The sequence below is a fragment of the Rhizobium sp. BK181 genome (assembly GCF_014193305.1).
Taxonomy (GTDB): domain Bacteria; phylum Pseudomonadota; class Alphaproteobacteria; order Rhizobiales; family Rhizobiaceae; genus Rhizobium.
On sequence record NZ_JACHZA010000003.1, the window covers coordinates 399,483 to 510,784 of the forward strand.

The 111,302-nt window shown below is 60.8% G+C and carries 115 protein-coding genes, 2 tRNA genes and 1 pseudogene; 57 read left to right on the forward strand and 61 right to left on the reverse strand.

The genetic code is table 11. The features are described from left to right. Positions 1 to 42 precede the first annotated feature (42 nt). From FHT77_RS11820 to hemA, 4 genes are all read left to right on the forward strand, one after another. A complete protein-coding gene (locus FHT77_RS11820) occupies positions 43 to 534 on the forward strand; it encodes a (2Fe-2S)-binding protein (protein ID WP_183755217.1) in 492 nt (163 codons plus the stop codon). 82 nt (positions 535 to 616) lie between these two features. Further along, on the forward strand, positions 617 to 2,962 hold the full coding sequence (locus FHT77_RS11825; RefSeq protein WP_183755218.1) for a xanthine dehydrogenase family protein molybdopterin-binding subunit: 2,346 nt from the start codon (positions 617 to 619) through the stop codon (positions 2,960 to 2,962). A 12-nt stretch (positions 2,963 to 2,974) separates the two neighbouring features. Then, positions 2,975 to 3,772: an FAD binding domain-containing protein gene (locus FHT77_RS11830; protein WP_183755219.1), complete on the forward strand. Its 798-nt coding sequence runs from the start codon at positions 2,975 to 2,977 to the stop codon at positions 3,770 to 3,772. Between the two features lie 194 nt (positions 3,773 to 3,966). Next, a complete protein-coding gene (hemA, locus tag FHT77_RS11835; RefSeq protein WP_183755220.1) occupies positions 3,967 to 5,181 on the forward strand; it encodes a 5-aminolevulinate synthase in 1,215 nt (404 codons plus the stop codon). Positions 5,182 to 5,213: 32 nt separating this feature from the next. Here hemA and dxr read toward each other — a convergent pair whose 3' ends face one another. Next, positions 5,214 to 6,407, reverse strand: coding sequence for a 1-deoxy-D-xylulose-5-phosphate reductoisomerase (dxr, locus tag FHT77_RS11840; protein ID WP_183755221.1), 1,194 nt, complete (start codon positions 6,405 to 6,407; stop codon positions 5,214 to 5,216). A gap of 191 nt (positions 6,408 to 6,598) precedes the next feature. Between dxr and FHT77_RS11845 the strand changes: the two genes are divergently transcribed. Beyond that, positions 6,599 to 6,865 (forward strand): BON domain-containing protein, encoded by a 267-nt coding sequence (locus FHT77_RS11845; protein ID WP_183755222.1) that lies wholly within the window; start codon positions 6,599 to 6,601, stop codon positions 6,863 to 6,865. 7 nt (positions 6,866 to 6,872) lie between these two features. Here FHT77_RS11845 and FHT77_RS11850 read toward each other — a convergent pair whose 3' ends face one another. Then, a complete protein-coding gene (locus FHT77_RS11850; protein ID WP_007789498.1) occupies positions 6,873 to 7,019 on the reverse strand; it encodes a hypothetical protein in 147 nt (48 codons plus the stop codon). Between the two features lie 188 nt (positions 7,020 to 7,207). On the opposite strand from FHT77_RS11850, the gene FHT77_RS11855 reads away from it, so the two are divergent. Then, on the forward strand, positions 7,208 to 7,852 hold the full coding sequence (locus FHT77_RS11855; RefSeq protein WP_183755223.1) for a ThuA domain-containing protein: 645 nt from the start codon (positions 7,208 to 7,210) through the stop codon (positions 7,850 to 7,852). Here FHT77_RS11855 and FHT77_RS11860 read toward each other — a convergent pair whose 3' ends face one another. Next, positions 7,853 to 9,481, reverse strand: coding sequence for a phosphoethanolamine transferase (locus tag FHT77_RS11860; RefSeq protein WP_183755224.1), 1,629 nt, complete (start codon positions 9,479 to 9,481; stop codon positions 7,853 to 7,855). It lies immediately after the preceding gene. Between the two features lie 133 nt (positions 9,482 to 9,614). Beyond that, positions 9,615 to 10,643: a LacI family DNA-binding transcriptional regulator gene (locus FHT77_RS11865; protein WP_183755225.1), complete on the reverse strand. Its 1,029-nt coding sequence runs from the start codon at positions 10,641 to 10,643 to the stop codon at positions 9,615 to 9,617. Between the two features lie 145 nt (positions 10,644 to 10,788). On the opposite strand from FHT77_RS11865, the gene FHT77_RS11870 reads away from it, so the two are divergent. Genes FHT77_RS11870 through FHT77_RS11885 form a run of 4 tightly spaced genes read left to right on the forward strand, consistent with a single transcriptional unit; the run spans position 10,789 to position 14,289 of the window. Further along, positions 10,789 to 11,877, forward strand: a complete 1,089-nt coding sequence (locus FHT77_RS11870; protein ID WP_183755226.1) for a fatty acid desaturase family protein — start codon at positions 10,789 to 10,791, stop codon at positions 11,875 to 11,877. Between the two features lie 33 nt (positions 11,878 to 11,910). Then, on the forward strand, positions 11,911 to 12,225 hold the full coding sequence (locus FHT77_RS11875; protein ID WP_016556536.1) for a MocE family 2Fe-2S type ferredoxin: 315 nt from the start codon (positions 11,911 to 11,913) through the stop codon (positions 12,223 to 12,225). Between the two features lie 10 nt (positions 12,226 to 12,235). Beyond that, entirely contained in the window at positions 12,236 to 13,462 is a 1,227-nt protein-coding gene (locus FHT77_RS11880; protein WP_183755227.1) for an NAD(P)/FAD-dependent oxidoreductase, read from the forward strand. A 29-nt stretch (positions 13,463 to 13,491) separates the two neighbouring features. Next, complete coding sequence (locus FHT77_RS11885; protein ID WP_183755228.1) at positions 13,492 to 14,289, forward strand: 3-methyl-2-oxobutanoate hydroxymethyltransferase; 798 nt, start codon at positions 13,492 to 13,494, stop codon at positions 14,287 to 14,289. A 29-nt stretch (positions 14,290 to 14,318) separates the two neighbouring features. Here FHT77_RS11885 and FHT77_RS11890 read toward each other — a convergent pair whose 3' ends face one another. The 4 genes from FHT77_RS11890 to FHT77_RS11905 form a co-directional block, all read right to left on the reverse strand. Continuing rightward, the gene (locus FHT77_RS11890; protein ID WP_183755229.1) at positions 14,319 to 14,741 is read right to left on the reverse strand and encodes a hypothetical protein; all 423 of its coding nucleotides are present in this window, start codon (positions 14,739 to 14,741) and stop codon (positions 14,319 to 14,321) included. Positions 14,742 to 14,757: 16 nt separating this feature from the next. Beyond that, the gene (locus tag FHT77_RS11895) at positions 14,758 to 15,072 is read right to left on the reverse strand and encodes a hypothetical protein (protein ID WP_183755230.1); all 315 of its coding nucleotides are present in this window, start codon (positions 15,070 to 15,072) and stop codon (positions 14,758 to 14,760) included. Positions 15,073 to 15,219: 147 nt separating this feature from the next. Continuing rightward, positions 15,220 to 15,296, reverse strand: a tRNA-Arg gene (locus FHT77_RS11900). Between the two features lie 72 nt (positions 15,297 to 15,368). Then, complete coding sequence (locus FHT77_RS11905; protein WP_183755231.1) at positions 15,369 to 16,532, reverse strand: M20 aminoacylase family protein; 1,164 nt, start codon at positions 16,530 to 16,532, stop codon at positions 15,369 to 15,371. Positions 16,533 to 16,689: 157 nt separating this feature from the next. Between FHT77_RS11905 and FHT77_RS11910 the strand changes: the two genes are divergently transcribed. Together FHT77_RS11910 and FHT77_RS11915 are read left to right on the forward strand one after the other, a co-directional pair. After that, positions 16,690 to 17,817: a D-alanyl-D-alanine carboxypeptidase family protein gene (locus FHT77_RS11910; protein WP_183755232.1), complete on the forward strand. Its 1,128-nt coding sequence runs from the start codon at positions 16,690 to 16,692 to the stop codon at positions 17,815 to 17,817. 12 nt (positions 17,818 to 17,829) lie between these two features. Beyond that, positions 17,830 to 18,981, forward strand: a complete 1,152-nt coding sequence (locus tag FHT77_RS11915) for a CobW family GTP-binding protein (protein WP_183755233.1) — start codon at positions 17,830 to 17,832, stop codon at positions 18,979 to 18,981. 1 nt (position 18,982) lies between these two features. Here the strand turns inward: FHT77_RS11915 and FHT77_RS11920 are convergent, their stop codons facing one another. The 5 genes from FHT77_RS11920 to FHT77_RS11940 all read right to left on the reverse strand — a co-directional run bounded on the left by FHT77_RS11920 (position 18,983) and on the right by FHT77_RS11940 (position 22,777). Then, the gene (locus FHT77_RS11920) at positions 18,983 to 19,207 is read right to left on the reverse strand and encodes a sulfurtransferase TusA family protein (protein ID WP_183755234.1); all 225 of its coding nucleotides are present in this window, start codon (positions 19,205 to 19,207) and stop codon (positions 18,983 to 18,985) included. Between the two features lie 4 nt (positions 19,208 to 19,211). After that, the gene (locus tag FHT77_RS11925; protein ID WP_183755235.1) at positions 19,212 to 20,435 is read right to left on the reverse strand and encodes a murein L,D-transpeptidase family protein; all 1,224 of its coding nucleotides are present in this window, start codon (positions 20,433 to 20,435) and stop codon (positions 19,212 to 19,214) included. A 190-nt stretch (positions 20,436 to 20,625) separates the two neighbouring features. Next, entirely contained in the window at positions 20,626 to 21,579 is a 954-nt protein-coding gene (locus tag FHT77_RS11930; protein ID WP_016556464.1) for an acetyl-CoA carboxylase carboxyltransferase subunit alpha, read from the reverse strand. A gap of 63 nt (positions 21,580 to 21,642) precedes the next feature. Next, positions 21,643 to 22,596, reverse strand: a complete 954-nt coding sequence (gene xerD, locus FHT77_RS11935; protein WP_183755236.1) for a site-specific tyrosine recombinase XerD — start codon at positions 22,594 to 22,596, stop codon at positions 21,643 to 21,645. Positions 22,597 to 22,600: 4 nt separating this feature from the next. Beyond that, a complete protein-coding gene (locus FHT77_RS11940) occupies positions 22,601 to 22,777 on the reverse strand; it encodes a hypothetical protein (protein WP_183755237.1) in 177 nt (58 codons plus the stop codon). A 146-nt stretch (positions 22,778 to 22,923) separates the two neighbouring features. Here FHT77_RS11940 and FHT77_RS11945 point away from each other — a divergent pair, with 146 nt between their 5' ends. The 4 genes from FHT77_RS11945 to FHT77_RS11960 all read left to right on the forward strand — a co-directional run bounded on the left by FHT77_RS11945 (position 22,924) and on the right by FHT77_RS11960 (position 26,495). Further along, positions 22,924 to 23,514 carry a shikimate kinase gene (locus tag FHT77_RS11945; RefSeq protein WP_183755238.1) on the forward strand — a complete coding sequence of 197 codons (591 nt, stop codon included), beginning with the start codon at positions 22,924 to 22,926 and terminating at the stop codon, positions 23,512 to 23,514. Continuing rightward, positions 23,511 to 24,641 carry a 3-dehydroquinate synthase gene (aroB, locus tag FHT77_RS11950; protein WP_183755239.1) on the forward strand — a complete coding sequence of 377 codons (1,131 nt, stop codon included), beginning with the start codon at positions 23,511 to 23,513 and terminating at the stop codon, positions 24,639 to 24,641. The genes FHT77_RS11945 and aroB overlap by 4 nt, the downstream gene beginning before the upstream one ends. Further along, positions 24,638 to 25,948, forward strand: a complete 1,311-nt coding sequence (locus FHT77_RS11955) for an HlyC/CorC family transporter (RefSeq protein WP_183755240.1) — start codon at positions 24,638 to 24,640, stop codon at positions 25,946 to 25,948. Before aroB ends, FHT77_RS11955 begins: the two co-directional genes overlap by 4 nt. A 67-nt stretch (positions 25,949 to 26,015) precedes the next feature. Then, positions 26,016 to 26,495 (forward strand): DUF2938 domain-containing protein, encoded by a 480-nt coding sequence (locus FHT77_RS11960; RefSeq protein WP_183755241.1) that lies wholly within the window; start codon positions 26,016 to 26,018, stop codon positions 26,493 to 26,495. 68 nt (positions 26,496 to 26,563) lie between these two features. On the opposite strand, the gene FHT77_RS11965 is transcribed toward FHT77_RS11960, so the two are convergent. Beyond that, positions 26,564 to 26,845: a BolA family transcriptional regulator gene (locus FHT77_RS11965; protein ID WP_183755242.1), complete on the reverse strand. Its 282-nt coding sequence runs from the start codon at positions 26,843 to 26,845 to the stop codon at positions 26,564 to 26,566. Between the two features lie 100 nt (positions 26,846 to 26,945). On the opposite strand from FHT77_RS11965, the gene FHT77_RS11970 reads away from it, so the two are divergent. From FHT77_RS11970 to FHT77_RS11985, 4 genes are all read left to right on the forward strand, one after another. Then, complete coding sequence (locus FHT77_RS11970) at positions 26,946 to 27,557, forward strand: J domain-containing protein (protein ID WP_016556456.1); 612 nt, start codon at positions 26,946 to 26,948, stop codon at positions 27,555 to 27,557. Positions 27,558 to 27,870: 313 nt separating this feature from the next. Beyond that, entirely contained in the window at positions 27,871 to 28,863 is a 993-nt protein-coding gene (cobS, locus tag FHT77_RS11975; RefSeq protein ID WP_114713962.1) for a cobaltochelatase subunit CobS, read from the forward strand. Between the two features lie 12 nt (positions 28,864 to 28,875). After that, entirely contained in the window at positions 28,876 to 30,777 is a 1,902-nt protein-coding gene (cobT, locus tag FHT77_RS11980; RefSeq protein ID WP_183755243.1) for a cobaltochelatase subunit CobT, read from the forward strand. A gap of 21 nt (positions 30,778 to 30,798) precedes the next feature. Further along, entirely contained in the window at positions 30,799 to 31,830 is a 1,032-nt protein-coding gene (locus FHT77_RS11985; protein ID WP_183755244.1) for an esterase-like activity of phytase family protein, read from the forward strand. Between the two features lie 246 nt (positions 31,831 to 32,076). Here the strand turns inward: FHT77_RS11985 and FHT77_RS11990 are convergent, their stop codons facing one another. Both FHT77_RS11990 and rpmB read right to left on the reverse strand, forming a co-directional pair. Next, on the reverse strand, positions 32,077 to 32,712 hold the full coding sequence (locus tag FHT77_RS11990; RefSeq protein ID WP_183755245.1) for a queuosine precursor transporter: 636 nt from the start codon (positions 32,710 to 32,712) through the stop codon (positions 32,077 to 32,079). A gap of 116 nt (positions 32,713 to 32,828) precedes the next feature. Further along, on the reverse strand, positions 32,829 to 33,125 hold the full coding sequence (gene rpmB, locus FHT77_RS11995; RefSeq protein ID WP_016556451.1) for a 50S ribosomal protein L28: 297 nt from the start codon (positions 33,123 to 33,125) through the stop codon (positions 32,829 to 32,831). Positions 33,126 to 33,363: 238 nt separating this feature from the next. On the opposite strand from rpmB, the gene FHT77_RS12000 reads away from it, so the two are divergent. Further along, entirely contained in the window at positions 33,364 to 34,140 is a 777-nt protein-coding gene (locus tag FHT77_RS12000) for a DUF3108 domain-containing protein (RefSeq protein ID WP_183755246.1), read from the forward strand. 30 nt (positions 34,141 to 34,170) lie between these two features. Beyond that, positions 34,171 to 35,067 carry a DMT family transporter gene (locus FHT77_RS12005; protein ID WP_183755247.1) on the forward strand — a complete coding sequence of 299 codons (897 nt, stop codon included), beginning with the start codon at positions 34,171 to 34,173 and terminating at the stop codon, positions 35,065 to 35,067. A gap of 2 nt (positions 35,068 to 35,069) precedes the next feature. Here the strand turns inward: FHT77_RS12005 and FHT77_RS12010 are convergent, their stop codons facing one another. Together FHT77_RS12010 and gloB are read right to left on the reverse strand one after the other, a co-directional pair. Continuing rightward, positions 35,070 to 35,492: a cupin domain-containing protein gene (locus FHT77_RS12010; RefSeq protein ID WP_183755248.1), complete on the reverse strand. Its 423-nt coding sequence runs from the start codon at positions 35,490 to 35,492 to the stop codon at positions 35,070 to 35,072. After that, entirely contained in the window at positions 35,492 to 36,262 is a 771-nt protein-coding gene (gloB, locus tag FHT77_RS12015; protein ID WP_183755249.1) for a hydroxyacylglutathione hydrolase, read from the reverse strand. The genes FHT77_RS12010 and gloB overlap by 1 nt, the downstream gene beginning before the upstream one ends. 54 nt (positions 36,263 to 36,316) lie before the next feature. On the opposite strand from gloB, the gene FHT77_RS12020 reads away from it, so the two are divergent. The 3 genes from FHT77_RS12020 to FHT77_RS12030 all read left to right on the forward strand — a co-directional run bounded on the left by FHT77_RS12020 (position 36,317) and on the right by FHT77_RS12030 (position 39,238). Beyond that, positions 36,317 to 37,093 (forward strand): class I SAM-dependent methyltransferase, encoded by a 777-nt coding sequence (locus FHT77_RS12020; RefSeq protein ID WP_016556446.1) that lies wholly within the window; start codon positions 36,317 to 36,319, stop codon positions 37,091 to 37,093. A gap of 109 nt (positions 37,094 to 37,202) precedes the next feature. Next, on the forward strand, positions 37,203 to 38,312 hold the full coding sequence (gene hisC, locus FHT77_RS12025; RefSeq protein WP_183755250.1) for a histidinol-phosphate transaminase: 1,110 nt from the start codon (positions 37,203 to 37,205) through the stop codon (positions 38,310 to 38,312). Beyond that, complete coding sequence (locus FHT77_RS12030) at positions 38,309 to 39,238, forward strand: prephenate/arogenate dehydrogenase family protein (RefSeq protein WP_016556444.1); 930 nt, start codon at positions 38,309 to 38,311, stop codon at positions 39,236 to 39,238. The genes hisC and FHT77_RS12030 overlap by 4 nt, the downstream gene beginning before the upstream one ends. Before the next feature lie 18 nt (positions 39,239 to 39,256). On the opposite strand, the gene FHT77_RS12035 is transcribed toward FHT77_RS12030, so the two are convergent. Next, positions 39,257 to 40,255 (reverse strand): DUF2125 domain-containing protein, encoded by a 999-nt coding sequence (locus tag FHT77_RS12035; RefSeq protein WP_183755251.1) that lies wholly within the window; start codon positions 40,253 to 40,255, stop codon positions 39,257 to 39,259. Between the two features lie 51 nt (positions 40,256 to 40,306). Here FHT77_RS12035 and FHT77_RS12040 point away from each other — a divergent pair, with 51 nt between their 5' ends. Continuing rightward, entirely contained in the window at positions 40,307 to 40,840 is a 534-nt protein-coding gene (locus FHT77_RS12040; protein WP_183755252.1) for a gamma-glutamylcyclotransferase, read from the forward strand. 2 nt (positions 40,841 to 40,842) lie between these two features. On the opposite strand, the gene FHT77_RS12045 is transcribed toward FHT77_RS12040, so the two are convergent. From FHT77_RS12045 to ftsE, 4 genes are all read right to left on the reverse strand, one after another. Further along, the gene (locus FHT77_RS12045) at positions 40,843 to 41,640 is read right to left on the reverse strand and encodes a 1-acyl-sn-glycerol-3-phosphate acyltransferase (RefSeq protein WP_183755253.1); all 798 of its coding nucleotides are present in this window, start codon (positions 41,638 to 41,640) and stop codon (positions 40,843 to 40,845) included. Positions 41,641 to 41,724: 84 nt separating this feature from the next. Further along, positions 41,725 to 42,432, reverse strand: coding sequence for a YdcF family protein (locus tag FHT77_RS12050; protein ID WP_409527445.1), 708 nt, complete (start codon positions 42,430 to 42,432; stop codon positions 41,725 to 41,727). A 68-nt stretch (positions 42,433 to 42,500) separates the two neighbouring features. Beyond that, complete coding sequence (locus FHT77_RS12055; RefSeq protein WP_409527450.1) at positions 42,501 to 43,448, reverse strand: cell division protein FtsX; 948 nt, start codon at positions 43,446 to 43,448, stop codon at positions 42,501 to 42,503. Between the two features lie 55 nt (positions 43,449 to 43,503). Then, entirely contained in the window at positions 43,504 to 44,163 is a 660-nt protein-coding gene (ftsE, locus tag FHT77_RS12060) for a cell division ATP-binding protein FtsE (RefSeq protein WP_007528031.1), read from the reverse strand. 179 nt (positions 44,164 to 44,342) lie between these two features. Here ftsE and FHT77_RS12065 point away from each other — a divergent pair, with 179 nt between their 5' ends. The 3 genes from FHT77_RS12065 (at position 44,343) to FHT77_RS12075 (ending at position 46,108) form a co-directional block, all read left to right on the forward strand. Continuing rightward, the gene (locus FHT77_RS12065) at positions 44,343 to 45,023 is read left to right on the forward strand and encodes a hypothetical protein (RefSeq protein WP_409527446.1); all 681 of its coding nucleotides are present in this window, start codon (positions 44,343 to 44,345) and stop codon (positions 45,021 to 45,023) included. 64 nt (positions 45,024 to 45,087) lie between these two features. After that, the gene (gene hpt, locus FHT77_RS12070; protein WP_016556437.1) at positions 45,088 to 45,630 is read left to right on the forward strand and encodes a hypoxanthine phosphoribosyltransferase; all 543 of its coding nucleotides are present in this window, start codon (positions 45,088 to 45,090) and stop codon (positions 45,628 to 45,630) included. A gap of 118 nt (positions 45,631 to 45,748) precedes the next feature. After that, on the forward strand, positions 45,749 to 46,108 hold the full coding sequence (locus tag FHT77_RS12075) for a response regulator (protein ID WP_016556436.1): 360 nt from the start codon (positions 45,749 to 45,751) through the stop codon (positions 46,106 to 46,108). A gap of 27 nt (positions 46,109 to 46,135) precedes the next feature. Here the strand turns inward: FHT77_RS12075 and FHT77_RS12080 are convergent, their stop codons facing one another. The 6 genes from FHT77_RS12080 to argH form a co-directional block, all read right to left on the reverse strand. Beyond that, positions 46,136 to 46,585, reverse strand: a complete 450-nt coding sequence (locus FHT77_RS12080; RefSeq protein ID WP_016556435.1) for a hypothetical protein — start codon at positions 46,583 to 46,585, stop codon at positions 46,136 to 46,138. 171 nt (positions 46,586 to 46,756) lie between these two features. Further along, positions 46,757 to 47,083 (reverse strand): hypothetical protein, encoded by a 327-nt coding sequence (locus FHT77_RS12085; protein WP_183755257.1) that lies wholly within the window; start codon positions 47,081 to 47,083, stop codon positions 46,757 to 46,759. A 119-nt stretch (positions 47,084 to 47,202) separates the two neighbouring features. Further along, positions 47,203 to 49,881: a TIGR02302 family protein gene (locus tag FHT77_RS12090; RefSeq protein WP_246719787.1), complete on the reverse strand. Its 2,679-nt coding sequence runs from the start codon at positions 49,879 to 49,881 to the stop codon at positions 47,203 to 47,205. 169 nt (positions 49,882 to 50,050) lie between these two features. After that, positions 50,051 to 51,319, reverse strand: coding sequence for a diaminopimelate decarboxylase (gene lysA, locus FHT77_RS12095; protein WP_183755258.1), 1,269 nt, complete (start codon positions 51,317 to 51,319; stop codon positions 50,051 to 50,053). A gap of 12 nt (positions 51,320 to 51,331) precedes the next feature. Beyond that, positions 51,332 to 51,526 (reverse strand): LPS translocon maturation chaperone LptM, encoded by a 195-nt coding sequence (lptM, locus tag FHT77_RS12100; RefSeq protein ID WP_016556431.1) that lies wholly within the window; start codon positions 51,524 to 51,526, stop codon positions 51,332 to 51,334. A 79-nt stretch (positions 51,527 to 51,605) separates the two neighbouring features. Beyond that, on the reverse strand, positions 51,606 to 53,006 hold the full coding sequence (argH, locus tag FHT77_RS12105) for an argininosuccinate lyase (protein WP_183755259.1): 1,401 nt from the start codon (positions 53,004 to 53,006) through the stop codon (positions 51,606 to 51,608). Positions 53,007 to 53,047: 41 nt separating this feature from the next. Between argH and tlpA the strand changes: the two genes are divergently transcribed. Further along, positions 53,048 to 53,710: a thiol:disulfide interchange protein TlpA gene (gene tlpA, locus FHT77_RS12110; RefSeq protein ID WP_183755260.1), complete on the forward strand. Its 663-nt coding sequence runs from the start codon at positions 53,048 to 53,050 to the stop codon at positions 53,708 to 53,710. A gap of 152 nt (positions 53,711 to 53,862) precedes the next feature. Next, entirely contained in the window at positions 53,863 to 54,336 is a 474-nt protein-coding gene (locus FHT77_RS12115) for a VOC family protein (protein WP_183755261.1), read from the forward strand. Between the two features lie 15 nt (positions 54,337 to 54,351). On the opposite strand, the gene FHT77_RS12120 is transcribed toward FHT77_RS12115, so the two are convergent. Beyond that, entirely contained in the window at positions 54,352 to 55,935 is a 1,584-nt protein-coding gene (locus tag FHT77_RS12120; protein ID WP_183755262.1) for a Na+/H+ antiporter, read from the reverse strand. Between the two features lie 353 nt (positions 55,936 to 56,288). On the opposite strand from FHT77_RS12120, the gene FHT77_RS12125 reads away from it, so the two are divergent. After that, positions 56,289 to 56,699: a GFA family protein gene (locus tag FHT77_RS12125; protein WP_183755263.1), complete on the forward strand. Its 411-nt coding sequence runs from the start codon at positions 56,289 to 56,291 to the stop codon at positions 56,697 to 56,699. Positions 56,700 to 56,948: 249 nt separating this feature from the next. Here the strand turns inward: FHT77_RS12125 and FHT77_RS12130 are convergent, their stop codons facing one another. The 3 genes and pseudogenes from FHT77_RS12130 to FHT77_RS12135 form a co-directional block, all read right to left on the reverse strand. Then, on the reverse strand, positions 56,949 to 57,689 hold the full coding sequence (locus FHT77_RS12130) for a carbonic anhydrase (protein WP_183755264.1): 741 nt from the start codon (positions 57,687 to 57,689) through the stop codon (positions 56,949 to 56,951). A gap of 240 nt (positions 57,690 to 57,929) precedes the next feature. After that, a pseudogene (locus tag FHT77_RS31235) lies at positions 57,930 to 58,448 on the reverse strand (glyoxalase); the annotation flags it as partial. 33 nt (positions 58,449 to 58,481) lie between these two features. Continuing rightward, the gene (locus tag FHT77_RS12135; RefSeq protein WP_183755265.1) at positions 58,482 to 59,114 is read right to left on the reverse strand and encodes an isochorismatase family cysteine hydrolase; all 633 of its coding nucleotides are present in this window, start codon (positions 59,112 to 59,114) and stop codon (positions 58,482 to 58,484) included. 394 nt (positions 59,115 to 59,508) lie between these two features. On the opposite strand from FHT77_RS12135, the gene FHT77_RS12140 reads away from it, so the two are divergent. Continuing rightward, positions 59,509 to 60,915, forward strand: coding sequence for an adenylate/guanylate cyclase domain-containing protein (locus tag FHT77_RS12140; RefSeq protein ID WP_183755266.1), 1,407 nt, complete (start codon positions 59,509 to 59,511; stop codon positions 60,913 to 60,915). A gap of 34 nt (positions 60,916 to 60,949) precedes the next feature. Here the strand turns inward: FHT77_RS12140 and FHT77_RS12145 are convergent, their stop codons facing one another. The 5 genes from FHT77_RS12145 to FHT77_RS12165 all read right to left on the reverse strand — a co-directional run bounded on the left by FHT77_RS12145 (position 60,950) and on the right by FHT77_RS12165 (position 67,573). Next, complete coding sequence (locus FHT77_RS12145) at positions 60,950 to 62,710, reverse strand: adenylate/guanylate cyclase domain-containing protein (protein WP_183755267.1); 1,761 nt, start codon at positions 62,708 to 62,710, stop codon at positions 60,950 to 60,952. Positions 62,711 to 63,032: 322 nt separating this feature from the next. Further along, the gene (locus FHT77_RS12150; protein WP_183755268.1) at positions 63,033 to 64,685 is read right to left on the reverse strand and encodes a Na/Pi cotransporter family protein; all 1,653 of its coding nucleotides are present in this window, start codon (positions 64,683 to 64,685) and stop codon (positions 63,033 to 63,035) included. Between the two features lie 136 nt (positions 64,686 to 64,821). Further along, on the reverse strand, positions 64,822 to 66,396 hold the full coding sequence (locus tag FHT77_RS12155) for a carboxylesterase family protein (RefSeq protein ID WP_312859741.1): 1,575 nt from the start codon (positions 66,394 to 66,396) through the stop codon (positions 64,822 to 64,824). Between the two features lie 168 nt (positions 66,397 to 66,564). Further along, positions 66,565 to 67,146, reverse strand: a complete 582-nt coding sequence (locus FHT77_RS12160) for an OmpA family protein (RefSeq protein ID WP_183755269.1) — start codon at positions 67,144 to 67,146, stop codon at positions 66,565 to 66,567. Positions 67,147 to 67,150: 4 nt separating this feature from the next. Then, on the reverse strand, positions 67,151 to 67,573 hold the full coding sequence (locus FHT77_RS12165) for a hypothetical protein (protein ID WP_183755270.1): 423 nt from the start codon (positions 67,571 to 67,573) through the stop codon (positions 67,151 to 67,153). A gap of 234 nt (positions 67,574 to 67,807) precedes the next feature. Between FHT77_RS12165 and FHT77_RS12170 the strand changes: the two genes are divergently transcribed. Continuing rightward, positions 67,808 to 68,251: an SRPBCC family protein gene (locus FHT77_RS12170; RefSeq protein WP_183755271.1), complete on the forward strand. Its 444-nt coding sequence runs from the start codon at positions 67,808 to 67,810 to the stop codon at positions 68,249 to 68,251. A gap of 197 nt (positions 68,252 to 68,448) precedes the next feature. Here the strand turns inward: FHT77_RS12170 and FHT77_RS12175 are convergent, their stop codons facing one another. The 7 genes from FHT77_RS12175 to FHT77_RS12205 form a co-directional block, all read right to left on the reverse strand. Further along, positions 68,449 to 69,330 (reverse strand): 3-hydroxybutyryl-CoA dehydrogenase, encoded by an 882-nt coding sequence (locus FHT77_RS12175; RefSeq protein ID WP_016556416.1) that lies wholly within the window; start codon positions 69,328 to 69,330, stop codon positions 68,449 to 68,451. Positions 69,331 to 69,478: 148 nt separating this feature from the next. Then, a complete protein-coding gene (locus FHT77_RS12180; protein WP_183755272.1) occupies positions 69,479 to 70,408 on the reverse strand; it encodes an electron transfer flavoprotein subunit alpha/FixB family protein in 930 nt (309 codons plus the stop codon). Positions 70,409 to 70,433: 25 nt separating this feature from the next. After that, positions 70,434 to 71,183, reverse strand: a complete 750-nt coding sequence (locus FHT77_RS12185) for an electron transfer flavoprotein subunit beta/FixA family protein (RefSeq protein WP_183755273.1) — start codon at positions 71,181 to 71,183, stop codon at positions 70,434 to 70,436. Positions 71,184 to 71,353: 170 nt separating this feature from the next. After that, a complete protein-coding gene (locus FHT77_RS12190; protein WP_183755274.1) occupies positions 71,354 to 72,142 on the reverse strand; it encodes a rhomboid family intramembrane serine protease in 789 nt (262 codons plus the stop codon). Positions 72,143 to 72,185: 43 nt separating this feature from the next. Beyond that, positions 72,186 to 72,764, reverse strand: coding sequence for a cob(I)yrinic acid a,c-diamide adenosyltransferase (locus tag FHT77_RS12195; RefSeq protein ID WP_183755275.1), 579 nt, complete (start codon positions 72,762 to 72,764; stop codon positions 72,186 to 72,188). A gap of 25 nt (positions 72,765 to 72,789) precedes the next feature. Continuing rightward, entirely contained in the window at positions 72,790 to 72,993 is a 204-nt protein-coding gene (locus FHT77_RS12200; RefSeq protein ID WP_007790735.1) for a twin transmembrane helix small protein, read from the reverse strand. Positions 72,994 to 73,013: 20 nt separating this feature from the next. Beyond that, a complete protein-coding gene (locus tag FHT77_RS12205) occupies positions 73,014 to 73,847 on the reverse strand; it encodes an SDR family oxidoreductase (RefSeq protein ID WP_183755276.1) in 834 nt (277 codons plus the stop codon). A gap of 77 nt (positions 73,848 to 73,924) precedes the next feature. Here FHT77_RS12205 and FHT77_RS12210 point away from each other — a divergent pair, with 77 nt between their 5' ends. Next, positions 73,925 to 74,839 (forward strand): YihY/virulence factor BrkB family protein, encoded by a 915-nt coding sequence (locus tag FHT77_RS12210; RefSeq protein ID WP_183755277.1) that lies wholly within the window; start codon positions 73,925 to 73,927, stop codon positions 74,837 to 74,839. Here the strand turns inward: FHT77_RS12210 and gluQRS are convergent. Further along, entirely contained in the window at positions 74,804 to 75,685 is an 882-nt protein-coding gene (gluQRS, locus tag FHT77_RS12215) for a tRNA glutamyl-Q(34) synthetase GluQRS (protein ID WP_183755278.1), read from the reverse strand. The genes FHT77_RS12210 and gluQRS overlap by 36 nt on opposite strands. Between gluQRS and FHT77_RS12220 the strand changes: the two genes are divergently transcribed. Continuing rightward, on the forward strand, positions 75,684 to 76,370 hold the full coding sequence (locus tag FHT77_RS12220; protein ID WP_183755279.1) for a DNA-3-methyladenine glycosylase family protein: 687 nt from the start codon (positions 75,684 to 75,686) through the stop codon (positions 76,368 to 76,370). The two genes, gluQRS and FHT77_RS12220, sit on opposite strands and share 2 nt — an antisense overlap. Positions 76,371 to 76,480: 110 nt before the next feature. Continuing rightward, entirely contained in the window at positions 76,481 to 77,038 is a 558-nt protein-coding gene (locus FHT77_RS12225; protein WP_007790722.1) for an HNH endonuclease, read from the forward strand. 21 nt (positions 77,039 to 77,059) lie between these two features. Here the strand turns inward: FHT77_RS12225 and FHT77_RS12230 are convergent, their stop codons facing one another. The 3 genes from FHT77_RS12230 to FHT77_RS12240 all read right to left on the reverse strand — a co-directional run bounded on the left by FHT77_RS12230 (position 77,060) and on the right by FHT77_RS12240 (position 80,057). Beyond that, a complete protein-coding gene (locus tag FHT77_RS12230; RefSeq protein WP_183755280.1) occupies positions 77,060 to 77,572 on the reverse strand; it encodes a disulfide bond formation protein B in 513 nt (170 codons plus the stop codon). 21 nt (positions 77,573 to 77,593) lie between these two features. Continuing rightward, positions 77,594 to 78,190 carry a YqaA family protein gene (locus FHT77_RS12235; protein WP_183755281.1) on the reverse strand — a complete coding sequence of 199 codons (597 nt, stop codon included), beginning with the start codon at positions 78,188 to 78,190 and terminating at the stop codon, positions 77,594 to 77,596. Positions 78,191 to 78,314: 124 nt separating this feature from the next. Further along, positions 78,315 to 80,057: a cation:proton antiporter gene (locus FHT77_RS12240; RefSeq protein WP_183755282.1), complete on the reverse strand. Its 1,743-nt coding sequence runs from the start codon at positions 80,055 to 80,057 to the stop codon at positions 78,315 to 78,317. 279 nt (positions 80,058 to 80,336) lie between these two features. Between FHT77_RS12240 and FHT77_RS12245 the strand changes: the two genes are divergently transcribed. Beyond that, positions 80,337 to 81,467 carry an ArnT family glycosyltransferase gene (locus FHT77_RS12245; RefSeq protein ID WP_183755283.1) on the forward strand — a complete coding sequence of 377 codons (1,131 nt, stop codon included), beginning with the start codon at positions 80,337 to 80,339 and terminating at the stop codon, positions 81,465 to 81,467. A 175-nt stretch (positions 81,468 to 81,642) separates the two neighbouring features. Here the strand turns inward: FHT77_RS12245 and FHT77_RS12250 are convergent. Further along, positions 81,643 to 81,727: transfer RNA gene (locus tag FHT77_RS12250), tRNA-Leu, on the reverse strand. Positions 81,728 to 81,847: 120 nt separating this feature from the next. Further along, positions 81,848 to 83,146 carry an MFS transporter gene (locus tag FHT77_RS12255; RefSeq protein ID WP_183755284.1) on the reverse strand — a complete coding sequence of 433 codons (1,299 nt, stop codon included), beginning with the start codon at positions 83,144 to 83,146 and terminating at the stop codon, positions 81,848 to 81,850. A gap of 120 nt (positions 83,147 to 83,266) precedes the next feature. Here FHT77_RS12255 and FHT77_RS12260 point away from each other — a divergent pair, with 120 nt between their 5' ends. Beyond that, positions 83,267 to 83,851 carry a TetR/AcrR family transcriptional regulator gene (locus FHT77_RS12260; RefSeq protein WP_183755285.1) on the forward strand — a complete coding sequence of 195 codons (585 nt, stop codon included), beginning with the start codon at positions 83,267 to 83,269 and terminating at the stop codon, positions 83,849 to 83,851. On the opposite strand, the gene FHT77_RS12265 is transcribed toward FHT77_RS12260, so the two are convergent. Continuing rightward, positions 83,848 to 84,642 carry a class I SAM-dependent methyltransferase gene (locus FHT77_RS12265; RefSeq protein ID WP_183755286.1) on the reverse strand — a complete coding sequence of 265 codons (795 nt, stop codon included), beginning with the start codon at positions 84,640 to 84,642 and terminating at the stop codon, positions 83,848 to 83,850. The two genes, FHT77_RS12260 and FHT77_RS12265, sit on opposite strands and share 4 nt — an antisense overlap. A gap of 83 nt (positions 84,643 to 84,725) precedes the next feature. Continuing rightward, entirely contained in the window at positions 84,726 to 85,706 is a 981-nt protein-coding gene (locus FHT77_RS12270; protein WP_183755287.1) for an aldo/keto reductase, read from the reverse strand. A gap of 183 nt (positions 85,707 to 85,889) precedes the next feature. Here FHT77_RS12270 and FHT77_RS12275 point away from each other — a divergent pair, with 183 nt between their 5' ends. Next, complete coding sequence (locus tag FHT77_RS12275; RefSeq protein ID WP_183755288.1) at positions 85,890 to 87,518, forward strand: AMP-binding protein; 1,629 nt, start codon at positions 85,890 to 85,892, stop codon at positions 87,516 to 87,518. Between the two features lie 20 nt (positions 87,519 to 87,538). Here FHT77_RS12275 and FHT77_RS12280 read toward each other — a convergent pair whose 3' ends face one another. From FHT77_RS12280 to secA, 3 genes are all read right to left on the reverse strand, one after another. Continuing rightward, a complete protein-coding gene (locus tag FHT77_RS12280; protein ID WP_183755289.1) occupies positions 87,539 to 88,828 on the reverse strand; it encodes a GNAT family N-acetyltransferase in 1,290 nt (429 codons plus the stop codon). Between the two features lie 3 nt (positions 88,829 to 88,831). Next, positions 88,832 to 90,241, reverse strand: coding sequence for a lipopolysaccharide biosynthesis protein (locus FHT77_RS12285; RefSeq protein ID WP_183755334.1), 1,410 nt, complete (start codon positions 90,239 to 90,241; stop codon positions 88,832 to 88,834). Positions 90,242 to 90,402: 161 nt separating this feature from the next. Beyond that, entirely contained in the window at positions 90,403 to 93,117 is a 2,715-nt protein-coding gene (gene secA / locus FHT77_RS12290; protein WP_183755290.1) for a preprotein translocase subunit SecA, read from the reverse strand. A 246-nt stretch (positions 93,118 to 93,363) separates the two neighbouring features. Here secA and FHT77_RS12295 point away from each other — a divergent pair, with 246 nt between their 5' ends. The 6 genes from FHT77_RS12295 to FHT77_RS12320 all read left to right on the forward strand — a co-directional run bounded on the left by FHT77_RS12295 (position 93,364) and on the right by FHT77_RS12320 (position 97,501). Next, positions 93,364 to 94,254, forward strand: a complete 891-nt coding sequence (locus FHT77_RS12295; RefSeq protein WP_183755291.1) for a peptidylprolyl isomerase — start codon at positions 93,364 to 93,366, stop codon at positions 94,252 to 94,254. Positions 94,255 to 94,374: 120 nt separating this feature from the next. Next, the gene (gene argJ, locus FHT77_RS12300; protein ID WP_183755292.1) at positions 94,375 to 95,616 is read left to right on the forward strand and encodes a bifunctional glutamate N-acetyltransferase/amino-acid acetyltransferase ArgJ; all 1,242 of its coding nucleotides are present in this window, start codon (positions 94,375 to 94,377) and stop codon (positions 95,614 to 95,616) included. After that, positions 95,585 to 96,406 carry a GNAT family N-acetyltransferase gene (locus FHT77_RS12305; protein WP_409527447.1) on the forward strand — a complete coding sequence of 274 codons (822 nt, stop codon included), beginning with the start codon at positions 95,585 to 95,587 and terminating at the stop codon, positions 96,404 to 96,406. The genes argJ and FHT77_RS12305 overlap by 32 nt, the downstream gene beginning before the upstream one ends. Further along, the gene (gene mutT / locus FHT77_RS12310; protein ID WP_183755294.1) at positions 96,403 to 96,822 is read left to right on the forward strand and encodes an 8-oxo-dGTP diphosphatase MutT; all 420 of its coding nucleotides are present in this window, start codon (positions 96,403 to 96,405) and stop codon (positions 96,820 to 96,822) included. Before FHT77_RS12305 ends, mutT begins: the two co-directional genes overlap by 4 nt. Positions 96,823 to 96,945: 123 nt before the next feature. Beyond that, entirely contained in the window at positions 96,946 to 97,263 is a 318-nt protein-coding gene (locus tag FHT77_RS12315) for a hypothetical protein (RefSeq protein WP_016556391.1), read from the forward strand. A gap of 67 nt (positions 97,264 to 97,330) precedes the next feature. Next, on the forward strand, positions 97,331 to 97,501 hold the full coding sequence (locus tag FHT77_RS12320) for a Flp family type IVb pilin (protein WP_183755295.1): 171 nt from the start codon (positions 97,331 to 97,333) through the stop codon (positions 97,499 to 97,501). A gap of 12 nt (positions 97,502 to 97,513) precedes the next feature. On the opposite strand, the gene FHT77_RS12325 is transcribed toward FHT77_RS12320, so the two are convergent. Next, positions 97,514 to 98,398: a methyltransferase domain-containing protein gene (locus FHT77_RS12325; protein WP_183755296.1), complete on the reverse strand. Its 885-nt coding sequence runs from the start codon at positions 98,396 to 98,398 to the stop codon at positions 97,514 to 97,516. Positions 98,399 to 98,489: 91 nt separating this feature from the next. Here FHT77_RS12325 and FHT77_RS12330 point away from each other — a divergent pair, with 91 nt between their 5' ends. From FHT77_RS12330 to FHT77_RS12345, 4 genes are read left to right on the forward strand one after another with little or no spacing between them, the layout of a single operon-like run. Further along, complete coding sequence (locus tag FHT77_RS12330) at positions 98,490 to 99,266, forward strand: ComF family protein (protein WP_183755297.1); 777 nt, start codon at positions 98,490 to 98,492, stop codon at positions 99,264 to 99,266. Positions 99,267 to 99,300: 34 nt separating this feature from the next. Next, entirely contained in the window at positions 99,301 to 99,558 is a 258-nt protein-coding gene (grxC, locus tag FHT77_RS12335) for a glutaredoxin 3 (RefSeq protein WP_016556387.1), read from the forward strand. A gap of 9 nt (positions 99,559 to 99,567) precedes the next feature. Further along, entirely contained in the window at positions 99,568 to 100,425 is an 858-nt protein-coding gene (locus FHT77_RS12340) for a carbon-nitrogen hydrolase family protein (protein WP_183755298.1), read from the forward strand. Continuing rightward, on the forward strand, positions 100,422 to 100,850 hold the full coding sequence (locus FHT77_RS12345; RefSeq protein ID WP_183755299.1) for a DUF1178 family protein: 429 nt from the start codon (positions 100,422 to 100,424) through the stop codon (positions 100,848 to 100,850). Before FHT77_RS12340 ends, FHT77_RS12345 begins: the two co-directional genes overlap by 4 nt. A gap of 31 nt (positions 100,851 to 100,881) precedes the next feature. Here the strand turns inward: FHT77_RS12345 and FHT77_RS12350 are convergent, their stop codons facing one another. Then, positions 100,882 to 101,637 carry an SDR family NAD(P)-dependent oxidoreductase gene (locus FHT77_RS12350; protein WP_183755300.1) on the reverse strand — a complete coding sequence of 252 codons (756 nt, stop codon included), beginning with the start codon at positions 101,635 to 101,637 and terminating at the stop codon, positions 100,882 to 100,884. A gap of 331 nt (positions 101,638 to 101,968) precedes the next feature. On the opposite strand from FHT77_RS12350, the gene FHT77_RS12355 reads away from it, so the two are divergent. The 6 genes from FHT77_RS12355 to FHT77_RS12375 all read left to right on the forward strand — a co-directional run bounded on the left by FHT77_RS12355 (position 101,969) and on the right by FHT77_RS12375 (position 105,897). Then, positions 101,969 to 102,544 carry a L,D-transpeptidase gene (locus FHT77_RS12355; protein WP_183755301.1) on the forward strand — a complete coding sequence of 192 codons (576 nt, stop codon included), beginning with the start codon at positions 101,969 to 101,971 and terminating at the stop codon, positions 102,542 to 102,544. Between the two features lie 170 nt (positions 102,545 to 102,714). Beyond that, positions 102,715 to 102,846 (forward strand): ABC transporter, encoded by a 132-nt coding sequence (locus tag FHT77_RS31240; protein ID WP_088693697.1) that lies wholly within the window; start codon positions 102,715 to 102,717, stop codon positions 102,844 to 102,846. Between the two features lie 152 nt (positions 102,847 to 102,998). Then, positions 102,999 to 103,577, forward strand: a complete 579-nt coding sequence (locus tag FHT77_RS12360; protein ID WP_183755302.1) for a hypothetical protein — start codon at positions 102,999 to 103,001, stop codon at positions 103,575 to 103,577. Positions 103,578 to 103,641: 64 nt separating this feature from the next. After that, the gene (locus FHT77_RS12365; protein WP_183755303.1) at positions 103,642 to 104,229 is read left to right on the forward strand and encodes a protein-S-isoprenylcysteine O-methyltransferase; all 588 of its coding nucleotides are present in this window, start codon (positions 103,642 to 103,644) and stop codon (positions 104,227 to 104,229) included. 10 nt (positions 104,230 to 104,239) lie between these two features. Further along, a complete protein-coding gene (locus FHT77_RS12370) occupies positions 104,240 to 105,025 on the forward strand; it encodes a hypothetical protein (protein ID WP_183755335.1) in 786 nt (261 codons plus the stop codon). Next, the gene (locus tag FHT77_RS12375; RefSeq protein ID WP_183755304.1) at positions 105,022 to 105,897 is read left to right on the forward strand and encodes an SDR family NAD(P)-dependent oxidoreductase; all 876 of its coding nucleotides are present in this window, start codon (positions 105,022 to 105,024) and stop codon (positions 105,895 to 105,897) included. Before FHT77_RS12370 ends, FHT77_RS12375 begins: the two co-directional genes overlap by 4 nt. 9 nt (positions 105,898 to 105,906) lie before the next feature. Here FHT77_RS12375 and ubiG read toward each other — a convergent pair whose 3' ends face one another. Next, complete coding sequence (gene ubiG, locus FHT77_RS12380) at positions 105,907 to 106,656, reverse strand: bifunctional 2-polyprenyl-6-hydroxyphenol methylase/3-demethylubiquinol 3-O-methyltransferase UbiG (RefSeq protein WP_183755305.1); 750 nt, start codon at positions 106,654 to 106,656, stop codon at positions 105,907 to 105,909. Between the two features lie 190 nt (positions 106,657 to 106,846). Between ubiG and FHT77_RS12385 the strand changes: the two genes are divergently transcribed. Beyond that, positions 106,847 to 107,848: a FecR domain-containing protein gene (locus FHT77_RS12385; RefSeq protein ID WP_183755306.1), complete on the forward strand. Its 1,002-nt coding sequence runs from the start codon at positions 106,847 to 106,849 to the stop codon at positions 107,846 to 107,848. Here FHT77_RS12385 and FHT77_RS12390 read toward each other — a convergent pair. Both FHT77_RS12390 and FHT77_RS12395 read right to left on the reverse strand, forming a co-directional pair. Next, a complete protein-coding gene (locus FHT77_RS12390) occupies positions 107,845 to 110,052 on the reverse strand; it encodes a CHASE2 domain-containing protein (protein ID WP_183755307.1) in 2,208 nt (735 codons plus the stop codon). The genes FHT77_RS12385 and FHT77_RS12390 overlap by 4 nt on opposite strands. Positions 110,053 to 110,219: 167 nt before the next feature. Next, a complete protein-coding gene (locus tag FHT77_RS12395; RefSeq protein WP_310503128.1) occupies positions 110,220 to 111,272 on the reverse strand; it encodes a diguanylate cyclase domain-containing protein in 1,053 nt (350 codons plus the stop codon). Positions 111,273 to 111,302: the final 30 nt, after the last annotated feature.

Sequence of the window (111,302 nt, forward strand, 5' to 3'; positions counted from 1 at the left end):
AATGATACCGTCCGTGCCTGGAGGAGGCGCGAGGAGGAAATCATGGCGAAAGTGAAACTGACGGTGAACGGCCGGGCAGTCAGCGGTGACTGTGAAGAGCGTACGCTTCTTGTCCATTTTATTCGCGAAAAACTCGGCCTGACGGGAACCCACGTCGGCTGTGATACAAACCAATGCGGTGCCTGTGTCGTTCACATGGATGGCAAGTCGGTGAAGAGCTGTTCGATCCTTGCTGTCCAAGCGTCGGGTTCCACGGTCACCACTATCGAGGGGCTCGCCAGCAACGGTGAATTGCATCCTGTCCAGGCCGCCTTCAAGGAGCATCACGGTCTGCAATGCGGCTTCTGCACGCCCGGTATGGTGATGACGGCCGTCGACATGATTTCGCGCCACGGCGGCCAGCTGGACGAACAGACGGTCCGCCATGAGCTCGACGGCAACATCTGTCGGTGCACCGGCTATCACAACATCGTCAAAGCCGTCCTTTCTGCCAACGAACAGATGCACGGCACCGCCAAGCAGGCGGCCGAATAGCTCTCAGGAATTGTCTGGCTGACTGCCGAATACGATTCGCTTTGGCGGAATGCCAGGCCCGAAACCCCATTGGGAGGACATCATGGGTGTTGAAGGAATTGGTGCACGCGTCGCACGCAAGGAAGATAAACGGTTCTTGACCGGCAAGGGTCGCTACACGGACGACATGGTCGTGCCGGGCATGAAATTCGCCTATTTCATCCGCAGTCCACATGCACACGCCAAGATCACGGGAATCGATGCGGCTTCGGCCAAGGCCATGCCGGGTGTCATCGACGTGCTTGACGGCAAGCAGCTGCTTGCCGACGGTATTGGCAACCTCATCTGCGGCTGGATGATCCATTCGAAGGATGGTTCGCCAATGAAGATGGGGGCTTGGCGTCCGCTGGCAGTCGAGACTGTCCGCTACGTTGGCGATGCTGTTGCCATCGTGGTTGCCGACTCGCTCGCGGAGGCCAGGGACGCCGCAGAGGCCGTCGTAATCGACTATGACGAATTGCCCGTTGTCGTCGAGGCTGTCGACGCGCTGAAGTCCGGTGCGCCCCAGATCCATCCGGAAGCTCAGAACAATCTGATCTTCGACTGGGAACTCGGTGATGGCGCGGCAACCGACAAGGCTATTTCCGCAGCGGCACATGTCACCGAAATCGAGATCCACAACAACCGCCTGTCGCCCAATCCGATGGAGCCGCGTGCTGCGCTCGGGATCTACGACGCCGCCGAAGATCACTATACCTGCTACACCACGAGCCAGAACCCGCATGTCGCCCGCCTGGTGATGAGTGCTTTCTACAATGTCGCGCCGGAGAACAAACTGCGGGTGATTGCTCCCGATGTCGGCGGTGGATTTGGATCGAAGATCTACATCTATCCGGAGGAAATCGTCTGTCTCTGGGCTTCCAAGAAGACCGGCGTGCCGGTGAAGTGGAATTCCGATCGAACCGAGGCCTTCCTGACAGACGCCCATGGCCGCGACCATGTCTCCAAGGTAAAGATGGCCTTTGACAGCGACCACCGCATCATTGGGCTAAAAGTCGACACCATCTGCAATCTCGGTGCCTACATGTCGCTGTTTTCGTCGGCGGTTCCGACCTACCTCTACGCAACGTTGCTGTCGGGCCAGTACGATATTCCGGCCATCCATGCCAATGTGCGTACGGTTTATACCAACACCGCGCCGGTTGATGCCTATCGTGGCGCTGGTCGCCCCGAGGCCACCTACCTGCTCGAGCGGACGATGGAAACGGCAGCCCGCGAGCTTGGCATTTCGCCGGCCGAGCTGCGGCGGAAGAACTTCATCCGCTCCTTCCCGCACCAGACGCCTGTCATCATGAACTATGACGCCGGTGACTACGAGGCATCACTCAATGCCGCCATGCAGGCCGCCGACTGGAACGGCTTCGCGGCGCGCAAGGCAGAGGCGGCAAGCCGCGGCCTGAAGCGCGGCCTCGGGATGAGCTGCTACATCGAGGCGTGCGGCATCGCTCCCTCGCAGGCGGTCGGCTCGCTTGGTGCAGGCGTTGGTCTATGGGAATCCGCCGAGGTACGGGTCAATGCGGTAGGCACCATAGAAGTGCTCACCGGGTCGCACAGCCACGGGCAGGGGCACGAAACGACCTTCGCACAGCTTGTGTCGGATCGTCTCGGCGTTCCGCTGGACAGCGTGTCGATTGTCCACGGCGACACCGACAAGGTGCAGATGGGCATGGGCACCTATGGCTCACGCTCCGGCGCCGTAGGCATGTCGGCCGTGGTCAAGGCGCTCGACAAGGTCGAAGCCAAGGCCAAAAAGATCGCCGCTCACCTGATGGAAGCCGACGAGGGCGATATCGTCATCGAGAACGGCGAGGTGAAGGTTGCCGGCACCGACAAGAGCCTACCGTGGTTCCAGGTGGCGCTCGCCTCCTACACCGCGCACAACCTGCCGAGCGGCATGGAGCCGGGGCTGAAGGAGACCGCCTTCTACGACCCATCCAACTTCACCTTCCCGGCCGGCTGTTACATCTGCGAAGTCGAAGTCGATCCGGAAACCGGCAAGACGGAGATCATCCAGTTCGTCGCGGCGGACGATTTCGGCAACATCATCAACCCGATGATCGTTGAAGGCCAGGTGCATGGCGGTATCGCACAGGGCATCGGTCAGGCTCTGCTCGAGGCCGTGCATTATGACGAGAATGGGCAGCTGTTGACGGCAAGTTTCATGGATTACGCCATGCCGCGCGCCGATGATCTGCCGTCGTTCAAGGTCTCGCATCAGGTAACGCCGTCCCCGAGCAATCCGCTTGGCATCAAGGGCTGCGGCGAGGCTGGTGCCATCGGATCTCCGCCGGCGCTCATCAATGCCATCACCGATGCCATCGGCAACAACATGCTGACGATGCCCGCCACGCCGCAGAAGGTGTGGATGGCAGCGCGCGCGGTTCATTGAGGAGGAACGACGATGTATCAGGCCAACTATCACCGCGCGTCCTCGGTCGATGAAGCCGTCAGGATGATTTCGGGCACATCGGAAGGCAAATATGTTTCCGGTGGCATGACACTGATCCCGACGATGAAGCAACGTCTCGCCGCGCCGAGCGATCTCGTCGATCTCAGGCATATTCCCGCGATGCAGGGAATCAAGGTCGATGGTCGCAAGGTGACCATCGGGGCAGCGACTCCGCATGCCGAAGTTGCCGCATCGGCGGCTCTGCGTGCGGTTTGTCCCGCGATCTGCGACCTCGCCGGCATGATCGGCGATCCGCATGTCCGGCACATGGGCACGATCGGCGGCTCGATCGCCAACAACGACCCTGCAGCGGACTACCCGTCGGCCATGCTGGCGCTGAATGCACGCATCATCACCAACAAGCGTGAGATCCTCGCCGACGATTTCTTCACCGGTCTTTTCGAGACGGCATTGGAGGAGGGCGAACTGCTCACGGCGGTAAGCTTCGAGGCGCCCGACAAGGCCGGCTATTCGAAGTTTCCAAATCCGGCGTCGCGCTACGCAATGACCGGGGTTTTCGTTGCCAAAGGTGCTGGGGGCGTAAGGGTCGCCGTCACCGGGGCTGGTTCGAATGGCGTCTTCCGCGAGTCGGCCATGGAAACAGCTCTTAACGCCAACTGGTCTTCCGGTTCGGTCGTTGGGGTTGACGTCAAACCCGCCGGGTTGATGTCGGACCTGCATGCTAGCGCGGAATATCGCGCCAACCTGATCAAAGTGATGGCCAAACGCGCCGTTGCCGCCGCTGGTTGATGAAGCCGGCCAATCGCGAGGCAGTCAGACTGCCTCGCGATTTTTCATCGCATCTGCCTCAAAATGAGCTTTTTCGAATTAAAATAATTCAAGACTATGGGCCTTTTGACGCAGTTAATGGTAAAGCGAGGGCAAAGGGTTGACGTGCGCGCGTCCGTTGGCAAAAAAACGCTCGCACGATACTGGAGCAGATGATGGATTTCGAAGCGTTCTTTAAAAACGAGCTGGATGGGCTTCACACGGAAGGCCGTTATCGCGTTTTTGCCGATCTTGAGCGTCACCGCGGCAGCTTTCCACGCGCCACGCGACACACGGAGAACGGCCCGCAGGACGTTACAGTCTGGTGCTCCAATGACTATCTCGGCATGGGCCAGCATCCCAAGGTGATCGAGGCGATGAAGAACGCTATCGATCACTGTGGCGCGGGTGCGGGAGGCACCCGGAATATTTCTGGCACCACCCACTACCACGTTCTGCTTGAGCGCGAGCTGGCCGACCTGCACGGCAAGGAAGCGGCGCTGATCTTCACCTCGGGCTATGTCTCGAACTGGGCGGCACTCGGTACGCTCGGTGCCAAGATCCCCGGCCTCATCATCTTCTCGGACGCGCTGAACCACGCCTCGATGATCGAAGGCATCCGCTATGCCAAGTGCGACAAGGTGATCTGGAAGCACAACGACGTCGCCGATCTCGAAGCCAAGCTGGCGGCTGCCGATCCGAAGGCGCCGAAGCTGATCGCGTTCGAATCCGTCTATTCGATGGATGGCGACATCGCCCCGATCAAGGAGATCTGCGATCTCGCCGACAAGTACGGCGCAATGACCTATCTCGACGAAGTGCATGCCGTCGGCATGTACGGACCGCGCGGCGGCGGCATTGCCGAGCGCGAGGGCCTGATGGATCGCCTGACGGTGATCGAGGGAACACTCGGCAAGGCGTTCGGCGTCATGGGCGGCTACATAGCTGCCTCGACGGCGCTCTGCGACTTCATCCGCTCTTTCGCGTCCGGCTTCATTTTCACGACGGCGCTGCCGCCGGCGCTTGCCGCCGGTGCGGTTGCCTCGATCCAGCATCTGAAGGTCAGCCCGTTCGAGCGGGCGCGGCATCAGGAGCGGGTCCGCAAGCTGAGGGCACTGCTCGATCAGCGCGGCATTCCGCATATGCCGAACCCGAGCCATATCGTGCCTGTGATGGTCGGCGATGCCGCCAAGTGCAAGTGGATCTCGGATCTGCTGCTCGACAATTGCGGTGTCTACGTCCAGCCGATCAACTACCCGACGGTGCCGAAGAAGACCGAGCGCCTGCGCATCACCCCGACGCCGCTGCACAGCGATGCGGACATCGAGCATCTGGTCGAGGCGCTGCATTCACTTTGGTCGCGCTGTGCATTGGCCCGGCACGTGGCCTAAGGGTTCGCGTATTTGGGAAACCAAGGCCGCCGTCAGGCGGCCTTTTCGTTGAAGGCTACCAGTTCCGCCGCAAGCCTGCGGGCCTCGGCGTCAGCAGCAAAGACGTCGTCCATCGTCTTCGCTTCGCCGGTTGCGATCATCTTGTCCATCACCGCTTCGGCAATGTCGGCCATTGCAAGGAAACCGATCCGTTCCTCGACGAAGGCATGGAACGCAATTTCCTCGGCCGCGTTCATGATGGCGCCCTGCAGTCCGCCGCGTTCCAGCGCGGTGCGCGCCAGCCTCAGTGCCGGAAAGCGTTCTTCGTCAGGTGCCTCGAAGTCCAAGCGTGAGAGCTTGGCAAAATCCAGCCGCTCGACATTCAATGTTGGTCGGCGCGGGTAGTCGAGCGCGTAGCCGATCGCCGTGCGCATGTCGGGGCAACCGAGCTGGGCGATGATCGACCCGTCGGTGTAGCCGACCATGGAGTGGATGATCGACTGCGGATGCACGATTACTTCGATCTGATCGGGCCGCACGCCGAAGAGATGCTTCGCCTCGATCATCTCCAGCGCCTTGTTGAACATCGAGGCGCTGCCGACCGAGATCTTCAATCCCATTGACCAGTTGGGGTGCGCTCGCGCCGTCGCCGCAGTCACATTCGCCATGTCGGCACGCGACCAGGTGCGGAACGGACCGCCCGAAGCCGTCAGGATGATCCGTTCGACGGCGTGCCGCTGATCCTCGTCCAGAGACTGGAAGATCGCGCTGTGTTCGCTGTCGACCGGGATCAGCCGTCCGCCGCCCTTCGCCACGGCATCGACGAACAGATCGCCGGCCGACACCAGGCATTCCTTGTTGGCGAGCGCAATCGTGGCGCCCTTACGGGCCGCGGCAAGCGTCGGCGCCAGTCCGGCCGTACCGACAATGGCGGCCATGACCCAATCCGCCTCGAGGTCCGCGGCTTCCGCCAGGCCCGATACGCCGGCAGCCACGGCGATGCCGCTGCCGGACAGTTCTTCCTTCAGCGAGTGATACTTGTCGTCGCTTGCGGTGACCGCAAACCTGGCGCCAGACGATTTTGCCTGCTGCGCCAGCAACTGGACGTTCTCGTTGCCGGTGACGACAGCGATCTCGTAGCAGTCCCGTCCGCCCAATTGCTCGACAACGTCGAGCGTATTTTGTCCGATCGAGCCGGTTGAGCCAAAAATACTAAGGCGCCTCGGCGCGCTTTCGCCTGCTATCATCGGTGATTTCGCCAAAACACTTGCATTGGCTCTGGCTGTACAGGGGATTGAAATAGGCGGCAAGTGTGCGGCGCAGCAGAAATCTAACGCCCAGCAGGATGCCACTGCCTTCGTCAGCGATCTCTTGCCGCGGAGCGAAACCAACTGGCCGATTGCCGCGTTTTGTTATGGTCGAAGCAGGAGGAAGGCAGATGGTTTTCAAGCAACCGACGTTCTTTGGCGAGCCTTATGAGCCGGAGTCCGGGGCTGACAAGGATGCAGCGCTCGAGGAGGCCGTGGCGAATGCTCTGGCTGTCGCTGGTGGGATTGACGCTGCGGATGTAAACGTGACGCTCGATGATGGCGCTGTTGTATTGACCGGCCTTGTTGCCACCGCGGCAGAAATCGAGCGCGCAACGGCCGTCGCACGAGCCATCGCCGGAACACGACCCGTGCGCAATGATATCAAGATAGCGTAGCTAACCCTCAGCCAGCGAAGCGTTCCATTTCGAAAACGGCCACTCTGTCCGTCTTCGGCGTGGTAATTGGCCCTGTCGATTTGTAGGCGGTCGCAAGCAGCAGGCCGCTGACAATAAGATATGCGAATGCAAGCAACGTCAGCTTCATACGCATGGCGAGCACTCCTCTCTTTTACGCCTCAAACGCCGTACAGGTCGGAAAGTTCCGACTTCCGATGGCTGTCAGAAAATGTGATCTCCTCGCCTGGCACTGGCTTGTGTCGCTGCTCCTGTCGTAAAGGGTAAAGATAGGGCCACCTGTTTCAATGCCGTGGCTTGATGCGTTTGCAAATGGAGGCGGGTATGCGCAAAGCGATTATCGTATGGGGCGGCTGGAGCGGTCATGAACCTGAAGCCTGTGCGCACCGTGTCGGCGAGCTGTTGCGAGAGGATGGTTTTGCCGTCGAGGTGACCGCCGACGTGGGCATATTTGGCTCAGCCGCGATCGCGAAGGCCGATCTGCTTGTGCCCGTTATTACCGGCGAGAAGCTCGAGAAGGCGCATGCCGATGGCTTGGTGGAGGCCGTGCGTGGTGGCGTCGGCCTCGGCGGACATCACGGGGCGCTTGCGACCTCGTTCAAGGAGAGTGCGCCGTTCCGTTATGTCTCCGGCGTTACCTGGGTCGCCCATCCCGGCAACATCATCGACTTTCGCGTCAACGTGACGCGCCAGCACGACCCGGTGATGGAAGGTATTCCCGATTTCGATTACCGGTCAGAGCAATATTATCTTCACTATGATCCGTCGGTCGATATTCTGGCGACGACGAGCTTTTCCGGGGAGTATGATGCGACCGCCCGCAACGTCACGATGCCGGTCGCCTTCAAGCGCCACTTCGGCGCGGGACGCGTGTTCTATACGGCACTTGGCCATGTCGCGAGCGAGTTCGATCACCCTTACATGCGCCTCATTCTTCGCCGCGGTCTTTCGTGGGCGGCGCGCTCCTAGCTAGGAGGTGCGGCCTGTCCTGCATCCAGCAAAGACGTCGAGCTTCGCGTTATAGGCGGATGTCGAGACATTCATCATCCCGAGCACGCTGTGGAACAGGTTGTCGTGGGATGTGGGCTGTGCAGCCGACTGGCCAAGACATGTCTTGTCGAGCGCCATCGAAGCCGTGAAATCGGGATCGAGCCAGACGAGGAACGGAACGTGTGTCTGCTCCTCGGGAGCAAGGATGTAGGGTGTGCCGTGAAGGTAGAGACCCTTTTCGCCGAGCGACTCGCCGTGATCCGACATGTAGATCAATCCGCTGGCGATCTTGTCGCTGCGGGCCTTGAGCCTGTCGATGACAGTGGAAAGGAAATGGTCGGTGTAGAGGATCGAGTTGTCATAGGCATTGACGATCTCATCGTCCTTGCACTTCCCCAGCTCGGCCGTCTCGCACTCAGGCATAAACCTCCGGAATTCCTTTGGATAGCGCAGATAGTAGGCTGGCCCATGGCTGCCGATCTGATGCAGCACAAGCACGCTATCCTTCGTCACGCCGTTCAGCCATGCGTCCAGTTTGTCGAAAAAGATGCCATCCTGGCATTCACGGTTCTTGCAGAAACGTGGGTCGGTCGAATTCGCGAGGTTGACGAAGTTGATGCGCGCGGCCGCGCCCTTGCTGCCGGTGTTGTTGTCGAACCAGGCCACATCGATCCCGGCGTGGGCGAGGACATCCATCAAGCCCTCATTCTCCATACCCTTCGTGTGGGTGAAGTTCGCGCGCGTGAACTGCGAGAACATGCAAGGGATCGACGTAGCCGTCGCAGTGCCACAGCTCGTCGTCTGCGGGAAGTAGGTAACGCCCTGCTTCCGAAGCTCGGGGTTGGTGTCGCGACGGTAACCGCCGAGCGAAAAGTTCATCGCCCTTGCCGTCTCTCCAGCAACGATGATCGTCACGCGCGGCTTGTGGGCGTCCATGACTGGAACGACTTTGGCGTCGGTGCCGAGCGGCTTGACGATAAGCCGCGCTTCCTTGCGCGCCTGGATGAAGTATCGTGTGGTGCTAACGATCGGGGTGACAGGGTTCAGGCTCTTAACGATATCGCGGTGCTGCCGGATTGCCGCGGTGTATTCCTTGGCGTAGACGCCCGCGACGGCGCCGAATATCAGGAGGCAGCCGACGATCGTCACACTGTTCCACCAGAGCTTCTGCAGCACCGGGCGGTGAACCACCCTGACCCACAGGATCAACGCGATCGGGATGACAGCGAACAGAAGGACATGCCAAAGGAAATCCGGCGTGATCAGGTGATTTGCTTCGGCAGGTGTGGTTTCCATCGCGTTTCGGATCATGTCCGAATCGACAATCACGCCGAAGGAGTCGGTAAACCACGCGGCAAGCGAAGCCGCGAGAACGAGGAAGATCAGGACCGGTTTGATGACGTACTTTGCCGAGAAGGCCGTGGCAAAGGCCACGAACAGAACAGATACCGCGAGGTAGAGGGCGGCGACCGCGATCGGTGTCGCGCCGAGGTAAGCGTGAACCTTTCCCCAGAAAGTCCGGTTGGTGAACAGGACGAGATAGAGCGCCGTGATGGCGGACAGCGAAATGCTGCCAATTTGTGGCCTATAAGGCGACTGTCGTTTCAAGAGGCGGGGGCCTTCGGTGTCTGGTTGTTCGCACGGGCGAACTTCAGTCCACCGCAGCAGTTGCTTACTATCTGTCATAAAACTGACGCATACCTGAAAGGGGCCGAGCGCAGTCGAAATTGGTTGAGAGCAGCTAAATATTCTCTGAAGTGTAGATGTGGAACGGCAGAAACGACTGTCCGGGGACAGCGTCGCCTTCTGATCCGATGGATGCCGTCATCAAGGTGACCAGTTCGCTGCATAGGCTTTTGACGGGCGTGGCTATGGCCATGGTCACAACATCATCGGCGAGGGCCGAGTGCGAATCCGGCGTCAGTTCGTTGACGACGACGACGAGCTTGCCTGCGAGGCCCTCCTCGCGCACAGCAGAGATCGCGCCTTCCATTCCGCCACCGCAGACGTAGAATCCGACCAGATCCGGATGTTCCTTGAGGAGATTGACGGTGGCCTCATGGGTTATCTCGGGCGTTTCGAGATTGATCAGAGTCTCGAGAACTTCGAACTCAGGAGCGTTCTCGCGGAAATACGAGCGGAAGCCGATCTCGCGCAACTCGTGTCCGTGGTAGCGGTGGCTGCCGACGAAACAGACGACCTTTCCTGGCCGCTTGGCGGCCTTTGCGATCATCCAGGCGGCTGTGCGACCGACCTTTCGATTGTTCAATCCGACGTAGCCCTGCCGCACGCCGCTTGCGAGATCGGACAGGATCGAGAAGGTCGGGATTCCCCTGGCCTTTAACGCTTCCACTTCGGCGGCGACGGCAGGATAGTCGGGGCCGACCAAGGCGATGGCCTGGTTGCGGCTGGCAAGAAGCTTCAAGGTTTCGATGATCGCGGCCGGCGTCGATGCCGTCGCATATTCGACCTGAGCGGTGATGCGAGACGTTGTGTGGGCATGCGCGGCATGTTCGATTTCGCGGGCGAGCGTCTGATAGAAGGATTGCGTCGGGCGCTGCAAAAGAAAGCCCAGCCGATGGTGCGGGAGATCCTGGAAAACGCGCTGTCTGAGCAGGCCGACCGCATGGTAGCCGATTGAGGCAGCTGCGTTATAGACCCTTCGCGCCGTCTCCTCACGAACGCGATGACGACCGTTCAGCACGCGATCGACTGTTGCTACGCTGACGCCGGAGGCATCCGCCAGATCCTGGATCGTTGGTCGCTTCACCGCTGGTCCTTTGCAAGAATCCATCATTGTGATGTGTCTCAATGATAGGTTTTGATAGAATACATCAAGGCTGCATTGTCGCTTGGTGAAAGTCAACATATTCTCGTCTGCACAGGCCGGGAGGAATGACATGCGGGAGGTTGCGATGGCGGATCAGACGAGGAAGCGGGACTATAGCCTGCTCGGCGAAAGCGGCCGGAAGGCTGTCGATATGGGCCTGGCGGCCGCCGAGTGGTATCACACCGAGGTTCCGCGCAAGGAGATGAAGGCGCTGATGCAGCGCTCCGACGCGCCGGCCATTCGCGACACGATCATTTGGCTCGGTGCGATGATTCTACTTGCCGGGCTTGGCGTCTATTTCTGGGGCTCCTGGCTCTGTGTGCCCTTTTTCCTTGCCTATGGAGTGCTTTACGGTTCGGCATCCGATAGCCGCTGGCATGAGTGCGGTCACGGCACAGCTTTCAAAACGCGGTGGATGAACGATGCGGTCTATCAGATCGCCTGCTTCATGATCATGCGCAATCCGGTGACCTGGCGCTGGAGCCATACGCGCCATCACACCGATACGGTGATCGTTGGCCGGGATCCCGAAATTGCCGTGATGCGCCCGCCGGATCTGCTGCGGCTGATCCTCAATTTCTTCGGCATTCTCGATGTCTGGCATGCCATGGTGGACATGCTGCGCAATGCCTTCGGCGTCATCAGTGCGGAAGAGAAAACCTTCATCCCCGAGATGGAGCAGCCGCGCGCCATCTTCATCGCCCGCATCTGGCTCGCCATCTATGTCGTGGCGATTGCCGCCGCTATTGCGATGGGGTCTGTCCTGCCGCTGGTGTTGATCGGTCTGCCGCGGCTCTATGGGGCGTGGCATCACGTATTGACCGGCCTGCTGCAGCACGGTGGCCTCGCTGACAATGTCATCGACCATCGTCTGAACAGCCGCACCGTCCATATGAATCCGATCAGCCGGTTCATCTACTGGAACATGAACTACCACGTCGAGCATCACATGTTCCCGATGGTGCCCTATCATGCGTTGCCGCGCCTGCATGCCATGATCAAGCACGACCTGCCCGCGGCAGACCCGTCGATGTGGTCAGGCTATCGAGAGATGATCCCGGCGTTCCTGCGCCAGCTGCGCAACGAAGACTATTTCCTCAAGCGTGAGCTGCCAACTACAGCGCGGCCTTATCGCGAGGAGTTCCACGCCGAGCTTGCGCCGGCCGCCCAATAGAGCAGCACCAAACATGAAGCATGGGAGGACAGGATGAGCGGAAATTGGATCGAGGTCTGTGCGGTCGAGGACATCGACGAGGAAGATGTCATGCGGTTCGATCATCAGGGCAGAACGTTTGCCGTCTACCGCAGTCCGGATGACGAGTTCTTCGCAACAGACGGGCTCTGCACCCACGAGCAGGTCCATTTGGCCGATGGCCTCGTCATGGACGAGATCATCGAGTGTCCCAAGCACAATGGCCGCTTCAACTACAAGACGGGGCAGGCCAAGGGAGCGCCGGTCTGCGTCAACCTCGCTACCTACCCCGTGAAGGTCGAAGACGGCGCTGTCTTCATTTCCATCTGAGGAGGCCGTCATGACCCATTTCGTCATCGTCGGGGCCGGGGAATGCGGCGCACGCGCGGCGTTTGCCCTGCGCGAAAAAGGGTTTGACGGCGAGATCACGCTGATTGGAAGCGAATCTCTTGCCCCCTATGAGCGACCGCCGCTTTCCAAGGCGGTCGATGGAGGGGCCGCGGGCCCGAAGTTTATCGCCGAGCCGGAGAGATATGCGGCGAGCGCCATCCGCCTGCTGACCGGCGTGACGGTAGAGGACGTTGATCCCGAGGCAAAGGCGGTTACGCTTTCCGATGGCCGCTCCGTCACTTATGACAAGCTTCTATTCGCGACCGGCGCTCGCGCGCGGGCATTTCCCGGGATTGCCGAGAATAGCAAGCACATCCGCGCGCTCCGCACCCATGCGGACGCGGAAGCTCTTCGCAAAGCGATGATGCCCGGAAAGCATATCGTGATCATCGGCGGCGGCTTTATCGGTCTCGAGCTTGCCGCGACGGCGCGCGCGCGCGGAACCGAGGTGACGGTTCTCGAAGGCTTGGAGCGCGTGCTGAAGCGCGGGGTGCCGGAGGAGGTCGCAGGCGCGATCTGCGAGCGGCATCTGCTTGAAGGCGTGGATATCCGCTGCGGGGTGGCGATTACTGCGATGGCCGAGGAGGGTAGCACGGCGATCATCCACCTCGCCGATAGCGGCACGATCAGCGCGGATCTCGTGCTCGTCGGGATTGGCGCCACGCCGAATACGGAGCTTGCGGCGCGCGCCGGTCTCCAGATCGACAATGGCATTGCCGTCGACGAATTTCTGCGCAGCTCGGCGCCCGATGTCTACGCAGCCGGCGACTGCTGTTCCTTCCCGCTGGCGATCTATGGCGGCCGCCGCGTACGGCTCGAATCCTGGCGGAATGCGCAGGAGCAGGGGGCTCTGGCCGCCGCCAATATGATGGGGCTCGGCGAAGCCGTGTCCGCCGTTCCCTGGTTCTGGTCCGACCAATATGACGTAACGCTGCAGATTGCCGGCCTGGCGGAGGGTGCCGTCCAGCACTTGCGCCGGGACCTCGGCGACGGCGCCTTCATTCTCTTTCATCTCGATCAGGCCGGCCGGCTGCTGGCAGCGAGCGGCATCGGTCGCGGCAACATCGTCGCCCGCGATATTCGGCTTGCCGAGATGCTGATCGCGGCGCGCGCGCATCCGGATCCGGCCGCGCTGGTCGCAAGCAGCGTCAAACTGAAATCTCTCCTGGCCGCCTGACGGGCGGTGGCATTCTCAAGGTATTGGTGATGGGCAAACAAATCAGACCGACTGTGCATGATCTCCTGTCGATGAAGGGCAAGCGGCAGCTCAGCATGCTGCGCGTCGTGTCACTCGAGGAGGCCGAGGCCGCCGAGGCGGCCGGCATCGACCTGATTTCCGTCCCGCCAGAACTCCTCTTCGATCCGCGATTTCGTGATGCCGCCCCCGGGCGCTTTGCGATTCCCGGCGGCGAATACGGCCAGAGCGGTGCGACCACGGATGAGATCCTGCGCTCCGCCGTGAAAATGCGGGCGGCCTCCGCCGATGCCGTCTATTGTGCAGCCAGCCTGCAGACGATCCGGCGGTTGCGCGACGAGTATATTCCGGTCTGCGGACACACAGGGCTCATTCCATCGCATTCCACCTGGACGGGCGGCTTTCGCGCCGTGGGCAAGACGGCGCAATCCGCCGCTTTCGTCTATAGGCAGGTGAAGGATCTGGAGGCCGCCGGTGCGTTCAGCGCCGAGATCGAGGTCGTGCCGGCCGAGGTGGCGGCGGCGATTTCGGAGCGCACCTCGATGCTGATGATCTCGATGGGCGCCGGCAGCGGCTGCGACGCGCATTACCTCTTCTCCGAGGATCTGCTCGGCCTCAACCGCGGGCACTATCCGCGCCACGCCAAGGTCTATCGCAATCTTGCAGCCGAATACGACCGCATCCAGGCGGAACGGATCGCGGCATTCCGCGAATACGCCGCCGACATTGCCGGCGGCGCGTATCCGGAGGAGCGGCATCGGGTGCCTGTCGATACCGACGAACTGGCCGCGTTTCTGTCTGGACTCTGAGCCGTCGGGTGTCGGGCGCTCCCGTCAGCTCATTGCCAGACCACCTGGTCGGCGAAGTCGGGGTCGGCCTTGACCTTCTCGGCCGCCGCGCAGGCTTCCGACGGATCGTCGGACAGCGCTGCCAGTTCACCGCCGACGAGAATGCCATAGATCACCAGGATGTGCTTGTCGTGATAGTCCTTCTGGGCATCGCTCATCTTGGCGGCGTCGGCCGGCGCAAGCGCCTCGAAGGCCTTTCCCATTTTTGCACCGTCGAGCGTAAATCCCAGGCAGACGTCGGCGATCGCCGTCTGGTAGGCGACAAGTTGAAGTTTGGTCTGCTGTTCCTGCGTCAGCGCGCGTTCCAGCAGGTCGATCGCGTGCAAGCGAACGAAGCCGCTGGTCGGGGTTTCGGCAAAGGAGGGCGACGCGGCTCCCAGGCATGCGGCGAGTGCTGCTACCAGTCGTCTCATCTCGGTTTCCTCGCAGTCAGAATAGCCGGTTGGTCCAGGTCGGCAGAAAATCGCCGTCGGGATTGAAGCAGGCGCCCTGCCTTGGATAGCAAATGACGTCGCGGGCGGGACTGAAGGGCGCGCTGCGCGGCGGATAGGGCGGTGGCGGAGGAATGTACTGGTTTTGATGTACATGATCATGCGAGGCGGCTGAAGCGGCAATGCCGCCTAGCAGCAGGCCCCCGACCAGGGCGGCAGTATCATCGGAATGCCAGCTGCGCGCCGAACTGGATGCCGGCAATGCGGTCGCTACAAGAGAGCATAGAAGCAACGTCATCGAAATTCGAAGCATGGAACGTCCCCCGGGAAACAATGACGCCGTGCAATCTATGTCGCTAATGCAATCGAGGCAAGAATTGTGTGGGGAAGGAATGTCAATCGAGAGATGATAGCGACAGCTGGCGCGAAGCGCCAAAACCTCGTCTACTAGCGAAAACAGTGGCGATCCCGACGCGATTCGAACGCGTGACCCCCAGATTAGGAATCTGGTGCTCTATCCTGCTGAGCTACGGGACCACTTGAGCGTCATGCATACAAAAGGCTTGGCCGGAAGCCAAGCTCTTTTGCATATCTAGGATGAAGTGAATTTCAGTCGCCGAGGCGCTGTTCGGCGAGCCGCACCCAGTAGGAAATGCCGTGGGCGATGGTTTCGTCGTTGAAATCGTAGGCGGGGTTGTGCAGGCCCGCCGTGTCGCCATTGCCGATGAAGATGAAGGCGCCGGGGCGGGCGTTCAGCATGTAGGAGAAATCCTCGCCGCCCATCAGCGGGTCGATTTCGGCGTTGACGTTGCCCGCGCCGGCAATCTCGCCAGCGATGCGGACGGCGTGTCCGGTTTCCGTCGCGTGGTTGTAGGTGACCGGGTAGTTCCGGTTGAAATTGATATCAACTTCGGCACCGTGGGCGGCAACGAGGCCGTTGATGATCTCTTTCAATCGGGTTTCGGCAAGGTTGCGCACCTCTTCGTCGAGTGTGCGCACCGTGCCGGCGATCGTTGCGTCGTTCGGGATGACGTTGTGCGCGAAGCCGGCGTTGAACTTGGTGACCGAAACGACGATCGAGCGCAGCGGGTCGACATTGCGGGAGGCTATGAGCTGCAGGTTGTTGACGACCTGGGCGCCGATAGTGATCGGATCGATCGTGCGGTGCGGTTGTGCGGCATGGCCGCCGCGGCCCTTGATGGTGATGGTGAATTCGTCGGTGGCCGCCATGATCGCGCCGCTGCGGATGGCGAAGTGCCCGACCGGAAGGCCCGGAAGATTGTGCATTCCGTAGACTTCTTCGATGCCGAAGCGCTCCATCATGCCGTCCTTGACCATCAGGTTGCCGCCGCCGCCGCCCTCTTCGGCCGGCTGGAAGATGACGGCGATATTGCCGTTGAAGTTGCGCGTTTCGGCCAGATATTTCGCCGCGCCGAGCAGCATGGCGGTGTGGCCATCATGGCCGCAGGCGTGCATCTTGCCTGGCGTGGTCGAAGCCCATGGCTTGCCGCTGATTTCCGTCAGCGGCAAGGCGTCCATGTCGGCGCGCAGGCCGATCGTGCGGCTGCCTTCACCCTTGCCCTTGATCAGGCCCACGACGCCCGTTCTGCCGAGGCCGGTGACGATCTCGTCGACGCCAAATTCCTTGAGTTTTTCCGCAACGAAGGCGGCGGTGTTCTCGACGGCGAAGAGAAGTTCGGGACGCGCGTGGATATGCCGGCGCCACTCTGTCACCTCGTCCTGAAGTTCGGCGGCTCTGTTCAAAATCGGCATGTCAGCTTCCTGTCGTGAAATCGAAACGGGGACGGAACCGGGTCGCGGGGACACGATGCCGCAGAAATAACTTAATCAAGGCCCTTTGCCATGTCATCGCCATATACGTTAAATAGGGGAAACTTTCGAGACTTCCGGACATCTTTAAGGACGAACCGTGTCGACGCGCCAGAATCGCTTGCTTGCCGCCTTGCGGCCGCTTTCAATCGCAGCTTCCGCAGCCGCCATCGCTCTCTCGGCCACAGCGCAGGCTTATGCGAACCCACACATCCTGGTCGATGTGCAAAGCGGCCGCGTGCTGGAGCATGACGAGGCTTTCCGCAAGTGGTATCCGGCGTCACTGACCAAACTGATGACGGTCTACACGGTCTTCGATGCGGTTCGCGCCGGCCAGATCAACCTCGATACCCCCATCGTGATGAGCAAGCGGGCGGCGGCCCAGCCGCCGGCGAAGATGTATTTCAAACCGGGACAGAAGCTGACGCTCGATAGCGCGTTGAAGATCCTGATGGTCAAGTCGGCAAATGACATCGCGGTTGCGGTTGCCGAGGCCGTTGGCGGCACGCAGGAAGCCTTCGTGCTGAAGATGAATGCCGAGGCGGCGAAGCTTGGCATGAACGATTCGCATTTCGTCAATCCGAATGGTCTGCCCGGCAAGGGCCAGTACACGACGGCACGCGATCTTGCGGTTCTTTCCGTCGCGCTGCGCCGTGACTTCCCGCAATATGCCGGATACTTCTCGCTCGAGGGCATCACGACCGGCACGAAGAACGTACCGAGCATCAACGTCCTGATTGGACGCTTCGCCGGCGCCGACGGCATGAAGACGGGCTTCATCTGTGCTTCGGGGTTCAATCAGATTGCTTCGGCGACCCGCAACGGCCGTACCTTAATCTCCGTCGTGCTCGGCACCGATAGTCTGGCTGCTCGCGCGGATGCGTCCGCCGACTTGCTGCAGAAGGGCTTCACCTCGCAGTTTTCCGCGCCCGATACGCTCACTTCCTTGCAACCCTACGGGCCGGGCCAGGACCAGGTCACGGATATCACCGCCGATATCTGCAGCGCCAAGGGCGCCAAGGTCCGCAGTGAAACGCGCGATGAAGTCGGTCGCATGAAGGTTCAGTCGCCCTATATCCAGGAAATGGACCACGAGCCGAACTTCGTCTTTGCCGGTCTCATTCCGGGTCAGAACGAGCCGCAGCCCGACAAGCTGGCAACCGCCGAGACCGCAGGAACGATTGCCAACGTGCCGGTGCCGCTGCCGCGTCCCGCCACCTCCTTCTAAGGTCAATTCGCGATGAGCGCAGCTTCCAATCGCATTCCGGTCACCATCCTGACCGGCTTTCTTGGTGCCGGCAAATCGACGCTGCTGAACCGCATCCTCAAGGATCCGGCGATGAAAGACGCTGCCGTCATCATCAACGAGTTCGGCGATGTCGGCATCGATCATCTGCTGGTGGAAAGCTCCGGCGACGCGATCATCGAACTGTCGGATGGCTGCCTTTGCTGCACCGTGCGCGGTGAGCTGGTCGATACGCTCGCCAACCTGATGGATGCGGTGCAGACCGGCCGCGTCAAGCCGGTGAAGCGCGTCGTCATTGAGACCACAGGGCTGGCAGATCCGGCACCGGTCATGCAGGCGATCATGGGCAACCCTGTTATCGCCACGAATTTCGATCTCGATGGCATCGTAACGGTGGTCGATGCGGTCAACGGTTCGCAGACCCTCGATAATCACGAGGAGGCGGTGAAGCAGGCCGCGGTTGCCGATCGGCTGGTTCTCTCGAAGCGGGCTATGGCGTCGCCGGAAGGATTGCTTGCGTTAGAAAAGCGCCTTTATGCGCTCAATCCGCGCGCGGCACTGATGGATGCCGATAGCGTCGAGGCTGGCCAGGCAAGCCTTCTCGTCAACGGCCTCTATGATCCTGCCAGCAAGATTGCCGACGTTGGTCGCTGGCTGCGGGACGAAGATGCCCACGCGCACCACCATGATCACCATCATCACGGGGCAGGCGGACACCACCACAATCATGGGCACGATCATCAGGACCCGCATGACGTGAACCGTCATGACGCTTCGATCCGATCCTTCTCGATCGTCGAGGACAAGCCGATCGACCCGATGGCGCTTGACATGTTCATCGATCTCTTGCGGTCGGCGCACGGCGAAAAACTACTGCGGATGAAGGCGATCGTCGCTGTATCAGACCGCCCGGATCGGCCACTGGTGCTTCACGGGGTGCAGAGCATCTTCCATCCGCCGTCGCGGCTGCCGGCCTGGCCGGACCCTCAGGACCGGCGTACGCGCATGGTGCTGATCACCAAGAATCTGCCGGAGGCCTTCGTCAAGGATCTGTTCGATGCGTTTCTTGGCAAACCGCGCATCGATACGCCGGATCGAACGGCGCTGAACGACAATCCGCTGGCCGTGCCGGGTATGCGGTTCTGAGCTATCCCTTGCGGATGAGGAAGCGGTGGCCGACTTCGGTCTTTTCCGCCTCGATCAGCTGGTGGCCGTCTTCGTTGCAGAAGTGGGGAATGTCGATACCGGCGAGCGGATCCGTGGTTTCGACCTGGATCAATGCGCCGCTCGGCAGCGAGGACATCTTGCGGCGGGTCTTCAGCACCGGTAGCGGGCATTTCAGCCCGCGCAGATCGTAGAGAATGGCGCTCACGCCATCAGTCCTTGCCCCAGAACTTCCAGAACGGCTTCTTCGAGGCGACTTCGACAGGCTCAGGCTGTTCCACCGGCGCGAAGGCGAGCGGGCTCGGCGTCGGGACTGGAACCTGGGCCGGAACAGCGGCAGCGACGGCAATCGCCTTTGCTTCCGACGTTGCTGGCGCCGCGCCCGGTGCCGCGTTCGCGGCGACCGTGGATGCGGTCTTGCTCGCCATCATCTCTTCCAGATCCGCGACCTTCACCATCTTGCCGGCTTCGAGCGACGTGCCCGTTGGTGCGTAGGCCAATTCGCGACCCTTCCTAAGCTTTGCGACCACGGCCTTGCGTTCGGCTTCGCTCGGGTCGTACCAAGCCATGCCGTCGTATTTCTTTACGGCCTTGGCGTAGTCGGCATCATAGGTCTTGCCGTAGGAGGCAAGGGCAGCGGTCAGTGCCGGCGGCGTCGACATCGCCGGGCACGCGCCGGCTGGACTGAAGGTGCCATTGCCGGTTGCCTGCTGGTTGAAGACGTACTTCTTCTCGCAGACGTTCACTTCTGGAGGACGCTTGGTGACCTCGAAGTTGTCGTAGCCGACCTTCAGCATGTTCCAGAATTCGATGTTCGAGTTCAGACGATGCCGGACCATGTTTTCCGCCGTCATGCGGAAGGGGAAGGCTTGAAGCTGCACTGTCGACTGGCCGCCGGAAAAGGCGTCACGGGCGAAGGCGTAGATCTCGAGCACCTGCTGGTCGGTCATCGAGTAGCAGCCCGACGACGAGCAGGCGCCATGGATCATTAGATTGGTGCCGCTGCGGCCATTGATAGCGTCGTAGCGGTTCGGAAAGCCGGTATTGATCGCCAGATAGTACTTCGAATTCGGATTCAGGTTGGCGCGCGTCAGCTCGTAGAAGCCTTCCGGCGCCTGCCGGTCACCCTCTTTCACCTTCGGGCCGAGGCGACCGGACCAGGCGCAGATCTTGTAGTCGGCGATCTTGTCGAAGCGATTGTCGGTCTTCGCCTTCCAGATCTCCAGCGCGCCTTCTTCCTTGAAGATGCGGATCATGATCGGCGAATTGCGCTGCATCCCCTTGGCCGACATTTCGGACAGGATCTTCGGCGGGAGCGGCTGCTCCACCTTGTTCTTGACCTTCGAAAGATCGACCTGGGCGGTTTCCAATGCATCGTTGCAGCCGGCCAGAGCCAGCGCCATCAGGGAAACATATGCAAAATGACGAATGCGCATTCAAAATAGCCCATCAACAGTATGCAACCCGGCCTCAACGAGCGCGGAGCGAATCATAGGCTGACTATGGTTCACAAACTCTTAGCAGCCTATGAAGCGCGCTCGCGTCCCCCGCAAGTAGGAATGTTACTGATAACATTATTGTGGCCAAGGTTTGGCCTCATTCACAGGGCAGCCGCGCGCTTGTGCACTACAAATTGCGGCCCATGTTGAGAAACTTCTGCCGGCGATCGTTGCGGAGCTGCTCGCCGGTGCGGTTGGAAAGCTCACCAAGCGCGTTGGCAATGACGTCGCCGGTCGCGGCAATGACGCTGTCCGGATCGCGGTGCGCGCCGCCGAGCGGCTCGCTGATGATGCCGTCGATGATGCCGAGCGCCTTCAGGTCGTCGGACGTGATCTTCATGTTGGTGGCGGCTTCGCGGGCACGGGCGGAATCGCGCCAGAGGATCGAGGCTGCACCTTCCGGCGAAATGACGCTGTAGATCGCGTGCTCGAGCATGTAAACGCGGTTGCCGGTGGCGATCGCGATGGCGCCGCCCGAGCCGCCTTCGCCGATGACGACAGAGACGATCGGCACCTTCACTGAAAGACACATCTCGGTCGAACGGGCAATGGCCTCCGCCTGGCCGCGTTCCTCGGCGCCGACGCCCGGATAGGCGCCTGCCGTATCGACGAGGGTGATGACGGGGAGACCGAAGCGATCTGCCATCTCGAGCACACGGATTGCCTTGCGGTAACCCTCCGGTCGGGCGCTGCCGAAATTGTGCTTCAGGCGGCTCTTGGTGTCATTGCCCTTTTCCTGGCCGAGAACGGCGACAGGCTGGCCGCGGAAACGGGCAAGGCCTGCCTGGATCGCAGCATCCTCGGAAAACTTTCGGTCGCCGGCAAGCGGTGTGAATTCCTGAAACAGCGTCTTGGCGTAATCGACGAAATGCGGTCGCTGCGGATGGCGCGCAACCTGCGTCTTCTGCCAGGCGTTGAGCTTCGAATAGATATCGACCATCGCCTCGCGAACGCGAACTTCGAGCCTGCCGATTTCATCTGACGTGTCGATGCTCTCGTCTTCGGTCGCGAGCTTCTTCAGTTCGATGATCTTGCCTTCGAGGTCGGAGATCGGCTTTTCGAAGTCGAGATAGTTGTGCATGAGGTGCGTTTCCGTTCCTTTTGCCGGGGCTGCTATTTCTAAGCGCGCCCTTTGTTGCCGGTCCTATTCCTGCTTTTTGGCCTGTTTGGCAAGGGGGTGGTGCGTTTGGACCAGTTGTTGAAGCCGTTCCTCCAACACATGCGTATAAATTTGCGTGGTTGAAATGTCTGAGTGACCGAGCAGTTCCTGAACGACGCGAAGATCCGCGCCATTGGCGAGAAGATGACTTGCGAATGCATGCCGCATGACGTGCGGCGAGATCATAGATGGGGTGAGACCTGCCCGGATCGCAAGATTTTTCAAGTCTCGCGCAAAGACCTGACGCGGCAGATAGCCTTCCTTGGAAGCTGCGGGGAACAGCCAGGGACTTTCCTGCGGCACTTTGGCGGCGGCGTTCTCGGTTGCAAGCATCCTGCCGTAGAGCTTCATTGCAACGATCGCCGACTGCGACAGCGGCACAAGCCGTTCCTTGTTGCCCTTACCACGGATCATCAGGAAGCGTCCGTCCTGGTCGAGTACGCGGGCAGGGAGCGATACGAGTTCGCTGACGCGCATCCCGGTTGCGTAGAGCAGTTCGAGAAGGGCCAGCATCCGAAGCCGCTGAAGCTGGCCGGGCGCTGGATCCTGCGCCTCGGTTTCCGCCTGCTCCAGCAGTCGGCCGACCTCCTCGACCCCCATTGTCTTCGGCAGCGCGCGGCCCTTCTTCGGCGCGTCGAGAATGCCGGTCGGATCGTCGGTGCGTAAACCCTCGGCATAGAGGAACTTGTAGAACTGGCGCATCGCCGCCAGTCGTCGCGCCTGGGAAGAGGGCTTGAACCCTTGGGCGCCGAGCGAGGAGAGATAGGCCGAAAGGTCCGCCGATGCCGCCTCCAGCAGCCGCACGCCCTTGCCGTTCAGGAAGCTGTGCAGATCGTCGAGGTCGCGCTCATAGGACAAAAGCGTATTAACCGCAGCACCCCGCTCAGCGCTCATCATTTCCAGAAAGGCTTCGACGTGAGCCCAGCCGAGATCCTTCATGGTCTCACTTCTTGGACGGGTTGATGGCGCCGGTGGCGGGCGGATTGACCCGCTCGGACGGAAGGCGGATCGTCACGTCGCGCTCCTGCGGCTCGACAAAAACAACCAATGCCCACATCGTTCCGTATATCGCACCGGCGATGATCGCCAATATGGCGAGAAAACGGAACAAACTCGGCATTCAGCAACTCCATGGCTCTGCTTCTTTATGAAGAAGCATGTTTGCAAGTGCAAGAAGCTGCATTTGGACCACGTTTCCCTTGCGCGCGACTTGACGCTCCACCTGCATTTGTCGATACCGTTCGAAAACAAAGTGTGAATGGACCAATGAGCGACCCAGTTCTGACCGTTGCCGAAAGCTTGAAAGACAGGGCTCGCGCTGCGCTTGGTTCTCGCAACCTGATCCTGGTCGGACTGATGGGCGCGGGCAAATCTTCTGTCGGACGGATCGTTGCACATCAGCTTGGCATTCCTTTCGTCGACAGCGATGCCGAGATCGAGAAGGTCTCGCGCATGTCGATCACCGAGCTCTTTGCCGCTTACGGGGAAGAAGAATTTCGCGCGCTCGAAACCCGCGTCATGAAGCGTCTTCTGAAGAACGGGCCGCGCGTTGTTTCCACCGGTGGCGGCGCCTTCATCAACGACCGGACGCGCAAGCATATCAAGAAGGGTGGTATTTCCGTCTGGCTGAAGGCGGATCTTGAGGTTCTCTGGGAGCGCGTCTGCAAGCGCGATACTCGGCCGCTGCTCAAGACAGAGAACCCTAAGCAGACCCTCGAGAACCTGATGAACGCGCGCTATCCGATCTACGAACTCGCCGACCTCACTGTCCTCTCGCGCGATGTGCGCAAGGAACTCATGGCAGAAGAGGTGCTCCAAGCCGTGATCGACGCCCGAACCGAAAGTGCAGCCAGATGAATGCGATTGCCCCTGCCTCCGAACGCAAGGTCCATGTGCCGCTCGGCGAGCGTGCTTATGACATTCTGATCGGCCCCGGCCTGATCGCCCGCGCCGGTGCGGAGATCGCGTCGCGCCTCAAAGGCCGCAAGGCGGCAGTCGTCACCGACGAGCACGTGGCCCCGCTCTATTTGGATGCGCTGGTGCAAAGCCTCGAAGCAGCGGGCATCGCTTCGGCAACGCTTGTGCTGCCGGCAGGCGAGAAGACCAAGAGCTTCGAACACCTGATGACGGTTTGCGACAAGGTCCTTGAAGCGCGGATCGAGCGCAACGATTACGTGATTGCACTCGGCGGTGGCGTCATTGGCGATCTCACCGGCTTTGCTGCCGGCATCGTGCGCCGCGGCGTGCGTTTCGTGCAGGTGCCGACCTCGTTGCTGTCGCAGGTCGACTCCTCGGTCGGCGGCAAGACCGGCATCAACAGCCGCCACGGCAAAAACCTGATCGGCGTCTTCCACCAGCCTGACTTGGTGCTGGCCGATACCGACGTCTTGAATTCACTGAGCGCTCGGGAATTTCGCGCCGGCTATGCCGAGGTCGCGAAGTACGGCCTGATCGACAAGCCTGATTTTTTCGCGTGGCTGGAAGGCAACTGGCAAGCGGTTTTTGCCGGGGGTGCGGCTCGGATCGAGGCGATCGCCACGAGTTGTCAGGCGAAGGCAGATGTCGTCGTTGCCGACGAGCGCGAGACCGGACAGCGCGCGCTTCTCAATCTCGGCCACACCTTCGGCCACGCATTGGAGGCGGCAACCGCCTATGATAGCGCGCGCCTCGTCCATGGCGAAGGCGTTTCGATCGGCATGGTCCTGGCGCACGAATTCTCGGCGCGCATGAACCTCGCAAGCCCGGATGACGCCCGCCGCGTCGAATCCCACCTGAAGGCCGTCGGCCTGCCGACCCGCATGTCGGAAATTCCGGGCGCGCTGCCGCCGGCCGAAGTCTTGATGGATGCGATCGCCCAAGACAAGAAGGTGAAGGGCGGCAAGCTGACCTTCATCCTGACGCGCGGCATCGGGCAGTCCTTTGTCGCCAATGATGTTCCCGCCTCGGAAGTGCTGAGCTTCCTCAAGGAGAAACACCCGCAATGACCCTCGAAGGCACGCTGGCATTTCTTTCCGTATACTGGCCGGAAATTGTCTCCATCGTGGCCCTCGTCCTCATGTCTGCGTTCTTTTCAGGTTCGGAAACGGCGCTGACTGCGGTGTCCCGCAGCCGCATTCACACACTCGAGGCCAATGGCGAGGAACGCGCAGGGATTGTGCGTCAGTTGATCGAGCGCCGCGACCGGCTGATCGGCGCGCTACTGATAGGCAACAACGTTGCCAACATCCTGTCCTCGTCGCTCGCGACCAGTCTGTTTCTGGGGCTGTTCGGTAACTCGGGCGTTGCGCTCGCAACGCTTGCGATGACCGTGATCCTAGTCATATTCGCCGAAGTATTGCCAAAGAGCTGGGCGATTTCGATGCCAGAGCGCTTTGCGCTGAACACGGCTCGCGCGGTCAAACTGTTCGTGGCCGTGGTCGGCCCGGTGGCATCCTTCGTGAGTGTGATCGTGCGCTGGATCCTCTCGGTCTTCGGGATCAATCTTTCTCGTGACACCTCCATGTTTTCCGCGCACGAAGAACTGCGTGGCGCCGTCGACCTTCTGCACCGGGAGGGATCGGTCGTGAAGGCGGACCGCGACCGGTTGGGAGGCGTCCTTGATCTCGGCGAACTGGAACTCTCCGATATCATGGTGCACCGCATGGCGATGCGGGCGATCAATGCCGACGATCCACCCGAGGTCGTCGTGCGAACGATCCTTGAAAGCCCGTTCACCCGCATGCCGCTCTGGCGTGGGTCAACGGACAACATCATCGGCGTCGTGCACTCCAAGGATCTGCTGCGCGCGCTTGCCGAGCGTGATGCGGAGCCAGAGCATCTTGATATCAGCAAGATCGCCCAGAAGCCGTGGTTCGTGCCTGACAGCACGAACCTGGAAGCGCAGCTGAATGCATTCCTGCGCCGCAAGCAGCATTTCGCGGTCGTCGTCGACGAGTATGGCGAGGTGCAGGGCATCGTGACGCTCGAGGACATCCTTGAGGAGATTGTCGGCGACATCGCCGACGAACACGACATTGATATCCAGGGGGTACGTCAGGAGGCGGATGGCTCGATCGTGGTTGACGGCAACGTCCCCATCCGCGATCTCAACCGCGCGCTCGACTGGCATCTGCCGGATGAGGAGGCGACGACGATTGCTGGCCTCGTCATCCACGAGTCGATGACGATCCCGGAGGAGCGGCAGGCCTTCACCTTCCACGACAAGCGCTTCATCGTGATGAAGCGCGAAAAGAACCGCATCACCAAACTTCGAATCCGGCCGGCAGAGGAAAACGAAGCAGGTCCGGCCTGAGGCGAGCATCAACTCTTGTTTGCGGCGGAGAGGAGTCCGTCGCCGACATCATTATTATGGATTTGATATGTTTGATATTTTCTGGCGGGCCATCGCCATCGGCGTCGGGGCGACGGTCCTCATGGACATCTGGGCAATTGTTCTTGCGAAAGCCACGGGGGGGCCACTGCCGAACTGGGCACCGGTGGGGCGCTGGTTCTGGCACCTGAAGGACGGCAAGGTCTTCCACGGAGATATCGGCACGGCCGCTCCTTATAAGCACGAGCTCGCGCTCGGCTGGATCGGCCACTATGCGGTCGGCATTCTTTACGGAATCCTGCTTGTGCTGCTTACGGGCCCGGCCTGGCTCGCAGCGCCGACGTTTCTACCGGCGTGGATCTGGGCGATTGTCACCGTTGGTGCCGGCTGGTTCCTGCTGCAACCGGGCCTCGGCATCGGTTGGGCCGCGTCTAAGACGCCAAACCCGAACAAGGTGCGTTTCCTGAACCTAGTCTCGCACACGGTATTCGGCATCGGTCTTTACGCGACGGCTCTTCTGATCCGCTGAAAAGGAACGATGACCCTTTCGGTCGCATTGGAAAGTGCGACCAGGTCACTATATAGAGCCCGTGCTCGCTACCAGCGCACCGGTTCGCCTGGTGCTGCTGGCTCGACGGCGAGGGCATGCAATCCGGCATCCAGTTCTGGCTTCAAAAGCTCCGTGATCGCACGGTGTCTTGCCAGTCGCGGCATGCCGGCAAACATGGCGGATACGATGCGAACCCGCATATGGGTCTCGCCGGTCTCCGTCATATCAGGCTGATGACCTGCATGAAGATGGCTTTCATTGATCACGCTGAGGCGCTCCGGGGCGAACGCGGCGGTCAGCTTTTCTTCGATGCGGGTCTGCAGGGTCATGGTCTCGTTGCTTTGCGAAAAAGGTTCCCACCAAGCCAGCAACATTCCGGTTTGTCAATTCTTGTTGTCGCCTCTTCGGAGGCCTAAAATTAGTGCCGTCATGAGACTCGATTCCAAATATTTCGACCGCATCCGCACCCGCCGCAAACGCGAGCAGGAACCCGAACAGGCTCCCCCTTCCTGTCAGTGGGACGGCTGCGACAAGAAAGGCGTGCATCGCGCTCCCGTCGGACGCAATGCCGAGGGGCAGTTCTTTCTGTTCTGCTTCGAGCACGTCAAGGAATACAACAAGGGCTACAACTACTTTTCCGGCCTCTCCGACGGCGAGATCGCGCGCTACCAGAAGGAAGCGATCACCGGTCACCGCCCGACCTGGACGGTCGGCGTCAACAAGTCGGCCAAGAACAGCCCGCTGCATTCCGATATGCGCTCGGGTACTTACCGCGTCCGCGATCCCTTCGGCTTCGTCAACGGCACCAAGGGAAACGGCCCGCGCTTCCCTGAGCAGCGCAAGCTGAAAAGCCTCGAAGCGAAGGCGTTCGACACGATGGGCCTTGATGCCAGCGCGACTTCCTCGGAGATCAAGAGCCGGTACAAGGAACTGGTCAAGAAGCACCACCCCGACGCCAACGGCGGCGACCGTGGTTCGGAGGAACGGTTCCGCGCCGTCATCCAGGCCTATCAATTATTGAAGCAGAACGGTTTTTGTTAGTTCCCGTCCTTGCTCTTGGTCTTCAATCAGGTATGGTCCCAAATCGGCTGAGGCCGCAGGCAACCGCGGCACAACTTTTTGCGTTTGTCCCACAGGCGCCTCGGCCACTTCCGGGCGCGGCGTTTCTTGTCCGGGACTTTGTTCAAGAATGCTCGCTAGCGGTAGTTTATCGCCCCCGAGGTTTCGTTTCAGTCCCGGAGAAGCATCGCCGACGTTCCGACATGAACGCGCGCAGAGTAGACTTGCGGCGTCATGGTTGTGAAATGGGCTGATACAGTATGGCCGGGTGTCGGGCACCCGCCTTGGAGACATGATGAGCAAGATTGACCTTGATATTTCGGAGATTCCGGACACCACCGTTTCGGTCAGGGAGGTCTTTGGTATCGATTCCGATATTCGCGTGCCGGCTTACAGCCAGGGCAGCGCCTATGTTCCGGACCTCGACCCCGACTATCTCTTCGACCGCGAGACCACGCTCGCCATTCTTGCCGGCTTTGCCCATAACCGACGCGTGATGATCTCCGGCTATCACGGCACCGGTAAGTCCTCGCATATCGAACAGGTCGCCGCTCGCCTCAACTGGCCCTGCGTGCGTATCAACCTCGACAGCCATGTCAGCCGTATCGACCTCGTCGGCAAGGACGCGATCGTCCTCAAGGACGGTCTGCAGGTCACTGAATTCAAGGACGGCATCCTGCCCTGGGCGTACCAGCATAATGTCGCGCTCGTCTTCGACGAATACGATGCCGGCCGCCCGGACGTCATGTTCGTCATCCAGCGCGTGCTGGAGTCGTCCGGTCGCCTGACGCTGCTCGACCAGAGCCGCGTCATTCGCCCGCACCCCGCCTTCCGCCTGTTTGCAACCGCAAACACCATCGGTCTCGGCGACACGACGGGCCTCTATCACGGCACGCAGCAGATCAACCAGGCACAGATGGACCGCTGGTCGATCGTCACCACTCTGAACTATCTGCCGCACGATCACGAAGTGAATATCGTCGCTTCCAAGGTGAAGAGCTTCGGCAAGGACAAGAACGGCCGCGACACCGTCTCCAAGATGGTCCGCGTTGCCGATCTCACCCGCGCTTCGTTCATGAATGGCGACCTCTCGACCGTTATGAGCCCGCGTACCGTCATCACCTGGGCCGAGAACGCCGAGATTTTCGGTGACCTCGCCTTCGCCTTCCGCACCACCTTCCTGAACAAGTGCGACGAGCTGGAGCGCCCGCTGGTGGCCGAGCACTACCAGCGCGCTTTCGGCGTCGAGCTGAAAGAGAGTGCTGCAAACATTGTTCTGGAGGCCTAAGGCCGACCGACCATGGCTGCTCGCGGTGACAATTCGAAAGCAAAGCCCGGCTCGCCAGTCGACGTCGAACCGTTGCGTCGGGCGATATCAGGCAGTGTTCGCGCGATCGCCGGCGATGGCGACGTCGAGGTGACCTTCGCCAATGAGCGCCCCGGAATGACGGCCGAGCGTGTCCGCTTGCCCGAACTCTCCAAGCGCCCGACGAAGCATGAGCTGGCGGTGACGCGTGGACTTGGCGACTCGATGGCGCTGCGACTCGCTTGCCACGACGATAAGGTGCACGCGACGATGGCGCCGCAGGGTTCCGACGCCCGTGCAATCTTCGACGCTGTCGAGCAAGCGCGTGTGGAATCGATCGGCGCGCTGCGCATGGAAGGTGTGGCCGCCAACTTGCGTTCGATGACCGAGGAGAAATACGCCAAGGCGAATCTCTCTGGCATCGAGCGGCAGGAGGATGCGCCGATCGGCGAAGCCGTCGCCATGATGGTGCGCGAGAAGCTGACCGGCCAGCAACCGCCAGCTTCTGCCGGCAAGGTGCTCGATCTCTGGCGCTCCTTCATCGAGGAAAAGGCCGGAGCCGATCTCGACAACCTTCCCGCCGTCATCAGTGACCAGCAGGCCTTCTCGAAGGTAATACGCCACATGCTCTCCGCCATGGAAATGGCCGAGGAGTATGGCGACGACGACAGCGAGCCGGAGTCCGACGACGAGTCTGAGCAGGAAGATCAGCCGAACGGCGACGAGCAGGATCAGGACGAAGTCGATGACGACGCCGGCTCCGATGCCGCACCCGTAGAGGACAGCGAAGTTGCCGACGAGCAGATGGAGGACGGCGAGACCGAAGGCGCCGAAATCTCCGACGACGACATGCAGGATGAGGGCGAGGAAGATTCCGAGACGCCGGGCGAAACCCGCCGTCCGAACACCCCCTTCGACGACTTCAACGAGAAGGTCGACTACCACGTCTTCACCGAGGAATTCGATGAGACGATCACGGCCGAAGAGCTCTGTGACGCCGCCGAGCTGGAGCGCCTGCGCGCCTTCCTCGACAAGCAGCTAGCGCACTTGCAGGGCGCGGTCGGGCGACTGGCCAACCGCCTGCAACGCCGCTTGATGGCGCAGCAGAACCGTTCCTGGGATTTCGACCTCGAGGAAGGCTATCTCGACCCAGCACGCCTGACGCGCATGATCATCGACCCGATGCAGGCACTCTCCTTCAAAATGGAGCGAGACACGCAGTTCCGCGATACTGTCGTGACGCTTCTGATCGACAATTCGGGCTCGATGCGCGGCCGTCCGATCACGGTCGCCGCCACCTGCGCCGATATCCTGGCCCGTACGCTCGAGCGCTGCGGCGTCAAGGTCGAGATCCTCGGCTTCACGACGAAGGCCTGGAAGGGCGGACAGGCGCGCGAAAAGTGGCTCGGCAGTGGCAAGCCACAGACGCCTGGCCGTCTCAACGATCTGCGCCACATCATCTACAAGTCGGCCGACGCGCCCTGGCGCCGGGCGCGGGCCAATCTTGGCCTGATGATGCGCGAGGGCCTGCTGAAGGAAAACATCGACGGCGAGGCGCTGATGTGGGCGCATAACCGCCTGATCGCGCGGCGCGAGCAACGCAAGATCCTCATGATGATCTCCGACGGCGCGCCGGTCGACGATTCGACATTGTCGGTCAATCCGGGCAACTACCTGGAACGGCACCTACGCGCCGTCATCGAGCGCATCGAGACGCGTTCTCCCGTCGAGCTTCTGGCAATTGGCATCGGCCATGACGTGACGCGCTATTACCGGCGCGCCGTGACCATCGTCGACGCGGACGAGCTGGCCGGTGCGATGACCGAGCAGCTTGCATCGCTCTTCGAAGACAAGACCGTCCAGCCGCGGGGCGGTCGCCTCCGCCGCGCCGGCTAACCGCGAAAGGACGCTTTCTGGATGCTCGGGAAGCCTTTCGCCAGCTTGATCGCGATCGCCGTTGGTCTGGCGGCATTCGTGCCGCCAGCACTTGCCGATGGCAGCGTCGAGGTTCGCAGCCGCGCCATCACTGAATTCAAGATTGGTTCCGACGATACCCGGTTCGGTTCGCTTGAATTCCTCGGCGGGTTGGAAATGGTCTCGCCGCAGCGGCTGTTTGGCTCGCTGTCGTCGATCCGGTTTCGACAGGACAAGACGCATTTCGTCGGCGTACTCGACACCGGCCACTGGATGACCGGGCGCATCGAGCGCGATCCACAGGGGCGCGTGTCTGGTCTCGCCGACGTCGCGATCACGCCGATGAGGAATCGTGCCGGGCGGACCTTCGAAGGCAAGGGACATATGGATGCGGAGGGCTTGGCGTTGCACGGCAACGAGATCCTGGTCTCCTTCGAACAGGATCACCGCGTCGACGTCTATCCGGATCCGGGCTTTGAGGTGTCGCGTGCAATCGACATGATTCCCATTCCGTTTTCCAAGAAATCCCTGCGCGCCAATCGCGGCTTTGAAACGATCGCCGTCGCGCCCGCGGACAGCGCGCTGAAGGGCGGTACACTGATTGTGGCCGAGTGCAGCTTGGACGCCAATGACAATGCCTACGCCGCGATCCTCGACGGGCCATTGAAGGGGCGTCTTGCGCTCGCCCATTATGGCGACTTCGACGCGACGGACGGAGCGTTTCTGCCGAATGGTGACCTCTTGCTCCTCGAGCGGCGCTTCAATGTCGCGGAAGGCATCGGAATGCGGCTCCGCCGCATCAAGGCCGCCGACATTCGCCCCGGCTCAGTGATGGACGGAGAGATCTTGCTGCAGGGCGATTTCGGCTACCAGATCGACAACATGGAAGGCTTGGATGTCTTCGCAGCCGAGGACGGGACCATGCATGTGGTGATCGTCTCTGACGACAATCATTCCATCCTGCAGCGCAACCTGATGCTGGAATTTCGACTGGTCGAGCTACCATCTGGCGACACGGCTCACCTGCAGCGGTGACCGCGGCGTATCAACCGCCGAAATCGACTTTCGGTTCAACGCCCGCAATCAGTCCCGCTCTGTTGCCCGCCGCTCTTCGTAGGCTCGTCGCAGGAGAACCTATTTTGCTTCGCTGCGTCGCACGGATTGGGCTCAGGGCCGCACACACTTCCCGACGAGAATTCTCCCTGACTCGGTCTCAGTAACAGGAACGGCGGAGCGATAGGCTCCGCCGAACAGCTGGAACTCGAATTGGGGGGAGCGCGCTCAGCGGGCGGCGGCGGCCTGCAGGGGGCGCAGCACGTTCATCAGTGCGCCGTATGGCAGCAGCATTACGAGACCGACGACTACCTTCACCGTAAAGTCGCCGAGCGCCCAGGAAATCCAGCGCGGGGCTTCGGCCGTGAATGCGCCGAGGATCGGGGCGGATTCCAGCGCGAAAGGATCATTCGGGCCGAAGAAGACGAAGAAGGCAGCAAATGCGAAGGAGAAGAAGATGATCGTGTCCAGCATCGAGCCAATCAGCGAGCCGACGAGCGGCGCGCGCCACCAGGCCTGACGGCGCAGGCGATTGAAGACCGAGATATCAAGCAGCTGACCGGCCAGGTAGGCCGAGCCCGACGCAATCGCGATGCGCGGCACCGAGGTATAGAAGGACAGCGCCACACCGACGACGAAGCCGGCGAAGACGACCTTGCGGGCCGCCTGCGGTCCGAACTGGCGGTTGGTCAGATCGGTGATGAGGAAGGCGACCGGATAAGTAAAAGCACCCCAGGTCAGGATGTCGGCCAGATTGATGCCGGCGAATTCGGCATTCAGAGGGAACTGCACGAGGAAGTTCGAGGCGACGACGACCAGCGTCATCAGGGTGACATAGATAAGCGTAGAGCGTGTCGTCAGCATTTTTTTATCCTGGGGTATGCCACCAGTTGGAGGAACAGACCGGCAAAGCAAAAGGCTTGTCCGGAGTTCATCCGTGCAAGCCTTCTGAAGCCGTATGAAAAAGAAGCAGTCGAAGCTTACGCAGCAGCAGCTTCGGCAGTCTTCTTGACGATCTGGCGACGCAGCAGACGAGCGCGCATCGACAGTTCATTTTCGCTTGCCTTGATCAGGAAGGCATCGAGACCGCCACGGTGCTCGACGGAACGAAGAGCAGCAGCCGAAACGCGAAGACGGTAACGCTGGCCGAGCGCGTCGGAGATCAGCGTAACCTGGCACAGGTTCGGGAGGAACCGGCGCTTGGTCTTGTTGTTGGCATGGCTGACATTGTTGCCAACGAGGACTGCCTTGCCGGTCAATTCGCACATGCGGGACATGGAACACCTATTCTTGTTTTTCTCGGCCATCGGGTGCACGCCCACGCAAAACCGGGCTAGCAATCCATCAGACCATGATTGGAAAGTTGCGGTTCTATAGTCAGACAGGCCGTGCGCGTCAAGCCAATCCTTGGCATTTCCCGCAATTCTGTCAAAAAGCTCGTGTTTGCTTCATCGAGAGACAGGCGTATAGACCGTTATCAACGGCGTTTCCAGCCGCCTGAACAAGGTTCATTTCATGGCTCATCTGGGCAAACGCATTCTTATTTCCGCAGTCGCAGCGCTGATTGCCATTCCGGCCGGCGCAAGCGAGATTGTGCACCGCACCGAGTACAGGGTTTCGCTTGGAATCCTGACGATTGCGCGCGCCGCCTTCCTGACGAAGATCGAGGACGACAAGAGCTACAAGGTATCCGGCGACATCAGCTCGGCAGGACTTGCCGATCTTGTCACAAATATCTCTGCAAAGACCAGCGTTGACGGCGTCCTGCGCGGTGACCGGCTGCAGGCGTCTCGCTACTATCTCTATTACAAGAGCGGCAAGCGCGCCCGGACATACGAGGTGCGTTACAACAACGGCAATATCACTTCGACAACCGTCAGGCCGCCACGGACGCCGCCGAAGAACTGGGTCAGCGTGCCGGCAAGCGACCTGCGTTCCGTCCTTGATCCCATCTCCGGCCTGATCTTCCCTGCCGACGCCAATGTCTGCGCGCAGAAACTGCCAATCTACGACGGCGAAATGCGCATGGATCTGGTGCTCTCGCCAAAGGGCTCTCAGGATTTCTCGACGTCGGGGTTCAGCGGCAAAGCGACCGTTTGCAGCGTGCGCTTCGTCCCGCGCTCCGGCTACAAGAAGGGCCGCAGCGATATCGACTATCTGAGCAAGAGCAGCCGGATGGAAATCTGGTTTGCCAAGTCGGATGCTGCAAATGTATATGCTCCGGTCTACGTCCGTATTCCGACGCAATACGGTCCGGTGACGATCACGGCGGTGAAATACGGCGCGAGCTGACGGAGCAAGTGTCTCCGTAAAGGGGGACAGGTGAAGCTTCGGGCAACGCTAATCGGCTTTGCGGCTATTCTCATGTGGTCGTTCCTGGCGTTATTCACGGCTGCGTCAGGCACGATGCCGCCCTTCCAGCTGTCCGCGATCTGCTTTGCCATCGGCAGCATCCCCGGCATCGTCGTGCTGATCCTCAATCCGTCGCGGCTCGCCCTGCTCAAGCAGCCGGCCAAGGTATGGATCGTTGGGATCGCCGGGCTGTTCGGATATCATTTCCTTTACTTCACGGCGCTCAGGAATGCGCCGGCGGTCGAGGCCGGGCTGATTGCCTATCTCTGGCCGCTGCTGATCGTTGTCGGATCGGCGTTGCTGCCGGGCGAGCGGCTGCGCTGGTATCATGTCGCGGGAGCGCTGGCCGGTCTCTGCGGCACCTTTCTGATCGTCGGTCGCAACGGCATCAACTTCGATGGCGCCTATGCCGTCGGCTATGGCGCGGCCTTCCTCTGCGCCTTCACGTGGTCGGGCTATTCACTGCTGACGCGCCGGTTCGATGCTGTCTCGACCGATGTCGTCACCGGCTTCTGCTTCGCGACCGCGATCCTGTCGTTCATCTGCCATCTCGGCCTTGAGACAACGGTCTGGCCCGTGGGGGTCTCGCAATGGGTTGCGATTCTCGGCCTTGGGCTCTTCCCGGTCGGTGCAGCCTTCTATGCCTGGGATTACGGCGTCAAGAATGGTGATATCCAGATCCTCGGCGCTGCGAGCTATGCCGCGCCGCTTCTTTCGACGTTGAACCTGACGCTGTTCGGCTTTGCCGAGCCGAGCTGGCGGATCGCGCTTGCGTGCGTGCTGGTTACAGGCGGCGCCGTGCTCGCCGCAAACGAGCTGTTTCGCCGGAAGGCCACGACTGCCGAACAGCCGGCGGCCGCAGAATAGTGTCAACCGACAGGCTGCCAGTTCGGCGGCGCCATCTCGAAGGAGGCGAAGTCGAAGCCTGGCGCAACCGTGCATCCGACGAGCGTGTAATCGCCTGTCGTTTCAGCCGATTGCCACCAGTTGGCTAGAATGACCGCCTGCGGACGCTCGCCCTTGAGGATGTCGGTCCCAAGCATCAGCGTCTCGCTGCCGCTGCCATCCTGCGAGCGGTGAAGCGCAAGCGGCGCCCCGGCATAGTGATGCCAGACCTCGGCCGCATCATGGACACGGTGCCAGTGGGACCGTTGCCCCGCCTTCAAGAGATAGTAGATCGCCGTCGAATGGCCGCGTGATCCGCCCTCGGTGTCGCGGAAGGTCTGCACATACCAGCCGCCTTCGGGATGCGGCTGCATTCCAAGTTCGCGAATTATATCGTCCGGCGACATTAGAAATTGTCCTTGCGCCGGCGAATTTCCGCGAAGACTTCTTCGTTGGTCTTGGTTTCCATCAAGAGGTTGCGGCGGATGGCGGGATCGGCGGCGCGCAGGAAGGGGTTGGTCTCCTTCTCCAGCGCCAGCGTCGTCGGAATCGTGAACTTGTTCTCGGCCCGCAGCGCCTCGATCTCGGCTGCACGGCTGATCAGGCGCTGATTATCAGGATCGATGGTGAGTGCGAAGCGCGCGTTCGACAGGGTATATTCATGGCCGAAATAGACGGCGGTCTCGTCGGGCAGAACGGCTAGCTTCTGCAGCGAATGCCACATATCGGCGGCCGGTCGCTCGAACAGGCGGCCGCAGCCGAGCGCAAAGAGCGTGTCGGCGGCAAACAGCAGCTTGTCGTCGACAAAGTGATAGCAGATGTGCCCGGCCGTATGCCCTGGTGTTTCGATGACTGCAACCGTGTGGTCGCCGAACAGGAACGTGTCGCCGTCGGCCATCGTCTTGTCGAGGCCAGGGATCGCCACCGCTTCGTTGACCGGACCGATGATCTCGCAGCCATACTGCTCCTTGAGCGCCAGATTACCTTCAACGTGGTCGGTGTGATGATGGGTGGTGAAAATATGCGAGATCGTCCAGCCGCGGCGGCTTGCCGCCTTTTCGACAGCAGCGGCATCAGGCGCGTCGATCGAGGCGGTCAGGCCGGTTTCCGGATCATGCACCAAGACGCCGAAATTGTCGGAACGGCAAAGAAAAACGTCTAAATCCAAAGGTTTCATAGTCTCAGGCAGCCTCTTTATCGCGGGTTTACCGGGAATGTAGAGGGTCGTGCCTTGAAGTCCAACCGCCCATTGATAACATTTGCCTCAATGCACGCTGATATCGTCGACCTTCGCCAGTTCTATCATTCCGACCTCGGACGTATTGCCGAGCAGTCGATCGCCATGGCGCTTTCCTCGCTTTGGGTCCGGCTGCCGCAGGAGCGCCTTGTGGGTCTGGGCTATGTCGTTCCCTTCCTCGATCGCTTCCAGCCCGACACGGAGCGAACCTTTGCCTTCATGCCGGCGGGGCAGGGGGCGGTGAACTGGCCTGTGGGTGCATTGTCGACGACGGCCCTGATCTTCGACGAGGAGCTGCCGCTGCCCGATTCATCGATCGACCGGGTGCTGATGGTCCATTCGCTCGAATTCGCCGAGAGCCCACGGGAAACCCTGAAGGAGCTGTGGCGCGTGCTGGCGCCTGGCGGTCGGCTGGTCATTGTCGTGCCGAACCGTCGCGGTGTTTGGGCGCGCATGGAACATACACCGTTTGGGTCAGGGCGCCCCTATTCGCGCGGGCAGCTGACAAGTCTGTTGCGCGAGACCAATTTCACGCCCGGCGCGACAGCGGAGGCTCTGTTCTTTCCGCCGTCGAAGCTGCGGACCATGATGCGATTGCGCAGCGTTTTCGACCGCGTGGGACGCACCTTATGGCCCGCCTTTTCCGGCGTCATCATCGTCGAGGCGCAGAAGCGACTCTATCAGGGCTTGCCCGTTGCCGCCCGCGCCTCGCGGCGCGTCTTCGTGCCGGTGCTGGCGCCGCATGGTGTTCCGACGACGCGCAGCCGCTAGCCGGTCCTGAGCTAGGTCCCGCGGCACTCGACAAGATCGCCTTTCCGTTCTATTGCCTCTTGGCAATTTTCAGCCGAATTTTTCCCGGTATTTTCCCAAGGTCGATCTGATGAGCGAAGACAAGAGCAAGCCCGTTCCGCGTTCCGGTATTCTGGATATCGCAGCCTATGTGCCGGGCAAGGAACATGCGCCGGGCGTCGCCCGTGTCTACAAGCTCTCGTCCAATGAGACGCCGCTTGGCGCGAGCCCGAAGGCAATCGACGCCTTCCGCAATGCCGCCGACAGCCTCGAACGGTATCCGGACGGGCAGGCCCTCGAACTGCGCGAGGCCATCGCGGCGGTTCACGGGCTTAACCCGGCTAACATCATGTGCGGCAATGGCTCGGACGAGTTGCTCGGGCTGCTCTGCCATGTCTATCTCGGCGCTGGCGACGAAGCCATCATCACCGAGCATGGCTTCCTCGTCTACAAGATCCAGATCATGGGTGCGGGTGCCACCCCCGTTACCGTCAAGGAGAAGGACGCAACGGTTGACGTCGATGCGATCCTTGCTGCGGTTACGCCGAAGACGAAGATGGTCTTTATCGCCAACCCCGGCAATCCGACGGGCACATTCGTCCCCGTCAGCGAGATTCGTCGCCTGCATGCTGCCCTACCCAAGAACGTCGTACTCATCCTTGACGCGGCCTATGCCGAATACGTCCGCCGCAACGATTATGAGGCCGGCATCGAGATCGTGTCGTCCAACCCGAACGTCGTTATGACCCGCACCTTCTCGAAGGTCTACGGCTTGGCGGCGCTGCGTGTCGGCTGGATGTATGCGCCGGCCGATATCATCGATGCGGTCAATCGTGTCCGTGGTCCGTTTAACATGAACGCAGCGGCCATCTCTGCCGGTGCTGCTGCCATCCGCGACCAAGGGTTCATGCAGGAAGCGGTCGCCTTCAATCTGATGTGGATCGAAAAGATGACGGTCGCGCTCGAGGCTATCGGTCTCAAGGTGACGCCATCGGTCACCAATTTCGTGCTCATTCACTTCCCCGATGTCGACGGCAAGCGCGCGCCCGAGGTCGATGAGTTCCTGACAAGCCGCGGATATATCCTGAGGGCGGTGAAGGGCTACGGATTCCCCAACGCGCTGCGCATGAGCATCGGCCCGGAAGAGGCGAACCGCGGCGTCATCGAAGCGCTCGGCGAGTTTATGGGACGCAAGTCATGACGGTGCAGTTCGATCGCATTGCGCTGATCGGGATCGGCCTGATCGGCTCCTCCATCGCGCATGACATCAAGCGGCTTGGTCTGGCGAAAGAGGTTGTCATCGCCACGCGCAGTGCCGACACGCTGAAGCGGGCCGAGGAACTGCAACTCGGCGACCGCTATACGACGTCATCGGCTGAGGCGGTCAAGGATGCGGACCTCGTGATCGTCTCGGTGCCGGTAGGGGCATCAGAGAGTGTTGCCAAGGAGATCGCCGGCAGCCTGAAGCCCGGTGCGATTGTCACCGACGTCGGCTCGACCAAGGCTTCGGTCATAGCGCAGATGCAGCCGCATATGCCGCCGCATGTCCATTTCATTCCTGGCCATCCGCTGGCGGGTACCGAGAAGTCCGGTCCGGACGCCGGTTTCCCGGGGCTCTTCGAAGGGCGCTGGTGCATTTTCACGCCGATCGCGGGCACGGATGAAGCAGCGCTGAAAAGGCTGCGGCAGTTCTGGGAAGCGTTGGGCTCCAAGGTCGACGAAATGGATCCGGAGCATCACGACAAGGTGCTGGCTATTGTTTCGCACCTGCCGCACATCATCGCCTACAACATCGTCGGCACTGCGGACGATCTGGAAGCGGTCACCGAGTCGGAAGTCATCAAATATTCCGCCTCCGGCTTCCGCGATTTTACACGTCTCGCCGCCTCCGACCCGACGATGTGGCGCGATGTCTGCCTTCACAACAAGGATGCGATCCTCGAAATGCTGGCGCGCTTCTCCGAAGATCTCGCCTATCTGCAGCGGGCCATTCGCTGGGGCGAAGGCGACAAGATCTTCGATCTCTTCACCCGAACCCGCTCGATCCGCCGCTCGATCATCCAGGCGGGTCAGGATGTCGATGCACCCGACTTCGGTCGCCCGCATCCGCTCGAGAAGAATGCCTAACCCTGAGAGGCTCTAGTTTCAGATCGGCGGGATCGATCCGAGCGGGATGAAGCCGCCGACCGTGGCATTGCCGTGTGCGACGACGAGGTCGACCGACACCTTGTCGCCGCCGCCGGCCAGCGCCTTCAAAAGCTTGGCGGCGGTATCGACGGTCTTGGCGATCTCGGGGAAGGTCTGCTTGATGCTGTCGCGCCATGGGCCGAGCTGTTCGATCTCCAGCTTGAACTTGCCTGAGAGATAGCCCTCTTCGTCGAAGGAGAAGGGGCCGCTCAGTGTCATGACCTTGCCGTCACCAATATCCGCCACAACCTTGCGCAGTTCGCCGCTCGAGCCGTAGAGGCCTCTTTGATCGCTGCCATCGATCATGCCGGCCTTGCCGGCGAGCGTCACGTCGGCGCTCGCCGAGAGCTTGGGGAAGGCCGGCCAGTCCTTGATCGCGGTATTGGCGTCCGCGACGGAGATCGCGCTGTCGAGATCGCCGCCGTTCTGACGGAGGTGAATTTCGGTATGAGCGGCGTCGAAGTTGATCGACTGGCCGGTCTGCGAGGATACTGCCGTTCCCTTCAGCCCTTCGATGACGGTCGAGGAACGGTCGATGCCCTTCAGCTTCGTGATCAGGCTGGACTGCAGGCTAGCCCATTCGGCGTTGAGGGTCAGGCCGTGGGCACTACGGATCTCGGCAGGCGAGTCGAGTTCCCACACGATATGGCCTGGAGCGTAGACTTGGGCTGCTGAGCGCAACTGGCCGAAACTCGCCGACACGCCGTTGACGCTGTCATCGACATCGACTTTCGAGCAGAAGAGGCCAATTCGGAACGGATAGCCGCGGAAGTCGATATCGGCGCACTCGCCGCTGACGCCGGCTGTATTGCCGGGTGCGATCGCCCTCAGCACGGTCGTCTTCAGTTGCGAGGCGGCATAGAACCAGCCGGCGGTGTAGAGCGCGATCACCAGGACGATACCGCCGCCGAGCAACCAGAATTTTCTGCCGCTACGGGATTGGCTTGACGATGCCATGATGTTCTCCAATGGTGACTCGCGAGTGGGAATGTCGGTCTGGCGTGCGATATGGACGAATTTTGGGTATTTGGCTACGGATCCCTGATGTGGAATCCGGGTTTCGAGTTTTTGGAGCGTTCTCAGGCTCTTGTCTATGGCTACAGGCGTTCGCTCTGCGTCCGTTCCTGGGTGCATCGTGGCACCGAGCAGAATCCAGGCCTCGTGCTGGGCCTCGATCGCGGCGGATCATGTCGCGGCATGGGCTTCCGGATCGCCCCGTCGCTATGGGATGAAACGATCGACTATCTCCGGGAGCGCGAGCTGGTCACCAACGTCTATCTCGAGCGCCGCCTGCCGCTCCAGCTGGCGGACGGCCGGACAAGCAAGGCGGTCGCCTATGTCGTAGATCGCAAACACACGCAATATGCCGGCAGTCTCGATGCGATTGCGGCCGCATCCGTCGTCCACCGTGCTCAAGGCAAGTCGGGGCCGAACGACGCCTACGTCTTCAATACACTGGCGCACTTGCGGGAAATGGGCATTCGCGATCACTGGCTGGAGCAGGTGGTCGGCGAAGTGGAGCGGCTGAAACAAGCCGCCTGACCTCAGGCCGTCGCTGTCTCACTCTTTTGCAATTCCGCGAGACGGTTAGCGGCGGTCGGCGGGAGCGGCAGATCCGGGTTCCGCTTGATGGTGTCGATCAGCAGCTCGTCGCTCGCCCTCTCGGTCACCTCGATCAGATGGGCAAAGAAGGCATCGGGATCCATGCCAGGATGGATCGGCGGCAGGATTCTTACCTTGAAGTGGCCGGGATAGCGCATTGTGCTGCGTCGCGGCCAGAACAAGCCGGGATGCATGGCGACCGGCACGACCGGCAGCTGCAGGTCGCGGTACATGCGGGCGATGCCGTATTTGTAGAGCGGCTCTGCGCCCGGCGGACGGCGGGTTCCCTCGGGATAGATGATCAGCTGGCGGCCGGTTGCCAGTTCTTCTTTGGTCCGCCGCAATGCCTCGACCATGACCTTGCCGCGCGCGCCGCGGTTGATCGGGATCATCCGCTGCTTCTTGGCATACCAGCCGAAGAGCGGAATCCACATCAGTTCGCGTTTGAGGATGTAGACCGGATCCTTCAGCCACGGCAGCAGGGCATAGGTGTCCCAGAACGACTGGTGCTTCGGCGCCAAGATATAGCCGCCGTCAGGTAGGTTCTCCATGCCCTCGATCTCGAAGGTCGTGCCCACGATCTTTTCCATCAGCCAGTGGCACGACAGCGCCCAGTTCTTCGGCACGCTATAGGCTTCCTTGCGTGGTGCGAGGAAGTAATAGGGGGACAGTACGATCATCCGGAGGATGAGGTTGGCGTAGAAGATCGTGTTGAAGAGAACGGAACGCAGGGCGATCATAAATTTTCCCGAGGCCAATGCCCGCAAGAGGCGGTTGCGCCCTCCTACACGATATTGGCTCGCAGAAAAAGGTTTCCGTCGGTCTTAGCCGGAGACGCCGGCCGAGCGCAGTCCCGGGTGACGGCCGAGCCCGGTCAGGTTTCGCGCGCCGGCGAAGAGCACTTTCGCATACTCGGCGAGCATCACGCGGACGGCGTTGGGGTCGGTGAACCAGTCGCTCGTCTTCAGGTCGGTGTTCACGACAGGATAGGGAATGAACTGGGTTTCGGAGTCGACGTAAGCGAGTTCCGCCAGGCTGCGCGGCATATGGTAGTTATTGGTAACGACAAGGACGCTCTTGTAGCCGCGCTGGTGGATCCAGTTCGATGCTTCCTGCGCGTTGCCGATCGTATCGAGCGCATCGTAGCCGACGTCGACGCAGCAGGAGAAAAGCTCAGGCGAGGCCTGGGTCATTCTGCGGATCTGCTTTGGCGTGGTTGCCGGGTGAACCCCCGAAATCAGCAGGCGCTTGCCGGCGCCTTTCTGCAGCAATTCGACGGCCTGGTCGATACGCTGGTAGCCGCCGGTCAGAACGACGATCGCATCCGCCCGGGGATCAAGCGGCGGCTTCAGCGTCGTGACCGAATCGGCAAACCGCAGAAACCCACCAAAGACGAGGGCCATGGCCAGAACGGACGCCATGCCACCCCAGCGCAGCATGCGCCGCACAGGACCGCGCACAGGCCTCCCTTCGGAGCGAGCAAGCTCCGTTTCCGGGCGAATCGGGGTGCGCGACATGTGGCCCATGCTCATGAATCGGAAAATATATGCAGATTGCGGCGGCGAACAGACGCTTTCATGGCAAAAAAGGCATGTAAAGCTCAATTCACGAGCCCGTCCGCCCGTGTCGGATCGGAACGCAACGTGTCAATCTCGTAAATCGTTCGCATAACGGTGAGGCGAGCTGTAAAAGTCGTCAGTAGTGCGATGACGATCATGGTCGCGAAGATGCCGGCATAGCCGAGGGCGCCGACCGAAAACGTACCGAAGAGAGCGGTTGCCTGGTCGGTCTGCGGAGTCGCCAAGGTACGGCTCTGCAGGAAGCCGGCGGTCATGAAGAAGAGCGCGGCGAGGGCACTACCGACCGCCGATCCCTTGAGGCTGATTTTCAGAAAGTGCTTCTGGAACTCGGTGGCGACAAACGAGCTTTCCGCACCGACGAAGTGCAGAACTTCAACGATGTGACGATTGCCGGACAGGGCGCCACGGGTCGCGAAGACCACGGTCAGCACCATCGCCGAGAAAACTAGCAGCAGGATGCCGGTGCCGATCATCACGGTCGTGTGGGCCATCGACACCAGCCTGTCGACCCAAGTGCGGTGGTCGTCGAGGGAGGCCTGAGGAATGCTTTCCGTCAGCAGCGTCCGCATCGCCTCGAAATCCGGTGGGTTGTTCTCGTCGATGGTGATGATGATAAGCCGCGGAACCGGCAGTTCCTTGATGTCGAGCCCAGTGCCGAGCCAGGGTTCGAGGAGGCGAGCGGTTGCCGCCTCGTCGACGATCTGGCCGTCCTTGGTGCCGACGAAGGTGAGCGCGAGGTCGCGCGCCTGCGCCAGCGTCTTCTCCATGTCCAACCCCTCGTCGGGCTTGATCTGGATGGTGACCTCGCGGGAAATCTGGCTTTCCCAGCTCGCCGCCGTGGAGCGCACCATGCTGACGCCGCCGAGTGTCAGGCAGGCGAGGAAGGCCATGATGGCGATGACCACCATTAGCGCATTGCCCTGAATGTTGGCGGAGGGCAGGATCGGGGCCGTCGGGCGCACCTTCATCTCCGGCCGCTTCTGGCTTTTCTGGGCGGCCTCTGCGGGCGGCTTGGGCGCAGCTTTAGTCATGGATATCAAGGTGCCCTTCCGAGAGAATCATACGGCGGGCTTCCACCTGGTCCATCAGGGCCAGATCATGGGTCGCGATGACAACCGCTGTACCGAGACGGTTGAGCTCAAGGAACAGATTGAGCAGTCGGCGGGCCATCGGCGGATCGACGTTCGCGGTCGGCTCGTCGGCGAGAAGAATTTCGGGACGGTCGATCAGGGCGCGCGCGATCGCGGCGCGCTGTTTTTCGCCGCCCGACAGCACCGGTGGCAGGACATTGATGCGCTCGCCGAGGCCGACCCACTTCAAAAGCTCGAGTACGTCCGTCTTGTAGGAGCTCTCGTCCTTGCCGCGAACGCGCAGTGGCAAGGCTACGTTTTCGTAGGTGGTCAAATGATCCAGCAGACGGAATTCCTGGAAGATGATGCCGACACGGCGACGCAGCAGCGGCAGTTCGGGCCGCGGAATGTCGGAAATGTCGCGTCCGAACATGCGGATCAGCCCGCGGGTCGGCTGCAACGAAAGGAACAGCAATCTCAGCAGCGTGGTCTTGCCGGCGCCCGAAGGGCCGGTCAGGAACTGGAACGATTTCTTCGGAATGTCGAACGTCAGGTCCCGGAGAATTTCCGGGCCCATGCCATAGCGCAAACCGACATTTTCGAAGTGGATCAACGGGAGATCAGTCTTTTGTTTGTTCACCGCACGACTTGTTAACCAACACCATTAACAACCAGTAAATTTACCGGAAAGACGCCGCTTTGATGGCGATCTTTGCGAAGCATTAACCATTAAAATTTACGACTGAGCAGGATTCGTTTCAATGCCGGATTTCTGTCCGGCCCCGAAACCATGTGGACACCGGAAAGGCCGTCATCATGACTTCCTCCTCGTTCAGACGCCAGGCGCCCCGCCGTACCTATGATTTTCTGCCGCCCGAACCAACAAAGCGCGAGGTGCGCCGAGCTCGACCAGCGGATATCGCCGATGCCGAATTCGTGGTGATTTCGAACAACCGAATGCGAGGCTTTGATAGTCGCAGCTTCAATGACAATCGACGGCGCCCGTCACAGCCGTCGAGCATGTCGAGCGTAGAACCGCGGTCGCTTCCATCCGCACTCGCTCGGGCAGGCGAGGCTTGGTTGCAGCAGGCATCGGTCAGAACCTTCGTCGCGCTGGTGCTCGCGCTCTCGGTGCTCGTGTTCGGCCTCGTTGGGGGATTTGCCGGCTTTTCGCAAAGCGAGGCGGCATCGACGGACTCGCCGCTGCATTTCGCGCATGTAACGATGACGCCCCGCGATGCGAACGGCATGCGGGTGTTGTTGATCAACGGCATCATCGACAATCAGAGTGGTACCACCCAGGTCGTGCGACCGATCCGCGCCGACTTTCTTGCCGGTGAGCAGCTGACCGCAAGCATCATCATCAACCCGCCTGCGGACGTCATCTATGGCGGGCAAAGCCGCGGATTCTCCACAAGAGTACAGTATGCGGGTGGAAAAATGCCGGAAGTCCGGCTTTCCTTCATGCCCTAAGGGGTGTTTCGTCCCGCCGTTTGTGGTAACGGCTTGTGCTTCTAGTCATGGAGCAAGCCTTCCTATGCCCGTCGTGCGCGGAAAAAACATCGAGCCACTCTTCACCGCCGAGCAGATCGCCGAACGCAATCATGTGATGGCGAAGCAGATCGCATCGGGACCGACGAAGGACCTGCTGGTCATTGCCGTGCTGAAGGGCTCGTTCATCTTTGCCGCCGACCTTATTCGCGCGCTGCACGACAGCGGGCTGGCGCCCGAGGTCGAGTTCATCACGCTGTCAAGCTATGGCACCGGAACCGTGTCGCAAGGGGTTCGGATCGTCAAGGATATCGACAGCGATGTGAAGGATCGCGACGTTCTTCTGATTGACGACATTCTGGAATCTGGCCGCACGTTGCTGTTTGCCAAGGAATTGCTTTACGAGCGCGGCGCCCGCAACGTCACCATCGCCGTGCTCCTCGACAAGAGCGTCAAGCGCAAGGAAAAGCTGGAGGCCGACTATGTCGGTTTCGAATGCCCCGACTATTTCGTCGTCGGCTACGGCATGGATGTCGCTTATGCGTTCCGCGAACTTCCTTTTGTCGGCGTGGTCACTGGCGACGCCTGACTGTGTCAGGATAAGACGGGTTGTTAACCATCCTGTCCATCCCTTCGTGCCGTTTACCGATCGCAAAGGAAAGTCGTGTGATTTCCGTTGCGGGGCATGAAACGGAGTGATGCACACCATGGCAAAAATTCTGATTACGGAAGACGAGGATTCCCTGCGCTCTTTCGTAGCCCGCGCTTTGCGTCTTGACGGTCATGAGACCGACGAAGCTGCCGACGGTGCGGAAGGACTGGAAAAACTCAGGGACGGCGTCTACGACCTGCTGCTCTCGGATATCCGCATGCCTGTGATGGACGGCATCGAATTGGCGCACCAAGCGAAATCCGCTTTCCCGGCGCTGAAAATCCTGCTGATGACCGGCTATGCGGAACAGCGCGAACGCGCTGATGACCTGGCGGAAAAGATCGTCGATGTCGTCTCGAAGCCCTTTGCCTTGCCTGACATTCGCAAGGCCGTGGCGCGCGCGTTGGCCGCCTGAGGCGGCTAACGGCACTCTCTCGACAATTCAGCCCTCGTTGGGGATGAATTTGCCTTCATAGCGGACGCGAAAATTGCGTCGCTGGAAGTCCTGCTGGAAACACACAAAGATCAGTTCGATATCGGCAAGGCTGTCGCGCTTGTGAAGCAGGCTGAGCGTGACGACAATGACGCCGGCATAGCCGCGCGTCAGCCTGAACGCCGCATTGCGAATGGCGTTGGCCTCGGCATCCTGTCGATCGTCCCGGCGTTCGTAGATCACCCAGAAGCGGCAGATGTCCCAGGTCGAACGGAGAATCTCCGTGATTTCCGCCTGGAACTGCTCGGCATGCATGCCGGGTGACCAGGGGAGGGTCTTCTCGCCTTCGTCAGCCACGACGTTGAGGTAGCCATCATATTCGCCGGTTCGGGCAAGCGCATTCTCGATCAACTCAAATGCCGCGCTTTCGCTGATTACCGTCTTGAAGAGAATTGCCATCGAATCGCTATCGTTATTCACCTGCAGGGTGACATACGAAGCTTTCGCCAGGCAAGGCTAGCCTTGGCGTTCAATTTTGGAGCTTGGCGTCGACAATGGCATCAGCACAACTGTGCCATCGCTTCACTTAAAAGGACGCGATGGTGCAATCAGCAAAAAGGCCATTGCTTCTCAATAATCGGGGCAAGCCGGATTTATTGTCGTTCCGCTGTTCCCACCCTGCGTCTGCAGCGTACCGGGAACCGGCCGCGGCGGGCAATTCACCGGTCGCCGTACCTTCGAGCCATTGGACGAGATGCTTCCCGTCGTCTCCATGCTGTAGGGAGCCCGGCGATAGCGGTCCGATCCATCCCAGTTTGATTCGTAGCCATCGGCAGCGAGCGTCTTGCCACCGCTGTTGGTCGTTGCGAAACCACCGATATCCCATGCGCTTGCCGTGCTTGCGGCCATGCCGAATCCAAGAGCGACAGCTGTAATCAGCTTCAATTCCGGTTTCATGGAAATACCCTCAACTCGTGCCCAAACGACGCGCGATCTCGCGTCACAGTAGACATAGGTACTTCCCGCGTGGTGGCGGTGAATCTCACGCTATTGTGACCCGAAATGGCACAAACCGGCTACTGGATGTCTAGCAGTCGTTCCAGATATTGCCGTTCGATCGCCTGCGTCGGGTTGTTGCCGAGCTTTTCGCGAATGGCGTCGAGGATTTCTCGGGCCCGCTGGACGTCAATCTCGTCGGGCACCTTCACCTGATCGCCGAAATCCGGTCCTTCGGCGCGGCGCGGGCGGCCAAGGGGATCGCGGCCGTTCTGGTTGCCTTGTCCCACCTGCCCCTGCGGGCCCTGGCCCTGCTGACCCTGCATTGCCTGCATCATCTGGTTCATCATGTCGCGCGCGCCTTGGCGCAGCGCTTCCAATGCGCGTCCCTGGCCCTGTATGGCGGGCTCGCCATGGCCCTGGCCGAGCTCACGCCCGGCGCCTTCCATTTCGCGCTGCGCCTGGCCGAAGCCCGGGCCGGGCTTGATACCCATGTCGCCGAGCCCCTTCTGAAGCTCTCCGAGCTGCTTGCCGAGTTCGTCCTGGCGCGAACGCAGTTGCTTCAGGGCTTCGCGCAGCTGCTCCGCGGTCATCTGATCCGAAGGCTGCTGCCCGGGCTGGTTCTGACCCTGCTGGTTTTGGTTCGGATTCTGACCCTGATCTTGCTGGCCCTGCTGTTGATCCTGTTGCATGCCGTCGTTGTCCATCGGCATGTCGTCGAGGAGCGGATCGTTCATGCCCATGTTGGGGTCGCCACGCTGCATGCGGTCCTTCAGCTGCTGATCCAGCTTGAAGGTTTCCTCCATCAGCTTCTGCTGGTCACGCAGGATCTGGCCGAGCTTGTCCATCTGCTGGCGCATCTGGCTGTTGTCCTGGCCCTGCTGTCCTTGCTGCGGCCTGCCGGCCTGCAGATTGTTCATCATCCGTTGCAGCTCGGAGAGCATCTGCTGGGCAGCATCGCGATTGCCCGACCGCGCCAGATTTTCGATCTGATCCATCATCCGCTCCAGGTCCTGCTGGCGAATGATGTTCTGTGCGTTCTGGTTCGGCTGCATCGGCGCATTTTGCATGCGCTGGGCGAGCTCCTTCATGTAGTCCTGCATTGCCTTGCGCAGCTCGTCCATGAGCTTCTTGATCTCGGCATCCGGTGCATTGCGCTGCAACGCGTCGGCCAGGTTCTGCTGCGCATTGCGGAGGTTGCGCTCGGCCTGCGAAAGGTCACCATCCTCCATGCCGATCGCAATGTCCCAAAGATAATCGGCGGTGTCCTTCATCGCCTCTTCGCCCTTGGTGAGCTTCATGCGTGTCAGCGCCGATTGCAGCAGCAGGTAGTTGGTCAGGTTCGGGATCGTCTCTTCCGGACGCAGCGTCAGTGCTTCGTTCAACGCAACCGCTTCCGGCATCTTCCGTGTATCCAGCGAGAACGTCTGCCGTTCCTCGGCCACGGCAGCGGCAAGCGGCTCGTTGAACGGGCGGGCCGGCAGCGTCATCTCATGCGGAGGACTACGGCCGGTCTGGCCTGCGGCGTCCTTGGCAACGAGGGTAATGCGGACGCGCTTGCCGGACAGCGGGTGTTCGGTGAGGTTCTTGCTGGTTACGCCTTTCGCATCTCGCGAGTTGCGGCGAGGGATGTCCAACCGGAAATCGGGCAGTGGATAGAGCGGTGTTGCGGCGGGGTCGGCATCAACGGGAACGATCTCGGCACGCGCTTCCTGCACGCCGTAATCGTCCTTGACAGTGAACCCGATCTCGAGCGCACCGTTGACCGTCGGCTTCGGCATTCCATTGAAGGCTATTTCCGGCGCCTTGTCGGCGATGACATCGAAGCTCCACGTCCGGCCGTTGACTTCAAGCTGGCCGTTTTCCTCGAGCTTCATCTCATGCGTGGCAGCCGACAGAGCTGTATGTGCTGCGCCTTCAGGCTGCGGAATTGGCGCGGTCGGCTTGCCCGCCTCTTGAGACACGATCTCCTGCGCCTCGCCGTTCTCGTTCCTGAAGATGACTTTCTCGGCGGTCTTGCCGCCGCTGACGCGGATCGTCAGATTCGAGAGTTGAGGAACGCGAATCGCTGCCTGCTCGGTGCCATTTGCCGTTAGATAGATGGGGGCGCGGCCGGTGTACGAGGGAGGCGTAACCCAGGCATCGATGCGCACGGCGGGATCGCTCGCCTGCGGTGTCGGTCGCGGCTGCAGCGCGTCCGTAATCGAGCCGCCGTTCATCGACAGCGAATAGGCGAAAGCCATCACCACAAGCAGCGCGGGAACGGCGCGCAACGCCATCCGGTCGTGCGAGGCGATGTCGGGACGCGGAAAGCCGGTATCGAGCGCCGCGATCTTCTCCGCCATACGCGTCTGGTGTTCGCGCCAGAGGGCGCGCGCGAAGGGAGTGTCGGTGGCGGGCTCGTCTTCCTGAACGGCCACCGGCTGGTGCTGCAGGCCGTTGCGCTGTTCGAGCAGCCGGTCGGCAGCGGCCGTGTCGGGCCAATGGAGCCGACGCAGCGGAAGCAGCGTTGCGACGGCGGCAATCGCGAAAATGATCAGCAGTGCCAAGCGGATCCATTCGGGCGCGTAGCGGAAGACGCCGAACCACGATGCCGCCAGATAGAGCGCCACGACGGAAAGGATCGGCAGGAAGAGCGGCAGGATTTGCTCGGACAGCAGGACCAGGCGCGCCAGAAGGCGCTTTGCCGCGACCAGCCGTGCCAAGGACGGCCTCAGGGCAAATGCACCGTTTTTCTCCCTGCTGGAGCTCTTGTTCAATCCGTTCTCCGCGAGCTGGCGTTCAAGGGCAGAGGGTGCTTCGGCGATTGCTGGCACAATTCGCTCTCAATCAAAGATAACATTCTTTGTGGCGAAGACGAGGGCAAGGACCGGCCGATGCCGGTTTTTCACGGTTCTCGCCAAAAAGTGATGCGCAATCGCTGGCGGATCAATCCAGCCAGGCCGGGAGGGAATCGAGGCCGATCAGCTCTTCGTAGGTGGTACGTGGGCGAATCACGTGGAAATCGCTGCCCTTCACCAGCACCTCGGGAATCAGAAGGCGGCTGTTGTAGGTGCCGGCCTGAACCGCCCCATAGGCGCCCGCGGTGCTAACGGCGAAAAGGTCGCCCGGCTTCGGAATGGCCATTTCGCGGTCCAGCGCCAGGAAATCGCCGGTTTCGCAGACAGGACCGACGACATCCGCCTTGATGCGGGGCGCGTTCGCCGCCGAGATCACGACCGGGCGGATCTCGTGATAGGCCTCATAGAGCGTCGGGCGGATGAGATCGTTCATCGCGCCGTCGACGATCACGAAGGTCTTCTCGCCGCCGTCCTTCACATAAACCACCTCGGTGACCAGAATGCCGGCATTGCCGACGATCAGGCGGCCGGGCTCGGTGACGATCTTGCAGTTGAGTTCGTGCAGCGCGCTCGTGACGACTGCGGCATAGGCTTCCGGTGACGGTGGTGGGTTGTTGTCATCGCGGTAAGGAATGCCAAGGCCGCCGCCGACATCGACGTGGTGTATGGCGTGGCCGTCGGCGCGCAGCGTGCCGACCAGCTCGCGCAGCAGCTTGAAGGCGTCCTCGAACGGCTGCAGGTCGGTGATCTGGCTGCCGATATGCATGTCAATGCCGGTCACTTCGATCCCAGGCAGGGTTGCGGCACGGGCATAGACGGCGCGGGCGCGCTCCCATGAAATGCCGAACTTGTTTTCCTTCTTGCCGGTCGAGATCTTCGCATGCGTTCGCGCATCGACATCGGGATTGATCCGGAAGGAGACCGGTGCCTTTTTCCCGGCCTTGACGGCACGCTGGTTGAGGATCTCGAGTTCCGGCTCGGACTCGACGTTGAAGCAGTAGATACCGGCCTCGAGCGCGTAATCCATTTCCCGCGGCGTCTTGCCGACGCCCGAGAACATGATGCGCGATGCCGGGATGCCGGCGGCCAGTGCGCGGCGCAGTTCGCCTTCGGAGACAACGTCGATCCCCGCGCCGAGATTGCCGAGCGTCTTCAGCACCGCCTGGTTGGAGTTCGCCTTCATGGCATAGCAGACCATCGCGTCGACACCGCTCAACGCTTCGGCGAAGACGCGGTAGTGGCGCTCGAGTGTCGCCGTGGAATAGCAGTAAAACGGCGTGCCGACGGCCTTGGCGATCTCGGGAACGGGAACGTTTTCGGCGTGGAGGACGCCGTCAATGTACTGGAAATGGTTCACGGTCTTGGCCTCTTAGAGAAGCGGATCGAGAATGAATGGCCTGTTCGCGGTGCCCGGCTGCGGCGTCGGCTTCGACGAGTCGCCGGTCTTCGTTGCATTCGCGCTCGGCGGATCGAGATCGCCTTTTCGTCCGCACCCGGCGACGGCAAGGCCGATCACGGCAAAAACAACCGTCAGGCGGACGATCTGCGGCAAGCTCTTCTGCATGGAATTCCTCTTGGGAAGCGGCACTGGTGGACATCTTCATAGCGAAGTTTATCCAGCTTGTGCACCCTGATTGTTGAGGTCAGTTGCGGGCGCGCCAATAGGCGATCTGCTTGCGCACTTCCGAAGGCGCGGTTCCGCCGAAGCTCTTGCGGCTGGCAACCGATGCCTCGACCGTCAGAACATCGTACACCTTGTCTGTGATGGCAGCGTTGATGGCCTGCAGATCGGCAAGCGGCAGCTCGGCCAAATCACAGCTTTTGCTCTCGGCCAGCGCTACCGCACGGCCGGTCACATGGTGGGCGTCGCGGAACGGCAGTCCGGCTTCGCGCACGAGCCAGTCGGCAAGGTCGGTCGCCGTCGAATAGCCGGAGCCGGCCGCGGCCTTCATACGGGCGGTATTGATTGTCATGTCGCGGACCATGCCGGTCATGGCTGATATTGCCAGTTCCAGGCTTTCGGCGGCGTCGAAGACCTGTTCCTTGTCTTCCTGCATGTCCTTGGAATAGGCGAGCGGCAGACCCTTCATGATCGTCAGCAGGGCGATCAGTGAGCCGTTGATGCGGCCGGTCTTGGCGCGCACCAGCTCGGCGGCATCCGGGTTCTTCTTCTGCGGCATGATCGAGGAGCCGGTGGAGAAGGCATCCGACAAGCGGACGAAACCGAACTGAGGCGTCGACCAGATGACGATCTCCTCGGCCAGACGTGACAGGTGCATGGCACAGATGGCGGCGAGGGCCAGGAATTCGATGGCGAAATCGCGGTCCGAAACGGTGTCGATCGAATTGCGGGTCGGCTCTCGGAAGCCGAGGGCCTTGGCCGTCATATGGCGATCGATCGGATAGCCGGTGCCGGCGAGTGCCGCCGAGCCGATCGGGCTTTCGTCCAGGTGCTCGATGGCGTGACGGACGCGCGAGCGGTCGCGGCCGAACATTTCGACATAGGCCATGCAGTGATGACCGAAGGTGACGGGCTGCGCGGTCTGCAGGTGCGTGAAACCGGGCATGACGGTGTCGGCATGCTCTTCGGCGCGGTCGAGGAAGGCTGCGATCAGATTGGTGAGCAGCTGCTCGGTCTTCTGCAGCTCTTCCTTCACCCACAGGCGGAAGTCGAGCGCCACCTGGTCGTTGCGCGAGCGGGCCGTGTGGAGACGACCGGCGGCCGGGCCGATCAGCGTCGCGAGACGGGCCTCGACATTCATGTGAATGTCCTCGAGCTTGCGGGAGAATTCGAAGTTGCCGCTCTCTATTTCTGACAGGATCGTGTTTAGCCCCGCGACGATTTTGTCTTTATCGTCAGCGGAAATGATGCCCTGGTGGGCGAGCATGGTGGCATGGGCGATCGAGCCGCGGATGTCCTGGGCAAACAGCTTCTTGTCGAAACCGATCGAGGCATTTATCTCCTCCATGATCGCATCGGGACCGGAGGCGAAACGGCCGCCCCACATCTGGTTGGAGGATTTGGTGTCCGTGCTGTCGGCCATGACGATGCCTGCCTTGAAGAACGCGTGTCTCGGAGAATGAAATGACGACAAGAACGCCCCTGCGCCTGCCATCCCTGAAGCTGATCGGGATCGCGGCCGTCGCAGGCATTATTGCCGGTGCGGCAGCGGTTTACATCAGGGAAGCCGGGTCTGGCAATGGTGGGACGCAAACGGCCTCGGGCGAATGCGCGGCGACAAAGGAGATTGCCACGCGGATCGCACCGCTGCTCAAGGGACAGGTGGCGGCGATGGTTGCCCCGGACGAGCATCGCAAGCTCACTACCGTCGCTTTCAAGGGCGCAGACGGCCAGCCGATGACGCTCGACAGTTTCGCCGGCAAGACGGTGCTCTTCAATCTGTGGGCGACGTGGTGTGTGCCCTGCCGCGAGGAAATGCCGGCTCTGAACACATTGGAGAAGGAGCTAGGCAGCGACAAGTTTCAGGTCGTGCCGGTCAACATCGACACCGGCGATGACGAGAAGCCAAAGGCCTTCCTCAGCGAAATCGGCGTCGATGCGCTGAAGCTCTATCGCGACAACACCATCGAGGTGTTCAACAGCCTGAAGAAGGAAGGCCTTGCCTTCGGTCTGCCGGTCACGCTGCTGATTGACGACAAGGGCTGCCTGATCTCCGCCATGAACGGCCCGGCCGCCTGGGACAGCGACGACGCCAAGGCGCTGATCAAGGGCGTGGTGGGTTCGTAAAGGGGAAGGCGCCGTCCACTGGTGGCCCGACCGAAGGAACAACCTCGTCCATTCGCGGTTTTGGTCATTGCAGCGCGAATAGCGCTGGAGAAAGCCGGGTTGCCTCTTATGTCAGGAGGACAAAGGCAAACCAACAGCGAAGGAACCGCGACATGCCCAAGAATACGATCTGCGTATGGTACGACAAGGAGGCCGAGGCCGCCGCGCGCTTTTACGCGGAAACCTTTCCGGACAGTGCGGTCGGTGCCGTCATTCGCGCACCGGGAGATTATCCGGACGGCAAGCAGGGAGACGTGCTGGTGGTCGAATTCACGGTTGCCGGTATCCCCTGCATCGGCCTGAACGGCGGCCCCATTTTCAAGCACAACGAAGCCTTTTCCTTTCAGATCGCGACTGACGATCAGGAGGAAACCGATCGCTACTGGAATGCCATCGTCGGCAATGGCGGTCAGGAAAGCGAATGCGGCTGGTGCAAGGACAGGTGGGGTGTTTCCTGGCAGATCACCCCGCGCGTTCTAACCGAAGCGCTGGCGGTCGGTGGCGCCGAGGCCAAACGTGCGTTCGACGCGATGATGACGATGCAAAAGATCGACGTTGCTAAGATCGAAGCCGCCCGGCGCGGCTGATCACCATGGCTTCGGTCACGACTTGGCGGAAATCGCGCTGAGCTCCTCGAGATCCAGATCCCGTTCCAGCTCATGCAGTGTCTCGTCGTCGATCTCGCCAGCGCGGTGGAGCCGGATCAGTTCACGCCGCCCTGTCGCTACCGCCTCGAGAACGACATCGAAATGGGCATGGAGGATCGGCGAGTAGTGGTCGGTGCGTGCCGCATAGTCGACGATCGCCACGGCCCGGCGCTGATAGCGCTCTAGCAACTGCGGATGGATGAGGTTTCCCTCTTTGTCATAGGCAAGGTTTTGGACGGTCGCGAATTGCGCCTGGGCCATGGCAGCTTCGGCTTGGCTCATGGAGAGTCGCGCTCTTTCCGCCTCCGGCTCGATCAGCCTTGCCCAGCTGATAACGCGTCCGAGCGTCGTTCCCTGCACAAGCACGGTCCCGACAATGACGGCAAACGACGTGACTAGGATCAGGTCCCTGCCGGGAAAGCCTTCCGGCACGCTCAGCGCGAGCGCCAGCGTCACGACGCCGCGGACACCCGCCCAGCTTATGACAGTTACGCCACGGCTGCCGAGCGGCGTGTATCGATCAAAACCCAGAAGGTTGCAGAACTTGATCACGAGGTCGGATCCGAAGAGCCAGGCAAAGCGTGCGAGGGTGAGTGCGACAAGGATTGCAAGGATGGGCAATCCCATCGTTGCAGCCACGACACCAAAGCCGCCCCCGCGTTCGACGACCCCGCGCAGCGATAGCCCGATCAATATGAAGACAGCGGCTTCCATCAGGAAGACGATCACGGTCCAGAACGACGTGCCGCGCATGCGCGTTGAGGCCGAAAGGACCGTGTGCTGATACCAACCCATGATCAGGCCGGCGGTCACGGTGGCAATGACGCCCGAAACATGGATCAGTTCGCCCAGCAGATATGAGGCCCAACACAACAGGGTCGTTCCGGCGATTATCAGGTACTCATCGCCGAGCCGCCGCACGAACAGAACCCAGACCGTTCCGACGACGATGCCGACGAAGGCGCCGCCTGCGGCCAGAAGCAGGAAGCTTCCTGCCGCGTCGACCACGCTGAAACCCCCGGTGACCGCGGCGGCGACCGCGAAACGGAACAGCACGAGGCCGCTCGCGTCGTTGAGCAGGCTTTCGCCCTCGAGCAGGATTTGCAGGCGCCGGGGCAACCGTACCCGCTCCAGGATAGCGCGGGCGGAAACGGCGTCAGGTGGCGAAACGATTGCGCCGAGCGCCGCGCACGCTGCCCAGGGCAGCGACGGAAACAGGAGATGGGTGACAGCGGCCACGACGGCGCAGGTGAAAAACACCGCTCCGATGGCAAGCGAGGCGATGCCGATCACATGGCGGCGTAGCGGATGAAGAGCGATGGACCAGGCACCGTCCATCAGGAGTGGCGGCAGGAAGATGACGAGCACCAAACCGGGGTCGACCGTAATCGTCGGCAGGCCCGGCAGGAAGGCGAGCAGCGCGCCGCCGGCAAGCAGTGCCACGGACGGCGGCAACCCAAAACGGTCGGCGGCATAGTGCAGCGCGATGATCGCCACGAACATACCGATAACCAGTTCGAACAAGTGTGTGGGATCCATGCGCTTGTGCCCTGATACACCGTTTGCCACGACCAGCTCTACTAAAGGGCGCGTTCCCGCGAAACGCAATTGCCAAGCGATGCCCACCAAGCAAAACGCAACGAAAACTCCGGACCAGCCTCTCCGGCGACGATCGCCAAAGGTTGCTCGTCGTATGAGATCCGGCGCTCGCCGCTCGTAGTACTGGGCGGTCCACTAGACTTCGGCGGTCCGCGGTCTACATTCATGTTTAGTAGGCCTTCATTGTATCAGGGCTCCGCCTCTTCGCATCGCCTGTCGCAAGAATTGCGGTTCGGGCCTGCGTTCCACCTCTCAGCTCGATTGATCTCGCCGCGCAAGCGGAAGGAGTTTTCATGGCCGATGCCCAATGCGCCTGTGGCGCTCTCAGACTGGCCGTTAGCGAACCACCACTATTGACGGCGCTGTGTCACTGTCTCGCGTGTCAGCGAAGAACGGGCGCACCGTTCAGCGCCAATTCGTTCTATGCGATCGATTGTGTCGAAATATGCGGGACGTCGACCGAATTCATTCGCACTGCCGATAGCGGCCGCAAGGTTCATATGTATTTTTGCCCGACCTGCGGTTCGACCGTCTATTGGAAGGCCGATGGTGCGCCGTCCTGGATCGGTGTGGGGGTTGGCGCGTTTGCCGACCCTACCTACGCGCCGCCTGCCATGTCCGTCTTCGAGCAATCGAAACATGCGTGGGTGCAGCTCGACGACACCTTGAAGCATTTCGAAGGTCTTCCAGACCGGCGGGATTAGGGGGATGTGAGGCCTTCCTTGTCCTCATTGGCGGCTCCCGTTAGTGAGAGGTCATGATGGACGACCTCCGCACCGGCCTCTTGAGCCCGTCGTCGACGCTGAGCCGGTTGGCCGGGAGCTAGGTGAGCTGATGAATGACGACCTCAGGCTTCGCGGCTTCGAGCGCCTGACGCACTTCCGCACCTTAGGCCGTGGATTTCGAGTATGGTTTTATGCAAGAACATCGACATCGCGGTCACCTGCGGGCAACTAGACGAGCAACGAGACTGCTCCGGTGGCAATATCGTAGCGGCCCGCGACGACCTTGAGTTTTCCCTCCTTGGAAGCTTGCGCGATGATGGTGGAGGTTCGGCTGAGCAGAGTCGCCTGGATCTTTGCGTTGGCGTCGATCACGGCGTCGAGGTCGTTTCCCGCCATATTCACTGCTGGCCAAATGGGCGCATAGAGGGCTCCGATCTGCCCGGGTACTGACTTGCCTTCGATGGTGGCCTTCACTGCACCGCAGTTGCTGTGGCCGAGAACCAAGAGAGCTTTGACGCCAAGAACGGCAACGCCGTATTCGAGGCTTGCGGTAATCTCCGGCGTGGTGACATTTCCGGCGACGCGCACAACGAAGAGGTGGCCGATGCTCTGGTCGAAGACATACTCGACGGGCACGCGTGAATCGGCGCACGACAGGACTGCCGCGAAAGGCTCCTGCTTTTCGGCCGTCCTTGCCTTGAGGATCGAAAGATCTTCATTGAGGGACTGGAGACGGCCATCAACGAAGCGCTTGTTTCCATCCATCATTGCCTGGAGCGCCTCATCGGGGGTGAGGGTGCTTTGTGCCGCCGCTGGCGTGCTGGACGAAACAGCAGCGCTCGCCAACATTCCTGCGGCTGCCAGCGAGCCGCACAGGAAATGGCGGCGCGAGGGGGCTGCGAGCTGCGCCCCATCTGTACAGGCAACACAACCGCAAGGCATGCTTTGGTGTTGTGCGAACGGATTCATCTTTGCCTCCCAAGGTTGACAATGTCGAAACCGGAGAGCCGGCCCCACCCATGATGGGGCCTCCTTCACACAAGTACCCAAAACCAAGAAGATGCGAAACTGTGTTTCTTGAGATCGCTGATCCTGGCTTCTGAAGCCCAAAGCGGGCAATCCGCGCTTTGGGACGGGCGTTCGAACGTTGTCAGCACCGGCGTGCTGTAGTCATAACCGCAGCGGCTTGCCGGCCTGCTCGTTTACGATCTACTCGGTGTAGCAACTGGGCCAATCCGCGTCACGCTGACCTGTTCGCTTCTCATGTTCACCGTGGGCGGCCTCGGCACGGCGAAGTGTGCCGGCGAGCTCCGCCCGGGAGGCGAATGTCGTGTCGTCCGCATCCACGCGTCCAGGCAGACGCGCTGTTACATCCTGAAGTAACCAGCCGTTGCCGTCCGGGTCATTGAACGAGGCATAGGAGCGATAGCTGCCGCGTTCCGGATCCGGGCCACGTACCCGGACCCTGCCGAACAGATAGGGTTCATCAGGACCGGCGTGAGCGTCGCCGGCGTGATGGAAAGCCTCGCTGATTTCGACGCCGCGTGCGAGCCGATCGCTGCCGCAGCCTCGATGTCCGAGACGATCAGGTACAGTCCCTGTGCGGAGCTGGGGACTGCCGCCGTCACGTGTCTGCCGAGGATGACCGAGGCGCGGAGCCCGGTGGCGTGAATTGTATGACGCGGTAATCGTTGTCGCCGTGAAGTCGGCATCGAGCCTCCAGCCTAGTTCATTGCCGTACCTTCGGGTTCCGTTTTGGGTTTAGCCTTGCGCCTCAGGCAAAGCCTCGATCAGTTCCGCTGTTGTCAGGATTGAGTGCGCGAACGTCGGACCGTTCAACTCATGCGCCGCATGCATCATCGCGTGCGAGAAGGCGGCCGTTGCGTCGGTCACAAGGGTCACGTGATAACCGAGTTCCATCGCGAAGCGGGCAGTGGACTCGATGCAGGTGTTGGCGAGCAATCCGACCACGATCACATGGGTGATACCCTTCTGCTTCAGCCGCATGTCGAGATCGGTGTTGGCAAACCCGCTTTGACCCCAGTGTTCCTTGGCGACGATGTCGCCGGGCTTCGGCGCAAAATCGGGGTGCCATTCGCCGCCCCACTCACCGCGCGCGAAGCTGTGGCGGTGCATGATCAATTGCTGCGTCGGATTTGGGTGATCCCAATCCTCATAGTCGCCGGGCTCCCACCGACGGTGGGGAACGATGGCCACCTGGATGCCCGCCGATCGCACGGCAGCATCCAAACGGCGGAGGTTATCAAGAAGCCCCACCTCATCGGCGATTGGCTTGATATGTGGATGAACCTTTCCGCCTTCGGACAGGAAGTCATTGTACGGATCGACAAGAAGGAATGCGGTTTGCTCTCGAGGGTAGGTGGCGTCAACCATTGGTCATCTCCTTGGCTTGCAACGCGGTCGTTGAACCGGCTTCAACAAGACCCTAATTGACTATGAGAATCATAGTTACAAGACCCTGTGAAAAAGAAAGTTACAACGACTGTGCTGCGCGCAGTGCGCGGAAACCGGTTGTCGGTGGTTGCCGGATGGCTGATCCGCTGGGAGCTGAGTTTTCGCCGGCCGATGCAATTTTCGCACCGGGCGCCTGGGTTCCGCGGCGCAAAGATCTGGCGACTTGGCTCCAGTCCAGGTAGTAATCCGCAGCGCATACGCCGGAGTGCTAGGGGCAGTGTCAGGCGTCAAGATTTCTATCGGGGCGTTCCCGTGTTATGATTTCTGCTCCTACGCCGTCCGTCGTGGGACCAGGCGCAGAGAGGCTTGTCTGATGAGTGAAGTGGACGCGCTTTTTGCCGCCCTGCGACAGGCGGCCGATCGGCAGACGGTCGAGTGCATCGAGAACGCAGTCATGCGCGGCTCGGATCGGGATCTCAATCGTATCAATGCGCTGGCCTTCGCAAAGGCACATTATCTCGATGAAGAGAAAACGATCGCGGCGCTGCTGCATGCGGCCCGTCTGGGCGTGTTCGAGATGACCTGGAATGTCCTTTGTCCAGGTTGTGGTGGAGTCCTTGACACCGGCGCGACCCTCAAGACCGTCGACCAGGAGAGCTACCATTGCGCGCTCTGTGCAGCTGGCTACGAGCCAACGCTCGACGAGATGGTCGAGGTGACGTTCACGGTCAGTCCGCGCGTGCGGCGGATCGCTGCCCATGATCCCGATCGGCTACCTCCGCTGGAGTACTACCGTCAAATCTTCTTCAGCTCCGGCGTCGATTTGCCAGAGGACTTCGAAGCGATCTTCGGACGAATCCTCTTGGAGATCATCGAGCTGGATCCGGGCGAGAAGGCTTTCGTCTCCGTCCGACTGCCGGCTCAATTCGTCATCATTTTCGATGCGGTAACACATTCGGCGCAGTTCATCGACGTGCAGGGAGAGCCGACCGGCGAACGGCAGAACCTCTCGATGGTCATCAGTCGCGGGCATGCGTTGAGCGATACGCTAACGCTCCGTCCAGGCCCGCTGCGGATCGCCCTCGAGAACCACACCGATCGCAGAGTTGTACCGAACATCTGCGTCGCTGGAGACGACCTGCATAACCTATTGGGCAGCAGGCGACCATTCCTGACGGCCAAGCGTCTGCTGACGAACCAGAGCTTCCGCGACATCTACCGGACCGACACGCTTGACGTCGACCAGCGGCTGAAGATCACAAGCCTGACGTTCCTTTTCACGGACCTCAGAGGCTCGACCGCCCTCTACGAGCGTGTGGGGGATCTCGCCGCTTTCGACCTGGTGCGGGCCCATTTCAGGGTTCTTCACGAGATCGTCGCCACGGAGGCCGGCGCGGTCGTCAAGACGATTGGCGATGCCGTGATGGCGACTTTCCCGAGCCCCGACCGCGCGGTTGCGGCCGCCCTGCGGATGCGGGAGGCGATGCTTCAATTGAATGCCGAACATGGCAGCGACGATCTCCTCCTGAAGATCGGCATCCATGAGGGACCATGCCTTGCCGTCAACCTGAACGACCGGCAGGACTACTTCGGCCAGACGGTTAATATCGCGTCGCGCGTGCAGGGCCTTGCCGATCCCAACGTGATCCTGACGACGGAAGCGATTGTCGGGGACGCCCACGTTTCGGAGATCCTGCGAGATAGCGGGATCAGCTCGGTCTCCCGGATGGAGGAGCTTCACGGCATCGGGAGAGAAGTAAAAATCTTCGCCCTGTCGTGAGCTGAAGGAGCGAAGGCACGCTGCTCGGCGCTTGTCATCTCAGCAAGAGCGATTTCTTCCGGACCGCGGGCTTCCGCGGCGTCAATGGCAAGCCGGCATCGCAATTGCGCTGGATCATGGTCTCCGTGATCGACGTGTCCGCATAGGTTTCCTGCATCCTGATGTAGACTGCCGAGAGACCGGGATCGAGCGAAAGCGCCTGCCGAACCAGAAGCTCAGCCCGCGCGGCGTTACCGCAGGCCATGCAGGCAGCGATCTGGTAGAGCGACGTCCTCCTCGTCTGGAAGGGCAGTGTCAGCGCGACGCGCAGCATGTCGTCGAAACGGCCCAGCGTGTAGAGGGCCGCCACTCGCTCCTCGGTGATCCAGACTGGCAGGAAGGGATCGAGCGTCTCAGCGCGATCAAGCATTTCGAGGGCGCGCTCAGGCTCGCCGGCATAAACATAGAACGCCGCGCTGCGGCCGAGAATATAGGCGTCGTTCGGGGCGAGTTCATGCGCACGGATATGATGGTAACGCGCCGAAACGAAGTCGCCTGACTTCATCTTGATCGCGCCCATGATGCGATGGGCTTCCGGGTCCGTGGGATCGAGGGCGAGCGCGTGCGCAACCTGCTGTTCCGCCTTCTGGAGGTCAAAACTTGGCAGGTTGCTCCATGAGCAGACGTGCATGCCGAAAGGCCGGCCGAACCCGGGGTCCGTGGTCATCGAGCGCTCGAACCAGGCCATGGCTTCGTGGATGTGACTATCCGAGACGCCAATCAGGCGGTGATGATCAAGTCCGCGCAGATAATACTCGTAGGCCGTCATGTTTTCCGGGCGCTTCAAACGAGCCGCAGCAAGTTCCGACTGCTCGACCCGTCCAGATACGGTGGCTGCAACGCGCGCGATGATCTCGTCCATGACATCGAGCAATTCGCGAAACGGACGCGTGATGCGATCGGACCAGATGACCAGACCCTCACCAGTTTCCGTCAACTGGATGTTGATCCGCATCTCGTCACCCGCTTGCCGGATGGAACCGCTGATGACATAGCCAACGCCGAGTAGGCGGCCGATCTCGACCGGGTCTTTGGTCGTCAGGGCGGTTGCCGCGGAGCGGGAACTGACAAACAATCCCTTCAGGCGGCTAAGCTCCAGTGTGAGGTCGTCGGTAATGCCTTCCGCCAGGAAAGATTGATCCACGACAGCGCCGGGCGCAATGTCGAAGCGCCCCACTGCGATTGAGTTCGTACGAGGAGATTGGGCCGCATTCGGCGTGGAACGCGTTGGAGCGAACTGAAACACGTGGCGGTCCACCAGTTCGGTGACCCGGTAGACCCGGATCGGCTCGAGAATGCCCTTCAGCTGCCGTTCGCCGGTATCTTCGAACCCACATGGCGACACCCGCCGGACCTGGTCGTATAGCAGCCCTGAAACCTCGATTGCGCCAGGTTGAGCCGACGCCTCGATGCGGGCGGCGATGTTCACCCCGTCGCCGCGCAGGTCCGTGCCGACCACGACGACATCTGCGACGTGGAGGCCGAAACGCATCTCGCCACCGCTCGATCCAGGCATGGCGGCGATCTCGGCACGCGCCGCGATCGCGCACCTCAGCGCGTTGACAGGGCTGCTGAACTCGGCGAGCAGGGCGTCGCCTGCGGTGCCGAAGACACGGCCGTCATGACGCCGGACGACCGAACGAACCGTGTCCAGGACGGCATCGATTCGGACAATTGCCCCTTCCTCGTCCGTTTCCATAGCAGGGGTGGAGCCGACGAAATCCCCGACCATGATCGTGGCCAGCTTGCGCTGCATTCTCGATCCCTCCCGCAACGGAAGCACGTGATGATGCAATCTAGCACAATAGCCGGGCTGGGTGTTTTGCGTTTGGCAAGGATAGCGACGGAGCGACAAGCCGGTCCGCTTGTGACGATGGCATCGCCCCGCACGCCGGTTGACTCAATTTATGCGTCGTCATTGGGTTTCCAAAATCGCTGCGCGCTCTACCTCAAGAATTCTTCTCGAAGGGGTACAGGGAGACCTCGGTGGTTGTCGCGGAACCCCCGCCGAGGTCTCTCCTCTCAAAAAAGAGCGGCAACGCCGTATCTTGCCCGCTCGCGTCGGCTCAAGACACGCCTCAATCGGCATTTGCACCACGACCGAGGAGATGGACGGCCGCGCGCCAGGCGTGATGAGCGATCCGGTCCAGCCGTCGGGCAGCATCGATCCGCGCAAATGCGTCCGCCGCCGTCAGCTCGCCTGGGGCAACGGATGCGAGGATGGCGGCGCGATGGTTGCGCTGCAGGACTTCTAGCGCGCTTGCAGCAGCCTCGGCGTCAGCGAGCGCCACGGCGACCTCGGCCGAGACGTTCCAGCCGATGGGGGCGGCTTTTATGCTCAGAGCACATTCCGAGGTGATGGAACCGGCGATTGCCTCCACCGCACGCATGGTGCGTGTGCAAAGATCGGTGGTGCGGAGGCCATCTGTCGCCTCGACCGGATGTTTTAGCGGACCGCCGTCGGCCAAGGTTTCGAGAAGGCGGGAGGCGTGGTCGAGTGCGTGGAGCGTGCTCGTCATACGCTGGCGCTCAGCGTCCGTCTCTGGACCGGCACTCAGTTCGGAGAGGAACGCCCGCACTTCCAGAAGCGCGGCCGCGTCGTTGGCCTCGGTGGACCTCGTGCCTCCGCCGGAAAGCGTTGCGGAAACGGCGGCCGCGATCCTTCCGAGAACGCCGGCTATGACACGCCGCGCGGTTTCGACGGCGATCACCGGACTGGCGAGCGCGCTCGGATCGAGAGCCTGCTGAAGTGCCGTCTGCTTGGAGGGCAAGAGCCGCTCGACCGTGCGGGTGAACCACTCCGTCGCAGGAAGGAGCACTGCGACGCCCACCACATTATAGGCCGTATGGTAGGCAGCCAGCAGCGTCATCCCATCGATCGATGCGGTAAAGGCCCGCATCAGCGGCGCCGTGAATGGAAAGGCGACGATGGCGATGAGTGCTGCGATGAGCTTGAACAGGACATAGGCAAGAGCCAGGCGCTTGGCCGTTGCGCTGGCGCCAATGGCCGCCAAGGCGGAGCTGGTCGCCGTCCCGATGTTTTGACCGATGATCAGGGCCGCGCCCTGCTCGAGGCCGACGGCACCGGCGTAGAAAGCCGAGATGGTGACGGCGATCGACGCTGTCGAGGACTGCATGACTGCCGTCATCGCCAAGCCGACGACGATCAGGCTTAACAGGCCCACCGAGCCTTCCATCCAGCCGACACCCGGCGTGCCGAGGACAGCGGGCAGGTCGGACGGATGCAAGGTTTCGGCCAAGCCGCCCATGCCCTGCTGCAGCGTTGTCAAACCATAGAGGACCAGCGCAAATCCCGCGAGGGCGCCGCCGATGGCCGCGATCCGCCGACCACCAAGCAACTTCGCCAGCGCACCAAAGAAGATGATCGGCAAGGCGTAGGTCGAAAGCGAGACGCGCACACCGATCAGCGCCACGAGCCAGGCGGTTCCCGTCGTGCCGACATTTGCTCCAAATACGAGGCCAAGTCCTTGCGGGAAGGTCAGGAGTCCAGCGCTCACAAGGCCAATCGTCGTCATCGTCACAGCGCTTGACGACTGGACGAGCAGGGTGACGATCGCGCCCCAAAAAGCGCCCGAAAGCGGCGTTGCAGCGGCCTTGCCTAGCACGGTGCGCAGCGCCGATCCCGCCAGCGCCTTCAGGCCGTCGGTCATGACGGTCATACCGAGCAGGAACAGCCCGATACCCCCCAGGATGGCAACCGCTGTCGACATGCGCGCTCCGCGCTTCGCCTCAAACCGCTTTCAAGACATAGCACCAGAAATAGAATTGTCCAAAAATCTCGCGTCGCCACTTGCGGCACCAGGGCACAACAGCGGTCAAGCCCTCTGAACCGCAGCGCCTGACCCGTCAGTTCTGTTCGTTCCAATATCGTTGCCAGAGATCAAGCCTGCGTTTCAGCGGATCGGGCGCTACAAGCGCGCCGTCATTGGTGAACCTCATGACTTTATCGACATTGGGATCGTAGATCGGCCAATTCGGCCGGGAGCCGCCGTTGGGATCACCCTTCGTTGCAAAATCAACCCAATAGGCACTCGCCAGCGCAGCCATGGCCCAGTCGGCTGGCGTAACTTTGCCTTTCACCAACGCGGCAGGAATATCGAACGTATAGGGAAATTCGGAGCCGTGCGGAGCGCCTTTCCATGTCGGATCGTTGCGCAGGGCCTCGGCGACGTAGGAAAAACGATACCACCACGTCGGCTGACCCGCTCGGAGCATCTCGTCAGCGAGATGGCGAGACGGTTCAATAACCGTCTTGTCGGCGAGGACCTGCTGTTTCAGCGCATCAAGCGTCTCCTGATTGTCAGGGTCATAAAGCGCACGGGCTTCCGCTGCATGCTCTCCGAACATCTGGAAGAGGTCGTCTTTCGACGCCGCCTGACCGATGCCAAGACCAAGGCTATTCGCACCCACAATGACGGGCACTGACGCCTGCCGTCCTGCTGCGAAAGCCGCTTCGGGTGTTTCGAGCAAGAACCGCCCATCCACGATCGGACCGGAGACGCCGACAACGGGCTTGCCCGTCGACGTTCCTGTCAGCACCGCTTGGGCCGACGCACCCTCCGTCAGCTTTTCAGCAGGCAGCGCCCGGAGCGCCGCGAGAGCGGCTGAATCGTTGCCAGCAATTCCGAGAGCCTTTGCGTAGTCCAGCGCGATTTTCTCGGCTTGTTTCAATGACGGCTGCTGCAAGCTTCGCGCACGCGCGGTGGGGAGGGTCGGCGACTGCAAAATGGCTGCCTGGAAAAGTCCTCGTGATAGCGGCGATATCATGTGTGCCATCACCGAGCCGCCACCTGCTGACTCTCCGAATATGGTCACTTTTGTTGGGTCTCCACCGAAGGCTCTGATGTTTTGCTGGACCCACCTCAAGGCTGCAAGCTGGTCCATGTAACCATAATTGCCCGCCGGTTCGCCGGGCGATTCCGCTATGAGCCCGGGATGGGCAAAGAAGCCCAGCCGTCCCATGCGGTAATTCATGCTGACGAACACGACTCTCTGGGCGGCAAGCTGGTTGCCGGGATAGTGAGCGGTGTTTCCGTGAACAAGCGCGCCGCCGTAAATCCAAACCATCACCGGAAGCGATCTCTCGAAGTGCTTGGCGGGTTTCCAGACATTGAGGGTCAAGCAATCCTCGGACTTCGGCACGTCGTCAGTCTGCATGCATGAAGGACCGAAGTTGCGCGCGTCCCTGACGCCGGTCCATTTTTGTACTGGTGTCGGATTGCGCCATCTCAGGCTGCCGACAGGCGGTGCCGCGTAGGGGATTCCTTTGAAGCTTAGGACGGTACCTGACCTCTCGCCTCTCAGCATTCCGCTATCAATTCGAACGGTGAGATCCGCCGCATCGCTTCCCGATGCAAAAATCGTCGGAAGCGTTGCGACCGCCAACACGAAGGGAAGTTTGCTACGGCTGCCTACAGACACGAGCCCCTCCAATCGCCAGGTTAGGGAATCCGGGAGAAAAAATAGTCCCCGCGAGCGGCATGGAGAAGAGTTCTTCCGGAGACGACTCTCGTCCGCTGTCGCCTTCGCTCCGCAGCGGTTCATCGGATTGCACGGCGTTTCGTTCGACGCCGTGCAATCCCTGTCAGATTACGATTTGCTCTTGAAGACCCCAAGATTGATGAGTTGCACGCGCCTGTTGTTCGACCCGTTCACATCGGTGCCTTCGATCGGCAAGTGTTCACCAACGCCGACGGCGTAGAGACGTCGAGGATCGACTGCGAAGGTTGTCGAAAGAGCTTCCTTGATGGCCGCCGCACGTTGCTCACTAAGCTCGAGATTGTGCTTTTCATCGCCTGTCGCGCTTGAGTGACCGACAATGAGGAAATTGTAGGCCCATAGGTTTGGATGATGCAGGGCGTCGGCGATCATCCCGAGTGTGCGGTACGACTTCGGCTGAATGGAAACGGAGTCATTCTCGAAATTGATCTCGACAACCATCTGCGGCAGCTTCGCGATCCGCTGCCAATTTGGAAGTGCCGACATCGGCTTGCTTCCGCCACTGATCGCCTCCTCGCGCAAAATCACGAGATCGATCACAGGGGCCGCTGCCGTCAGTTTGCCCAGTCCCTTGACGATCCGCTCTTGCGACACCTCCTGTGCGGCGGCAAGTCCGGGAAGGAGAGCCGCGACGGCGATGGCCAGGGACATCCTTGAAAAAATGCGCTTCATTGGTTCATCTCCATCCCGCATCGGTAATGACCTGGTTGCATTCCTTGCTGACACGCTTTTCCTTCGTGACGAGGCAGGCGAGAACAAAGCCGTCACCCTTGATGCCGGAGCAGCTCTTCGACATGTCCCTCTGACAGACTTGTTTGTACGACACCTGGGCATGTTCGCGCTGAGTGATCGACTGGAAGGCGGTGCTCAACGAGCCCTTGCAAGTTGCCGACACCTTGGCGGCGTTCTGCTGCAGGCAATCTGCAATTCGCCCATTCCCGAGATTTAGCCCCTTGCAGAGTTTCTGGATGTCCGCGCCGCAGTCATCCGCCAGCTTCGTCACCGCATCCGCGTAGCTCAAGGTCTGGGCGCTCGCTGCTCCGGAGTGAAAGGCGCAGGCAACTAGGACGATCGCCACCGTTAAATTGCGTTTCAACATTTCGCACTCTTTCTGTCAGATCGGATTGAGATTGAACGCGCAGATCATGCATAAGATGGCATCATTGGGGACGTATATTACTGTAAAGAACGCCCCCTCAGATGGGATCGCTTTGCCGGTTTCGCTCGGCAGACCGAGCCAGGCTGGTGCCAAATATTCAATCCCGTTGTCGGATTGACCGTAGCAGGTTCGTCCTATGCGCGTTCTAAGAGTTCAATCCAAAGGAGGAACGTCATGCCCAACACGATACGTCTTCACCGCGTCCTGGCGACCAGTCCCGAGAAAGTCTATCGCGCATTCCTGGAACCGGACGCGCTGGCCAAGTGGCTTCCACCCAATGGATTTACCTGCACTGTCCACGATCTGGAGGCCAAGGTCGGCGGAACACACCGCATGTCGTTCCGGAATTTCACGACCGGCGGGAGCCATTCTTTCGGGGGCAGCTATCTCGAACTGGCGCCGGGCGAGAAGCTTCGCTACACCGACAAATTCGATGATCCCAACTTGCCCGGCGAGATGGAAGTCACCGTGACATTTCGAAAGGTCTCGGTCGGCACAGAGCTCGATGTCGTCCAGGCGGGCGTACCAGACGTGATTCCTCCGGAGGCATGTTATCTTGGCTGGCAGGAATCGCTTCGCAACCTGGCGAAGCTCGTCGAGCCCGACATCAAGGAGTAGCTCTCAAACCAGCGTTGAGCGGAATCAACCGCTTGGGCGGCAAGAAAAGCAAAAGGAAGGCGGAACTTAACGATTGGCGCCGCCTGCCTTGATGCACGAGCCGGTCAAAACGAGGAAATCCGAATTCGCGCCGAGCGAGCGCTCACGGCGTTGGTAGTGGAGCAGGGGATTCCCGCTGCTCTGGCCGCCGCCAAACCTTAGCGCGTCGGGATCGGCGTTTCGCCGCGATAGTCGTAAAAGCCGCGGCCGGATTTACGACCGAGCCAGCCGGCCTCGACATACTTCACCAGTAGCGGGCAGGGGCGGTATTTGGAGTCGGCGAGGCCGTCGTGCAGCACCTGCATGATCGACAGGCAGGTGTCGAGACCAATGAAATCGGCGAGCTGCAGCGGTCCCATCGGGTGGTTGGCGCCGAGCTTCATTGCGGTGTCGATCGCATCGACAGTGCCAACGCCTTCATAGAGCGTGTAGATCGCCTCGTTGATCATCGGCAGCAGGATCCGGTTGACGATGAAAGCCGGGAAATCCTCGGCGACCGTCACGGTCTTTTCCAGCGATGCGACGAATTCCTTGGCTGTCGCGAAGGTCACTTCGTCGGTCGCGATGCCGCGAACCAGTTCCACGAGTTTCATGACCGGAACCGGATTCATGAAATGGATGCCCATGAAGTGTTCGGGCCGATCGGTGGTTGAGGCAAGCCGGGTGATCGAGAGCGAGGATGTGTTGGTGGCAAGGATCGCTTCCGGCTTCAGGACCGGACAGACCTGGGCGTAGATCTTGCGCTTGACGCTTTCGTCCTCGGTCGCCGCTTCGATCACCAGATCGCAGGCGGCGAGATCGTTGAGGTCGGAGGAGCCTGAAATCAGGGAAAGCGTGGCGGAGCGCTCGTCGTCCGTCATCTTGCCACTCGTTACGTGGCGGGCAAGGTTGCCATTGATGGTGGCGAGACCGTGCTGGACGCGTTCGTCGGAGAGATCGTAGATTTGGACCTTGTAGCCGGCCGTTGCCGAAACCTGTGCGATGCCGCAACCCATCTGGCCCGCGCCGATGATACCAACCGTTTTCAACACCGCATTCATCTCCAAACCCCCGCTCGGCATGCGCCGCCGCGCCGCCGCATTTTTCTAGCAAAACTGCCGGACGAATGATCGCCCGGCAGAAGTAGTAGCCCTTAAAAAGATAATTTTCCAGTCATTCGCAAGTGCGAAATGATGGCATCTGCTCGTTTCAAAGGGCCTTCTGCAGTTCCGGCAGGGCATCGAACAGATCAGCGACGAGGCCGTAGTCGGCGACCTGGAAGATTGGCGCCTCTTCGTCCTTGTTGATGGCGACGATGACCTTCGAATCCTTCATGCCGGCGAGATGCTGGATGGCACCGGAGATGCCGCAGGCGATGTAAAGGTCAGGTGCCACGACCTTGCCGGTCTGCCCGACCTGCCAGTCGTTCGGGGCGTAGCCGGCATCGACGGCGGCGCGCGAGGCGCCGACGGCGGCCCCGAGCTTATCGGCGACCGGCAGGATGACTTCCTTGAACTTCTCGGCCGAGCCCAGCGCCCGGCCACCCGAGATGATGATCTTCGCCGAGGTCAGTTCCGGTCGGTCGGAGGCCGACAGTGCGTCCTTGACGAAGGTCGATAGACCGGGATTGGCAGCAGCCGCGACGGTCTCAACCGCGGCGGAACCGCCTTCGGCAGCGGCGGCGAAGGAGGCAGTGCGCACGGTGATGACCTTCTTGGCGTCGGTCGCCTGTACCGTCTGGATGGCGTTGCCAGCATAGATCGGCCGCTTGAAGGTGTCGGCAGAGACCACTTCAATGATCTCGGAGACCTGGGCGACATCGAGCAGGGCGGCGACGCGCGGCATGACGTTCTTGCCGGTTGAGGTGGCGGCGGCGATGAGCGTGTCATAGCTTGCCGCGAGTGAAACGATCAGGGCCGCCAGGGGTTCGGCGAGGTTGTTGGCAAGGACTGCGTCCTCCGCAACCAGCACCTTGGAAACACCCGACAGCTTGGCAGCTTGTTCGGCGGCGGCCTTGGCGCCGGCACCCGCGACGAGGATGGTGACGTCGCCGCCGATCTTCGATGCTGCCGCCAGCGTCTTGGCTGTCTGGTCGGAAAGGTGGCTGCCGTCGTGGTCAGCCAGAAGAAGAATGGCCATGGATATAATCTCCCTTTCTCGAACCCTAGAGGACGCCGGCTTCGGTCTTCAGCTTTTCGACCAGCTCGGCGACCGACTTGACCTTGACGCCCGCCTTGCGGCCGGACGGCTCTTCGGTCTTCAAGACCTTCAGGCGCGGCGCGGTGGAGACGCCGAAATCGGCGGGGCTTTTCTTGTCGAGCGGCTTCTTCTTCGCCTTCATGATGTTCGGCAGCGAGGCATAGCGCGGCTCGTTCAAGCGCAGATCTGATGTGACGACGGCCGGGAGCTTGACGTCGATGGTCTGCAGGCCGCCGTCGACTTCGCGCGTCACGGTTGCCTTGCCATCACCGATTTCGATCTTCGAGGCGAAGGTTGCCTGCGCGGTGCCGAGCAGCGCCGCCAGCATCTGGCCGGTCTGGTTGGAATCGTCATCGATCGCCTGCTTGCCAACGATGATGAGACCCGGCTCTTCAGCGTCGACGACGCCCTTGAGGATCTTGGCAACGGCCAGCGGTTCGACGGCATCGTCGGTCTCGACGAGAATGGCGCGGTCGGCACCCATGGCGAGCGCGGTGCGCAGCGTCTCTTCAGCCTTGGCAGGACCGATCGACACGACAACGACTTCCTCGGCCTTGCCGGCTTCCTTCAGCCGCAGCGCCTCCTCCACCGAGATCTCGTCGAACGGGTTCATCGACATCTTCACATTCGCGAGTTCTACGCCTGTGCCGTCCGGCTTCACGCGGATCTTCACGTTGTAATCAACCACCCGCTTGACGGGGACGAGAATTTTCATGGGGTCCTTCCTTCAACTCTTTCGCCAAGAAAATGCGCGTTTTGGCGCTGCTCCGATTGTCGAATGGCGACATGGATACGCGTTTTTCCTCCAAACACAACGCTTCCATGACGCAGACAGGCAAATTGAGCTGTGAATATATTACGTTTACGTTCACGTCAATGTTGGAGTTATTGTTTGTCCCAGGGCAGCCGCGGACGTAGCGGTTGGCCAGGTACCGCGACCATTGCCGGGTTGGGCGTCGGCCGGTCCCTGACAGCCCTCGGCATGACGACTTCGCGATCGAAAAGCGGAACGCCGCGGCGGCGCATGACGAGAACCAGAACGCCACCGGCGACGATGCCGCCGACATGCGCGCCCCAGGAAATGCCGCCGTTTGGGTCCAGCACCAGCATGACGAACTGCTGGCCGATCCACAGAAGCAACGGGACGAAGGCCGGCAATGGCAGCGGCACGCGCATCAGCACCAATACCCAGACTTTCACACGGGGATGCAAGACGACGTAGGCGGTGACCACGCCGGAGATCGCGCCGGAGGCACCTACAAGCGGCGCTTCCGATGTCGGGCCCACGAGCCCATGGACGAGAGCGCCGGCAGCCGCGCAAAGCAGATAAAAGACAAGAAAACGGAAATGCCCCATCGCGTCTTCGACATTATCGCCGAAGACCCAAAGGAAGAGCATGTTTGGCGCGAGGTGCCAGAAACCGGAATGCACGAAGGAGTAGGTAATGTAGGTCAGTGGTTCGGGGATGAGGGCCAGCGCCGGCGCCAGCGTTGCGTGATGAAAGGATACCGCAGGAATGTAACCCAGGCCGACAATCGTCGCCTGCGACACAGACTGGCTGGCGACAACCCCGGTGAATAGCCAAATCGCGAAGTCCACCGCGATCAGCGCCATCGTCACCCATTGGACCTTGATATGCTTCAGCGTATTGGCATCGTGCAGTGGTATGAACATGAAGCCTGCCCCCGGCGTTCGCGTCACATAGTCGCGGAGGAACCTACCTGTTTTTCCCCGGAACCCAAAGCACATCCGCGTGCCCGCGGTCATTGGCATGGCGGGCGGCGACGAATAGGAAGTCGGAAACGCGGTTGACGTATTTCAATGCCGCTTCACTGACGACTTCGCCGTCGGCGCGGGCGAGCTCGACCATCAGCCGCTCGGCCCGGCGTGCGATCGTGCGGGCGAGATGAAGGTGTGCCGCGGCTGAGTGACCACCTGGCAGCACGAAAGACTTCAGAGGCTGCAGGTCCGCGTTCAACTCATCGATGTCACTCTCGATGCGTGCGACCTGGCTATCGACGATGCGCAGCGGCTCGTGTGTCAGCGGCTTGCCATCGTCGGGCGTCGCAAGGTCGGCGCCGAGGTCGAAGAGGTCGTTCTGGATCAACATCAGCATCCGCTCCAGGACCGGCATGCCCTGCATATGCAGGCGCGCGACGCCGATCGCGGAGTTGGCTTCATCAATCGTCCCGTAGGCTTCGACACGTAGATCGTATTTCAGGCGACGCGGCCCGGAAACAAGCGCCGTCGTGCCGTCATCGCCGGTCTTGGTGTAGATCTTATTGAGCCTTACCATGCCTCTCCCCTCTCTCTTCCCCGCCTTAGCTAGGGCGGCCGCCACCGGTCAGCCAGAGCGTCAGCATGATCAGGAGCACGGCGATTGCCTGCAGCAGCACGCGCAGCTGCATCAGCTTGTTGGAAAGATTCGGATTGCCGCCCTTCATCATGTTGAAGAGCCCGCGAATCAACACGAGGGCGACGATGCCCATGACGATGATCGCGAGGATATAGGTGACCGTGGACATGCTGGCTTTGGCTTTCTTGATCAGTCCACCCAGCGCATCAGGCGGTAGAAGAGGTCAGCGGGCAGCAGCCTCTTCAGCACCATGCCCTGCTTTGCCGGCGTGGTTACGGGGTAATGTGGTTTCGGATTGCTGGAGTTCAATGCGTGCTTCAGCACGGCATAAACGGCGTCCGGACCGAGCTTATGTCGATTGGGACTACCCGAGCCGTCAAGGCGTGCAAGCTGACGGCGGTAATCTGCCGCATGCACCGAGTTCTTGACGTCGATGTGCTCGTTGATTTTTGCGAGTGCGTTTGCCGTGAAGCGGGAGGCAATCGGCCCGGGTTCGATCAGGCTCACATGAATGCCGGTGCCCTGCAGCTCCATGCGAAGGCTGATGCTGAGGCCTTCGAGTGCGAACTTGGAGGCGGTGTAGGCACCGCGGAAGCGATGCGGCACGACGCCGAGGATCGATGAGCATTGCACGATCCGACCCTGGCCGCGCTTGCGCATCAGCGGCACCACCTGGCGGGTCAATTCATGCCAGCCGAAGACGTTCGTTTCGAATTGAGCGCGCAGGGCATCCGTTGGTAGGTCTTCCACGGCGCCGGGCTGACCATAGGCGCCGTTGTTGAACAGCGCGTCGATGCGTCCGCCAGTTAGCGCCACCACATCGCGCACAAGATCCGAGATCGTATCGGGGCGGGTATAGTCCATACGGAGCGCTTCGATGCCGTCGGCTTCGAGCGATGCCAAGTCATCAAACTTGCGTACGGTCGCGAAGACCCGCCAGCCATCAGCTTTCAGCGCGCGGGCGCAGTGCGCACCGATGCCGGAAGAGCATCCTGTCACGATGATAGTGCGCTGATCCGACATGGAATGATTCCTGTACAAAATGGGAGTGGTTTCCCATATTCGAACGGGCGATACAACGAAGAAAGCCGGGAGACGCAATGCCGAAGATAATGCGCATCTTCTATGATGTGGTCTACGATGCTATCTGCCACCTTATAGAGGACGACGGCTTCGCGATGGCGAGCCATGTCGCATTGTCCACGCTTCTGGCGGTATTTCCCTTCCTCATTTTTGGGACGACATTGGCGACCTTCCTGGGGGCCGACCAGTTTTCCGATAGGGCGATACATCTGATCTTCGATACCTGGCCCGAGGCGATCGCAAAACCGCTCGTCGATCAGGTGATTCAGGTTCTGACGGTACCGCGCGGCGGCCTGCTCACGGTGTCCGTGCTGGCGGCCGCCTACTTCGCCTCGAACGGCGTGGAGGCGCTGCGAATCTCGCTCAACCGCGCCTACCGCGTCCAGGAAACGCGGCCATGGTATCTCACGCGCCTTGCAAGCCTTGGCTATGTCGTTATCGCGGTCATCATCTTTGCCGCCGTCAGCATCCTGCTTGTCGCCGTGCCGCTGGCTCTCGACTATGCGCGCCAGTGGTTCCCGCTCTTTGCCGATACGCTGGAGGTTGTCTTCAGCTGGCGTGTCTACGGTACGTTGTTCATGCTGACCGTCGGCCTCTTCGTCGTGCATCTGTGGCTGCCCGCGGGGCGTCGGCGCGTGTTCGACGTGGTGCCGGGAGTCCTGGTGACGCTCCTGCTCTGGTTGGCGGGAGCGCTGATCTTCGCCTACTACCTGGCGACCTTCGCGAATTACACCGCGACCTACGCCGGCCTGGCATCGGTTATGATCGTTTTGATCTTTCTTTATATGGTCGGCGTCATCTTCATCATCGGTGCAGAGCTCAATGCCGCGCTCCTGAAGTTTCGAGTACGTGCGATCTTCAAGAGCAATTTTTTGGGCGGTGGGCAGGGCAAGACCTCAAAGCCCCACAAGGCGGCGGATATCGGCGGGTGACAGGCCGCGCTCGCGAAGCTCGGCAAGCCCCGTATCGCTTCGGCTCTTCGAAAGCTTGCGTCCGTACTCATCGGTGATCAGCCGATGATGATGATAGATTGGCACCGGCAGGCCGAGCAGATTTTGCAGCAGCCGGTGCACCGAGGTCGAATGAAAGAGATCGAGCCCGCGGACCACGTGGGTGACCTCTTGCAGGGCGTCGTCAAGAACCACCGAGAGATGGTAGCTCGACGGCGCATCCGACCGCGATAGGACGACGTCCCCCCAGGCACTAGGATCTGCAGCGATCCGGCCACGGTCGCCGTCTCCTGTCTCCTCCCAGGAAATGGCGCTGCCCGCAGCCGTCAAGGCCTTCGCCATATCGAGACGCCAGGCGTGCTTCGTGTCAGATGCGAGCAGTTGCTGACGGTCGAGCGCGGAGCGGTCACGATCGTCGGGTGGATAGAGCGGCGAGCCGTCGGGATCACGCGGCCAGGGTTTGCCAGCGGCTTCGGCGGCAGAAGCCCGCGTCTTGATTTCGCCTCGCGTCATGAACGATGGGTATGCGAGGCCGCGCCCGATCAGGTTGTCGAGTGCCGTCTGGTATTCCGCAAAATGCTCCGACTGACGCCGCACCGGGCGCTCCCAGTCGATACCGAGCCATTCAAGATCGGCGTAGATGCCGGCTTCCAATTCGGGTGTACAGCGCGTCAGGTCGATGTCTTCTATGCGCAGCAGGAAACGTCCATCCGACAATGCCGCCATGTCCTGGTTGAGAAAGGCCGACAGGGCGTGGCCAAGATGTAGTGGGCCATTGGGGCTTGGCGCAAAACGAAAGACAAGCTTTTGACGGGGAATCGCGGTCATGCTTTCTTCTGCCACGGATTCGGTGGGATCGCGAGGAAGCGTGCTGATCATTCGCAGTGACGACGATGTGAGGGAAGGGCTGGAGAGCCTGCTTCGCCTCGACCCGCGGCTTTCTACCATTGCAGTCGAGGCCGGGCCGCTGCCGTTGCGGCTGCGTGAGCCCGGTTTTGAGGGGCTTGCGCACATCATCGTCTCGCAAATGGTGTCGCGCGCCAGCGCCGAAGCGATCTGGAAGCGGATGCAGCCGGCCGGAGGCTTGCTGACCGCCGACAACTATGTGCTACTTCATCCCGACGCATGGCGGCAGTTCGGCCTTTCGCGCGCCAAGGCCGAAACGCTTGCGCGCATTGCCGAGGCGGTGGCTTCCGGTCGCCTCGATCTGCTGGCGCTCTCTGCGTTGCCGCCCGAGGTGGCGCTGGCAGAGCTGACGGCTCTCAAGGGCGTCGGTCCCTGGACCGCCGAGGTTTATCTGATGTTTTGCGGCGGCCACGCGGACGTATTTCCATCCGGCGACGTCGCTTTGCAGAACGCCGTGGCTGCGGCATTCGGTCTCGGGGTTCGCCCACCGCCCCGCGAGTTGGCCTCGCTGGCTCGTGCATGGTCGCCATGGCGTTCAGTCGCGGCAAGGCTTTTCTGGGCCTATTACGCCGTCAAGCTCGGTCGCGGCATATTGCCGATCGACTGAACTGCAGTGCTTGAACAACAGGATTGATGCCTGAATTTATTAGACTTCACAATGCCGTCACAACCGGCCTAATATAAGAGGGCAGATGCCGAATCGATCAGGAGAGTCCCTTGACGATTGCAGTCTCCCCACAGGCCCTGCCGGCGCTCGTCCTGAACGCTGACTACAGGCCCCTGAGTTATTACCCCTTGTCGCTGTGGTCCTGGCAGGACGCGATCAAGGCGGTATTTCTCGACCGTGTGAATATCATTGCAGAATACGAACATTCGGTGTCCTCGCCGAGCTTTTCGATGCGGCTCCCGAGCGTCGTCTGCCTCAAGACCTACGTCCAGCCTTCCCGCAATCCGGCGTTCACCCGCTTCAACGTGTTCCTGCGCGACAAGTTCGAATGTCAGTATTGCGGCGAACATGACGACCTGACGTTCGATCACGTCATTCCGCGCGCCCATGGCGGGGAGACGACCTGGCAGAACGTCGTTGCGGCCTGCTCTCCCTGTAATCTCAGAAAAGGCAGCAAGCTGCCGAAGCAGGCTGGCATGTTCCCGAATCAGAAGCCGTACCAGCCTACGGTGCAGGATCTGCACAACAACGGCCGGCTTTTCCCGCCGAATTACCTGCACGACAGCTGGCTCGACTATCTGTACTGGGATAGCGAACTGCAGCCCTGATCAGTTTCGAATCGGAAAGGCTCAAGCCGTCTTGCGGACGCCGATGAAGGCGAAGGCGGCCAGGACCAGGCTCGCGATCACGTTCCAACCGGCGAAGGACAGGCCGAGGACGCGCAGCGCCGCGTCGGTGCAGGACGGACCCTTGATGCTGTTCAGTTCGCCCAACAGGTCACCGGCGTTCTGCGTCATGCTGCCTGCTGTGGTCGAGCAGGTCGCCGGCCCTTGCCAGAACTGCCACTCGACACCGGCATGGTAAACGCCCATGCCGGCTCCGACGATCATAAGAATACCGGCGGCGAGCAGGAACGCACGGCCGATCCAGCTCGGAAGGCCAACCGCGGAGGCGATTGCGCCGAGGATCGCGATCGGAATGCCGTAGTAATAGGGCTGGCGCTGCAGCAGGCAAAGGGCGCAGGGAATATAGCCGCCGATATACTGGAAGCCGAGCGCGGTGCCGACTACCACCGCCATGCCGAGCGCGAGTGCCAGCGAATAGCCGATGACTGGGCGTGCAAGGGAAAACGAGGCAGGCATGTAGGACTCCGCGGAAATGGCTCAGTGGGCAAGTAGTTTATAGGCAATCCCAAGCGCAATGGCGACGGCGGCAACAACACCCGCAACCTGCCCAAGACGCTTTTCGATGAAATGGCGGATCGGCTCGCCGTAGCGGCGCAGCAACCACGCCAGGAACAGGAAGCGTGCACCGCGTGCAACGATCGCCGAGATGATGAAGAAGCCGAGATTCATGTGAATGACGCCGGCAAGAATCGTCACCACCTTGATCGGCGGCAGATGCGCCAAGCCGGAGGTTACGAGCAGGAGCAGGAGAATTTCCCACTCGTCATGAATATAGAGCCTCAGCTGCTCGAAGGCGTCGAGCTTGCCGTAGAATTCCAGAACAGGGCGAGCGATCGCATCGTAGGCATAGTAGCCCAGCGCCCAGCCGGCGATGCCGCCGAGCACCGAGGCAACGGTCGCGACCAACGCATAGCGATAGGCGCGCTCGGGCTTTGCAAGCGCCATCGGCAGGAAGAGAACATCGGCGGGAACGAGAAAGACGGAACTTTCAACGAAGGCGATAACGGCAAGCCAGACTTCGGCCGATTTCCGGGCGGCGAGAGACATGGTCCAGTCGTAGAGTCTGCGGAGCATTCCAATCCTTTCGCTTCGAGCGCATGAGCTTTATGAGGCGTCGATGCGGCTGTAAATGGTCGCTGTGTCGTTCGTAGGGTGACGTGCCAAAAAATCTTCGTGATCGCACTCGGCGCCGGATGCGTCACGATGCGACGCTGGAGGGTTGATTGCGTTGTTGCCGCATCACATTCATTTCGGTGCGTTCCCGCGCCATTTCGCTGACGGCCTGACGCAGGATGGGGTGCTTTGCGGTAAACATGTTGAAGTCGCGCCGTTCGAGCACAAGGAACTGGCAGAAGTCGACGGCGACGACATCCGCTGTGCGACGCCCACCGCTGAGGAGCGCCATCTCCCCGAAGAAGGCCCCCGGTTCGAGCGGGATCGGGCCGTCCGGGAGTTGCACCTCGACGGCACCGGAAGACAGGAAGTACAGGCCATCGCCGCGATCACCCTTCCGGATTACGCGTTCGCCAGGCAGCGCCGATTTCGGACGGAAGAGAAGCAGCAACTCTTCCTGCGAGTCCTCGTCCACCTTGGCGAACAACGGGAAGGTCTCGATAAGCTCCTGCATCTCGAGCTGATGCTGATGTTCGCGTGCTTCGTTGATCGCCCGGATCTTTTCAAGTTCACGGCCGAGTGCCTCATGCCGACGGCGGCCAAAGTGATTGGTGAGGACCGGCCACCTTGTGTGCACCCGATTGTGCAGCACTTCGGCGCCAGCACAGACAAGCGGATTGAGGATAATCGAAATGATCGCCGATCCGAGGATGATGTCTTTGCCGTCAGCCGGCAGCAGTCCGAGCGAAACGCCGAGACTGGCGAGAATGAACGAGAATTCGCCGATTTGCGCCAGGCCGCCGGATACGGTCAGTGCCATTCCGATCGGATAGCGAAGCAGGACGACAATCAGGAAAGAGATGACAGCCTTGCCGACGATGATCAACGCCAGCGCGCTGATCACCGCCATCGGCTGGCGCACCAGGATCGACGGGTCGAACAGCATCCCTACGGAAACGAAGAACAGCACGGAAAAGGCGTTCTGAAGCGGCAGCGAATCCGCAGCGGCCCGATGGCTGAGATTGGATTCGCTCATCACCACGCCGGCGAAAAAGGCGCCAAGCGCGAACGACACGCCGAAGATTGCCGCCGAGCCGAATGCGATACCCAGCGCTATCGCGAGTACCGTCAAGGTGAAGAGTTCTCGTGAGCCGGTTCGGGCGACCAGCGTCAGGAGCCAGGGCACGATCTTTGGTCCGAGAAAGATTGCCATGACGGCAAAGGCACCGACTTTCAGGAGCGTCAGCGCAATCGTCATGGGAAGCGGCAGTCCGGCGCCGGCGCCATCTGCGGCGTGGCCCCCGAGCAATCCGGCAAGGGCAGGCAGCAGTACCAGCGCCAGAACCATGGCCAGGTCTTCGACAATCAGCCAGCCGACAGCCACGCGGCCGCTGGCCGAATTCAGCAGATTACGCTCCTCCAAGGCCTTCAGCAGCACGACCGTGCTCGCGACAGACAGGCTGAGGCCGAACACTATCCCCGCGCCGAGGCCCCAGCCCCACCAGCTGGCGAGCCACATGCCAATCAGGGTAACGATGGCGATCCTGGCGAGCGCGCCTGGCACGGCGATACCGCGCACGGCGAGCAGATCAGCGGTGGAAAAATGCAGGCCGACACCGAACATCAGCAAGATGACGCCCATCTCGGCCAACTGACTTGCAAGCTCGGTATCGGCGACGAAGCCAGGCGTCATCGGCCCCATGGCAATGCCGGCGAGAAGGTAGCCGACCAGTGGCGGCAGACGCAGTCGGTCGGCGATGTAACCGAGGATCGCCGCACAGACGAAACTCACGGCAATTGTGGCAATAAGCGATACTTCCTGATGCACGCGCGCGCTTTCCTTTTTGGCGGCCGCAGTTTGGCGGAAACGCCTCAAAAGTTAAACAGTTGATTTGCAACCTCCAACCAAATGGTGGGTAGAGCCAGATTGCGGCGGCAATGCTGCCACCGGGTCGGCTCGGCAAGCGTTGCGTTGGAGCAACACTCCCCGCAGGAACGGCGCTGGTAAGTCCCCGAAGTTACAGGTGAACTGTTGTGCGGTTTATCAGAGGAATTGCATGTTTCTGCCACAGAGCATTGTTCAGACGAGCGGAGATGGGGCCGAAATTTGACGGATACTACTAGTGGTTCATATGTTTCCCCCCGCCGTTCGACGCGGCTAAGCACACTCCTTCCCGTCCTTCTGCTGGCAACGTACTTTACCGCGAGCTTCGTCCTTCGGCTGCTGCGCGGCGGCGATCTCGCCTCCGACGAGGCGGAACAAGTCGCACTCTCGCATGCGTTGCAATTCGGTTATGGCGACCAGCCGCCTCTCTACAACTGGGTGTTCTACTGTTTCGCCAAGGTCTTCGGCGTGTCAGTCGATACGCTGGCATTCATGAAGAATGCGACGTTGCTGATGAGCTGCCTGTTTCTTGGCTTGGCTGCTCGCAAAGTGATGGGAGAGCGTGACACTGCCTGGATTTCCATTCTCGGCTTCCTGAGCCTGCCGGCGGTCTTTCTGCTGTCGCAGCGGGATTTGACCCACAGCATTGGCGCCTTCGCTGCTGTTGCGCTGTTCCTCTACGTGCTGACGTTAGTGGCCGAGCGCCCGTCGGCTGGCAACTACGCGCTTCTCGGCGCGGCGGCCGGCCTGGGATTTCTGGCAAAGTACAACTTTGCGATCATCCCCGTGGCGACCGTAGTTGCGCTCCTGCTTGAACCCAGCCTGCGCCGATTGGTTCTCAACTGGCGGCTGGCCGTGACCATTGCGGTTGGTCTCGCTGTTGTTGGCCCGCATGTTTATTGGGCGATAACACATCTCGATGCGGCAACCGGTGACACGGTGACAAAGATGCAGGCAGCATCGAGCCACGGGATGCCTCTGCAGCTCATCGCCGCCTTGGAGTTGGTGGAATCAATTGTCAAATGCTGCGCATTGACGATCGCTGTTCTCGCCGTTGTCTATCGCGGGCATCTCCGCACCATTTTCGCTGCGAGCAGCGAATGGACGCGGGTGATCGGCCGGATGCTTGTCGTCAGCATGTTTCTGGTCTTCGTCATCATGCTGGCTGTCGATGCGACGATGATGCGCCCGAAGTGGATCTCGATCTTCTTCGTCGCATTCCCCCTCTATCTCGCATGTAAGGTCGATGCGGCAGGGGTCCACGTCCCCGGGGCAATCAGCAAGCTTACCGTCCTCGTTGGGGCAATGATCTTTATCTCACTGGGCGTCGTTTTCGCAGGAAGCTTTCACTGAAGATCCTGCTTGCGGCGGTGCTTGAGCACCGCTTAGGCGCAATCCGCGCCGAGTGGTTGCCATTGGCGCGCCGCATTGAGCGATCGTGCTGGAAACGTGTCGACCAGGCCTGACAAAAAACACCCGAGAGAAACTGTCCGGTGGTGATGTCTGGCAGCGGCAGTGGGATTGTCGGTGGTGCCCCATGCCGGGGTCGAACCAGCACTTCTTTCGAAACTCGATTTTGAGTCGAGCGCGTCTACCAATTCCGCCAATGGGGCAACGGATACCGACGAGGCGGCTGTCTAGCATGCGTTCGCCCGCGCGCGCAAGACGGCGGGCGAAGTTCTCGGCTTGATTTATTGGAGTTTCCGGCCCGCCGTCTCAGGCCGGAAACCGTGTCAGTGTGCGCCGGCGGCAGCGGGTGCGTGAAGGCCCGACTTCTTCAGCGTGATCGCGAGGACCGAGGCGAGCAGGCAGAAGGCGCCGGCAATGAAGAAGGCGGGCAGATAGCTCTGCAGTTCTGTTCGCGACAGGCCGGCGCCATAGGCGGCGGTGGCAGCACCCAGCTGATGGCCGGTGAAGACCCAGCCGAAGACGATGCCAGCTTTTTCGCGGCCGAAGCGGTCGGCGGCGATCTTCACGGTCGGTGGAACGGTGGCGATCCAGTCGAGGCCGTAGAAGACGGCGAAGATCGACAGGCCGTAGAAGGTGAAATCGCTGAATGGCAGGAACAGCAGCGACAGTCCGCGCAGCCCGTAATACCAGAAAAGCAGCCAGCGATTGTCGAAACGGTCGGACAGCCAGCCAGAGCCGATCGTGCCAAAGAAATCGAAGATGCCCATTACGGCGAGAACGCTGGCCGCAGCCACCGGCAGGATGCCGAAATCGCCGCAGAGCGTCACGAAATGGGTCTGGATCAGGCCGTTTGTGCTCAGTCCGCAGATGAAGAAGGTGGCAAAGAGGATCCAGAAGGTCGAGGTCTTTGAGACCTCCTTGAGGACGACGACAGGTGCGGCGAGCATGGTGAGCAGTCCGCCGGTCCGCGCGGGCGGCGGCGTCACCTGTGCCTCTCCGAAGGACGGCAGGTTGAGATCGGAGGGGCGGTCGCGCATGAAGGCGAGCACGACGAGTGCCGCAAACAGGATCATGCCGCAGACGAAGAAGACCGTCGCGCGCCAGCCGTAGCTTTCCGTCAGCTGCGCCATCATTGGCAGAAAGACCAGCTGGCCCGTGGCGGAACTCGCCGACAGCATGCCGACCACGAGGCCACGGTGCCTGGTGAACCAGCGGGCCGAGACGGTGGCGGCGAGCACCATGGCGGTCAACCCGGTGCCGAGGCCGACAACCACGCCCCAGAGCAGCAGAAGCTGCCAAAGCTCAGTCATGAACAGCGAGCCGACGAAGCCGCTTGAGATCAGGATCATCGCGAAGACGATCACCTTGCGGACGCCAAAATAGTTCATGAACGCGGCCGAGAAAGGCCCCATGAGACCGAAGAGAATCAAGCGGACGGCAAGCGCCGACGATATCTGCGAGGTCTCCCAGCCGAATTCATCCTGAAGGGGCTTGATCAGGACGCCGGGGGCGCCCATCGCGCCGGCTGTCACCAGCATGGTCAGGAAAGTTGCGGCGACAACAATCCATCCATAGTGGATGTTGCGTCGCGCCAGCGATGAGGCAAGTGCAGTCGATACCATAATGACGCTTCCGTCTGGGGTTGTCGTACGATCTGGATTTTAGATGATGATCATCATAATTATTGCATATTGATGATGGACATCATATAAATTGTCAAGCTGCCAATTGCGGAGAAATGAATGCGGGTCAGCCGAGAGAAATTTGCCGAAAATCGCGAGAAGATCCTGCAGGTCGCAGGCGTGCTGTTTCGCGAAAAGGGTTTCGACGGTATCGGCGTCGCCGACATCATGAAGGCGGCCGGGATGACGCATGGCGGATTCTACGGGCATTTCGAATCGAAGGAGGACCTGGCGCTCGAAGTCAGCCGCACCTTGATCGAAAAGGTGAAGATCCGCTGGAACGAGATCATTGCCGCGGCACCGGGGCAGCCTCTGGATGCGCTGCTCAATCACTATCTGTCCCGATGCAGCGTCGATGATCCAGGCGGCAGCTGTGTCTTTGCATCGCTTGCCCAGGAGGTCAGCCGCAGCCGCGGGCCGATGCGCGAGACCTTCAATGACGGGCTTTCGATGCTCGTCGATATTCTATCCGGTATCGTTCCCGGCGAGACGGCTGAGGAGCGGCGCGCGAAGGGCTTCACGACCCTGTCAGCGATGATGGGCGCCGTCGTTCTCGCACGCGCCGTCGAGAGCCGCGAGCTCTCCGATAGCTTTCTCTATACCACGCGCAATGCGCTCTCTCTTGCAAATCGGGTCGACGGCTAGCTTCGGCGTGCGATCAGGCCGCCGATCTCCACCACCTCCGCGAAGGTGCCCTCCGGCGACAGCTTGAGAAGGCTGTTGCGCAGTTCTGCCTCGAAGGCGGCCGTTCTTTCGCCGAGCGCCTGTGGCGATGTCACCGAGGTGGAAAAGGCGCGGCCGACGATATCATCAAGGCCAAGCTTGCGTTCCCTGATAACCGAGATCCGCTCCAGATCGTTGAAGGGTGAGCGAAGCAGGATGTTTTCATGCTCTATCCAGTCGGGTGCCTTGCGTCGTTCGCGATCGGCATTGCGCTCGGGTGCGAAGGCTTCAGCAAGAGGGTTCACGGCCTGTCGCCACTCCGGCGTCGAGGAGATGTGACGGTCGCCAAACAACACCACGCAGCCGTCGGCAACGGTGATCTCATCGAGCGCAGTCAGCGTTGCTAGTCGGTCCATCCAATGGAAAGAACGCCCCATGACCGTCATCTTCAGGGGTGCGAAGCGTGAATCAAGATCATAGGAAGAGCCTTTGACAAAGGTGACATCAACGCCGGCAGCGGCGGCATCAGCGTAGGCCGCCTCCAGCATCTCGGGCTCGGGGTCGAGGCCTGTCACGGCCGCCTTGGCCAATCGCGCGAAGGCGATGCCGAGCTGGCCGGGACCGCAACCGAGATCGAGCAGGCGTTCGCCGGGCGCAAGACCCGCGCGCTCAGCGATCCGCTCGATCAGTTCATCCGGATAGGGGACGCGATAACGCGTGTAGTAGGCGGCGGTAGATTGAAAGCGGCGGGCCTCGAAGGGAATGGTCGTCATGGTGGATCCTTGAGAGGAATGCGCAAACCGAATTGGCCGGTTGCCGGCCGAGGCCAGCGACCGGCGCTTTGCCAACAATCGTTTTACTTGAAGCCTTCGACCCGGTGGGGAACGTAAGGATCTTCGAGGGCTGCAACGTCCTCCGGCGCCAGCTTGACTGCGAGCGCCGCAACCGCATCGGTAAGGTGGTTGGCTTTCGATGCACCGATGATCGGTGCTGTCACCGCGCTCTTCTGCAGGATCCAGGCAGTGGCGATCTGGGCACGTGAAACACCATGTTTCTCGGCCAGCTTGCCGACGGCACCAATGATGGCGCGATCGGCATCTTGCGCCTGCTTGTAGAGCGTCTTGCCGAATTCGTCTGTTTCGCTGCGGGCGGTCTTCTCATCCCAGTCGCGCGTCAGCCGGCCGCGGGCGAGTGGACTCCAGGGGATCACCGCGATCTTCTGATCCTGGCAGAACGGAAGCATTTCGCGTTCTTCCTCGCGATAAAGTAAATTCAGGTGATCCTGCATGCTGACGAAGGGCGTCCAGCCGTTGGCACGCGAGGTGTAGAGCATCTTGGCGAATTGCCAGGCATACATGGAGGAGGCGCCGATATAGCGCGCCTTGCCGGCCTTCACGACGTCGTGCAGGGCTTCCAGCGTTTCCTCGATCGGCGTCGTATGGTCAAAACGGTGGATCTGATAAAGGTCGACATGGTCGGTCCCGAGCCGACGCAGGCTGTTGTCGATCTCGTCGAAGATCGCCTTGCGTGAGAGGCCGGCGCCATTCGGACCGGGACGCATGCGGTTGAAAACCTTGGTCGCGAGCACGATCTCGTCGCGCTTGGCAAAGTCGCGGATCGCTCGGCCGACTATCTCTTCGGACGATCCGTCCGAGTAGACATTGGCCGTGTCGAGAAAATTGATGCCGAGGTCAAGCGCCTGCCTGATCAGCGCCCGGCTTTCTTCCTCGCCGAGCGTCCAGCTATGGTTACCGCGGCTAGGCTCGCCGAAGGTCATGCAGCCTAGGCAGATTTTCGAAACTTCCAGCCCGGTGCCGCCAAAGTTGACGTAGTCCATGAAATTGCTCCAAACATTCGATCGCTACCCAGCGCGCTCCTTGATCTAGCGCGGCAAGCGCGAAAGTGTTGGTTGCTCGCATAAAAGTTTTGTGACCGACCGGAGGGCCGTCCGCTGGTCTCGCGCTTGCGTCGGCGGAGTTTCGGGTGTTAGCTGTTGCAGCATTTGACTGGATTTTCGCCGATGAGACTGCCGCAGCGCGATCGCTATGAAGACCTCTACCGCGATTTCGCGTGGGATATACCCGGGGATTTTAATATCGGCCGCGCGGTCAGCGACGAATGGGCCGAGCGGGTGCCGGATCGGGTCTGCCTTGAGCATTTCAGCCCCGACGGCAATCACCTCTCCATGACCTATCGGCAACTCGCAGATCGGTCTTCTTCGCTTGCCAATGCTCTGATGTCTTTGGCGGTAAAGAGAGGCGATCGGATCGCTTTGCTTCTGCCGCAGTCTTTCGAAACTGTTATCGCTCATGTCGCGATCTACAAGATCGGCGCGATTGCACTGCCGCTGGCTTTGCTCTTCGGCGTCGAGGCATTGGAATACAGGCTACGCACCGCCGGCGCTTCTACCGTCATCACCAACAGGTTCGGACTCGACCGCATCAACCACATACGCGAACGACTGCCCGACCTGGCAGAAGTGATCTGCGTCGATAGCGATCGCCATGGCGTGCGATCGTTTGCAGCGTTGGTCGAAAGCCATCCGCCTGTCTTCGAGGTCGCGAAGACAGCACCCCACGATCCGGCGCTGATGATCTTCACGTCGGGAACGACAGGCCCGCCGAAAGGCGCGTTGCACGGGCACCAGGTCTTGGCTGGACACATACCCGGCATGCAGTTTGCGCACGAAGGCTTTCCGCAACCGAGCGACAAGGTCTGGACGCCATCAGACTGGGCCTGGGCCGGAGGGTTACTGAACGCTCTCCTGCCAAGCCTGCTGCTCGGTGTGCCCGTCGTCTCCTCACCGGCGCAGAAATTCGATGCCGACATGGCGTATCGGATCATGGCCGAGATGAAGGTGCGCAATGGTTTCATCCCGCCGACAGCCTTGCGGCTGCTGAAATCGGTGCCTGATCCGCGCTCCAAGTACGATCTCGTGTTGCGCACGATCGGTTCGGCAGGCGAGTCGCTCGGTGCGGAAACACAGGAGTGGGTCAAGCGCACGCTGGGGATCACCGTCAACGAGTTCTACGGTCAAACGGAGTGCAATTTCGTGCTCTCGTCGAATGCCGCCATCGGGGTCAGTCGTCCCGGTGCGATCGGTCGGCCGGTGCCGGGGCATAGCGTAGCGATCGTCAGCGAGACAGGCAAAGAGCTTTCGGCTGGCGAACCCGGGCAGATCGCCATCCGCAGGCCGGATCCGGTGATGTTTCTCGGCTATTGGAACGACGCCCCGGCCACCGAGCGGAAATTCGTTGGCGACTGGCTACTGACGGGCGATACCGGGCGCCAGGACGCCGATGGTTACGTCACATTCTTCGGACGAGACGACGATGTCATTACGTCCTCGGGCTATCGCATCGGACCGGCGGAAATCGAGGATTGTTTGCTTGGCCATCCGGCCGTACAGCTGGCCGCTGCAGTGGGCAAGCCCGATCCGGTTCGCACCGAGATCGTCAAGGCCTATGTCGTGCTGGCGCAGGGGTTCGAGGCGAGCGATCGACTGGCTTCCGAGATCAGCGACTGGGTGAAGATGCGCCTCTCGATGCACGAATATCCGCGCGAAGTAGAATTCGTTACAGAACTGCCGCTCACGACGACGGGCAAGGTCATCCGCCGTCTGCTCAGAGAGCGGGCGAACGCTGACTGAGCCGCGCGGCAGGACTAGGCTCACAGAGGCGACTTGCCGCCGCGGGCAAGCGACATGATTTTCTGCCGCAGCATTTTCGCGACGTTTCTGGTGCTGCTGTACATGTGAAGCTGGGCGGCCACCTGGCGCACGTCGCGGTCACCATTCTGGCTGAGCCCAATTACCATCGTTCCCATGTCCTCTCGCTCCTGCCAGAAGCGGTCCATGATCGGATGATTTGGAACGGCACAGGAGTCCGAGCGCATGATGTTGGCATCGTCGAGGTGCCATTCCGTCAGCTCGCCCATCAGCAGCTTGCCCGGCGAATAGCGGGAGTAAGCTTCGTCATAGGCTGTCTTCCACGTGTAAGCTTCGCCACCCATCATCAAAACCACCGTGGCGGCGATTGCCTTTCCGTTGAAATCGATCGTGTGGATTCGGACGGCGTCGACGGCGGCAAGGTTCGATACGGCCTCACGGGCAAACGCCGTGTGGTAGCGGTCGGTCACGAGTGCGCTGCGCTTCTTGCCCTTCCAGCCGCCGGCCTCGAGCGCGAGGAACTCCTCGAAGCGCATGTGGACTTCGCGCGGCTGGCGAGCGACGCTGTAAACGACCGTGCCCTGCTCCTCGAGCAGGCGCCACTGCCTGCGCATCTCCCGCATATGCGACGCGGAAATCGAGCTGCGAAGATAGGCGACGGCGTCTTCCTCGCTTTGCAACATGGCGCGTTGATAGGGATTGGTGATCGTGATCGGCAGGTTGCGGCTGATGGCGACCGCCCTTGCCATACGGGCAAAGATGCCGTTCAGCCGGACATCCGGCAGCACGAGGATCTGCGGCAGGCGCAGGTCTCGATGGGTCAGGCCGTCATAGAGATTGTCCAGCGTTTCGCCCGCGTCCTCGGCATCGATCAACGGCGTGCCGAGCGGTGCAAAGCTGTTCGACCAGACACGCACGATCGAGGGGCCGACGGCGAAGCCCGGCTTTTCGACAGAGAACGGCATGAGAAAGCGCATCCGGCTGCGGGTGTCGTTCTGGTCCCGCAACAGGGCGAAGCTAACCTGTCTCTCGTCCAGCCGTGGCATGGCGGGCGCAAGAAAGCGCCCGGTGAAGAAGACATTCGGCTCCATCGCGCGGTTCGACAGAAAATCGAGCTCTTCCTGCAGTTCGTAGCCCAGCTTGCCGGAGTAAAGGCAGAGTTCGCGGCCCGGGCGGCCGATTTCAACACGCGCATCCGCTTGCGGCGTATCGAAATCGAGAGCCGCAAGCTCATGAACCATGCGGTTCGTCGTAACATCGGTCGTTTCGGTGGCTGGAGGATTGCGGACCATTTATCAGGCTTCCATGTCTGTTTTGACCGGGGACGCGGCAAATGCGAAGAGCGCGATGCCAAGCGCGCGCCGGACGGCAAAATGCAGGAGGATGGCTTCCACGCCCATGGCCGAGGCCGTGGCGATTGCAGCACCCTCGATGCCTAGTCTGGGGATGAAATACAGGTTGAGGCCGATATTCGCTGCAAGCGCTCCGGCATAGAGCAGAACACACATATTCTGTTTACCGGCCATCATCAGCAACGTTTCGGCCGGTCCGACCAACGCTTTGGCGAGAATGCCGGCGAGCAGGATCGCCATCACGACGTAGCCCGCCGTGAAGGCACCACCAAAGAGCGAGAGCAGCAGGTGACCGGTAGCGACCACGGCAAGGCCTATGGCAAGCGCAGGCCAGAAAGTCCATCTTGCGGCGTCGATTGCAGCGGCCGCGAGCTGCTGGCGTGTCCCTTCTGCGATGAGGCTTGAAAAGCGCGGGCCGGAGGCGGCCTTCACCGAAAAATTGATGAAGTGGACCAGCGCCATCGTCTTGGCGGCGGCGAAGTAGATCGCGACGTCGTGTGGTTCGAGGAAGATCCCGACGACGACCACGTCGGAATTGGTCAGGAGGAAGCCGACGCCTTCGACGAGGAAGATCGGGAAAGCGACGCCGAGCCAACCGAGAAAATCGACCTCACGCGGACCTTCCTGGTAATGGCGGCGCAACCGTAAAAGCGTTGCGACGTATTGCCCAACGGTGGTGACATAGGTGGCGACGAGCGCGGCCTGCATTGCAGTCATCGCGGTATGTGGCGCGCCGAGCCCGATCGCGGTCAGCATAAAGAGAATGATGAGCACGGGCCGGACGATGTAGGCAGGGCTCAACGCCATGACAGGCCAGTGATTGGCGCGCGACGTGCCTTCCAGAATGTCGCCGAGCGCGATCATCGGCATGGCGATCAGTCCGAGGAAGACCGGCATGACGTAGTAGGTCTCGATCCTGTCGCCGAAGACATGTAGGGCGATCATGCCGACGGCAAGAGTGGCCGTACCCGAAAGTAACCCGAAGATGCGGGCGGTGCCGGTCAGCCCGCGGATCTTCTCAAATGCGCCCACTGCCTTGTATTGCGGCAGGAAACGGACGATGGCGGTGTGAAAGCCGAGGCAGGAAAGATCGCCGAAAAGGACGATCAGTACCCAGACGAATACAAAGATTCCGTACTCGTATTCGCCCATGAGGCGCGCCAATACGATTTGCGACAGAAAGGCGAGGGCAGCACTGACAATGCGGATGGAAAAGGCGGTCAGCGCCATGCGCTGGGCAGCCGCCTTGTCCCCACGTGCAGTCATGACGGCAGTGAGTGTGCGCAGGATACGGCTAGCCGCCGGGCGCAGACCCGCAGGCAGCATCTTTTCCGCCGTCTCAATGACTGCCATCACAAACACGCAAAACTCTTCAGGCAAATCCTAGCCGAAGTCATGGCAGAACAGCGTTAAGAAACGGTTGTAGTAGTGCGCCCGGCGCTTAATGTGATGCGTTGCTTCCACAAAAGAAAATGCCGCCCGAAGGCGGCATTTTCAGAGCGTTTGCTGCTGGCTTAGGCCTGTGCGAAGGCGCCGTGGCAATGTTTGAACTTCTTGCCCGAGCCGCATGGGCAGGGCTCGTTGCGGCCGACGTGACCCCAGGTTGACGGATCGGCCGGATTGCGGTTTTCCGGGGCAACAGTCACTTCCGAAGCCTGGAAGGCCGGCGCGAAATCATCTTCGCCGGTATCCGGATCCAGGTGATGAGCCTGCATGAACGGCGGCTCCGGTTCGGCTGGTGCCTGCTGCACGAGCTCGACGCGCATAAGCTGGGCAGTGACGGCTTCACGCAGGTTGTTGAGCAGCGAGGTGAAGAGCTCGAACGCTTCCGACTTGTATTCCTGCAGCGGATCGCGCTGAGCATAGCCTCGGAAGCCGATGACGGAGCGTAGGTGATCGAGGTTGACGATATGCTCGCGCCAGAGGTGATCGAGCGTCTGCATGACGATCGAGCGCTCGACGTAGTGCATAATGTCGTCACCGAAACGCTCAGCTTTCTCCGTGAAGGCCGCATTGGACGCTTCCGTCAGGCGCTCGCGGATGCTGTCCTCGCCGATGCCCTCTTCCTTGACCCAGTCTTCAACCGGCAGATCGAGGTTGAGCAGAGCTGCTGTCCGCTCCTTCAGGCCAACAGCATCCCACTGCTCGGCATAGGCGCGCTCGGGGATATGCTTGTCAACGAGATCGTCGATGACCTCACGGCGCATGTCGGAGACAGTCTCGGAGATGTTCGCCGCTTCCATCAACTCGAGGCGCTGTTCGAAGATCACCTTGCGCTGATCGTTCAGAACGTCGTCGTACTTTAGAAGGTTCTTACGGATATCGAAGTTGCGGGCCTCGACCTTCTTCTGCGCACGCTCCAGAGCCTTGTTGATCCAGGGATGGACGATGGCTTCGCCTTCCTTGAGACCGAGCTTCTGCAGCATCCCGTCCATGCGGTCGGAGCCGAAGATACGCATCAGGTCGTCCTGAAGCGACAGGTAGAACTTCGAGCGGCCCGGGTCGCCCTGGCGACCGGAACGACCGCGCAGCTGGTTGTCAATGCGGCGGCTCTCGTGGCGCTCGGTAGCGATGACGTAGAGGCCACCGGCGGCGAGTGCCTTTTCCTTGAGCTGCTTGATCTCTTCGCGGATCGCTTCGATCTTGACGTCACGCTCGGGACCGGGCTCGACCTCGCCAAGTTCGCGCTCGATACGCATCTCGAGGTTGCCGCCGAGCTGAATGTCGGTGCCGCGGCCTGCCATGTTGGTGGCGATGGTGACGGCGCCGGGTACACCGGCCTGGGCGACGATATAGGCTTCCTGCTCGTGGTAGCGGGCGTTGAGAACCTGGAAGTCCTTGAAGCCCTGCTTGCGCATCAGCTCGGCAAGAAGTTCCGACTTTTCGATCGAGGTGGTACCGACGAGAACCGGCTGGCCGCGCGTCTGCGCGTCTGCGATCTCGGCGATGATCGCCTTGTATTTCTCTTCGAACGTCCGGTAGACCTCGTCGTCCTCGTCGATACGCTTGATCGGCAGGTTGGTCGGCACTTCGACGACCTCGAGACCGTAGATGTTGCCGAACTCTTCGGCTTCCGTCTGCGCCGTACCGGTCATGCCGGCGAGCTTGCCGTACATGCGGAAGTAATTCTGGAAGGTGATCTGCGCCAGCGTCTGGTTTTCCGGCTGGATCGTCACCTTTTCCTTGGCTTCCAGCGCCTGATGCTGGCCTTCCGAGTAACGGCGGCCCGGCATCATGCGGCCGGTGAACTCGTCGATGATGACGATCTCGTCGTTGCGGACGATGTAGTCCTTGTCGCGCTGGAAGAGCTTGTGTGCCTTCAAGGCGTTGTTGACGTGGTGGACGATCGCAACGTTCTCGATGTCGTAGAGCGAGGCACCCTTCAGCAGGCCGGCCTGACGCAGCAGGTTTTCCAGCTTTTCCGTGCCTACTTCGGAGAAGTTGGCCGAGCGCTGCTTCTCGTCAATCTCGTAGTCGCCTTCGCTCAATTGCGGAATGAAGGTGTCGATCGTGTTGTAGAGATCGGAACGGTCATCGAGCGGACCGGAGATGATCAGCGGCGTGCGCGCTTCGTCGACAAGGATCGAGTCGACTTCGTCGACGATCGCGAAGTTGTGGCCGCGCTGGACCATCTGGTTCTTCTCGTACTTCATATTATCGCGCAGATAATCGAAGCCGAGTTCGTTGTTGGTCGCGTAGGTGATGTCGCAGTTATAGGCAGCCGCACGCTCTTCGTCCGACAGGCCGTGAACGATGACGCCCGTGGTAAGGCCGAGGAAGCCGTAGATCTTGCCCATGGTCGCAGCGTCGCGGCGGGCGAGGTAGTCGTTCACCGTGACGACGTGCACGCCCTTGCCGGCAAGTGCGTTCAGATAAACCGGCAGGGTCGCAACAAGCGTCTTACCTTCACCGGTCTTCATCTCAGCGATGTCGCCATCATTGAGGATCATGCCGCCGATCAGCTGTACGTCAAAAGGTCGCATGCCGAGAACGCGGCGCGAAGCCTCGCGAACAACGGCGAACGCAGGCACAAGGATGTCGTCGAGCGTCTTGCCGTCAGCCAGCATCTTGCGGAATTCGACGGTCTGGGCAGCCAGTTGTTCGTCGCTCAAGGCCTTCGTTTTTTCTTCGATGGCGTTGATGGCTGCGACTTTCGGCTGGAAGGACCGCACGCGGCGATCATTGGCAGAGCCAAATATTTTGCGGGCTATACCGCCAAAGCTGACCATATGACTGGTCCTTTCTCAATAATATTCCCCGGCTTTTCTTATCCGCTGCCCGGCCGAATTTCAGGCACACGTCTCGAAACGCCAGGAAACTGTTCTGGACGCGAGGTTGCGTGACAGATAAGAGGGGGGTCGAATGATGTCAACGGATTTGGCTGATATACAAAGGCCACATTCCGGTGTTGATGGCTGTTTCAGGCTGGATTCACGACGTTGAAGCCGGTGGGGTTAACTGTGAAGGGTTATTTGATGTTGAACTACAACAAACTCGCTGTAATGGCGTTCGCAACCTTCGTTGCGTTCCAGGCGCCGGCACATGCGCAAGACAAGCCGGACCCAGTCGTTGCCAAGGTCGGCGACGTAGAGATCCACCAGTCGGATCTCGATCTGGCCGTCGCCAATCTCGACCCGCAGCTCGCACAGCTGCCGGACGACCAGAAGAAGGTCGCCGCGCTGTCCGCCGCCATCGACGTCAAGCTGCTGGCGCAGGATGCGATTGCCGAGAAGCTCGACCAGACCGCCGAATTCAAGAAGCGCATGCAGTATCTCGCGGATCGCGAACTGCACAATGCCTACTTCAAGAAGCACGTTGTTGACACGGTCACCGACGATGAAGTCAAGGCGCGCTATGACAAGGAAGTCGCGGCGCTCCCGAAGCAGGAAGAAGTGCATGCCCGCCACATCCTCGTGAAGACCGAGGACGAGGCCAAGGAAGTCATCAAGCAGCTCGACGCCGGCAAGAACTTCGCGGACCTGGCGAAGGAAAAGTCTACCGATCCGAACAAGGCTGACGGCGGCGATCTCGGCTATTTCACCAAGGGCCGTATGGTCAAGGAATTCGAAGTGGCTGCCTTCGCGCTTGACAAGGGTACCTACACCAAGACCCCTGTGAAGACCGATTTCGGCTATCACGTCATCCTCGTTGAAGATAAGCGCGACGCTCCTCCGCCGGCCTTCGATCAAGTCAAGGATCAGGTTCGCCAGCTGGTGATGCGCGACAAGTACCTTGCACTTCTCGCCGCAGCCAAGGAAAAGTCCAAGGTCGACATTACCGACGAAGCGCTGCGCAAGGGCTATGACGACGCCAACAAGCAGCCGCAGCCGGGCGACGAACCGCCAGCCGCGCAGCCGCAGCAGTAAGATCCAAAGTTTAGGGCCCGGTTCTTCCGGGCCCTTCCCTATAGCAGTTGTCGTATTTCCGCAGGGCGAGCCGGCTTATACTTCGCCCTGAAAATCCTTCCAGCCATCAGGTCGATCGCCATGTCCGGTTCCGTTTCTCCACTTGCTCCGAAATCCTATGCCACCGTGCCCGCCTTGCGCGGCGTGCGAATGGCCACTGCGTCGGCCGGCATCAAGTACAAGAACCGCACCGACGTGCTGATGATGGTGTTCGACAAGCCCGCAGCGGTTGCCGGCGTCTTTACGCGTTCGAAGTGCCCCTCTGCACCGGTCGATTTTTGCCGCGCAAACCTGCCGCATGGCACCGCGCGCGCTGTTGTCGTCAATTCCGGTAATGCGAATGCCTTTACGGGCCTGAAGGGGCGTGAGGCGACTGCCTTGACGGCAAAGTCGGCAGCGGCTGCCGTTGGTTGCGGTGAGAGCGAGGTTTACCTCGCGTCCACCGGCGTCATCGGCGAACCGCTGGACGCGACGAAGTTCTCCGGCGTTCTCGACCAGATGCACGCGGATGCAACCGGCGACTTCTGGTTCGAGGCCGCCAAGGCGATCATGACCACCGACACCTATCCGAAGGTCGCCACCCGCAGCGCGGAGATCGGGGGCGTGAAGGTGGCGATCAACGGCATTGCCAAGGGTGCCGGCATGATTGCTCCCGATATGGCGACCATGCTTTCCTTCGTGGTAACCGATGCCGATATCGCTCCCGCCGCCCTGCAGGCGCTCCTGTCTGCGGGTGTTGATCCGACGTTCAATTCAATGACGGTCGACAGCGACACCTCGACCTCCGACACGCTGATGCTGTTTGCTACCGGCGCGGCTGCCGAAGATGGTCAAGTTCGTGTCGAGAAGGCCGATGATGCGCGCCTGGCCTCATTCCGCGCTGCGCTCAATGATCTTCTCAAAGATCTTGCGCTGCAGGTCGTGCGCGACGGCGAGGGTGCCACGAAGATGCTGGAGATCACCGTGACCGGTGCCGAAAGCGATGCGGCTGCGAAGAGGATCGCGTTGTCGATCGCCAATTCGCCGCTGGTCAAGACCGCTGCTGCTGGCGAAGACGCCAACTGGGGCCGTATTGTCATGGCCGTCGGCAAGTCGGGTGAGATGGCAGACCGCGACCGGCTGGCGATTTGGTTCGGCGATGTGCGTGTCGCCGTCAATGGCGAGCGTGACGCCGGTTATTCCGAGGAAGCCGCAACCAACGTGATGAGAAAGCAGGATATTCCTGTGAAGGTCGACATCGGTCTCGGAAACGGCACCGCTACGGTCTGGACGTGCGACCTTACAAAGGAGTATGTCGCCATCAACGGTGACTACCGGAGCTGATCTTTCATTGACTGAAACTTTATCCAAGAAGCCAAATCTGCCGCTCGTGCGCAGGCTGGAGGCCGTCGGCTTCCGCGCCTGGCCGGCCTCGTCCGTACAGTATGACGGCAGCTGGCAGGTGCGGCTGACCGCGGGACATCCGTCCAACCGGCTGAACTCCATCGTGCCGCTCGATCCTTCGGATCACCGCGATGTCGAAATTCGGCTGGCGAAGGCAAGTCGCAAGTTCGAAGCCTATGGCCGCCCGGCTGTCCTTCGTCAGACACCGCTGGCCTCACCGGTGCTGATCGACCTTATTCGGGCGCAGCAATGGTCATCCTTCGACGAGACGATCGTGATGACCTGCGATCTTGCCCACGCGGAGCTGCCCGATACGCTCGATCACTTGCCGACCCATGACATCGGCCGCTTCGTGGATGCCAATCTGGCAACCGACGGCGTCTCGTCCAAGCTGAAGCCGGCGCTCGCAGAGATCATCAACGCGATCAAGCCGCCGTCAGGCCTCTTCATGATCGAGGACACGCAGACGGGACCACTCGCAACGGTCCTTTGCGTTCAAGACAATGACCTTGCCGGCATCATGTCCCTTTCCGTTGCCAGGGAGCGCCGCCGCGAGGGATTGGGGATGGAAATCCTGACCTCCGCCCTGCGCTGGGCCAGAATGCGCAGCGCCCGTTCGGCCTGGTTGCAGGTGAAAGCGACGAACTCTGCGGCTTTGGCGCTTTATGAGCGGCTCGGCTTCCATGAGGCCTACCGCTATTCCTATTGGCGGCAGGAGCCGTCGCGATGAGTGACGCCACGCCCGCCCGAAGCATCCTTCTTGTTGCCGCTTGCGCCCTGATCGATTCGGACGGACGCATCCTGCTGGCGCAACGCCCCGAGGGAAAATCACTTGCCGGACTTTGGGAGTTCCCCGGCGGCAAGGTCGAGCCGGGCGAGACGCCCGAGGAATCACTGGTGCGTGAGCTGCATGAGGAACTGGGGATCACGACGAAGGTCGCCTGCCTGGCGCCGCTCAGCTTCGCGAGCCATACCTATGAGAAATTCCACCTTCTGATGCCGCTCTATGTGTGCCGGCGGTACGAAGGAATTCCGCATGGGAAAGAGGGGCAGGCGTTGAAGTGGGTGAAGCCGCAAGCGCTACGCGACTATCCGATGCCGCCCGCGGACGAGCCACTCATTCCGATCTTGCAGGATTTACTTTAGGAACTTCTGATTATTATTCCGCAAGCGTCCAATTTGGGTGTGGATATTAATCGATCGTTTAACACCTTCTGCCAAATATCGGCCTCAATCAAGCAACTGGCGTGTGTGTAGAAGGCTTGACGCATGGACGACGATTTCTGGAAAGCTGTGAGAGAGAAGCAGCAGACCTCGACTGGCTCTAGCAGGACGGGGGCGCTGAACATCGCGCTGCTGTTCGGCACGGCTGTTGTAGCCTTGACTTTGATCTTGACGCCGATGCTTGCCGACAAGTCCAAGTCGAGCGTTTTTGCGAGCGCGCCATCTGAATTCGATACAATGACGACCGGCTCGATTCCGAAGACCGAGAACGGCAAACGCTACACGATCCGCCGGAGCGTCCTTCAGGAGACACCTGGCTCGGTCTGCGTCGTTCAGGGATACGGAAGCGGGGTTGGCTGCTGACACCGACGTTGTTGCTGCGGCAGCCGCAACGTGTTTGACGACTGCCGCTTGATCGCCGAGGTGGGCAATGCAAAGAGTAAGGGCATTTCTGGCTGATATCCGTGGCGCGACAGCGATCGAGTACGGCCTGATTGCATCGCTGATAGCGGTTAGCCTAATCGTTGGGTTCGGAGCGATGAGCGGTAGCCTCGCGGACCTTTTCGTCGGCGTTGGCAACTATCTCACATTACCGAACTAGGACGAGCGGTCGCTACTGCTTGAGTTTGTGTTCCTCGACCTTCAACGCGTCGGCGAGCCTGACCTTCGCCGATCCAGGTCGAAGCGGCTTCTGCTGGCTTTCGTGCGGTGCCCATCCCGAGACATAGATGATCGAGAAGGTAGCTCTGATCCGGCCATCCGGGTCGGCATAGCGCTCGGCGTAGATCTCCGCCGCCCGTAGGAAGAAGGCGCGTGTCAGGGGCTTGCGACTCCTCGCTACGAGCGGATTGGTCATCCCCATCGCCCGCAAGTCCTTCATCAGGGGAAAAATCGAGTCGTAACGCACCGTATAGGTCTCGGCGTCGATGACGGGAAGGGCAAAGCCTGCGCGCTGCATCAGTCCGCCGACATCTCGCACATCAGCAAATGGAATCACCCGCGGACTCGCGCCCCCGGTAAGCTCGATCTCCGTTGCCAGCAGTACGTCGCGCAACTCTTGCAACGTCCCCGCGCCTGGGATCGCCGCAAGAAAGAGACCATCGGGTTTCAAAGCGCGGCGAATCTGGATGAAGACGCCTGGCGTATCGTTTGTCAGGTGAAGACTGAGCGGCGCCAACACTAGATTGGTGGATTGCGGCTCGAGAGGAACCTCTTCGAGAGTGGCCTTGATGAAGGCCTCCTCTGCTTTCGCATAGGCCTGCTCGCTCTCGACCCGGGTCAGTTTGCCGATCTTACCGGTTGAAATCGCTGCGCGGGCCGCAACACCGGTCGCACCATGCAATTCGACAGCATGGTCGAACGTCCGTTCGACCACCGCAAGGCGCTCACCCAATTCTTCCGCGGCGATATCAAGGAGAAACGTCGCCTTCGGGTCATGGTTGAGAAGCGCGCGATGCCGGTTTGCGGCAATCCGGGGCTGGTCGAAGATGATATCCATGGGCAGTGCATAGTCCCACGAACAGGGTGTCGCAAGGCGATTTTCTCCAGACGCGAAACGCGCTAGTCTCGCGTAACGGGTTGAGGGGCAGATGGGATTTAGGGGATTACGATTGCCCGCGGAGTTGAATGGGGCGCTCCTGACGCGTCCCTTCCAGCTGTTGGCCGACCTCGTCTATCCGCCGGGATGCGTGGTTTGCGGTGTCGCGACCGGCCGCCACAGCGGCCTATGCCCGACATGCTGGTCTGGCCTGCGCTTTATCGAGCGGCCCTATTGCGAGGTCCTGGGCGTGCCATTCTCGCATGATCTTGGCTCGGGTATCCTCAGTGCCGAGGCAATTGCCAATCCTCCGCCTTTTGACCGACTTCGATCCGCTGCTTTTCATGACGAGCCGGTGCGTCAGTTGGTGCATGGCCTGAAATATCGCGACCGAACAGATCTCGCGCCGATGATGGCCGGATGGATGCTACGGGCGAGTGACGGTATGGTCGAGCGCTGCGACGCCATCTTGCCGGTGCCGCTGCATCGGAGCCGAATGTTCTCGCGCAAATTCAATCAGGCGGCCGAACTGGCCCGTCATCTCGCGCAGCAATCCGGGAAGGTGCTGCTGCCCGCGACGTTGTTGCGCATCAAGCGGACCCGCCCGCAAGTGGGGCTCGGCGCAAAGGCGCGCGAGGAGAATGTGCGCGGTGTCTTCGCGATCGCCAAGGCGCGGGACAACGACGTCTTCGGCAAGCGCCTCGTCCTGGTTGACGACGTTTACACGACCGGCGCCACCGTTGCGGCGGCGGCCAAGGTTCTGCGCAAGGCGGGGGCGACCGACATCACGGTTTTGACCTTTGCAAGGGCTCTTTCAGAAACTATATGACGAAAAGATAACTTGTATTTTGTCTGGAGTCCTAATGGCACCCGTCACCATCTATACGCGCCAAGCCTGCGGCTATTGCGTGCGCGCCAAGTCGCTGTTGTCCGAAAAGGGCGTCGATTTCGTCGAGCACGACGCGACCTTCGCGCCTGATCTCCGCCAGGAAATGATCGGCAAGTCCAACGGCCGCACGACGTTTCCGCAAATTTTCATTGGTGAGCAGCATGTGGGCGGATGCGATGATCTTTACGCGCTGGATCGCGCCGGCGAGCTCGATCCGCTGCTCGCGGCCTAAGGAAGAGAAATGACGTTTAGGGCTGCTGCCATTCAGATGTGTTCCGGTGTCGATCCCGAGAGGAACGCCGCGGCGATGGTGCGCCTCGTTCGTGAGGCGGCCAGTCAGGGTGCGACCTATATACAGACGCCGGAAATGACCGGCATGCTGCAGCGTGACCGGGCAGCCGCCAAGGCTGTGCTGCGCGACGAGGGCAACGATGTCATCGCTCGCACTGGTTCGGAGCTCGCCAGAGAGCTCGGCATCTTCATGCATGTGGGGTCGACCGCGATCGCTCTGGATGACGGCAAGCTCGCCAACCGTGGCTTTCTCTTTGGTCCCGACGGCAAGATCCTCAATCGCTACGACAAGATCCATATGTTCGATGTCGATCTCGACAACGGCGAAAGCTGGCGCGAGAGCGCGGCATACCGTCCGGGATCGGAGGCGCGTGTGTTGTCGCTGCCCTTTGCCGAAATGGGTTTTGCGATTTGCTATGACGTCCGCTTCCCGGCGCTTTTTCGTGCGCAAGCTGTCGCCGGAGCCGAAGTGATGACGGTGCCGGCCGCCTTTACGAAGCAGACTGGCGAAGCTCATTGGGAAATCCTGCTGCGGGCGCGCGCAATCGAGAATGGCGTTTTCGTTGTCGCTGCTGCTCAGGCCGGTCGCCACGAGGACGGGCGTGAAACGTTCGGTCACTCGATGATCGTTGATCCATGGGGCAGGGTGCTGGCGTCAGCCGGTCCGGAGGGCGAAGCCGTTATCGTCGCCGACATTGACCCCTCCGCCGTCAAGGCCGCGCATGACAAGATTCCGAACCTGAAGAACGGTCGCGATTTCTCTATTGAGAGGGTTGCGGGGGTTGTCGCAGGAGGCGTCGCGGCTTGATCCGTTATTCTTTGCGTTGTGAAAATGCCCATGAGTTCGAAGGCTGGTTTTCCGAAAGCGCCGATTTCGATCGCCAGATCGCATCCGGCTTCTTGACCTGTCCTAGCTGCAATTCGGCGTCGATCTCCAAGCTCCTGATGGCCCCCTCGGTGTCGACCGCGCGCAAGAAGGACGAAATGCAGACGCTGGCGATGGATACGATGCGTCGGGATGCTTTTCAAAAGCTGAAAGAGGCCGTTGCGACAATCAAGGCCAATTCCGAGGACGTCGGTACGCGATTTCCCGAGGAGGCCCGCAAGATCCACTACGGAGAAAGCGACGCTCGCGGGATCATCGGACAGACGACAGTGGATGAGGCGCAGGCGCTTCTGGACGAGGGCATTGAGATCGCCGCCCTGCCTGTTTTGCCTGACGACGTGAACTAGACTGGAATCTTCAGTTTAACCCCGAGAAGCTCTAGTGCGCGCTGTAGGCTCCGTCGACGAGATGGTAGCTACCGGTGATGAAGCTCGCCTGCTCGGATAACAGGAAGCAGACGAGAGCCGCCACTTCTTCCGGCGTGCCGCGCCTTCCCATGGGCTGTAGCGCCTCCATGCGTCGGCTGCTGGCAATGTCGCGATGTTCGGACGAGAGCGGCGTTTCGATCCAGCCGGGACCGACCGCGTTGATTCGAATGCCCAGGCGAGCATATTCGATCGCAGCTGCCTTTGTCAGTCCTACGACGCCATGTTTCGCTGCCGTATAGGCGCATGCGATTGGCAAGGCGACGGTGCCGAGCACTGAAGAGACGTTCACGATAGCACCGCCGCCACCCGCGAACATCGCTCCGATTTCGTACTTCATGCAATAGAAGACGCCGTTGAGGTTGACGTCCATCAGCTTGTGCCAGTTGTCGAGGGGGTAGTCGCCGGTTGCCTTGCGAACACCATCAACGCCGGCATTGTTGACGGCAAGATGCAGGCCGCCGCACGTCTCGACAACCGTTCCAATCAGCTTTTCTACCGCTGCCGCGTCGGTCACATCGACAGCGAAATGGCGCGACAGGCCACCTTGGACATGAATCTCATCGGCAACGCGCTCCGCTGCCTCGGCATTGATGTCTGCGACGACGACCTGCGCGCCTTCCTCAGCCAAGCGGCGGGAGATGGCTGCGCCGATGCCGGAGCCGGCGCCGGTGACAATCGCTACTTTTCCTTCGAAGCCAAGGTTCATCGTTTCCCGTTATGCTCCCCCTGCAGCAAGGCAATGCCGATGTGGCAGCGCATCCTCGCCAAATTCCCTGATGCGCCGGCGCGCGAAATCGGTCCAAATTAGCTTTTTGGTGCTTGTTCCCGCAAGAGGCGCGCGCCGCCGCGATACCTTTATGAAGGACTTATACAACGATAGGATGGTTTTTGCATGGAAAGGGTTAGCCGAGCCCGCCCACTAATGCGCCCATATGCAATTTGTGGAGGCTTAGATTCTCTGTGGGGTTGAGACTTGGCCTGAAAACCACGGAATGCTAAAGGAAGGAAGTAGGGCTCACCAATCTTAGCAGGTAACGATGGATAACGACCATATTACGCGCCGTGGCCTTGTCTTGGGCTGTGTCGCTTTGATGACCTCTGGATGCACTACGGCGAGCTGGCCGATAGGGAATCCGTTCTCCTCGACGAGTTCTCCCATCCGTCGGCGGGAAGTTGCATATTCGGGCAGCGAGCAGCCCGGCAGCGTAGTCGTCAACACCTATGAGCGTCGTCTCTACTACGTCGAGGGTGAAGGCCGCGCGACACGCTACGGTGTTGCCGTCGGTGAGGAAGGTCTCACGCTTAAGGGCAGCGCCGTTGTTGGCCGGAAGGCTGAGTGGCCATCGTGGACGCCGACGGCAAGCATGATCGAGCGCAAGCCGCGTTTGGCGCAATATGCAGGTGGTGTTCCCGGCGGCGAGAACAATCCCCTCGGTGCGGCGGCGCTTTATCTATACCGCGGCGGACAGGATACTTATTTCCGAATCCACGGAACAAACGAACCATGGCTGATTGGGCAGGCGGTGTCTAATGGTTGCATCCGCATGACCAATGAGGACATCATTCATCTCTACGGGCGGGCACCCGTCGGGACGCCAGTTTTGGTCATATGATACTTACATTTTGTATCGATATTGCCACCGTCTGTTAGCTTTGCGCGTCGCTTGCGTGACGTGGGGGTAGGCTGTGCCCTTTCTGCACTTGGCTTGGGGCTATTTTACCGCTATTAGTAGAATCGTTGCCTTCGATAACCTATTCCATGCTAACGGAGAGGACTACTTTGATGAGCAGAATCCTAATCATGTGCCTGGTTGCGTTGTTTTCCGTTTCGAGCCTGACGGCTTGCGGAGCAGTTGGTAAAGGCAAGGGGAAGGCCCCGCCACCGGTGGCTGAAGCCGCACCAATCACCAAGTAACATCTGATCTTTGAGTTAGGGGGAGGGACTTCGTGGCCCCTCCCCCGAATCGTTTGTCGGAGCCGGGCCGCCTCTGCGCAAATGCGCAACCCTAGGCTGGCATTTTTGCTTGAGGGTCCGCGCTCATTCGATGTCGGAGATAAAGCGTAACGATGACGCTTGCAAAAGGCCCCCTTTTCCTCCTGGTTCTCACCGCTCTCGCACTCACATCTTGCCAATCGGACGACAAACCGCCGCAACCGAGGTTCACTTCGGATGCCAGCGGTTCACAAGTCGGTAAGGCCTCCCAGCGCGAAGGCCAGTATTTCATCGAGTTCCGTTCACGCTATGCGCTGACCTATGGCCATACCTACGCGGTCTTTGGACGCCTGAACAAGGCCGGCGGGATGATCAATCCGGAGGTTGCCGGGCTTGCGCCGGCTTCTGCTGACGCTGCGCCTTACGTTCTCGGGCATTTCATTCCCGTTCCGGCTACGACCGGGGCGACGGATGGTGACCTTGAAGAAGCCTACCGTTCGGCAAGTTGGCGCATTCTGCTCACCCAGGCCGAGTACAACAAAACCGTCGCTTTCATTCGCCAATTGCAGGCAAAATCGAAGTTGTGGCAGGCCACGGTCGACAATTGCAACAATTTCGTCGGCGAGATTGCAGGTTCTATGGGATACAAGACGCCGAGCATCTGGCTTCGTCCGCAAGAGTTCATTACAAAGCTACGAGAAATGAATACGTGAGTGCGAAGCGAGCCGATCAGGTCATCGCCTTCGCATGATCGACGAAGGACTCCGGTGATCTGAATTGAGCATTGCTCTCATTGGTAAAATCGTGTGGGTGCTTGGCATTATCGCTTGGTATGCCATTCGCTATCCCTCGGAACGCCGCGCGAGGCGCACAAAGGTCGTTAGCGATCGTCGCTCCGGCGTGGAAATAGTTGGCCTTTCGGTCGCATTGCTCGGGCTCGCGTTCATTCCGGGCTTCTACGTCGCCACGGGGAAGCCGGAAGCTGCCGACTACCCGGCGCATTTGTGGGCGGTGATCATTGGTGCAGTCTTGTTTTTCTCGGCCATGTGGGTCTTCCGCAGGACGCACAAGGCGCTCGGCAGGAACTGGTCGATCTCCCTGCAGATACGCGAAAAGCATGAGTTGATTTCCCACGGCCCCTACGCGCTCGTCCGCCACCCGATGTATACGTCCTTTATGCTCATGGCGCTCGGCCAGGCGTTTCTGCTGGCGAATTGGGTGGTTGGGCTGGCTGGGGTGATCGGCTTTGCAGTCCTCTTCTTTCTGCGGGTGGACAAGGAAGAGCGGATGATGCTCGAGATCTTCGGGCCGGAGTATCGCGCCTACATGGACCGGACGAAGCGAATCATCCCCTACATCTATTAGAGGACGCATGATGCGGGGACGTGCCATCAAGCTTTCGCCATCGCGGCGTCTCGTCGGGGACCTGATGAGGTTTTCGATCGGTGTGCCGCGCGTCACAGTTCAGAGGCAGATGAATCTCGCGCCGCTGCAACAGGCGAGAATGGCGCAACAGACCAAGACATCGTGGACGGTGTTGTTTCTGAAAGGTTATGCGCTTCTCAGCCAGGACGTTCCGGAACTGCGGCGCGCGTATGTCAAGTTGCCCAGGCCGCAGCTCTATGAGTATCCGGTCAGTGTTGCCTCTGTTGCGCACGAGCGGGAGCATGACGGCGAGCGGATCGTTCTGCTGAGTACGATGAAGGATCCTGAGCATCAGTCCATCGGGGAAATCGAAGAACACTTCCTTGCAGCCCGATCGAAGCCGATTCATGAGATCAAGGAGTTTCGCAGGGCACTGAAATTTGCCCGCGCGCCGGGCCCTATCCGCTGGCTGCTGATGTGGCTCGGGCTGAACCTTGGACGACAGCGCGGGCGGCGTTTCGGCACATTCCAGCTATCGGTCTATTCGGGCCTCGGAGCAGAATCCTTGAACCCGCTGACGCCGCTGACCACCATTTTCAACTATGGGCCGATTTCCGAAGACGGGACAGTCACGGTCCGCATCCACTACGACCATCGGGTGATGGATGGCGCGAACGTTGCGCGTGCCCTGGTTCGCTTCGAGAGCATCCTGAACGGCGCGATCGCCGATGAGGCCCTAGGCCTGGCTACCAGTGAGGTGATCTCCGGTGAGGTTGCGTCAGGAACGGCATCATGATGGACGAGCAGCGTGAAACATTGCGCCCCGCCGTCGTCGTCGTCGGTGGATCACGGGGCATCGGCCGGGCAATCGCGAAGGTGGCTGCACGAGACGGGACGGTCGTCCTTGTTGCACGGTCGCTGGATGGACTGGCTGCCGCGGCGAGCGATGTGAAAGAGGCGGGCGGCCAGGCATTCACGCTGTCGCTTGACCTTCGTGCAACCGACGCATCGGCACAATTGAAGGAATTCCTGGCTTCCAACGGACTGTTTTGTGACGTGCTGGTCAACAGCGCCGGCTATGGTTTGCGTGGGGCAGCAACGACGCTTCCTATTGCCGACCAGCTCGGCATGGTCGACCTCAACATCCGCGCACTGACGGATATGACGCTGCATTTTCTGCCGGGAATGGTGGCGCGCGGGCGTGGCGGCGTACTCAATCTCGGTTCCATTGCCGGCTTTACTCCCGGTCCGAACATGGCGCTGTACTATGCCAGCAAGGCGTTTGTCCGCTCTTTTTCGGAGGCCTTGCATCAAGAGGTCGGATCGACCGGCGTTACGGTGACTTGCGTCGCCCCCGGGCCGGTGGCGACAGAGTTCCTTGAAAGTTCCGGCGCGGGTCGGGCCGCGCTGTTCAAGATCCTGCCGAAGCTCAGCGCCGACTACGTGGCCGAGCGCGCCTGGCGCGGTTTCAAGTCCGGCCGTCGGCTGGTAGTGCCGGGCCTGTCGGCAAAGCTAGTGGCCTTCGTGGCGTCGTCGCTGCCGTCGGCGGTGAAGGTGCCACTGATCGGTCGTCTGCAACGGCGCAGTCGCGACCTGTGTCCTTGCGGTTCGGGCAAGCCTTTCAAGGAGTGTTGCGGCTCGCGACAGGGACGCCGGGCAAGCGCCTGATCGTGGATGTTATGGGCCCGCGCGTTTCGCCAGCAACATGTAGTTCACGTCCATGTCCTTCGACAGATTCCACTGGTTTGACAGCGGATTGAAGAACACGCCTGTGCGGTCGATAATCGTGAGGCCATTTTCCGTGACAGGCTTTTCGATCTCTTCTGGGCGGACCAGCTTCTCGTATTGATGCGTGCCCCGCGGCAGCCACCGCAAGATATTCTCGGCGGCAAAGATGGCGAGTGCGGCCGCCTTCATCGTCCGGTTGATCGTTGCGACGAACATCAAACCACCGGGGCGAACCATCTTGGCGCAGGTGCTGAGGAAGAAATCGACGTCTGCGACGTGCTCGACGACCTCCATGTTTAGAACAATGTCAAAAGTCTCGCCAGCCTCTGCAAGCTGCTCGGCGGTAGCTGCACGGTAGTCAACGGCGACGCCGGAAGCCTTCGCATGCGTCGAGGCAATTCCGATATTCTTTTCAGACGGATCCGCACCGACGACGGTTGCTCCCATCCGTGCGACTGGCTCCGAGAGGAGACCGCCGCCGCAACCGATATCCAGAACGCGAAGCCCTTCAAGCGGCCTTGCGCTGCGAACATCGCGGCCGAAGGTCTCGGCTGCCTTGTCGCGGATATAGGCGAGCCGAACGGGATTGAATTTGTGCAGCGGCCTGAACTTCCCCGTGGGGCTCCACCATTCTGCCGCCATTGCCGAGAAGCGGTCCACTTCGTCCTGGTCGATCGTGCTCTTTGCCGCTTCGCTCATACTTCCGTTCCTCGCATTCGTTCTGAGTGAAGTCGGACGAAGTGTCGACGAAGTCAAGGGCTGGGCGTAGACGCTGCGTCATAAGCAACCCCAAGACGAGGCGAGAAAACGCTCAGCCTACACCAAGAAGATGAGGAGACGTTAAAGTTAACAATATGCTAATATAAAAAAAGTTTGTTGGGGGGCGGTCATGTTTCGCTTCTGTGGTGCTGTCGCTGCAGGTGTCTTTGCTGCGTTTTTTGGCCCGATGACGGCGTTTTCCGCCGAGCCTGTTGGTCAGGCGACATTGATCCGGACCGAGGTCTCGGGCGAGACCGGCCCACTGGTGGTGCGATCGCCTGTTCACAGAGACGAGCGTATAAAAACATCATCCTCGGGTCTTGGGCAGTTCATATTCAAGGATGGGACGAAGCTTGCCGTCGGTGCTGGCTCGACGGTTGTGATCGACAAGTTCGTCTACGATGATTCCGCTTCCGTGAAGCGGCTTTCGATCAAGGCGGCGAAAGGCACGTTCCGGTGGATCAGCGGCAATTCGGCATCGTCCGCCTACTCGATCGTAACTCCGGCAGGGACCATTGGTGTACGTGGTACCGCCTTTGACTTCTACGTCGGACCCAACGGGACGACTGCCATCGTGTTGCTGAGTGGTGCGGCGAGTTTCTGTGGTCCGGGTGGCTGTCGGCAATTGCGTCAGCAGTGCGACTGCGTGGTTGCAACTCGCGGCGGCAGGATGACCGATCCTAGCAAGGTCGACCGTCGTACGCTGCAGACGCTGAGCAATCCACGCGCGCTGCCGTTCCTCTCCGGTGATCAGCAACTTTCCGGCGTGCTCGGCGGCATTCGTACAAGCTGCGGGCTGGCATCCTTGCGACAGGACCGCCAGGATCGACCACAGCCGCAGCGGCAGCAGCAACCGGCTCCGCAAGCCCCCGCGCCGGCGCCACCTCCACCCGCGCCTCAGCCGACCCCTCAGGCACCTCAAGCGCCAGAGCCACAGCAGCAGCCGCCGGACACGCCGGATCCACCCGATAAGCCAGACAAGCCTGACCATCACCACCACCACCATCATGACCGGGATCACCACGGGCGCGACCACGACGACCGGGATCATCGCGGACGTGGCGGGGACGATAATGATCGAGATCGCGGCGGTCGCTATGGTGGCGGTGGAGGCAGAAGCGGCAATTATTAAGGTTCAAGATGCACCTTGGCGTCGTGCGGTAAGCCGACGCGAGTACCGTCGTGATCGCTGCCGGGACTGTCACGGAAGTGGTCGGCTCGGCGCCCGAGACGGCTGTAAAACTGAGGCAGTGTCGCGGTTAGCTCCCCCGCCTTTAGTTTGGCGACGTTGAGCATTTTCCGGCTCTCCGCCGAATGAGTGCGGAGCGCTGCAACGAGCGCCGTATGAATGCGCTGCATGTCGCTAAAAGCACTCGATTCCCGAACCCGCTCGCCGCCTACGACAGCGTATAGTCGTGCCCGGCTGCTCTTGCCCTTCAGTCCGAGCAGCCCGGCGTCGAGCAGTGCGAACTGTGCCATTTCGGCAGCGGTGTTCTCCGAAACGAGGATATCGAAGCCAACCTCCTTGCAGGCAGATTCGATGCGCGCTGCGACGTTGACGGCATCACCGACGGCAGAATAGTTGAAGCGTGTCTCCGCTCCCATGTTGCCCACACAGGCAAGCCCCGTGTGAATGCCGATGCCGATGCCCACCTGATAGTCCGAGCCGAAGCCGAAGGCATCCGCCGCGTTGAGGGATGCAAGTGTTTCACGCATGGCAAGGGCCGCGCGAACCGCCTTGGCAGGGTGGTTTGCGACATCCACCGGGGCGTTCCAGAAGGCCATGATCGAGTCGCCGATAAACTTGTCGAGCGTGCCTTCATTGGCAGTCACATGACGGCTGAGGGCATCGAGCAGCGTATTCAGAAAGCGGACGACCTCGGCGGGCTGCAGCCGTTCGCTGAGTTCGGTGAAGCCGCGCACGTCAACGAACATTACCGTCAGTTCGCGGTCATCGCCTCCGAGGCGCATCGCATCGCGGGTGTGCTCGATCCTGTAGAGCAGGGAGGGCGAGAGGTATTGCCCGAAGGCTCGGCGGACTTCGCGCCGCTCGCGGTCGATGACGAGGATACGAAACGAGGTGGCGGCGAAATGGATGATCGAGCCGGCAATGATCGGAGCCAGCGGGTCCAGAAGCAGGCCCCAGGCGGAAAAGGCAAACCAGGAGGCGGCGAGCGCCAGCGCTGTGATACACAGGCCACACGCGAGTGCCACGGCCGGGCTGACGAAGGTCGTCAGCACGACCAGGATCGTGCCCAGCACGGCAATCGCAAGAATTTCCAATCCGTCCGCCCAGTCCGGTCGGGAGAGAAAATGACCGGTCAGGATTTGCTCGACGGTCTGGGCGTGCATGGAGACCCCCGGAACGTTCTGGCCGAGGGCGGTCGTGCGAATGTCCTGCAGACCGGCGGAGGACGTGCCGACGAAGACTATACTTCCTTCGATCGCAGCGGCGACCTGCGGATCGACACCCTGCGGCGCAAGAATCTTGCCGGCGGAAATATACCGGTCGGCGATGTCGGGGCTGGTGTAAAGCCACAGTTCCCCACCTGCAGTCACCGGCACGACGAACTCGCCAATCTTGACCGAGGTCAGCGTGTCGGGAGCCTCGGGAGCGGCCGCCAGTACATAGGTGGAGGCGCCCTGGGCGACACGCAGGGCCTCGATCGCCAGATTCGGATAGAGTTGTTCGCCGTCCGTCAGAAAGAGAGGGACCTTGCGAACGACTGCGGAGGGATTGCCGGGATTGAGGCTGATGTGGCCGAGACCCGTCGCGTTGATCTGCAACTGCGGGCGGATTGGTGTCGCTGCGTCCAGGCGGGGAGGAGCGTGGAGAGGGCTCTCGCCGGTAAAGGCAAAGCCCGCCTTGACCGGCGGTCGATAATTGCCTTCAGTGGTTAGGCCGAAGCCGAGCACCACCGGACGTCCGGCGATCGCCTCGGCGAAAAGCTCGTCATTGTCGGGCAGCCGGCTCAGCAGGGTCGGATCGACGCCGGCGACATCACGCATGACGGTGCGTGGCGACAGGCGGTCTGGCTCGGCGAACAGCACGTCGAAGGCGATCGCAGCTGCGCCCATATCCGACAGCCGCTGCACGAGAAGGGCAAGCCGGTCGCGTGGCCAGGGCCACTGACCGAATTCCTTGAGCGAGGCTTCGTCGATGTCTATGATACGGACCGGCGTCGGCTCGAAGGCGCGCGGCGAAATGCGCTGATACTCGTCGAAGGTAATGTCACGGATTTGCCGCAGAAGCGGCGGATCGCTTGCCCGCAGCATCGTGAAGGCCGCGACAATGGCAAGGCCGATGATAACGCCTATTTGCTGCGCACGCGTCATGATCCGATCGAGGCCCTCGCGCCGGAGACCTGGCGGCACAACAGGACCGGAGCAAGCAAGCCTCCGTCAGCGCGTTTCCAGGCAAGTCTAGGCTGCCTTTTTCTGACACACTATGCAATGGCGAAGGCTGTGATGACCACCGCGAGATCCGGCGTCGCACCACGTTGTCAACTGCGATAGAGCATCCAGTCTTTGCGCGCGGCTCCCGAGAGGAACACTACCTTCTCGTTCTGTTCGTCAATCGCTGTCTGAAGAGCCTTTTCAGTGTTCGCCACCAGTTCGGATGCCGTGCCGGCCTGGTGGGTCGTGCTGCAGCCGAAGCGGGCAATAACTTTCGGCATCACACCCTGTCGGCTGTCAAAAGCAACGAGGCAACTTCTCTTCAGTTGATCGGCAATCTTCTGGACCTCCGTCTCGGCGCTCGTCCGGACAATGATGCCGATCTGCGGCCGGTCAAGCCACGCGGCGAAATCCATCGTCTGAACGGTTTGCGAGACGATAGCGCCAAGGCGTTCGAGGAATGCTTCCTTGAGCCTGAGGAATTCCGCGGTCTCAAAGGGCGTCAGAACCAACAGATTGCAAAAAAGAAGCGAAATATCGTCCGGGTAGCGTTCTGCGCCGTAAAGCTCGGCAAGCTTCTTGTGGAATCCGCGCCGGTTGGCAAGCCTCGTGGTCGGATGCGTGAACTTCGTGCGCTCGAATTGCTCCACTTCGTCTGAAATGGCCGCAACTGTTGAGATTTGTGTCGAAACGTTTTCAAGCAACTTGGCACTCTTCGACTGCTGGACCTCGCTCAGTTGGCGAATGGAGCCGAGGTGGGACTGCATCGTCTTCGTGTCCCTTGGGTCGATCGAGGAGATTTTCCCGGTCGCCTGGCCCAGCATGTTCGTGAAGGTCGAGAGCGAGCTTTGGCCTGACTGCAGCGACTCTTTCAAACTGGTCAGTTCGTTTTGGAGGCGGCTTGCGGACTCGTCGTGAATCGATTTGCCGAAATGATGCGGTAGGTAGGTTCGAGCCAACGCCTCGACCTCATGATCCGCAATCGGCTTGCGGAGGCGCGAAAACTTTTCGCGAAGCTCCGGATTGTTGCCGCTGATGACGTCGTACATGAGCTCGTAGTTCGCCGGCGAGGCTTCAATCTCCAGCCGGTTTAACGTCGCGAATACGATATTGTAGATTTCCTTGCGAGCCTGCTGAGCAGGTGGCTTTGTGGGCGGCATTACAACTGCCATGTGCAACGACTTTCGGTG

Coding starts and splice junctions, on each gene's coding strand:
- FHT77_RS11905 (WP_183755231.1), bottom strand. CDS start 16,532: ATGCCGATTTTGAACAGAGCCGCCGAACTTCAGGACGAGGTGACAGAG.
- FHT77_RS12120 (WP_183755262.1), bottom strand. CDS start 55,935: ATGGATCCCACACACTTGTTCGAACTGGTTATCGGTATGTTCGTGGCG.
- FHT77_RS11945 (WP_183755238.1), top strand. CDS start 22,924: ATGAGCGACCCAGTTCTGACCGTTGCCGAAAGCTTGAAAGACAGGGCT.
- FHT77_RS11970 (WP_016556456.1), top strand. CDS start 26,946: ATGAGACTCGATTCCAAATATTTCGACCGCATCCGCACCCGCCGCAAA.
- FHT77_RS12275 (WP_183755288.1), top strand. CDS start 85,890: ATGAGACTGCCGCAGCGCGATCGCTATGAAGACCTCTACCGCGATTTC.
- FHT77_RS12315 (WP_016556391.1), top strand. CDS start 96,946: ATGGACGACGATTTCTGGAAAGCTGTGAGAGAGAAGCAGCAGACCTCG.
- FHT77_RS12160 (WP_183755269.1), bottom strand. CDS start 67,146: ATGAAGCGCATTTTTTCAAGGATGTCCCTGGCCATCGCCGTCGCGGCT.
- FHT77_RS12150 (WP_183755268.1), bottom strand. CDS start 64,685: ATGTCGACAGCGGTTGCCATCCTGGGGGGTATCGGGCTGTTCCTGCTC.
- FHT77_RS11990 (WP_183755245.1), bottom strand. CDS start 32,712: ATGCTGACGACACGCTCTACGCTTATCTATGTCACCCTGATGACGCTG.
- FHT77_RS11965 (WP_183755242.1), bottom strand. CDS start 26,845: ATGACCCTGCAGACCCGCATCGAAGAAAAGCTGACCGCCGCGTTCGCC.
- ubiG (WP_183755305.1), bottom strand. CDS start 106,656: ATGAGCGAAGCGGCAAAGAGCACGATCGACCAGGACGAAGTGGACCGC.
- FHT77_RS12195 (WP_183755275.1), bottom strand. CDS start 72,764: ATGGTAAGGCTCAATAAGATCTACACCAAGACCGGCGATGACGGCACG.
- mutT (WP_183755294.1), top strand. CDS start 96,403: ATGAGTGACGCCACGCCCGCCCGAAGCATCCTTCTTGTTGCCGCTTGC.
- FHT77_RS12295 (WP_183755291.1), top strand. CDS start 93,364: ATGTTGAACTACAACAAACTCGCTGTAATGGCGTTCGCAACCTTCGTT.
- FHT77_RS12125 (WP_183755263.1), top strand. CDS start 56,289: ATGGCCGATGCCCAATGCGCCTGTGGCGCTCTCAGACTGGCCGTTAGC.
- FHT77_RS11825 (WP_183755218.1), top strand. CDS start 617: ATGGGTGTTGAAGGAATTGGTGCACGCGTCGCACGCAAGGAAGATAAA.
- FHT77_RS31240 (WP_088693697.1), top strand. CDS start 102,715: ATGAGCAGAATCCTAATCATGTGCCTGGTTGCGTTGTTTTCCGTTTCG.
- FHT77_RS12265 (WP_183755286.1), bottom strand. CDS start 84,642: ATGACGACCATTCCCTTCGAGGCCCGCCGCTTTCAATCTACCGCCGCC.
- gluQRS (WP_183755278.1), bottom strand. CDS start 75,685: ATGACCGCGATTCCCCGTCAAAAGCTTGTCTTTCGTTTTGCGCCAAGC.
- FHT77_RS12030 (WP_016556444.1), top strand. CDS start 38,309: ATGACGGTGCAGTTCGATCGCATTGCGCTGATCGGGATCGGCCTGATC.
- FHT77_RS12200 (WP_007790735.1), bottom strand. CDS start 72,993: ATGTCCACGGTCACCTATATCCTCGCGATCATCGTCATGGGCATCGTC.
- FHT77_RS11875 (WP_016556536.1), top strand. CDS start 11,911: ATGAGCGGAAATTGGATCGAGGTCTGTGCGGTCGAGGACATCGACGAG.
- grxC (WP_016556387.1), top strand. CDS start 99,301: ATGGCACCCGTCACCATCTATACGCGCCAAGCCTGCGGCTATTGCGTG.
- argJ (WP_183755292.1), top strand. CDS start 94,375: ATGTCCGGTTCCGTTTCTCCACTTGCTCCGAAATCCTATGCCACCGTG.
- FHT77_RS12340 (WP_183755298.1), top strand. CDS start 99,568: ATGACGTTTAGGGCTGCTGCCATTCAGATGTGTTCCGGTGTCGATCCC.
- FHT77_RS12000 (WP_183755246.1), top strand. CDS start 33,364: ATGGCTCATCTGGGCAAACGCATTCTTATTTCCGCAGTCGCAGCGCTG.
- FHT77_RS12140 (WP_183755266.1), top strand. CDS start 59,509: ATGAGTGAAGTGGACGCGCTTTTTGCCGCCCTGCGACAGGCGGCCGAT.
- FHT77_RS12325 (WP_183755296.1), bottom strand. CDS start 98,398: ATGGATATCATCTTCGACCAGCCCCGGATTGCCGCAAACCGGCATCGC.
- FHT77_RS11940 (WP_183755237.1), bottom strand. CDS start 22,777: ATGCCGAGTTTGTTCCGTTTTCTCGCCATATTGGCGATCATCGCCGGT.
- FHT77_RS12305 (WP_409527447.1), top strand. CDS start 95,585: ATGTCGCCATCAACGGTGACTACCGGAGCTGATCTTTCATTGACTGAA.
- FHT77_RS12170 (WP_183755271.1), top strand. CDS start 67,808: ATGCCCAACACGATACGTCTTCACCGCGTCCTGGCGACCAGTCCCGAG.
- FHT77_RS12355 (WP_183755301.1), top strand. CDS start 101,969: ATGGATAACGACCATATTACGCGCCGTGGCCTTGTCTTGGGCTGTGTC.
- argH (WP_183755259.1), bottom strand. CDS start 53,006: ATGGCCGACAGCACGGACACCAAATCCTCCAACCAGATGTGGGGCGGC.
- tlpA (WP_183755260.1), top strand. CDS start 53,048: ATGACGACAAGAACGCCCCTGCGCCTGCCATCCCTGAAGCTGATCGGG.
- FHT77_RS12280 (WP_183755289.1), bottom strand. CDS start 88,828: ATGGTCCGCAATCCTCCAGCCACCGAAACGACCGATGTTACGACGAAC.
- FHT77_RS12285 (WP_183755334.1), bottom strand. CDS start 90,241: ATGGCAGTCATTGAGACGGCGGAAAAGATGCTGCCTGCGGGTCTGCGC.
- FHT77_RS12205 (WP_183755276.1), bottom strand. CDS start 73,847: ATGTCGGATCAGCGCACTATCATCGTGACAGGATGCTCTTCCGGCATC.
- FHT77_RS11925 (WP_183755235.1), bottom strand. CDS start 20,435: ATGCGCATTCGTCATTTTGCATATGTTTCCCTGATGGCGCTGGCTCTG.
- FHT77_RS12010 (WP_183755248.1), bottom strand. CDS start 35,492: ATGTCGCCGGACGATATAATTCGCGAACTTGGAATGCAGCCGCATCCC.
- FHT77_RS12185 (WP_183755273.1), bottom strand. CDS start 71,183: ATGAAAATTCTCGTCCCCGTCAAGCGGGTGGTTGATTACAACGTGAAG.
- FHT77_RS12370 (WP_183755335.1), top strand. CDS start 104,240: ATGCGGGGACGTGCCATCAAGCTTTCGCCATCGCGGCGTCTCGTCGGG.
- FHT77_RS11870 (WP_183755226.1), top strand. CDS start 10,789: ATGGCGGATCAGACGAGGAAGCGGGACTATAGCCTGCTCGGCGAAAGC.
- gloB (WP_183755249.1), bottom strand. CDS start 36,262: ATGAAACCTTTGGATTTAGACGTTTTTCTTTGCCGTTCCGACAATTTC.
- secA (WP_183755290.1), bottom strand. CDS start 93,117: ATGGTCAGCTTTGGCGGTATAGCCCGCAAAATATTTGGCTCTGCCAAT.
- FHT77_RS11845 (WP_183755222.1), top strand. CDS start 6,599: ATGGTTTTCAAGCAACCGACGTTCTTTGGCGAGCCTTATGAGCCGGAG.
- FHT77_RS12385 (WP_183755306.1), top strand. CDS start 106,847: ATGTTTCGCTTCTGTGGTGCTGTCGCTGCAGGTGTCTTTGCTGCGTTT.
- lptM (WP_016556431.1), bottom strand. CDS start 51,526: ATGCAGAAGAGCTTGCCGCAGATCGTCCGCCTGACGGTTGTTTTTGCC.
- cobS (WP_114713962.1), top strand. CDS start 27,871: ATGAGCAAGATTGACCTTGATATTTCGGAGATTCCGGACACCACCGTT.
- hisC (WP_183755250.1), top strand. CDS start 37,203: ATGAGCGAAGACAAGAGCAAGCCCGTTCCGCGTTCCGGTATTCTGGAT.
- FHT77_RS12210 (WP_183755277.1), top strand. CDS start 73,925: ATGCCGAAGATAATGCGCATCTTCTATGATGTGGTCTACGATGCTATC.
- FHT77_RS12050 (WP_409527445.1), bottom strand. CDS start 42,432: ATGAGCATGGGCCACATGTCGCGCACCCCGATTCGCCCGGAAACGGAG.
- FHT77_RS12130 (WP_183755264.1), bottom strand. CDS start 57,689: ATGAATCCGTTCGCACAACACCAAAGCATGCCTTGCGGTTGTGTTGCC.
- FHT77_RS12350 (WP_183755300.1), bottom strand. CDS start 101,637: ATGAACCTTGGCTTCGAAGGAAAAGTAGCGATTGTCACCGGCGCCGGC.
- FHT77_RS12255 (WP_183755284.1), bottom strand. CDS start 83,146: ATGGTATCGACTGCACTTGCCTCATCGCTGGCGCGACGCAACATCCAC.
- FHT77_RS11855 (WP_183755223.1), top strand. CDS start 7,208: ATGCGCAAAGCGATTATCGTATGGGGCGGCTGGAGCGGTCATGAACCT.
- aroB (WP_183755239.1), top strand. CDS start 23,511: ATGAATGCGATTGCCCCTGCCTCCGAACGCAAGGTCCATGTGCCGCTC.
- FHT77_RS12175 (WP_016556416.1), bottom strand. CDS start 69,330: ATGAATGCGGTGTTGAAAACGGTTGGTATCATCGGCGCGGGCCAGATG.
- FHT77_RS12320 (WP_183755295.1), top strand. CDS start 97,331: ATGCAAAGAGTAAGGGCATTTCTGGCTGATATCCGTGGCGCGACAGCG.
- cobT (WP_183755243.1), top strand. CDS start 28,876: ATGGCTGCTCGCGGTGACAATTCGAAAGCAAAGCCCGGCTCGCCAGTC.
- FHT77_RS11915 (WP_183755233.1), top strand. CDS start 17,830: ATGAGCGCAGCTTCCAATCGCATTCCGGTCACCATCCTGACCGGCTTT.
- rpmB (WP_016556451.1), bottom strand. CDS start 33,125: ATGTCCCGCATGTGCGAATTGACCGGCAAGGCAGTCCTCGTTGGCAAC.
- FHT77_RS11895 (WP_183755230.1), bottom strand. CDS start 15,072: ATGCTTCGAATTTCGATGACGTTGCTTCTATGCTCTCTTGTAGCGACC.
- FHT77_RS12230 (WP_183755280.1), bottom strand. CDS start 77,572: ATGCCTGCCTCGTTTTCCCTTGCACGCCCAGTCATCGGCTATTCGCTG.
- FHT77_RS12235 (WP_183755281.1), bottom strand. CDS start 78,190: ATGCTCCGCAGACTCTACGACTGGACCATGTCTCTCGCCGCCCGGAAA.
- FHT77_RS12075 (WP_016556436.1), top strand. CDS start 45,749: ATGGCAAAAATTCTGATTACGGAAGACGAGGATTCCCTGCGCTCTTTC.
- FHT77_RS12330 (WP_183755297.1), top strand. CDS start 98,490: ATGGGATTTAGGGGATTACGATTGCCCGCGGAGTTGAATGGGGCGCTC.
- FHT77_RS12360 (WP_183755302.1), top strand. CDS start 102,999: ATGACGCTTGCAAAAGGCCCCCTTTTCCTCCTGGTTCTCACCGCTCTC.
- FHT77_RS11960 (WP_183755241.1), top strand. CDS start 26,016: ATGTTTGATATTTTCTGGCGGGCCATCGCCATCGGCGTCGGGGCGACG.
- hemA (WP_183755220.1), top strand. CDS start 3,967: ATGGATTTCGAAGCGTTCTTTAAAAACGAGCTGGATGGGCTTCACACG.
- xerD (WP_183755236.1), bottom strand. CDS start 22,596: ATGAAGGATCTCGGCTGGGCTCACGTCGAAGCCTTTCTGGAAATGATG.
- FHT77_RS12395 (WP_310503128.1), bottom strand. CDS start 111,272: ATGCCGCCCACAAAGCCACCTGCTCAGCAGGCTCGCAAGGAAATCTAC.
- FHT77_RS12260 (WP_183755285.1), top strand. CDS start 83,267: ATGCGGGTCAGCCGAGAGAAATTTGCCGAAAATCGCGAGAAGATCCTG.
- FHT77_RS12220 (WP_183755279.1), top strand. CDS start 75,684: ATGCTTTCTTCTGCCACGGATTCGGTGGGATCGCGAGGAAGCGTGCTG.
- FHT77_RS12135 (WP_183755265.1), bottom strand. CDS start 59,114: ATGGTTGACGCCACCTACCCTCGAGAGCAAACCGCATTCCTTCTTGTC.
- FHT77_RS12145 (WP_183755267.1), bottom strand. CDS start 62,710: ATGCAGCGCAAGCTGGCCACGATCATGGTCGGGGATTTCGTCGGCTCC.
- FHT77_RS12180 (WP_183755272.1), bottom strand. CDS start 70,408: ATGGCCATTCTTCTTCTGGCTGACCACGACGGCAGCCACCTTTCCGAC.
- FHT77_RS11880 (WP_183755227.1), top strand. CDS start 12,236: ATGACCCATTTCGTCATCGTCGGGGCCGGGGAATGCGGCGCACGCGCG.
- FHT77_RS11985 (WP_183755244.1), top strand. CDS start 30,799: ATGCTCGGGAAGCCTTTCGCCAGCTTGATCGCGATCGCCGTTGGTCTG.
- FHT77_RS11885 (WP_183755228.1), top strand. CDS start 13,492: ATGGGCAAACAAATCAGACCGACTGTGCATGATCTCCTGTCGATGAAG.
- FHT77_RS12055 (WP_409527450.1), bottom strand. CDS start 43,448: ATGAAGGTGCGCCCGACGGCCCCGATCCTGCCCTCCGCCAACATTCAG.
- FHT77_RS12270 (WP_183755287.1), bottom strand. CDS start 85,706: ATGGACTACGTCAACTTTGGCGGCACCGGGCTGGAAGTTTCGAAAATC.
- FHT77_RS11890 (WP_183755229.1), bottom strand. CDS start 14,741: ATGAGACGACTGGTAGCAGCACTCGCCGCATGCCTGGGAGCCGCGTCG.
- FHT77_RS11930 (WP_016556464.1), bottom strand. CDS start 21,579: ATGCACAACTATCTCGACTTCGAAAAGCCGATCTCCGACCTCGAAGGC.
- FHT77_RS12040 (WP_183755252.1), top strand. CDS start 40,307: ATGGACGAATTTTGGGTATTTGGCTACGGATCCCTGATGTGGAATCCG.
- hpt (WP_016556437.1), top strand. CDS start 45,088: ATGCCCGTCGTGCGCGGAAAAAACATCGAGCCACTCTTCACCGCCGAG.
- FHT77_RS12080 (WP_016556435.1), bottom strand. CDS start 46,585: ATGGCAATTCTCTTCAAGACGGTAATCAGCGAAAGCGCGGCATTTGAG.
- FHT77_RS12115 (WP_183755261.1), top strand. CDS start 53,863: ATGCCCAAGAATACGATCTGCGTATGGTACGACAAGGAGGCCGAGGCC.
- FHT77_RS11820 (WP_183755217.1), top strand. CDS start 43: ATGGCGAAAGTGAAACTGACGGTGAACGGCCGGGCAGTCAGCGGTGAC.
- FHT77_RS12165 (WP_183755270.1), bottom strand. CDS start 67,573: ATGTTGAAACGCAATTTAACGGTGGCGATCGTCCTAGTTGCCTGCGCC.
- FHT77_RS12190 (WP_183755274.1), bottom strand. CDS start 72,142: ATGTTCATACCACTGCACGATGCCAATACGCTGAAGCATATCAAGGTC.
- FHT77_RS11850 (WP_007789498.1), bottom strand. CDS start 7,019: ATGCGTATGAAGCTGACGTTGCTTGCATTCGCATATCTTATTGTCAGC.
- FHT77_RS11955 (WP_183755240.1), top strand. CDS start 24,638: ATGACCCTCGAAGGCACGCTGGCATTTCTTTCCGTATACTGGCCGGAA.
- FHT77_RS12390 (WP_183755307.1), bottom strand. CDS start 110,052: ATGACGCGTGCGCAGCAAATAGGCGTTATCATCGGCCTTGCCATTGTC.
- FHT77_RS12035 (WP_183755251.1), bottom strand. CDS start 40,255: ATGGCATCGTCAAGCCAATCCCGTAGCGGCAGAAAATTCTGGTTGCTC.
- FHT77_RS12045 (WP_183755253.1), bottom strand. CDS start 41,640: ATGATCGCCCTGCGTTCCGTTCTCTTCAACACGATCTTCTACGCCAAC.
- FHT77_RS12375 (WP_183755304.1), top strand. CDS start 105,022: ATGATGGACGAGCAGCGTGAAACATTGCGCCCCGCCGTCGTCGTCGTC.
- FHT77_RS12085 (WP_183755257.1), bottom strand. CDS start 47,083: ATGAAACCGGAATTGAAGCTGATTACAGCTGTCGCTCTTGGATTCGGC.
- FHT77_RS11830 (WP_183755219.1), top strand. CDS start 2,975: ATGTATCAGGCCAACTATCACCGCGCGTCCTCGGTCGATGAAGCCGTC.
- dxr (WP_183755221.1), bottom strand. CDS start 6,407: ATGATAGCAGGCGAAAGCGCGCCGAGGCGCCTTAGTATTTTTGGCTCA.